Origin of the sequence: Paenibacillus sp. DMB20 (assembly GCF_000987955.1) — a bacterium.
Taxonomy (GTDB): domain Bacteria; phylum Bacillota; class Bacilli; order Paenibacillales; family Paenibacillaceae; genus Paenibacillus_AQ.
Genome location: NZ_LAZU01000044.1, coordinates 1 through 109502, shown reverse-complemented (window position 1 = coordinate 109502; position 109502 = coordinate 1). Strand labels below are relative to the sequence as shown.

The window sequence follows — 109502 nt, the reverse complement described above, 5'->3', positions numbered from 1 at the left end:
CGGCGGGCGATTTGTATATCGTCATCCGGGTCAAACCGCACGATTTCTTCGAGCGCGAGGGCGACGACATTTACTGTGAAATCCCGCTCACGTTTGCGCAAGCCGCACTCGGCGATGAGATTGAAATCCCGACGCTGACCGAAAAGGTGAAGCTCAAAATCCCGGCAGGAACCCAGACGGGAACCTTCTTCCGTTTGAAAGGGAAAGGCGTTCCGCGGCTGCGCGGATTGGGACAGGGCGATCAGCACGTGAAAGTGGTCGTCGTAACGCCAAGCAAACTGAGCGATGAGCAGAAAGAACTGCTGCGGCAGTTTGCTTCCCTGGACGGGGAGCAGACGCATGAGCATGAGCAATCCTTTTTTGACCGCGTAAAAAAAGCGTTTCGCGGCGACTGACCGATGGATAACATCTAAAAGCCCGGCCGATATGGCCGGGCTTTTTTTCGGCGTTGAGCACATGGTAATGGCGAAGGTCGCAGGGGAATAAAACGGCTTACCTAAACGCAACCTAGGAAGGGTACCGTGTTTTCGTCGCGATTTTTAACCATCCCATAGTAAAGTGCAGGTGAGAAGATTGGCCGAAAAAAAACATACTGGCTTATTTCAAGAGCCCGGAGGAGGCCGAAGGCGTAGCCAAGAAGCTGCAAGCGCTGCGGGTCGCCGACCTGTCGATCGACCGTTTCAGCGCATATCCCGGAGGGGAACTTAACGATACGATGCACCCGCTGACCGGGGATATCGTCAGCCTGACGTCCATGACGCAGAATGCATCCCTTACCAACCGCTCGGCAGGGATATTGGGAGCGGTCGATCCTTCCGCAAGCGGAATGAGCGACGGGAGACAGGACGGTCTTGAAGGCCGTGATATTCTGCTTACGGTCGTGCTCGATGAAAATATATTCGATCAGGCCATGAGTATTATCGAGGGTGCCGGAGGCTTCGTTTAAAATTAAGAAAGCCAACCGACGGAAAGCTGGCCAGAAGAGATCATTATAAAGGAGAATGCATCATGATGCGGCGTGTGAAAAAGGGCAGGATTGCCGACAAAACGGAAAAGATGATCGCTTTGCAATCCGCAAAAGCGGAAGACGTGGAATTTTCGGCTCTGGAAGCCGACGCGGATGACGTCGAAGCGCTGCGCCGCAGCGAAGCCGCCGACGAGCGGCAGCTGAAGGCCATGTTCGATAATCATGAAAAGTAATGAACGGCATGGGGCGCCAAGCCCAGATTTTACAACTTTAGATGGCGATAATGACCATCCAGAACATAGCAGGCCCTTTTCGCATGAACGCGGAAAGGGCCGATTCTGTAAAGGCAAACATGATTGTTTCTTAAATTTTGTAACAAGGGTCCTCGTATAGTACAATATTACGTATGTAAAAACGAGGAGGATCACCTGAATATGTTATGGCATGAATTTACGATACATACCACGGAGGAAGCCGTGGAAATGATTTCGAACTTTTTGCACGAGGCGGGAGCAGGCGGCGTATCCATCGAGGAATCGGGCTCACCGAACAAAAAGCGGGACACCTCCCTTGGACAATGGTACGACGAGGTGCCTTTTAACGATATTCCTGAAGGACAGGCGGTCATAAAAGGTTATTTTTCGGAGGAAGCCGACCTCGAACAGGTCCAAAGCGAAATAACGCCCCGCATCGAAGAGCTTGCAGACTTTGGCATTTGTGCAGGCGAGGTGCGTTACGAATTGAAAACGGTCAATGAGGACGAATGGGCAACGGCATGGAAGCAGTACTTCAAGCCGATCCGAGTCTCGGAACGCCTCACGATCAAGCCTACGTGGGAGGAGTATACGCCCGAATCGGAGGAAGAGCGCATCATCGAACTCGATCCGGGAATGGCTTTTGGGACGGGGACCCATCCCACCACCTCGCTGTGCCTGCGGACGCTGGAAAGCGTGATCCAAGGCGGGGAAGAAGTGATTGACGTCGGCACCGGTTCCGGCATCTTATCCATCGGCGCGGTTCATCTGGGAGCGTCCAGGGTGCTGGCGCTGGACCTGGATCCCGTGGCGGTATCAAGCGCCGTCGAAAACAGCCGTCTGAACGGCATGGAAGACCGGATTATGGTCAAAGAAAGCGATCTGCTATCCGTTTTGAAAGGCGGCGCCGAAAAGAATCTGGGCGTAAAACTGCCCGTGCAGGTCGTGGTGGCGAATATCCTGGCAGAGGTCATCCTTCTGTTCGTAGATGACGTGTATGCCGCTCTGAAGCCGGGAGGCGCGTATATCGCTTCGGGCATTTACAAAAATAAAATCGACATTGTTGAGCAAGCGCTGGTATCTTCCGGTTTTGAAATCGCGGACGTGTGCCGCGAGGATGACTGGGTTGCGTTTGTGGCAAGGAAGAGGTAGGAATGGAGTTTTTGGACCAATTATTATTCTATCCGATCGAACGCCTCCCTTTTTATCTAGCCACCCTTATTATAGCGTTTACGCTTCATGAATTTTCGCATGCGTATTTTGCGAACAAGTTCGGCGACCCGACGGCGAAACTGCTGGGCCGGGTTACGCTCAACCCTGCGGTTCACTTCGATCTGCTCGGCATTATCCTGCTGCTCATTGCAGGCTTCGGCTGGGCCAGGCCGGTTCCGGTCAACCGGGCCAACTTCAGCCATCCGCGTCGCATGGGGATCATTGTTTCCGCAGCCGGACCTTTAAGCAACATGCTGCTCGGGATCGTGGGGTGCCTGGCATATGCCGCCCTTTATCAATTCGGGGTAATTGAGGGGATTGATAACGAAAGAGCGGTTGATGCCATTCATATCTTTTTTGACACGTTTATCGTACTGAACTTTTTCCTGTTTTTGTTTAACCTGATCCCTCTTCCGCCTCTTGACGGTTACCGCATCGTGGAGGATGTCGCTCCAAGACGGATAAGCGCCAAGCTGCAGCGTTTCGAGCAGTGGTCGATACTGATCTTTTTGCTGATTATCATTATTCCGCCGTTTCAGGATTACACGATAAAACCGCTGTATCGAGGGGCGTATGGTTTATCCGTATTTTTCCTCGACATGTTTAACACTTTGTTCGGGGGGTAAAGCGTGGGTAATAGGCCGCGGATTTCCTCTGGTCAGGCGGGTTGAAAAGTTGTATGATGGGGTTTGGCGATTTTGACATAGGTGAGGGTACGTATGCAGCGATATTTTGTTTCGCCCGAACAGTTTCAGGGAGATCTTGTGAGCGTTACGGGGGAAGATGCCAGACATATTTCGAAAGTCCTGCGGGGCCGACCGGGCGATACGTTTATCGTCAGTGACGGCGCGTCCCGCGAGGCGCTCGTGAAGATCGAAAGCATAGAGCAAAGCGGCGTGACGGCGTCGGTCATTGAACCGCTTGACATGACGCAGGAGCCGAGGTTGAAAGTTACGATTGCCCAAAGCCTGCCGAAGGGCGACAAAATGGAACTTGTCATCCAGAAATGCACGGAAATCGGAGCCGTTTCGTTTGTTCCGTTTTTATCCGAGCGGACGATCGTTCAGTACGACGCCAAAAAGGAAAGCAAGCGGCTGGAACGCTGGCGCAAAATCGCCAAGGAAGCCGCCGAACAGTCTCACCGGAACATCATTCCGTCCGTTGAACAGCCGGTAGGGTGGAAAAAACTGCTGGAGACGTTCGAGGACTACGATACCGTTTGCTTTTGTTATGAAAAAGAGTCGGGTTCTCAGTTAAGGGACGTGCTTGGACCGTTTGCGACGCAGGCGCTTAAAGAGCCGGAATCAACCGCCAGCCTGCTGCTGCTTGTCGGGCCCGAAGGCGGGTTTACCGAGGAAGAATGCCGGGCCGCCGAAGCGGCCGGCGCGGTATCCGTCGGCCTGGGCCGCCGCATATTGCGGTGCGAGACGGCGGGCATGACCGCACTCGCTTGCGCGTTATATGAATCCGGAGAAATGGGGGGAGTTTGAATATGCCATCCGTAGCGTTTTATACGTTGGGTTGCAAAGTCAATTTTTACGATACCGAAGCCATCTGGCAGCTTTTCAAGAATGAAGGCTACGAACAGGTGGACTTCGAACAAACCGCCGATGTCTATTTGATCAATACATGCCACGTCACGAATACCGGGGATAAGAAGAGCCGGCAGATGATCCGCCGCGCCGTCCGCCGGAATCCTGACGCCATCGTGGCGGTTACGGGCTGTTATGCCCAAACCTCGCCGGCCGAAATTCTGGACATTCCCGGCGTGGATCTCGTGATCGGCAACCAGGACCGCGACAAAATCATGTCGTTTATCCATGACATCGAGAAGACGCGCCAGCCGATTAATGCCGTACGCAATATTATGAAGACCCGGGCGTCGAGGAAATGGACGTGCCGAATTTTGCGGAACGCACGCGCGCTTTTCTTAAAATCCAGGACGGCTGCAACAACTTCTGCACCTTCTGCATCATTCCCTGGTCGCGCGGTCTTTCGCGCAGCCGCGATCCGAAGAGCATCATCCAGCAGGCGAGACAGCTCGTTCAGGCGGGTTACAAGGAGATCGTGCTGACCGGCATTCACACCGGCGGGTACGGGGACGACCTCGAAAACTACGATCTGTCCGATCTTCTCTGGGATCTGGATAAAGTGGAAGGTCTCGAACGGATCCGCATCAGTTCCATCGAAGCGAGCCAAATTGACGACAAAATGCTCGACGTGCTGAAACGTTCTTCCAAAATGTGCCGCCATCTGCACATTCCGCTTCAAGCGGGAGATGACACGGTACTGAAACGGATGAGACGAAAGTACACGACAGAGGAATTTTTGACGAAAATGAAGCTGATCCGCGAAGCGATGCCGGATCTGGCCATCACGACGGACGTCATCGTCGGGTTCCCGGGCGAAACCGACGAGATGTTCCGGAACGGTTACGAGCTTATGAAGGAAATCGGCTTCTCCGAAATGCACGTGTTCCCTTACTCCAAACGTACCGGAACGCCTGCTGCCCGCATGGAGGATCAGGTCGACGAGGAAGTGAAGAACGCCCGCGTCCATGAGCTTATCGATCTGTCCGAGCAGCTGCAATTGGCCTATGCCGAGCAGTTCGTCGGACAGGTCGTTGAAGTGATCCCCGAGAGGGAATACAAGGGAGCGCCGAACGGCGGCAAAATGCAGGGCTACAGCGACAACTACCTGCAGCTTGTTTTCGACGGAGGCCCCGAGCTTGAGGGACAAGTGTGCCGCGTGAAGATCACGAAAGCCGGCGTAAACGAATGCGAAGGCGTACTCGTTGGCGTTTTGGAAAACGGATTGGCCGCTGCTCAGTAATCGGGCGGAAAAAGCCATGCCTGACAAGGATTTCATTTCCGTCTTAGGGAAGTGAAATCCTTGTTGCACATAAAGGAGGATGGGGATATGAATCGAAAAGAGATATCGGCCGGGGGCGTCGTATACCGGAAAAAGGATGGAGACCTTCAAATTCAGCTAATCCAGGACCGCTACGGCAAAACTTCGCTGGCCAAAGGCAAGATGGAGGCCGGCGAAACCGTTGAACAAACGGCGCTGCGCGAAATTCTTGAAGAAACGGGCATCATCGGAAAAATCATCGCTCCGGTTGATATTATCGCTTATAAATACAACCACCCGGAATTCGGGCTGGTGGATAAGGAAGTTCATTATTATCTGGTGGAAGCCCAGGACGGGACCCTCAAACCGCAGGTTGAGGAGATCAACGGGGTAGATTGGTTCGAACCGCAAGCCGCCTGGAAAAAACAACGTCATAGCGGGTATGGGAACAACGATGTCATTCTGCGCAAAGCTTTGGCCATTTTGAACATTCATGTGCAATAGGCGTCCGCGCACCGAGGCAGCCATTTTCATTCTTTGGTAACCTTTCGCCAGACAGGCAGATAGCAGAGCGGCAGGGCAAGCAGGGAGCATACAATGTTGAAGATCGTCTGGGCATGGGCAATTTGGCTGCCCGGGTCGGATGCAAGCCATCCGGAAACGGCGGCAAGCGAGCCGATAAAGGGAGCGAACAGAAGCGCGCCTCCGATATTGAGACCCAAATGCGACCAGGCCACAAAGCGTCCGGCCCGCGTGCTTCCGATGGCTGCGATGAGAGCCGTGGCGCATGTGCCGACATTGGAGCCGAGAACGATGGCCACGCCGAGGATGGGCGGCATCACGCCGCTTACCGCGAGGCTCATGGCCATGGCTATCACGGCGGCGCTGCTGTGCATGAGCGCGGTCAAGGCGGCTCCTGCCAGGATGCCCCACGTTATGCTTCGCGAGGCGTGGTCGAGAAACCACTGAAACACGCCGAAATGCTGCAAGGAAGGCCCGATGGACTGCATGACGCGGATGCCGAGAAGGACGAGGGAAAAGCCTGCCAAGGCAAGGCAAAGAAATTGAGTCTTTTTAAGCCGAACGTGCAAGGACGATAATCCGGAGGGGATCCGTTCGTCCAAAACTACAGCTCCTGTCCACAGCATCAGCGACAGAATTAGCAGAGGCAGCGCCGCCTGCCCGATCTGCAGGCTGATCAGCTCGGTTGTCAGGGTGGTGCCGATATTGGTTCCGAGTATAATGCCGAGCGTGCCTCCGTAACCGAGGAGACCCGCGTTGGCAAAGCCGATCGTCAGTACCGTGACAGCCGTACTGCTTTGCAGCAGGGCCGTGAGGCCCGTGCTCGCCAGCATCCCTTTCAATGGGGTGGAGGTCGCCTTGTTCAGCCACCCGTGAAGCATGGGCCCTGCCCACTTCTGAAGCGATACCTCCATCACCTTCATGCCCAGCAAAAACACGACAAGACCGTAAACGACCGGAAACCATAAGGATGAAAGCATGTGAATCTCCTTTGCGAATGTGGTTAAACTACCGCTAAATGCGGTCTGTCTTCTGAGAAAGTACGTCGATAGACTTATTAAATACATATATGCCCCTGGAAGGACATGCATGCAAAGGATTGTCCGGCCGGGACACGATAAATCAGGGAGTGAAGCCGCAATGCCATCGGTCATTCTGGATCGAAACCGTAAAAAAAGATTGGAAGAGAGCCACCCTTGGGTGTTTAAAAGCGAAATTGCAGCACTTGAGGGAAATCCGGTACCCGGAGAGATCGTTCAGGTGCTGAATCATCAAGGCCGTTTTTTGGCTTCGGGTTACTATAATCCGAATTCCCAGATCACGGTGAGGGTCGTTTCATATCAACCGCTGGAAAAAATGGACGCCGCATTTTTCGCAGCCAGATTCCGGGATTGCCTGAAGCACAGGGAACGGTTTATCGGGGATCAAAACGCATATCGGCTTGTGTACGGAGAAGCGGATTTTCTTCCGGGGCTGATTGTCGACCGGTTCGCCGGCGTGCTTGTGGTTCAGCTGCTGACGCTCGGGATGGACCGCTGCCGGGAGAGCATCGTGGAGGCGCTTGCGGAGGCGTTGAACCCGATCGGCATTTACGAACGGAGCGATGTGCCCGTCCGCGAGCTGGAAGGCCTGGAACAGCGCAAAGGGGTACTGTACGGGGATTGTCCGCGTCATGTTACCGTCATGGAAAACGGCCTGAAGATCAAGGTGGATATCGAAGAAGGGCAAAAGACGGGATACTTTTTTGACCAACGCGAAAACAGGGCATCCATCGAGCCGCTGATGACGGGATGGGGCGGACGAAGCGGCATTACGCTGCAGGAGCGCGAGACGGAAGGCCGGATGGAGCGCGTTCCCGTGAACAAGAGCGGCAAAGAGGTGACGTTTCCTTATTGGGACGGCGCAACGGTGCTGGAATGCTTCTCGCACACGGGAAGCTTTACGCTTCATGCTTGCAAATACGGCGCCAAGAAGGTGACCTGTCTCGATATTTCCGAGCATGCCATTGCGAGCGCGCGGGAAAACGTGGAGCTTAACGGTTTTCAGGATCGCGTGGAGTTTGTCGTGGACGATGCATTTCAATACCTCCGCAACCAGGTCAAAGGAGCCCAGGAGCGGGAGGAACGCGCCGCCGGGGACCGAAAAGTGGATACGTCCAAACCGTTGACGGCCGGAGGCGGGCGAACTTGGGACGTCGTCATTCTGGACCCGCCCGCTTTTGCCAAAACCAAGGGGGCGGTGAAGGGAGCTTGCAGGGGATATAAGGATATTAACCTTCACGGCATGAAACTTGTGAACGAGGGCGGATATCTTGTCACGGCCAGTTGCTCCTACCATATGCGGCCCGACTTGTTCCTGGAGACGATCCGCGAGGCGGCCCGGGATGCCGGCAAGATCCTCCGTCTCGTGGAATGGCGCGCGGCGGGTAAAGACCATCCGCAAATTCTCGGCGTCGACGAGGGCCACTATTTGAAGTTTGCCGTGTTTGAAGTCCGCAGCAAATCATCTCTGTAAGGCTGCCGACAGAAGAAGCTGCCACATTGATGTAAGCGGCGGGGTTCATCCGCGGGAAGGGCAGCCTGGTGCTAGTCAAAAAAATCAAGCTGGACGGGGAAGCTGCCGTTCAGCTTTTTTGCGCATATTTGGCAGTGTCATCCAAACGTATGTTCCATTGTTCCCCACTATGCTATACTAATAGACAACATCTTTTTGAAGTTATAGATTTTGAGAAGGAAAACCCGGTCGTGCCCATTCTGATTTTTCATTGAAAAACCAAACGAAAGAGGCCGGCTAATCGATAGATTTAGGTACAGGGATTGAGTACATAATCAGGATCCGCAAGAAGCGGTCTTGTGATTGAAGGAGGCAGCATATGTCTTTGCATTTTATCATCGGACGTTCGGGCAGCGGGAAAAGCACGGCGTTGCGTAAAGAGATGGCCGGACGTCTGGCGGAAAATCCCCAAGGGAATCCGATGATACTGATCGTTCCGGAGCAGGGCTCGTTCGAAGCGGAGCATGCGTTGGTGACCACGGGCCGGGTTAAGGGCAGCCTAAGGGCCCAAGTGCTCAGCTTCCGGCGCCTGGCTTACCGCGTGATGCAGGAAACCGGGGGAGCGGCCAAAGTGGCGATCCGCGAGGAAGGCAAACGAATGCTTCTGTACAAAATCATCCAGCGGCGGAAAGAAGAGCTGAAGCTGTTCGGAGCATCCGGGGAGCAGCTCGGTTTCGTCGGAAAGCTCAGCGAGCTTTACACCGAGATGAAACGCTACTGCGTGGATGCTTCCTGCGTGGAGGAGCAGCTGGAGCGTCTGGCTTCCGCAGCCGGAAGTCCGCCGCTGCTGCGCCGGAAGCTGGAAGATATTTTAACCGTATACAGGGACTTTGAACACGAGATGTCGCCGCTTTACATGGATGAGGAAGATACGCTGGTCAAGCTCGCTGAAGGAATTGCGGAATCCTCGTATATCCGGAATGCGGACATTTGGATCGACGGGTTCAACGGGTTCACTCCTCAGGAATACGTCGTTCTAAGGGAATTGATGTCGCATTCCGCATCGGTCACGGTGGCGTTGACGCTGGACAGGCCGTATACGGACGGCGCCCTTCCCCATGAACTCGACCTGTTTCATCCGACGGCCGTGACATACATGAAGCTTAAAGGCATTGCCGACGACCTGGGTCTGGACACGGCGGACACCGTTCTTCGCCCCGACGTGCCGCCCCGCTTTATGGACCGGCCGGCCCTCGCCCATTTGGAACGGGGATTCGACCGCAAAATCCGATGGCGAACACCGGGAACGGAGCCAGGGAAGCAGCCGGAAGGGATATGCCTGTATGCGGCGGCGGGCCGCCGTGCCGAAGTGGAGGGCGCCGCCCGCGAGATGCTGAGGCTGGCAAGGGAAGAAGGAGCGAGGTTCCGAGAGATGGCCGTCTTCTCCAGAAATCTGGCGGATTATCAGTTTCTGTTCGGACCGCTGTTCCGTGAATACGGCGTGCCTTACTTTCTGGACCAGAAGCGGAGCGAGCTGCACCATCCGCTGATCGAGTTTATCCGTTCCGCCATGGAAGTCGCGATTCGGCGATGGAGGTATGAGGATGTTTTCCGGTGCATCAAGACGGACTTCCTGCTGCCTCTCGACGGCTCGCTATCCCGGGAAGATATGGATCGGCTGGAGAACCACGTGCTCGCTTCCGGGATTCATGGCTCCCGCTGGACCGATGGACGGCACTGGAGGGGAATACCGAGCCTGTCCCTGGAAGAGGGAGACGGCGGCAGACGGCTGGCTGAGGGACTCGAGACGATTGAACGGTGCCGCGCGGCGGTGACGGGTCCGCTTCAAGCTTTTGAGAAGAGAATGAAAAAGGGATCGACGGCCCGCGACAAATGCGCGGCCGTTTACAGGCTGCTTGAGGAGGCGGATGTTCCAGAAAAGCTGGAGCTGATGAGCCGCTCCGCACTCGATGCCGGAATGCCGGAACAGGCCAGAGAGAACCGGCAGGTGTGGGGAGCGGTTCTCGATCTGCTGGACCAGATCGTGGAAATGATGGGGAATGAAAAGCTTGGCGCCGAAATGTTCGCGGGGATTCTGGACACCGGTTTATCCGAGCTGGAGATGGCCCTCGTTCCGCCTTCACTGGACCAGGTGCTTGTCGGAAGCATGGACCGTACGCGTACCGGGGACGTCAAATACGCTTTTCTGCTTGGAGTTAACGACGGCGTCATTCCGGCGCAGTTCCAGGATGACGGCATCCTGTCGGAGCAGGAGAGGGTATCCCTGGAGGCTTCCGGGATGGAGCTCTCTCCCAATATCTCCCGCCGCCTGCTGGATGAACGCTTTGTCATCTATTCGGCGCTGACGGCCGCCAGCCGGCAGCTGTGGGTCAGCTATCCGGCTGCGGACCAGGAAGGTAAAACGCTGCTGCCCTCCGAGGTGATCCGGCATTTGAAAGCCATGTTCCCGCTTAAAGAGCGAATCCTTACGGCACAGCCCCACGGCGAATTGTCTCCGGAGGAGCAGTACGGCTTTATTGCCGGCGGAACCAAATCGCTTTCCTTTCTTGTCGGCCGGCTCCGGGATTGGAAGAACGGAGGCAGCCTTCCGCCGGTATGGTGGGAGGCGTATAACTGGTTTGCGCGGAGCCCGGTCTGGAGAGACCAGCTGGGACTTATGCTGTCGTCGCTTTCTTACCGCAACGAAACGCGGAGCCTGAAGGTGGAAACCAGCCGGCGTCTATATGGAAGCAAGCTGAGAACCAGCGTGTCGAGGATGGAACGTTTCGTTGCCTGTCCTTTTTCCCATTTTGCGTCACATGGCCTCAAGCTGAAGGAACGTCAGCTATACCGGCTTCAAGCCCCGGATATCGGGCAGCTGTTCCATGCGGCGCTGAGCGACATGGCCGCGCGTTTCAAAGAACAGAAGCGCAGCTGGGGGGATTTGACCGCGGAGGAATGTCTCCGCGAAGCGGAGGCGACGGTGGACAGGCTGGCTCCGCTGCTGCAGGGGGAGATCCTGCTCAGCTCCAAGAGATACGGTTATATCTCCCGCAAGTTAAAAAGCATAGTCGGCCGCGCTTCCGTCATTTTAGGCGAGCAGTCAAGAAGAGGCAGCTTCGAGCCGGTCGGCTTGGAACTGGATTTCGGCCCGGGCAAACCCATTCCGCCCCTGGCCTTCCAGCTGCCGAACGGGGTGTCGATGGAAGTTGTCGGCCGAATTGACCGGGTGGATATGGCACGGGGCGAGAACGGCATACTGCTGCGGGTCATCGACTATAAATCGAGCCAGAAGGACCTGAAGCTGCACGAGGTTTATTACGGGCTTTCCCTTCAGATGCTGACGTACTTGGACGTGCTGCTTACGTTTGCGGAAGACTGGCTGGGCGAGGCTGCGCTCCCGGCAGGAACGCTTTATTTCCACGTGCACGATCCGGTGCTGCAGTCTCCGAACGGAATGTCGCCGGACCAGGCGGCGGAGGAACTGCTCAAGCGATTTAAAATGAAAGGCCTGCTCCTTGCCGACCGGGAAGCCGTAACCTTGATGGACTCCCTGCTTGATAAAGGACATTCCGCTATCCTGCCGGTCGCCGTGAAGGCGGACGGAAGCTTTTATAGCAGTGCCGCCGTCGCTACGCCCGATCAATGGGAAACGCTGCTTGCGGCGGTCAGGGAGAACATCGTGAGGATCGGCTCCCGCATTACGAACGGCGAAGTGTCCATCGAACCCTACCGGATTCAGCAGGAAACGGCATGCGCCCACTGCTCCTATCGTTCGGTATGCCAGTTTGACGAAAGCATGGAAGGCAGCCGGTATCAGCTGCTTGGGAAGCCGGGCAAGGATCAGGTATGGGATCTTATCGGCAGGCTGAAAGGAGGAGACGGAAGGTGAATCGAATGATGGAAAAACCGGAAGGCAGCATGTGGAGCGACGACCAGTGGAAGGCGATTGCGATGAGCGGCGACGATATCCTGGTTGCCGCTGCTGCCGGTTCCGGAAAAACCGCGGTCCTGGTCGAGCGGATCATCCGCAAGATTACGGATGGAAGCGCGGGCTTCAGCGTGGACCGTCTTCTGGTCGCCACATTTACCAAAGCGGCGGCGGCCGAAATGCGCGAGCGCATCCGGGAAGCGCTGGAGAGGGAACTGGAAAATGACCCCGACAGCGAGCATCTTCGCCGGCAGCTCGCGCTTCTCGGCCGGGCTTCGATTACGACCCTCCATTCCTTTTGCATGGATGTGATCCGGCGTTATTATCAACTGATTCCGCTGGATCCGGGCTTTCGGATCCTGAATGAGAACGAGGCGGACTTGCTGCGCCAGGACATTCTTGAAGAGCTTTTCGAGGAGAAATACGGGGATTCCGCCCAGGGCGGAACCTTTATGCGCCTGGCGGACTGGTTCAGCGGGGAGCGCAGTGACGATGCCTTATACCGCCTCGTGCAGCGCCTGTACGACTTCTCGCGAAGCCATCCCTGGCCCGACCGGTGGCTCCGGGAGACGGCGGCGGCATTTCGGGTGGCGGACACGGCGGCACTCGGGCAAACGGCCTGGGTCCGCAGCATACTGGCGGATGCCCGGCTTTCCTTGTCGGGCGCGGCCGGACTGATTGAACAGGCCCGTTCCCTGGCGCTGCAGCCGGGCGGGCCGGCCGCTTACGCGGCCAATCTGGACGAGGATGCGCTGCTTGTGAATTCGCTGCTTGAAGCCGTTCGGGAGCGGCCGTGGGAAGAATTATACGAGATCTTCCGCAACGTCACCTTCGGCAAGCTGAAATCCGTCCGCAAGGATGATATCGTGCCCGAGCTGCAGGAGCGGGTGAAAGAGTTGCGCGATAACGTGAAAAAGTCGGTCAATGACCTGAAAAACGCGCTGTTCGGACGCACCGCGAAACAGTTTCTGGATGAGCTGCATGCGGTGGCTCCGCTGATGAATGAGCTGGTGGAGACGGTTATAACATTTGCAGACCGCTACCGTTCGGCCAAAGCGGCCAAAAGCACCGTCGATTTCAACGATCTGGAGCATTACTGCCTTCAAATTCTGAGACACCCGGATTCCACGCCTGAAGAGGTGATGCCGTCCGATGCCGCGTTGGAATACCGTGATCAGTTCGACGAGGTGCTGCTGGACGAATATCAGGACACCAACAGCGTGCAGGAAGAAATCGTCCGCTTAATTTCGAGGAATTGCCCGGGCAACCGGTTTATGGTGGGGGACGTCAAGCAGAGCATTTACCGTTTCCGCCTGGCCGAGCCGGGACTGTTTCTGGACAAGTATAAAAAATACGGAACGGGCAGCGCCGAAATGGTCGGCTCCGGACGGGCAGATGCCCTGACCCTAAGCGTTGCGGGTGCTTTCGGCATCGACGGGGAGGCGGTGAGCCTTCAAGCGGGACCTGCCGGAGAAAAGGCAGGCATCCCGGAATCGAAAGACCGGCCGGGAGCCGGCATACGCATTGACTTGGCCCGGAATTTCAGGAGCCGGATGGAAGTGGTCGATGCGGTCAATATGCTGTTCCGCCAGATCATGAACGAAACGGTGGCTGAGATCGCTTATGATAGCCGGGCAGAGCTTGTATGCGGCGCTGCCTTTCCACAGTCGGGGGGCTCCGGGGATGGCGGTGAACGAGGGTATGCGCATGAAACGGATAAAGGTTTTGCCGGCCCGTTTACGCCCGAGCTTCTCCTGATTGACCGCGCCGGCGCGGATTCGGCGGCTTCTGAAGTTGAGGGAGAAGGCGGCGGGGAATCCCCGTCGCAGGAGAGCGAACGCATCGAAATCGAGACGGCGCAGCTGGAGGCGCGCGCGATCGCCCGGCGAATCCGCGAGATGACGGGGGAAAACGGCAAGCCGATGATGGTTTACGACAAATCCCAAAAAGCCATGAGGCCCGTGGTGTACGGCGATATGGTAATCCTGCTACGTTCTGCAAGCGTGTGGGCTCCATTGATCATGGAAGAACTCCGCCAAGAGGGAATTCCGTCCTTCGGCGAACAGAGCAAAGGTTATTTCCAAGCGATCGAGGTGGAGATCATGCTGTCTTTGCTCCATGTCATCGATAACCCGCGCCAGGACATCCCCCTTGCTTCGGTGTTACGCTCGCCTCTCGTCGGGTTAACGGAGGAGGAATTGGCGCAAATTCGCCTGTACGCGCCGGGGGCCTTTTATGATGCGCTGACGGAAGCCGTTCGCGGTTATGAGCCGCCGGCGGCGGTGCTTACGGGCATCGGCACGGGGCGTTGGCATGCCGGGTTGGAGCTTCTGCCGGGCATGGCCGAAGCCGCGGCAGGGGCGACGGGCTTGCAACCAAGCGGTGAGACAAACGCTCAGTCTAACGGGTCATCCGATTCCGCGGGCCGGATATCCGAAGCGCTCTTTTCCAAACTGACCCGATTTATCGACCGGCTGCAAAGCTGGCGCAAGGACGCGCGCCATGGAAGCCTGAGCGACCTGATTTGGCGGATTTATAGCGAAACGGGATATCCGGACTGGGTCGGAGGACTTCCGGGAGGAAGCCAGCGCCGGGGCAATTTGACCGCGCTTTATGACCGGGCCGTGAAGTATGAGCAGGATACCTCCTCAAGAGGGCTCTTCCGTTTTCTCACGTTCATCTCGCGGCTTCGGGATAACGGAGGAGACTTGGGAGCCGCAGGCGGGCTGGAAAGCCAGGGCAACGCCGTCCGGCTGATGACCATTCACAAAAGCAAAGGACTGGAGTTTCCGGTCGTCTTTATCGCCGGACTTTCCAAAAATTTTAACCAGCAGGATCTGAACGCTCCGTTTCTGATGCATAAGGAGCTTGGTTTTGGACCGCGATATGTCGACGAGCAGCTTCGCGTCGCGTATCCGACGCTGCCGAATCTGGCCATTCGGCGCAGATCGCAGATGGAGCTGCTGGCCGAGGAAATGCGGGTGCTGTATGTGGCGCTTACCAGGCCGAAGGAGAAAATGATCTTGGTCGGAACGGTAAAAAACCTGACCCAGAAGGTGAGCGACTGGATCCAGGCCGACGGTTCGCCGGAGCTGCTGCTGCCTGATTACATGCTGGCCCGCGGCCGCAGCTATCTGGACTGGATCGGTCCCGCCGTCATCCGCCATCCTTCTGCCGCCCTCCTTCGTGAAGCCGCCGGTGCGGCACAGGCGGAGCATGCGAATTTATTCCCGGACGGGACGGGGTGGCAGATCAGGCTGGAAACGGCCGAGTCGCTGGCCGGGAATTCGCCTTCACTGATGGAGGAGCAGGAAGCAGACCGTGATCACGGCCGCTCCGGCAAGGAGTCTGCGCTGCGGAAGCTGGAGCCGGTGCCTGACATCGGCTGGAGCGGAGAGGGCAGCGTCCAGGAGATGAGACAGGACCTGTACCGCCGGTTGAGTTGGACTTATCCATACCTCACCGTAAGCGGAATATCCGCCAAAACATCCGTTACGGAGATGAAAAAGCTGCTGGCCATGCAGGATAGCCCCTCACTCGATATGATGGAGGAAAATGCCCTTCGCCGCCGCGGTGATAAGGATGAGGGAGACGGCGGAGCGTTCACCCTGAACCTCCGCCGACCGAAATTCATGGAAGCGGCTCAGCTGACGCCGGCCGAACGGGGAACGGTATATCATACCATCATGCAGCATTTGCCGTTAGAACCCGGCGGTGATCTGGCGTCCATTGAACGGACGATTGCCTCACTGACGGAAAAAGAGATGATTACGGGCGAACAGGCTGCCGCTGTTGCACCCCGGGAGATTTTAGGCTTATTTCATAGCGAAGCCGGAAGAAGGCTGACGGAAGCGGAGCAGGTATGGCGGGAAATGCCGTTTTCCTACGCTCTGCCGGCCTCGGAAGCGTATCAGGGCTTGTCCTTCCTGGACCTCTCGGATGGCAGGCTGAAATCGCCCGAGGGCGGCGCCGCGATGCTTGATGGCGAATGCGTGTTAATCCAGGGGGTCGTGGACTGCCTGTTCCGGCAGAACGGACGGCTTGCGCTGCTGGATTATAAAACGGACCGCGTGCTGGAGCACCGCGGAGGGATAGAGGCGCTTAAGGAGCAGTACCGGTTTCAACTGGAGCTGTACGCCAGGGCGCTTGAGGATATTTTGGGAGAGCCGATCCATGAAAAATGGCTTTACTTTTTCGACGGGGGCCACTCGGTACTTTTGTGATCATTCATGTTTGAAATGCCGTTTTTCGTTCAAATCCGAAAAAGTTTTGGAACGAAAGGCGTGCAGGGGGAGAGGAGAACTGGGATTAATGCGGATTTTGCATACGGGAGACTGGCATCTTGGCCGGACGCTTGAAGGACGCAGCCGCCTTGCCGAGCAGGAAGCCTTTTTGGACGAGCTCGTGAAAATGGCGGACGATCAGCAGGCGGACTTGATTTTAATGGCGGGAGACGTCTACGATTCCGTCAACCCTCCGGCGGCTGCGGAGCAGCTGTTCTACGATGCGGCAGCCCGGCTGACGGAAGGGGGAAGGCCGCTGGTAGTCATCGCGGGAAATCACGACCAGCCGGAAAGGGTGGCCTCGGTGACGCCGCTCGTCACGAAACGCGGGATTACGCTGGTCGGGCTGCCAACGGCGGAATCGATCACCGTTACGGCTCCACGTACGGGCGAAACTGCCAAAATCGCCGCCCTGCCCTACCCTTCCGAGTCCAGGCTGAACGAGCTTCTCTCTGCGGATGGGGACGAGAACGAGCTTCGCCGGGCGTACAGTTCAAGAGTAGGAATGCTGATGAAAATGATGGCCCGGGGTTTTTCGCCGGAGACGGTGAATCTCGCCATGAGCCATATCTATGTCCTCGGCGGGGTGGAGAGCGAATCCGAACGTCCGATCCAGGTTGGGGGAGCTTATACGGTCGATCCCTCGGCGCTGGCGGTCGGAGCCTGCTATACGGCACTTGGTCATCTTCACCGGCCGCAGGCGGTTAAAGGAGACGGGATTGTCCGTTACAGCGGATCTCCGTTAGCATACAGCTTTTCGGAAGCGGGCCAGGCGAAATCGGTGACCTTGATCGATGTTTCCCCTGGCGGAACTCCGGTCATCGAGGAACTGTTCCTGACTTGCGGCCGTCCCCTCGTGCGATGGAAGGCGAAAGGCGGGCTGCAGGAGGTTTATCGCTGGCTGGAGGAAGGACGGGACGAACAGGCGTTTATTGACCTCGAGGTGTCCCTGACGGAAGCGATGGGCCTCTCGGATATCCAGCGGCTGCGCAAAAGCCGCGAAGGCATCGTACATATCCGGCCGATTTATCCTGAAATGGAGGCTCTGGAGCTTGAGGCGGAACGTTCCAGACTGCCCTTGCCGGAACTGTTCAAAAAATTCTATCAGCGGCAAACGGGAGGAGCCGAACCGGAGGAGAGTCTGGTGAACCTGTTTATGGAGCTGGTGGAACAGGAAGAAACCGAGCAGCCGGGGGTGGCGGAATGAAACCGATATTACTGAAAGTGGCCGGGCTTCAAAGCTACCGCGAGCCGCAAGAGATCGACTTTGAACAGCTGTGCGAGACGGGCCTGTTCGGGATATTCGGCCCGACGGGGAGCGGCAAATCCACCCTGCTGGACGCCATTACCCTGGCGATGTACGGCAAGGTGGAACGCGCGGTGAACGGGACGCAGGGCATCATGAATCACTCGGAGGACAGCCTCTCCGTTGCTTTTACCTTTGAACTTGCTTCTGCTGACGGGCCCGAGAGATACCGGGTCGAGCGCAGATTCAAGCGGTTGAATGAGCTGTCGGTAAGCAATACGATCAGCCGGTTCGTGAAAATCACGGGAACCGAAGAGGCTGTCGTCGCGGATAAGCTGGCGGATGTCACCCGCTGCGTGGAAGAGAAAATCGGGCTCAAAATGGATGACTTTACGCGGGCGGTAGTGCTCCCCCAAGGCAAGTTTGCCGAGTTTTTGTCGCTTAAGGGAAGCGAAAGGCGCCAGATGCTTCAGCGTCTCTTTCATCTGGAGCGCTATGGCGATCAGCTTGCCTTGAAGCTGAGCCGGAGAGTGAAGGACAATGATGCGGCGCTCAAGGCCGTGGAAGCCGAGCAGCAGGGCTTGGGCAGTGCAGGAAAAGAAGCGGTAGCCGAAGCGGAGAAGACTCTCAAGGAGGCCGCCGCGCAAGCGGAACATGCCAGACGAACTCTGCAGTCGGCCATGGAACGGAATGAGGCGTTAAGCAAAATCCGGGAGCTGGATTCGGAATATCGCCGCCTTAAAAGCAAGTTGGATGATTTATCCGCCCGCGATGAAGAGATCAAGGAATGCGAGCGACGCCTTGAGCTTGCCGCTGCTGCGAAAATTTTATTGCCCGTGCTGGAGTCCCGTAGGGAATCCGCGGCAAAATACAAATCGCTGCGGGAAAAGGCCGATATGATGCTCAAACAGGCGGAAGCCGCCGAACAAGAGGCGCTGCGGGCCGGCACCGCAGACGAAGCTTCGCAGGCAGCGCTGGTTGCGGAAGAGCCGAAGCTGCTGATGCGGTCCGAACAGCTGGAGCAGGCGGCGGTCCTGCAGCGGGAGCGGAACGTTTTGGCCGCGGAGCTTGCGTCGCTAACGACACATCGGGTTGAGGCCCGAAAATCGTTGGAGGAGATCCAGGAACAGCTGAATAAGGAGAAGGAGCTGCTGGAAAGAGGACAGAAGCGCAGGGAAGAGCTGCAGGAAAGCCTCAAGCAGCTCGAAACCCGGGCCCAGGATCGGCATCGTCTTCAGGAAGCGATGCAGAAGAAGCAGGCGATTCTCGCGGCCGAAGTCCTGCTGGCCAAAGCGGAGGCAGAGGCCAAGGCCCAGGCCGATAAGAACAGTCAAGCCGAAAAAGAGTTGAAGGAAGTCCGGCAGCGCGAATCCGAGATACTGAACGAGCTTCGCCAGCTCATGCAGGAAGGCGATCGGCTGAGAATTTCCGCCGCGGAAGCTGCCGGGCTTGCCGACCGCGGTTCCGCCTTGGCGGCTGCTGCGGTCAGGGCAATGGATGAAGCTGACCGCGAGCTGCAGCTTCATGCCCTGTCGCTGTCGCTGGCTGCCGAGCTTCGGGACGGCGAGGCTTGTCCGGTCTGCGGCAGCCTTCAACACCCGAATCCGGCAATCCCGGATTCGGGTAGGGGACAAGCCGGGGACAACCGCTTGGAGCGTGTCCGGATCCTTCAGGAGGAGCTGCAGGAGCTCCGCCTGGTACTGCGGCAGCAGCAGAACGAAGCGGAAGCGCTGCTCCAGGCGGATGAGGAGCGGAGTGATGAAGAAGCCGTTTCGGAGCCGCTCAAAGACAATCTTCCAGATATTTTCAAGGAGGCTCTCGAGGAGGCGGCTGCCGGATTGGAGACGGGGCCGTCGGCTTCCGTTCCTGAACCGGTGAAGCTGGAGAGTTTTGCCGCCGCGTTGAAAGCATTGTCATCCGGGCAGGCTTCGTCCTTGCGGCAAAGCCGCGAGAAATCGCAGATCACCCGGCAGAAGCTTACCGCCCTGCAACAGGAGACGACGCGGACAATAGCGACGGTCGAGAACGGTCTTGCCGTATTGGAGCAAATCACCGGCAGGTTGGCCGCCCTTCGGGAAGAGCTTACCGCCATGAAACGCTCCTGGGTGGAGTTTGCCGGCGCCCTTGATTTTGATTCCGTCGAGGCTCGATTCAAAGAAATGCAGGAACGGGATGCCAAAGCGGAGTCCGTCAAGGAGGGCCTGGAGCGCAGCGTGCCGTTTCTGGAAGAGAAGAAACAAAGCGTCCAGCGCCTTGAAGCCCGGCACCGTGATCTTGAGAAGCAGCTGATCCTGTGGGACTCGCAGCATCAAGGCAAACAGGAGCTACTGGAGGAGAAGGATGAACGCCTCCGGTCCTGGATCGGCGACAGCTCCGCGGAGGAACTGCTTCAGGAATGCCGACAGCGGCTGCAGAACTTGAAGGAGGCCGCAGAGCGAACCCGCGAACTGCGCAGGAAAGCGGAGGAGGCCAAGCAGCAGGCGGCCAGAGAGTCGGCCGTAGCGGGGCAGGCCGCCGAATCCGCCGCCGACCATGCCAAGGCAGCCGAGCAGCGCTGGATAACGGAGCTGAACGGCTCGCCGTTTGCCACGGAAGAAGGGGTCAGGGATGCGAGCATGTCCCCGGAGGAGGCTGAGCAAACGGCGGCGCTTGTTCAGCAGCATCGGGACGGGCAGCGCGAGTGGACCCTGAGGCTGAAAGATATTGAGCTGAAGCTCGGGGGAACGGTCTTCAGCGAAGACGAATGGCAAGAATCCTGCAGGATTCTTGCCGAGTGCCGCCAGGCCGACGAAAACGCCATCCAGCAGAAGGCTCGGGCCGAACGGGACCTTGAGGATCTGCGGAAACGCCATGCCCGCTTTATGGAGCTGGAGGACAGGCGCGCGTTGCTTGCCAAGGAAGGCGAGCGCCTGTCCAAGCTGCAATCTTGCCTCAGAGGAAACGCGTTCGTCGAATATGTGGCGGAGGAACAGCTGATGCAGGTCAGCCAATCGGCTTCGCAGCGGTTGAGGTTTCTCACGAAGCAGCGCTATTCCCTGGAGGTCGATTCCGGCGGCGGGTTTGTCATCCGGGACGATGCCAACGGCGGCGTCAAACGTCCCGTTTCTACCCTTTCCGGGGGAGAAACGTTCCTGACCTCCCTGTCGCTCGCGCTGGCGCTATCCGCCCAAATCCAGTTAAGAGGGCAGTATCCGCTGCAGTTTTTCTTTCTGGATGAAGGTTTCGGAACGCTGGATCCGGAGCTTCTCGATACCGTGATCACTTCGCTCGAACGACTGCACAGCGACAAACTGACGGTAGGCATCATCAGCCATGTGCCGGAGCTGAGGGCGCGTCTTCCCCGGAAGCTCGTCGTTCAGCCTGCGGGCCAAGCCGGCGGGGGATCCCGGATTGTTTTGGAGAAAATGTAACGTGTCAGGACGGCGTGATTTTTTTCACAGAGACAGCTGCAGGCGACTGTTATAATACAGCTAAGCCGACATTCTTATTGAAGAAGCACCCCGGCGGACGTATGGATGAGAGACGCGAACATCGCTCTTTTCATACGCCCGCTTGCTGGACAGCTGTGTTCCAGCTGACCGGGTGCTTCTCTTTTTTTACCCGGATTCCAGGTTGTATTACAGCCTGCCGTATTGGACGCGTCCTTCCGTTTCTTGTATGATGGGAGCAGGATAACCGATGAAGGAGGAGACGTAATGGACTGTTTGTTTTGTAAAATCGTAAATGGTGATATTCCTTCCAAGAAGGTGCTTGAAAATGACCGCGTGCTCGTATTCCATGACATTCAGCCGGCGGCGCCGGTTCATGTACTGATCATTCCGAAGAAGCATATGGCTTCGATGAACGACGTCATGCCTGAGGATCTGGGGCTGATCGCCGATATCCACCAGGCTGCCCAGGAAGCTGCAAAAGAACTCGGCATTGCCGATAGCGGCTACCGTTTAATCAACAACTGCGGCCGGGACGGAGAACAGACGGTACATCATCTGCACTATCATTTGCTGGGAGGCGCGCGGCTCGGAGCGCTTACGGGCATATCCTCGTCCCATGCGTAAACCTGACGAGGCTTTATTGCGGAACGATACATATTGACGATCTGCCCGGTGAACATCCGCTCAGGCAGTCCTTCTATTTGAGAAGACATCGATATGCGTTTTTCTTCTCTCCTTAAAAAAAGCCGTCAAGGTTGACACCTTATTTCCGTTTGCCCTATAATGAAGAATGATGAACCGTGTTATTGCTCTTGGACGGTCTGGTCGGAGGGAGGGAAAACTGGTGTCTGAAACGAAAGTTCGCAAAAACGAGACAATTGATGCTGCACTTCGTCGCTTCAAACGTTCCATTGCTAAAGATGGCGTCTTGGCTGAAGTGAAGAAACGCAAGCATTATGAAAAGCCAAGCGTAAAGCGCAAGAAAAAAGTCCGAGGCTGCTCGTAAGAGAAAGTTTTAGGAGGATATGAACTAGCATGAATCTTAGCGAACGATTGAACGAAGATATGAAGCAAGCGATGAAGAGTAAGGACAAGTTCAAACTCTCCACCATTCGAATGGTTCGTTCGACGATTAAAAATCTTGAAATAGATTTGAAAAGAAGTTTGGATGACAACGAAGTGCTTGATATTTTAAGTCGTGAAATCAAACAGCGCAAAGATGCCCTCCAAGAATTTGAAAAAGCGGGTCGTGACGATCTTGCCGCCGATGCGAAAGCAGAAATTGAACTTCTGACCGCCTACCTTCCGGAACAGCTTTCTGAAGAAGAAATTAAAGTCATTGTACAGCAGACCATCCAGGAAACCGGTGCTTCTTCAAAAGCCGAGATGGGGAAAGTTATGAGTGCTCTCATGCCCAAAGTCAAAGGGCGTGCGGACGGAAAACTTGTGAATCAAGTGGTTCAACAATTTCTGTAATAACATAAGCGAAACACTCCTTGAGTTGTCAAGGAGTGTTTTTTCTTGAGAAAAGGAAAAGAATTCCCTTGATCCCCGGTCTGCCGCATATTTTTTGAAACGAAACCCAAAGTTATTCGTAGTACTTACCATAACGCGGGAAGTTCGTACATAATTTATCCCGAGGCAGTTCTTTGCCGTTTACCCTTAGGTTGATGCGTTCTGCCTGCAAAATATGTCATAAAGGAGGGGATAAAGTGGAAAAAATACGATTCAAAGGCCGCCGATTTTGGCTGATGATGCTCGCTTTGACCTGGGCATTCCTATCCGTAGGCTTATTTATCATACCCGGCAAATCGGAGGCGGCTGCCAACAGCGGCTCGGTGTACGTGATTCCGGTGGAGCATCAAATTGAGCGGGGATTAACCAGCTTTATGGAACGCGGATTTAAGGAAGCCGAGGAGATGGGAGCCGGATTGATCGTGATGGAAATCAATACCCCGGGCGGGAGAGTGGATCAGGCCGAGGAAATCGGACAGCTGATCCGAAACAGCAAAATCCCTACGGTTGCCTACATCCGGGGAAACGCCGCTTCGGCCGGAAGCTACATCTCGCTGAATGCCGACAAGATCGCCATGGCGCAGGGAAGCATGATCGGTGCCGCCTCTATGGTGGACGGCTCGGGCAACCCCATTGAAGACGCCAAGCTCGTAGCCTGGTGGAAAAGCAAAATGAATAGTGCGGCCAAAGCGAACGGACGAGATCCCAAGATTGCCGAAGGCATGGCGGACATGAAAATCGAAGTGGAAATGCCCGAAATCGGCAAGACGAAGAGAGCCGGTGAAATAATCGCGCTGTCTCATGACGAAGCCCTGAAGGTGGGATACGCCGACAAGATTGCCGACAGCACGAATGAGGTTATCGAGTGGATGGGGTATTCCACGAACGATGTGTTTCATATGGAGCGCACCTTTACCGAAAAACTCGCGACTTTTCTCACGCACCCCGGGGTCATGACACTTCTTCTGTTCGTCGGAATTGCGGGCGTCGTCATTGAGCTGATCGTACCGGGCTTCGGCGTTCCGGGGATTCTCGGCATTATTGGGTTCGTTCTGTATTTCTTCGGCAATTACGTTGCCGGTTTCGCGGGAATGGAGACGTGGCTTTTGTTCATTATCGGGATCGCCCTGATGGCGATGGAGCTTTTTGTGCCGAGTTTCGGCATTCTGGGCATTCTGGGTTCCATCAGCCTGATCTTCGGGGTAGTGAGGGCAGCCTACAGCACGGCTCATGTGGCATGGTCGTTAGGCATTGCCTTTGTCTGCGCTGTGGTGGCCATCGTGGTTGTGGCTCTTATATTCAAAGAACGCGGAATATGGAACAAATTTATTTTGAGCGAAAGCCTCACCAAGGACAAAGGGTACATCCCCATAGAAGACCGCGATACGCTTGTCGGATTGACGGGCAGAAGCATTACGCCGCTTCGACCGTCCGGGACCGCTGAATTCGGAGGTCAACGCATGGACGTCGTTACGGTCGGGGGCTTTATTGATTCGGGCCGCTTCATACGAATCGTGAAAACCGACGGAACCCGGATCGTGGTTGAGGAAACGGAAGAGACTTAAGATCGGGGAATGAAGCGCCGTCGTCTTTTAGAATGACGGACTCGGAAATACTTAGTAATATGGACATAACAAATATATCGTATGGAGGATGATGTGTAAGATGGCTCTTGATGGTTCTTTAATTACTATTCTATTGATCGGGGTTGTGGCGATCATCCTGCTCAGCGTATTTTTCAGCTTTTTCCCGCTGATGCTTTGGATCTCCGCGCTCGCTTCCGGCGTGCGCATCGGGATCATTACGCTCGTGGCCATGCGGCTCCGGCGCGTTACCCCAAGCCGGATCGTAAACCCGCTCATCAAAGCGACAAAGGCGGGGCTTGGGCTTAACATTAACCAGCTGGAAAGCCACTACCTGGCCGGCGGTAACGTTGACCGCGTCGTCAATGCGCTGATTGCCGCTCAGCGTGCCAACATTCCGCTTGAGTTTGAACGTGCGGCAGCGATCGACCTGGCCGGACGGGATGTGCTTCAGGCGGTTCAGATGAGCGTTAACCCGCGCGTTATTGAAACGCCAATCGTCGCGGCTGTAGCCAAAGACGGCATCGAGGTTAAAGTTAAAGCGCGCGTAACGGTTCGCGCCAACATTGACCGCCTTGTCGGGGGTGCGGGTGAAGAGACGATCATTGCCCGCGTCGGCGAAGGCATCGTTACTACGGTAGGCTCTTCCGCATCGCATAAGGACGTGCTGGAAAATCCGGATCTCATTTCCAGAACCGTATTGTCCAAAGGTCTGGATGCCGGAACGGCCTTTGAAATTCTGTCCATCGACATCGCGGACGTAGACGTAGGCAAAAACATCGGCGCTTACCTGCAAACGGAACAAGCGGAAGCCGACAAACGGATTGCTCAGGCCAAGGCCGAGGAACGCCGAGCAATGGCCGTTGCCCAGGAGCAGGAAATGAAGGCGCGCGTCGTCGAGATGAGAGCGCGCGTGGTGGAATCCGAATCCGAGGTGCCTTTGGCTATGGCCGAAGCGCTTAGAAGCGGACAGCTGGGCGTCATGGATTACATGAACTTGAAAAACATTGAAGCGGATACCCAGATGAGAGGTTCCCTTGGCAAGATGGGCGAGAACACGGACGGTTCCGACAACTCCAAAAATAACAAATAGAGATGAGGTGCGCCCTTGATGGAATGGATCATGGACAACATTTACATCGTCGCGGGCATCCTTTTCTTTATCGTTTCTTCACTGGGCAGGCTGGGTAAAGGCGGCGAGGAGAAAAAGCCGGCCCGGATGCCAAGCTTTGGAGGCGGGGACGACCGTCCCGGTGAGCCCGATAGGCGAAATGAGCCGCCTACCGTCACGTCCGAACCGAGACGTTCCGCGTCGTCAAGCCGCTCGGAGGATTGGGCTGATGAGGACGAGACTGAATATGCCCACGAGCCCTCCTATACCGAATTGGACGAAGGCTATGGCAGAGCTCGGGAAGCCGAGTCGCGCCAGGAGTCACATTCCGAGAGGTTGGATCCCGAAGTGATCAGCGAGAGGATGGAAGCGAGAAAGCAGCAGATGCAGAAGGAACTCGAGGGGACATACGCCCATTTGGACCGGAATTCATCCACCCGCCAGACCCGAAGCAACGGGGAAACTTCCCCGGTCGGCGGCGGTTCGGGGTTAAGCCGATCCAAACTTGCTGAACAGGCTGTGCAAGGCGTGATCTGGTCCGAGATCCTGGGCCCTCCGCGCTCCAGAAGACCGATGGGACGCAAGCGTTAAATCATCGTGAATTGCAGTATAAGTTGTAATATGAAAAATATTCTGTAATGCGTGTATTGTAATATTATAGAAGACCGCTTTCTTCTTTTTGGGAGAAAGCGGTCTTTTTGTACATGCTTTTTTTCTTCAGGGAACCCTGGTGCCAAGCCGCAAAGCCTAGCATAAAAAGGGCTTTACGGGCATAAGGTGTACAGTACAGGAAGGGGGAAGGCCTTCATATGTCCCGCATCAGCCGCAAACTGCAGAAATTCACTCAAGAAATGCTTGATTTGCCGCAGGATCTGCTGTTTGACTTGCCGCGGTTGACCCTGATCGGAAATCAAGAACTCCATATCGAAAACCACCGTGGCGTGCTTCATTTTTCCGCGGAGAAGCTTGTCCTGTCCCTCGCCCAGGGAGCTCTGGAAATCACGGGAGCCGGTCTTTCCATTCGGGCGATTCAAAGCAGTGAAGTCACGATAGAAGGTAGAATCCATCACATTCAATATATAGAAACGGGGGAAAAACCGTGAATATTCCGACAATGATATTTATCAGAGGTTATCTTAAGCTGAAGGTGCGCGGAGAGCGCGTGGCCGCTTTCATCAACGCATTGTCGGAAGCGGGGACCCCGATATGGGAAGTGAAGCCCACAGACCCGTTTACCGCCGAATTTAAGCTTCTGCTGAGCGACTTTAAGAGTCTCCGCCCTTTGCTCAAGCGGACAGGCTGCCGGACGCGGATATTGGAGCGTCACGGCTTGCCGTTTCGGGCGATCCGTTTGTGGAGAAGGAAGGTGTTTGTCGCGGGGATCGCCGTCTTTTTTGCCATACTGATGATGCTGTCCTCCATGGTTTGGAAAATTGAAGTGGAAGGAAATAAGACCGTGGCCTCGGAGGATGTGCTGGATGCCGCCAAACAGGAAGGCTTATTTACATATCAGTGGATTTTCCGGCTTAAACCGCTGGACAGGCTTTCCTCCAACTTGACTACCCGTCTTCCGGGTACCTCATGGGTTGGCGTGGAACGAAACGGTACAAGCATCAAAATCCAGGTGGTCGAGGCAGAGGTGCCGAAAAAGCCGGTGCTTCAAAATCCCCGTCATCTGGTCAGTACAAGCGATGCCATTATCACTCATATATATGCCGAAAAGGGCGTGCCCAAAGTACAGGTCAACTCCCGTGTGAAAAAGGGCGACATTCTCATTTCCGGCGTTATCGGGGATGAAGAGAACAGCCAAACCGTCGTGGCCAAAGGAGAAGTCAGGGGATTGGTATGGCATGAATACCAGATCGAGGTTCCGCTCGAGAAAACGAGAAAAATCTATACCGGGGAGTACGCCCAAAAAACATACTTTGTTATCGGCAACCGCGCGGTACAGCTGTGGGGATATGGCGATATCCCTTACCAAAAGCACGAAACTTTGACGCTATACGACCCCTTGAAATGGCGTTCGAGGGAACTCCCGATCGGCTGGATGAAAGAGAAAGTAATGGAGGTATCCGAAACCAAAGAGAGGGTCACGGAGGAAGAGGCCAAGAAACAAGGATTGGACAGCGCTTTTCGCGATATTTTGTCCAAATACGGCTCCGATTCCCGCCTGATCAGCCAAAAAATTTTGCATGATAAGAAAGAGAATGGTAAAGTTTATATGAAAGTGCTTTTTGAGGTGGAAGAGACCATCGCGAAAGAACTTCCCATAGTATACAATCAAGGAGAATGAGGCTATTTGTCACAGCAAACGACCAGCAGTCAGATTTATTTGCAAAGCGCGTCTGAAGGGCTTTCCTTGTTCGGGCCGCAGGATACGTTTTTAAAAATCATCGAATCGGAGATTCCCGCCAGGATCGATTCTCGGGAGGCGATCATTAACATCTCCGGGGAACCGCGTCAGGTGGAAAGCCTTCAGCAGCTGTTTGAGGTACTTCTCCAACTGGTTCGCAACGGCTATATCCTGACCGAGAGGGACGTTCTTTACGCGGTTGATCTGGCCAAGGATTTGCGTGCTGACCAGCTGCTCGATCTTTATAAAGGTGAAATCACGACCACATTTCGGGGCAAACCGATTCGCGTCAAGACGATCGGCCAGAAGCATTACGTTACGACCATCAAAAAAAGAGACATCGTTTTCGGCATAGGCCCGGCAGGGACAGGCAAAACGTATCTTGCCGTCGTGCTGGCGGTCACCGCGCTGAAGGAGGGGACGGTTAAACGGATCATTTTGACCCGTCCTGCCGTGGAAGCGGGCGAAAGTTTGGGCTTTCTGCCCGGCGATCTCCAGGAAAAGGTGGATCCATACCTTCGTCCGTTGTATGATGCGCTGTATGATGTCATGGGACCGGATCAGGTGGCGAAAGCGCTTGAAAGAGGCTTGATTGAAATTGCGCCGCTCGCCTACATGAGGGGGCGTACCCTCGACGACTCATTTATTATCTTGGATGAAGCGCAGAACACGACGCCTGAGCAAATGAAAATGTTTTTGACGCGGCTCGGTTTCGGCTCGAAAATGGTCATTACCGGGGACGTTACCCAGATTGACCTGCCGCGCGGTAAAAAATCGGGTCTGGTGGAAGCCAGAACGATTCTCAGCGAAATTGAAGATATCGGATTCGTTTATTTTGCGGAGCAAGATGTTGTACGGCACTCTTTAGTCCAAAAAAATCATCGTCGCATATGACAAAGCTGCAGAAAACCAAGTTTAAAGGGGATTGTCGCTATGGCCTCCAAAGAACCATCGACGGACAAGTCCATATCAGTTAAAAACAACGGATGGAAATATAGCGTGGCGACACGCTATATTCTGTTTTTGTTGTTGGCGCTGTTTTTTTTATATCAGTCTCTCGGTAAAGCTGCTGCCCGAGAGGTATGATATAAAAGTAGGCACGCGCAGCGAGAAAAATATTCCGGCGCCCGTGCAAATCGAAGACAGCAAAGCGACGCTGAAGGCGCAGGAGGAAGCGGCCGAGCGGGTTCAACCGATCTATACGTACGTTCCGCTTCGCAACGACGTGCTTGTGCAGCAGCTTTTTGAACGGATTGACCGGCTGAATCAGGACGAGGTTTCGGAACAGGACAAGATAACCATCTACAAGGAAGAAATTCCGCAGCGCATTAACGATTTTGTGAACAATTTCATAACGAGCAATAAAAACTCGGAGGCTTATCCGCCGGAGCTGCTTGAAGAAATGAAGAAGGTGATCGAGCAGCAAACCTACCGGGTTCCGGAGGAAACGTTCATCAAAATTCCGCGGCTCGACACCGAGGAGATCAACAAGATGAAATCGGTAGCCAGGGATATCGTTTCCCGGCTGATGAATGAAATCGTCGATGCCCAGACCGCGCGGGCAAAGGTTGCCGAGCTTGTCAGCACGAGTTCGCTGAATAGCCGGACATCCCGTGAAGTTGTTCAGGAACTGGTCCGTTTGTCGATAACGGCGAACAAGTTTTATAACGAGGTGGCTACGAAGGAAGCCAAGGTCGAAGCCCGCGAGAATACGCAGCCTGTATTTATCAAGCAAGGCGACATCCTTGTCGAGAAAGGCCAATTGATCACGCCGGAGCTGTACGAGTTCCTGGGCAAAAACGGTCTGTTGAAGGACGAGATTACCTATTGGCCCGAGCTTGGCATTTTGTTGTTTTCGCTGCTTCTTTCGATTGGCATTCTGATGTTTATCCGCCAGTCGGATATGAATATTTTCAAGTACAACAACTCTCAAATCCTGATGCTCGTACTGATTTATGCGATTACGCTGATAACGATGCATGTTGCCGGGTACCTGCAGACGGAAGAGAGAATTTACGTCGGCTATTTGGCGCCGGTAGCGATCGGGGTTATTTTTGTAACCTTGCTGCTGGATATGCCGCTCGCTTTATTCAATACGATCATTTTCAGCATTCTGTCCAGCGTGATTTTGAATGTGGACAAAGGGGAAATGTTCGATTTCCGGTTCGGCTTTTTCGCGGCGGTGACATCCTGTGTGGCTATTTTTGCGATCCACCGGGCGAGTCAGCGTTCGACACTGCTGAAAGGCGGTATCATGGTTTCGCTGTTCGGGGCGCTGTCCGTTTTGATTATGCTGCTGGTGCACGACACCTCATGGACGAGAGCGGAGTCGTTATACGCGCTTGCTTTTGCGATTGCCGGCGGCCTACTAACCGCAGTGCTGGTCATTGGATTGATGCCGTTCTTCGAGGTTACCTTCGGCATTCTGTCGGCTTTGAAGCTGGTGGAGCTGTCCAATCCCAACCATCCGCTGCTGCGCAAGCTTTTAACGGAAACCCCGGGAACCTACCATCACAGCGTCATGGTGGGCAACCTGTCCGAGGCTGCGGCGGAAGCCATCGGCGCGGACGGCTTGCTGTGCCGGGTAGGCTCCTACTATCACGATATCGGCAAGACAAAGCGGCCCATCTATTTCATCGAGAATCAGAACAATATGGAAAACCCCCACGATTCCATCGAGCCCAAGCTCAGCAAATCGATTATCGTCGCCCATGCGCGCGACGGGGTGGAGATGCTGAAGGATTATAAGCTGCCTAAGCCGATCCGCGATATTGCCGAGCAGCACCACGGAACGACGTTTCTGCATTACTTCTACCATAAGGCATTGCGCCAGGCGGAAGAGCAGGGCATCCAGCCTGACTTTACCGAAGATGATTTCCGCTACCCTGGGCCGAAGGCGCAGTCCAAGGAGGCGGCGGTCGTCGGCATTGCGGACAGCGTCGAGGCGGCGGTGCGGTCACTGCGGAAACCGACGGTGGACCAGGTGGAATCGATGATCGAAAAAATCATCAAAAGCCGTCTGGACGACCACCAGTTTAACGAGTGCGACCTGACCATGAAAGAGCTGGACATCATTGCCAGGACGTTGAAAGAAACCGTGATGGGCATTTTCCATTCCCGGATCGAATATCCGGAGGAAATGAAAAAAGACAAACCGGAACATCCCGCGGGTTTTAAAAAAAACGGGCGAAGGCGGACAGCAGCCGGATTCCAATGAAGATCAGAGAAGGAGCGTTTAGAAAAATGAGCTTGCAGCTGGTATGGAACAACGAACAGGAAGAGTTCCCGATAACGGACGAACTGATCTCGCTGCTGGATCGAATTTTGCAGCAGGCGGGTATGGCGGAGGGCATTACGGAAGGCGAAGTGGACCTTACGTTTGTGAATGACGCCCAGATTCATGAGCTGAATAAAGAATACCGCGGAATCGACCGTCCAACGGATGTCCTGTCGTTTGCTTTGAACGAGGAAACCGATGAAGAACTCCAAATCATATATGAACTTGATGAGGCAGAGGATATGACGGATGTTCCCGACATGTTGGGAGATATTATCATTTCGGTACCGCGGGCCAAGCTGCAGAGCGAAGAATACGGGCACTCTCTCGAAAGGGAGCTCGGCTTCCTGTTCGTACATGGTTTTCTTCATTTGCTGGGATATGATCATCAGGACGAGGCGAGCGAGGCGGAAATGATGGGCAAGCAGGAAACCGTGCTTGAGAAAGTGGGTCTAACCCGGTAGTGAAACCGCTCAAACCCTCTTTTCGTGCGTCCTTCTCGTTCGCGATCCAAGGCATCGTCCACGCTTTAAAAAAAGAAAGAAACATGAAGATCCATGCCGCTGCCGCCGCCGCTGTTTTTATTGCGGCGGCTCTGCTCAATTTAGAGCCCGTCCGATGGCTGTTTTTGCTGCTTGCCGTTACCCTTGTTATTTCAGCCGAATTGATGAATACGGCGGTGGAAGCGGTGGTGGATCTGGTATCGCCGGAGTCGCATCCTTTGGCCCGCATAGCGAAGGACACGGCTGCCGGGGCTGTTCTGGTCTGTGCCGTCTTTGCTGCTATCGTCGGGATTATTATATTTTATGGACCGCTAATTTCCTGGATCCGTTCCTTATGATCCCGGGATAACAGACAGAGGTATTTGATATTATAATGGGCAAGAGCTTTTTTTTATGGACACGGGGGCATTTGATGCAGAAAGCGATTAAAGCCCGGACCCGGGATTACATTCCTTATTCCGATTTCGGCGTCGGTGCCGCGCTGCCGGATATGAAGTTGATTCTGGGAAACATGAAGGGCGATATCCGAGAAACTATCGTTGGTGGGCTCCTTCCGGGGGCTTTCGGCCCGTGGGATTTGAAATCCAAGTAAAATGCAGCAAGGCTGGAGGAACATATGGACAAAAAAAACGTTTAAATCGGGCTTTGTGGCGATTATTGGCCGTCCGAACGTCGGTAAATCCACATTGATGAATCAGGTGATCGGCCAAAAAATCGCCATCATGTCGGACAAGCCGCAAACCACCCGGAATAAAATACATGGCGTATATACAACCGATCATTCCCAGGTGGTTTTCCTGGACACGCCGGGGATTCACAAAAGGAAATCCAAGCTCGGCGATTACATGAACCAGACCGCTCTCGGGACATTGGGCGAGGTGGAGGCGGTGCTGTTTCTTGTGGATGCGTCCGAGGGTTTTGGCGGCGGCGACCGCTTTATAACGGAGCAGCTCAAGAATATCAAAACTCCGGTCATTCTCGTGATGAACAAAATCGACAAAATCGAGCCGGAAGCGCTGCTTCCGCTCATCGAAGAATACCGCAAACTTCACGACTTTGCGGAGATCGTTCCGATTTCGGCTAAACTCGGCAGCAATGTGAACACGCTGCTGGGCCAAATCCAGAAATACCTGCCGCCCGGTCCGCAGTATTATCCCGAGGATCAGGTGACCGACCATCCGGAGCAGTTTGTCTGCGCGGAATTGATCCGGGAGAAAATTCTGCACATGACGCGTGAAGAAGTGCCGCATTCGATCGCGGTTACGATTGAGGATATGCGGGTAGAAGACAATGGCACGGTTCATATATCAGCCGTTATTTTTGTGGAACGCGATTCCCAGAAGGGAATCATTATCGGCAAGCAGGGCTCTTTGCTGAAGGAAGTCGGACGGCAGGCCCGCCAGGACATCCAGAAGCTGCTTGGTTCCAAAATCTTTCTTGAGCTGTGGGTGAAAGTAAAAAAAAGACTGGCGCAACCAGGAACGCGTTCTCCGGGATCTCGGGTTTCACCGGGGACAGTAGCCGAAACCGCCGTTTTGGCTGTCGTCCCGTGCATAACGGCCGTCCGGGCATTTCCTGCCAACAATTGCAAATCATAAATCCCGCCGGTTGGCACATCCTATTTTCGTAGATGGGAGACGTCATTTCCGAAGAGAGGATGAATACGAATGCGAGATTTTTCGTGGAAGTATTTTGCAATGACTGGAGATGTCGATGCTTACTTGCTGTACAAGGAATCCGGCGGCATCACGGAGATTCCCGAGGCGGCAGCGGATGAAGAGGCGGTTCATTATGAAGAGAACGAATGATGTCTGGTTGTTCCAGGAATGGTTGGGGGACAGGACATGCTATACAGGGCGGAAGGGATCGTCATCCGCAGCATGGATTACGGCGAAGGGAACAAAATCATTACGCTTTGCACCGAAAAATCCGGGAAGGTAGGCGTTCTGGTCCGGGGGGCGAAGAAAGTAAAAAGCCGGCATGCTGCCTTGACGCAGCCTTTTACTTACGGTGAATATGTGTTTTTTCGCAACGGTACGGGACTCGGGACGTTAAACGCGGGAGAAATCATAGAGTCCCATCACCTTCTTCGGGAGGATTTGATGAAAGCCGCCTACTCCTCATATGCCTGCGAGCTGCTTGATCGGGTTCTGCAGGATGAGGAGACGGGCGCTTTTTGGTTTCATCAGCTGAAGGCTTGCCTCGGCGCGTTGGATGAAGGGAAAGACCCGCAAATCATCATCCACCTGTACGAGATGAAAATCCTGCAGGCTGCCGGTTACGGCCCCGAATTGGGAGTGTGCATCTCTTGCGGCCATGAACGAAGCGATGAGGACATGTCGGTCAGTCCAAGGCTTGGAGGTTTGCTGTGCAAGCACTGCAGGCATCTGGACCCGCCGGCTCTTCCGGTATCTCCCAAGACGCTTAAGCTGCTCCGTCTGTTCTCGCGATTGGATCTTCGCAGGCTCGGCGCCATAGACGTGAAGGACGCCACCAAGGCCGAATTGAAAAAGATCATGAGGGCATTGATGGATATGCAGCTTGGCCTGCAGCTGAAATCGCAATATTTTCTCGATCAGATGGACAAGTATGACATTTGACGCCAGGACGAAAATTAGGTATCATATGATAAGATTTCTAATTTTTGAATTGATCATGCGTTGAACGGGAAAGTAGTGGAACTTGGTCCTGATTTTAGCGAGCCGGAGATGGTGGGAGTCCGGCGGAGCAACTCCATGAAACGGCGACCCGGGAGCATGCCGTACGTGATAAAGTGGGTCTCCCTATAGGAGGCCAAGTAGGGTGGAACCGCGGGAAGCTGATGCTCTCGTCCCTATGTCTGTACAACAGGCGTAGGGCGAGAGCTTTTTGTTGTGCAGAGCGTGAAGGAAATGCGGAAAAAGCATGAAAATCGGTGTGAAGGAGCTAAAATCATGAATTTTCAACAGATGATTTTGACGCTGCAGCAGTTTTGGGCGGAACAGAATTGTATCATCGTACAGCCGTACGACACGGAAAAAGGAGCGGGTACGATGAACCCGATGACGTATCTGCGCTCCATCGGACCTGAGCCTTGGAACGTCGCTTATGTGGAGCCTTCCCGCCGTCCGGCTGACGGGCGTTACGGGGAGAACCCGAACCGGTTGTACCAGCATCACCAGTTTCAGGTTATCCTGAAGCCGTCGCCGGACAACATTCAGGAGCTGTATTTGGAAAGTTTGAAGCGTCTCGGCATCGATCCGCTTGACCATGACATCCGTTTTGTCGAAGACAACTGGGAAGCGCCTACGCTCGGCGCCTGGGGCCTTGGCTGGGAAGTATGGCTGGACGGGATGGAGATTACGCAGTTTACGTACTTCCAGCAGGTGGGAGGCATCGACGCCAACCCGGTGGCGGTTGAAATCACGTACGGCATGGAGCGGCTGGCTTCATACATCCAGGACAAGGAAAACGTGTTTGATCTGGAGTGGGTTGACGGCATAACTTACGGCGACGTCTTCCACCAGCCGGAATTCGAGCATTCCAAATATACGTTTGAAGTCTCGGACGTAAAAATGCTGTTCACTCTTTTTAACATGTATGAAGAGGAAGCCAACAAGGCCATGAGCCAGCATCTCGTTTTCCCGGCATACGATTATGTGCTGAAATGCTCCCATACGTTTAACCTGCTGGATGCCCGCGGGGCAATCAGCGTGACCGAGAGAACGGGTTATATTATGCGCGTCCGCAATTTGGCCCGCCAGGTTGCAGCTACGTATTTGGAGGAACGCGAGAAGCTTGGCTTCCCGTTGATCAAGAAAGGGGGCGCTGAACGTGGCTAAGGATCTGCTGTTTGAAATCGGATTGGAAGAAGTCCCTGCACGTTTCCTGCGTGCGGCTATGGAGCAGCTTGAAGATAAAACCGTGAAGTGGCTGGAAGCGTCGAGAGTTGCCTACGGAGAAGTACAATCCTATGCGACTCCGCGCCGCCTGGCCGTCATGGTTAAGGATGTTGCGGATAAACAAACCGACGTGAGCGAGGAAGTCAAGGGTCCTTCCCGAAAAATCGCGCAGGATGAAAACGGGAACTGGAGCAAAGCGGCACTGGGCTTTGCTCGCAGCCAAGGGGTAGATCCGGACAGCTTTACGTTTAAGGAACTTGGCGGCGTGGAATACATCTATGTCACGAAGAACAGTACGGGCGTCCAAACTTCGGAGATTCTGGCTGATGGACTGAACGGAATTTTGACGTCGATGACTTTCCCTAAAAACATGAGATGGGGCTCCCACGAGTTTAAATTCGTGCGCCCGATTAAATGGCTGGTGGCTTTGTTCGGTTCCGATGTGATTCCTATGGAAATAACAGGCGTCAAAACGGGCAATGTGACGAGAGGCCACCGGTTCCTTGGCGGCGAAGCCGTTATACCGGAAGCATCGGCTTACGCGGATGTTCTTAGAGGCCAGCACGTCATTGTGGACGTGAAAGAACGACAGGATATGATCGTATCCCAAATCCAAGCCTTAGCTGAGGAAAAAGGTTGGAACATTGCGGTGAAGGAGGATTTGCTGGAGGAAGTCCTGTTCCTGGTCGAAACGCCGACGGCACTTTACGGTTCCTTCGATCCGTCGTTCCTTAAAATCCCGCAAGATGTCCTTATTACGTCCATGCGCGAGCATCAGCGGTATTTCCCGGTCCTGGACAAACAGGGGCAGCTGCTTCCGTATTTCGTTACGGTTCGCAGCGGCGACAGCCGTTCGCTCGACGTCATTGCAAAAGGGAACGAAAAGGTGCTGCGCGCGCGTTTGTCCGACGCCAAATTTTTCTACGAAGAGGATCAGAAGCTTCAGATCAAGGAAGCTTTGTCGAAGCTTGAAAGCATCGTGTTCCACGAAGAGCTGGGAACGATCGGCGATAAAGTCCGCCGCATCCGCCGCATTGCCGACAGCTTGGCGGCGAAACTGGCCGTGCCTGCGGAAACGGCCGACTCGGTCAGCCGGGCGGCGGATATCTGCAAATTCGACCTGGTTACCCAGATGGTGTATGAATTCCCTGAGCTTCAGGGCGTGATGGGGGAAGACTACGCACGGAAGGCCGGAGAGAAAGAGAGCGTGGCCAAAGCGGTATTTGAGCATTACCAGCCCCGTTTTGCCGGGGATGCCGTTCCGGCAAGCCTTGAAGGCTCCATCGTAAGCATTGCGGATAAAATCGATACGATTGCGGGCTGCTTCTCCATCGGAATCATTCCGACGGGCTCCCAGGACCCTTATGCTCTCCGCCGTCAGGCTCAGGGGATCGTGCAGATCGTTCTGGAACATAAGTTTCCGGTTACCTTGTCCGACATCTTCGGAATCGCGCTTTCGATCCACGGGGAGATGCGTGCGCTGAAGCGTTCGGAAGACGAAATCCGAAAAGACCTTTTCGAGTTTTTCAGTCTCCGGGTGAAGAAACTTCTATCCGAGGAGCAGCGGTATGACGTGGTTGACGCTGTGATCTCGGCCGGATTTGATCATGTCGTCTCGGTTGTGTCCCGCGGTCATGCGCTGATGGGTGCCGTGAATGGCGATTTCGACTTTAAGGCGACGGTGGAATCGTTCAACCGGGTCAGCAACCTGGCTGCCAAAGCCGGTAAAGTTGCCGTTAATCCGGGATTATTTGCCGAAAGCCAGGAGAACAAGCTTCATGAAGCGTGGCTCGCCGTGCGCGAACCGTATCAAGAGGCCATGAAGGCCTCGAATGGGGAACGTGCCCTTGAGCTGCTAAGCAGCCTGAAGGAGCCGATTACCGGATTCTTTGATTCGGTTATGGTCATGGCCGAAGATGAAGCGGTTAAAGCCAACCGACTGGCCCTGCTGTCCGGCATTGACAGTGATCTTAAACGGTTTGCCGATTTTTCCAAGCTGGTGTGGTAGCGTTGATTCGGAAGCGTAAAGCACAACCGGTCTGCGGCCGGTTCAGATAAGCCTGATTCCCCAAGTGACGAAAGCGGGGCCCTGTGGTTTAGGGCGGCCGCTTTCGTTATTCCATGCCCTGTTGGTAAAAAGAGGGTTGATTAATCTTTAGGCAAATAAGAAGGATTTTAATCTGGTCAAGACGTATATAATAGATGTAGCCATACTATGAAAAAGAAAACCGGTGGTGCCTATGACGTTATCGCGCATGGTTCACATTGTGGTTGACGGGGACGCTTGTCCCGTCAAGAAAGAAATCGCCGAAACGGCCAGGGCATTCAAGGTTCCGGTCCTGCTGGTCTCCTCCTTTGACCACCTCCTTCGGGAAGAGCAGGGAGTTCGCACGATTCAGGTGGACCGCAGCGACCAGAGTGCCGACTTGTATATTGCCAATCACATCGTGCGCGGGGATGTTGTCGTTACCCAGGATTACGGATTAGCGGCATTGGCGCTTTCGAAAGCGTGCCATGTTATTTCTTTTCGCGGACGTTTTTTCAATGACCAGGATATCGATTTTTTGCTGGATACGAGACACAGGAAGGCCAAAGCCAGAAAAGCCGGCCACTATGGCAAAGGCCCACGCAAGATGACGGATGAGGACAGAAGAATTTTTCAACATAAACTGACAAAACTTTTGCGGCAATTGCAGGAGAATGTTTCTTTGTAGCGAATACTATTTACGTGTTAAAGAGATGAAGGTGGTTTGGATGAGTACCGGACAAGGCAGTATACCGGATGATGTCATCGAAGCTGTGCTGGCTAAGAGCGATATTGTCGATACCGTCAGCAAGTACGTGCATCTTACGAAACAGGGGAAGTACATGAAGGGCTTGTGCCCGTTTCACTCGGAGAAGACCCCTTCCTTTACGGTTACACCGGAGCGCCAAATCTTTTACTGCTATGGCTGCGGCAAGGGCGGTAATGCCATTAAATTCAGAATGGAAATCGAGGGGTTTTCCTTTCCCGAAGCCGTCAAGGTTATGGCAGAAGAGAATGACATCGCATTGCCGGAAGGTCAGGGCGTTTCCGTTATTCCCCGAAATCCGGAGAAAGAAATTTTATACGAAGCCTATGAGCTTAGCGCCAAGCTGTATCATTTCCTGCTGAAAAATACGGAGCATGGACGGGAAGCCATGACCTATCTGCGTTCACGCGGATTCACCGACAAGATCATTGATCAGTTTCAGATCGGCTACGCCCCGGACCGGTGGGATACGTTGGTTCAATTTTTGGGGAAACGCTCGTTTGATCTGAAGGAAATGGAGAAAGGCGGACTTTTGTCCGCGAGAAACGACGGAGAAGGCTACCTGGATAAATTCAGGGCAAGGGTGATGTTCCCGATCCATGACAGGAACGGCAGGGTCATTGCTTTTGCAGGCCGGATACTCGGAGAAGGTCAGCCCAAATACCTGAATTCTCCCGAAAGTTTACTGTTTAACAAGAGCCGCACCTTGTATAACCTGCACCAGGCCAAGACGTCCATACGCAAATTGCGTAAAATCGTATTATGCGAAGGCTACGGCGACGTTATCTCTTCCTGGGAAGCAGGTTTTCATAATGTTGTGGCCACGATGGGCACTTCGCTCACCGAAAACCAGACCTCTCTCATGAAATCCATGGCCGAGGAAGTCATCGTCACGTATGACAGCGACAAAGCCGGATTGGCCGCTGCCATGAAAGTCATTCCGCTGCTTGAAGGCGCCGGTCTTCGGGTACGGATAGCGATCATGGGGGACGGCATGGACCCCGACGATTATTACCGGAAATACGGGGCAGAGCGCTACCGGCATGTGGTGGAATCCGCCGTTTCAACCACGAAATTTAAGCTTATATATCTGAAAAAAAAACCATATACTGCTAGAAGAACAGGGCAAGATTGCTTATATGAAGGAAGCACTTCCGATCATTGCCGCCCTGAATTCCTCGACGGAACGCGAAGTTTACTTGAGGGACTTATCTTCGGAACTGAACCTTTCTTATGAAAGCCTGAAGCAGGATTGCAACCTGCTGCGGCAGTCGATGCAAAAAAAGGGCAACGGCGGGGATAATAAGGGAAAAAGGTGGAATAATGGTAGGCATAAAAAAGGGCAGGTTTCCGCTCCGGCCTTGCTCCCTGCTTATCATGCCGCAGAGCGGAGGCTGCTGTCTCTGATGCTGCAGGACGCGGAGGCTGCCAGGTATGTCGGCGACAATCTTGGAGAAGCGTTTAATATCGAAGATCATGCGGCAATAGCCGCTTATCTATATGCTTATTACGCACAGGGCAAGCCGGCGGATATCAGCCGTTTTATGTCGTCGCTTCACGACGACCGGCTTGAGAAAACGGTGGGTTCCATATCCATGATGGATAATCCAACGGACTGGAATGTTCAGGTACTTGATGATTGCATACGTGAAGTGCTGAAATATCCGCAGCAAAAGAGAATCGAACAAAAAAAAAGAAGAAATGATGAAGGCGGAGCGCTCCGGTGATTTTTTGCGAGCCGCGCAAATAGCAAGTGAGATTATTGCCCTAGAGAGACAGTGACGGCCATGCTTGAATGTTTCTAGGGAGGAGGGAGTCGAAAGATGGCGAATGATCAGCATACTGAACTAGAAACGGAGTTTACACTGGATCAAGTCAAAGACCAATTGATTGAACAGGGTAAAAAAAGATCCGTATTGAGCTACAAGGATATTATGGAGAAATTGTCTCCTTTCGATCAGGATCCCGAGCAGATGGAGGAGTTTTACGAGCAGCTTGGCGATTTGGGAATCGAGGTCGTGAACGAAAACGACGAGGATAACAGCCTCCGGCAAACCGATGACCACGATGACAATCATAACGATGACTTCGGATTTGACGACGATCTTTCCCTTCCTCCGGGTATCAAGATCAATGACCCGGTGCGTATGTACCTCAAAGAGATCGGGCGGGTGCCGCTGCTGTCCGCGGATGACGAAGTGGAACTGGCGAAGCGGATCGGTCAAGGGGATGAAGAAGCCAAGCGGCGTCTGGCCGAAGCGAACCTGCGACTGGTGGTAAGTATCGCCAAGCGTTATGTCGGACGGGGAATGCTGTTCCTGGACTTGATTCAAGAAGGCAACATGGGGCTGATCAAAGCGGTTGAGAAGTTCGACCATGAAAAAGGCTTCAAGTTTAGCACATACGCCACATGGTGGATTCGGCAGGCCATCACGCGTGCCATAGCGGACCAGGCACGTACCATCCGGATACCGGTTCATATGGTGGAGACGATCAACAAGCTGATCCGGGTATCCAGACAGCTGCTTCAAGAGCTTGGTCGCGAGCCTTCTCCCGAAGAAATTGCGGCTGAAATGGAATTGAGCGTGGAGAAGGTCCGGGAGATCATGAAAATTGCACAGGAACCCGTTTCTCTCGAAACGCCGATCGGTGAAGAAGATGACTCCCACCTTGGAGACTTTATTGAAGACCAGGAAGCACTGGCCCCTGCCGACGCTGCAGCTTACGAGCTGCTGAAAGAGCAGCTTGAAGATGTCCTGGATACCCTTACCGAACGCGAAGAGAATGTGCTGCGCCTTCGATTCGGTCTGGATGATGGGCGGACGAGAACGCTGGAGGAAGTCGGCAAGGTATTTGGCGTTACACGGGAACGGATTCGCCAAATCGAAGCCAAGGCGCTCCGCAAGCTCCGCCATCCGAGCCGCAGCAAGCGGCTGAAGGATTTTCTCGAATAGAGCTTGTCATGGGACCTTCTGCAGTGTACCGCAGCAAGGTTCCTTTTTTTTAATATAGAAAAGCATAATTTTTCAGAACGTAAACGTCTTTTATAGGGAAGACGGAGTCGTTCGATTTGCTGGGCATCAGATGGGTGATCTTTGGTATGACGGTACAGGAATGCCCTCCCAAATTTGAAAAGAAGGTGCAGACCGTTGGAACAGGCAAAGAAAGAAATCATATTGGACGAGATTGAGCATTGGCGTCGGGGTCGGCTGCTTCCGGAACAATACTGTGATTTTTTGGAAAACCTGTATAATGATCAGCATGATTCCCGGGCGAAAAACCGGTCTTTGCTTACGAAAATCCACCAGGGAAGCTTAAAAACTTGGTTTCTTGGTTTTGGATTTATTTCCTTCATTTGTTTTATTGGTCTTTATTTTAGCTCTTTTCACGGGTCATTGCAAATCACTTCCGTCCTTGCAGGGACGGCGTTATGTTACATGCTTGCGCGGCATTTCCGGAAGAGGGGTTATGCCGCGTGGGGGCATTTGTGCGCAGCAGCCGGCAGTCTGCTTATGCTGGCGATGGGGGCTTTAATCATCAAGCTTCAGGGGGCCGATGAACAGCAGTGGGTGCCCGTGCTTATCGCCATTTGCAGTTTGACCTGGTGTCTGGTAGGGTATGGGTTGAGCATGAACCTGCTTCATTACTGCGGCTTGCTTGGATGGGCCGTGCTCTATGGAAAGGTATCTGTTTTTTATAGGCCGGATGTATCCTGGATATGGATTGAGCTGCTGTGGGTTCCGCTCAGCGTCATTTTGATCTGGTTATGCTGGCTGCTGCATTACCGAATGAAGCGGCTTGCGCAAGTTTATTTTGCGGCAGGCCTGACCTTATGGTTTATGCCTCAGGTTGATCGGATCTTTCTTCGGGGAGAACCGCCGCGGGAGCTGCTGGTGTGGATTTTTGGTCAAGCTGGCGGTCGCGGCCGTATTCCTGTTTTTGTTACGAAAAAAAATGGATAACGTGGGTGTCATCATGAAACTATCGAATCGTTTGCAACTGTTGTTAACTCAAATACCAGCCGGCAGCCGGCTTGCCGATATCGGTTCCGATCACGCTCTTCTCCCTACCGCGGCCATCGAAAGCGGGAAATGCGTTTTTGCCGTGGCGGGTGAAGTGAACCCGGGACCGTATCAGGCGGCGGAGAAGCAGGTTCGCGAAGCCGGATTGACAGACCGGATTTCGGTCCGCCGCGGGGACGGTTTGGAAGTGATCGGTCCTGGCGAGGCGGATGTGATTACGATTGCGGGTATGGGCGGAGGTTTGATCGCTTCCATCCTGGATCGGGGAAAGGATAAACTCCATGGCGTAAGTCGGCTGGTGCTTCAGCCCAACGTAGGGGAGGATACGCTCCGGCAGTGGCTGCTTCGTCACGACTGGGTGCTGATCGACGAGCACATTCTGGAGGAAGACGGCAAAATCTATGAAGTTCTGATCGCCGTACCGGAAGGACAAACAGAGGCCCCGGCAACCAATGAGATATTATACCAGGATTACATGCTAGACGGGGGCATTGTCCTGTCCGCCAAGTGGCTGCTTCGGTTCGGCCCATGTTTGATCAAGCGGCCGACATCCGTGTTCCATGATAAATGGAGATCCGAGTTGGACAAGATGGGGACGATTCTCCGTTCCTTGGCCAAGTCGGAGCTTGCGTCCTCGGAAGAGAAGGCGGAAGAAATCAAAAACGAAATGAAGTTTATCGAGGAGGTGCTTGCATGTTTGCCAAAGGTCAAACCGTAATTCAATACATGGAGCAATTGGCGCCGAAATATGTCGCTTATCCCGATGACCGGATCGGCTTACAGCTGGGAACGCTGCAGAAGGAAATCCGCAAGGTGCTGGTTGCCCTCGACGTCAACGAAGAAGTCGTGGATGAGGCGATTGAGCTGGGTGCCGACTTAATCATCGCTCACCATGCCATCATATTCCGGCCGTTGAAACAGCTGCAGACCGACAGTCCTATGGGCAAGCTGTATGAGAAGCTGATCAAAAACGATATCGCCGTATACATCAGTCATACCAATCTGGACGTGACCGAGGGCGGGATGAACGACTGGATGGCTGAAGCGCTCGGAATGGAGAATACCCTTCCGATAGATGACGTTCACACCGAGCAGCTGTCCAAGCTGGTTGTTTTTGTTCCCAAGAGCCATCACCAGGAGGTACTCGATGCCGTCCTGAATGCCGGGGCAGGCTGGATCGGGAATTACAGCCACTGCAGTTTTAATATCGAAGGTTTCGGCACCTTCGTGCCAAGGGAAGGCACCGATCCGTACATCGGCAAGCAAGGTATGATGGAACGGGTGAACGAAGTGCGGATTGAAACCATCGTGCCCCAGGGGATCCGGAACAAGGTCATTCAGGCCATGCTGAAGGCCCACCCGTACGAGGAGGTGGCCTACGACCTTTATTCCATGGATCTGAAAGGCCGGTCGTTTGGCCTGGGCCGCGTCGGCAAGCTCAAGGAGCCGGTTACGCTCGCCGAACTGGTTGATATCGTTAAAGAGAAATTTGAGGTGCCGCATGTAAGGGTCGTAGGCGATCCCGACCGGATCATCAAAAAGGCTGCCGTTATTGGCGGCTCTGGCGGAAAATTTATGAATGGCGCCATCTTTAAGGGGGCGGATGTACTCGTCACCGGAGACGTGGACTATCATACCGCCCAGGATGCGCTCGCCGCGGGTCTGGCCATGATCGATCCCGGCCACAATGCCGAAAAGATCATGAAAACCAAGGTAGCCGAATGGATGGAGAAGAAGCTGCAGGAAAACAAGTACGACACCGAGGTCATTTCATCGGCCGTTAATACGGAACCGTTCCGTTTTATGTAAGCCTGTTTCCGGTCCTGGAACTTTTCTCTTGGTCTGCTAACGATTGAGGGTTGTGCCGAGACCCAATACCTTGTATACTATCAAGTGTTGTCCGGAAAGTTCGACAGACAATCGCTGGCGGTGAGAACCGCGAGAGGAAAGTCCGGGCTCCATAGGGCAGGGTGCTGGATAACGTCCAGTCAGCGCGAGCTGAAGGATAGTGCCACAGAAATGGACCGCCGATGGCTGCGAACGTGGCACAGGCAAGGATGGAACCGAGGTGTAAGAGACCCCGAGGAACGCTGGTGACTTCGTTCCTGGTAAACCCCACCTGGAGCAAGACCTAATGGAACGCAGCTTCCTTCGAGGAGGCAGCCTTTGCCCGAGGCGCGTTCGGGTTGGTCGCTGGAGCCGTTCAGTAATGGACGGCCTAGATAGATGATTGTCGCTTATGGTGGCAGGGTAGTTCCCGCTATGACCACGAAGAGCACAGAACCCGGCTTATGGTGAACTTTCCAAACTGCAACGGCTAATGATTCAAGAATAATTAAATGAACGCATCATAAAACGTGTATCATCCTTGATCCTGTTCTTCGGGAAGCAAGGATGATACACGTTTTTTTGCTTTTTTTTCGGAGTAGGCGGACATGGTGGAGCGACAGCCGTCTTAAAACGAGTTTTGACTCGGGCAAGGGTTCAATTTGGGTAATGTATTCGCCTGTAACAGACAAACGTCCATACCATTTTGCCGTCGATATAATAAGCTGTTATCATCAACGGAAAGGAGTGGCTTGCAATGTCTTGCGATAAAAGTTCCCCAAGTGTTTGTCCGCCGGTTTCACCGATCGTATGCGAACCCATTGTTATTGTCAGAGATCATTACGTTCCGCAAATTGTCCCTGTCATCCATCCGATTCAAGTTGTAGACAAGGTGCACTGCGTACCGGTCGAGCAGCATATTTATACCTATTCCGGACGTGAAGAAGCGGGCAATGCAACGGTTTCAGCCAAATCGCAGAAAAAACGTTCCGCGCATGTTTCCCGTGCCCGGCATAAAAAGTAATACTTTTGGAGTGAAAGACAAAAGGCAGCTTTCGTCCTGACGGACCGTAAGCTGCCTGCTCTTATGTCATTCGGATTGGTTATCCCCATCGTTTAATCGTTTGAGCTCCTCCTGCATGCGCTGAAGCACATGCTGGGGCCACATTTGAAGAGGCACCTCCTCGTTTCCCGCAGCCTTAAGCGAACGAAAAAACGTCGATGCGGCCATTCCCGTAATACTTGTCCTTTCCCTTCTCGCCAAGATCCACAGCCTGGGAAATCATTAAGTCCATCACTTCGCGGTTGGTTAAATCCGGGTTCAGCGAGCGGATCAAACCTGCCATGGCCGCGACATGAGGGCTAGCCATGGAGGTGCCGGAAAGGGCTGCGTACTGGTTTCCCGGAAACGTACTGGCAATGTTCGTTCCGGGGGCGGTAACATCGATGTAATCTCCGTAATTGGAGTATTCAGCCCGGCTCATGTCCTGATTGGTGGCTCCGACGGCCAATACTTCGGGATAAGCGGCAGGATACCCCGGACGCTCCGTATTATCGTTTCCGGACGCTGCAACGAGCAGAACGTCACGGTCATAAGCATACTTGACGGCATCGTGAAGAAACTGGGAATCGGCATAATTCCCAAGGCTCATATTAATTACTTTGGCTCCTCGATCCGTGGCCCAGATAATCCCTTCAGCTACGGCGTAGGTTGTCCCGGAGCCGCTTGCGTCCAGCGCCTTGACCGGCATGATTTTGTTGTACCAGCTCATTCCCGCCACACCTTCGCCGTTGTTCACAAGGGCTCCGATAATGCCGGCGACATGCGTCCCGTGGCCAACATCGTCCGAAGGATCGCTATCGGGATTGACGACATTGTAACCGGGTACTAGCTGTCCTTCCAAATCGGTATGTCTCAGGTCAACGCCGGTGTCAACCACGGCAATAACGACTTCCTCGCTGCCTTTGGATAAATTCCAGCCGCGGTTCGTTTCAATGGCCGGCAAATTCCATTGGTATCGCGAGAAGAGGAGATCATTGGGAATATTGGCTTTCTCCGCAACGGATTCATCGTTTCCTCCATCATTTTCAAGGGTTCCCAAACCAAATCCGTTGGTCAAGTACATATAATGCGGCTCGGCGTATACCGGGCTCCATTTTTGGGTGAAGTAAGCATGAAGCCGTTTGAAATCCATTTGGTCCGAGCGGAAAATATAAGCATATCCGAGCTTGCGGGGAGCCTGGGCAGAAATTTCCCTTGATATTTGAACCAATTCCTGCCGCGTCGGCTGCCGTTGAAACCGGATTACAATTTCGTTTTCGTAAAAATGGCTTGCCTTTTCGTTGTCATGGCCGGTTCTTACCGTTAAATCCCGAAGCGTGTCGCTGTGCACGGATTCAACTTTAAACTTTCCTTCTTTCGGATACGGTATCAGCCGCAGATTCTTTTTCTGGTGATTTTTCACCTGCGCCAGCACTTTTTGGTTAACCAGGGCGGCTGCGCCATACTTTCCGTCAGGGGAGAGCTCGGCGATGATAAAGCAAGGATTTCCGTCAGCCGAAAATTGGGGAGAGGCATAGGATTTTCCCCGTTTCAGCTCAAACTCGGCCCTCCGCACATATTGGGCAATGAGCTGTTTATCTTTTTTTATGCCATTCCTGGGGGCTGGCGTTCAGTTCCGTTTTTCGCTTTGAGGCCAGATCAAACCAGATGATCTTCTCGAAGTGGTTATGGGAACGCTGATGTCTTCGAACATATTCCTTTACGCGCTGCGGCGTTCGCAGCTTGTCGTCATTCAGCATGGCTTGAAGATGCTGTTTGGCATCCATCCGGCTCAGGTTGTCGGTGGCGTTCAGGTCGCCGTCCAGAGCCGCAAGCTTAACGGTTTTCTCTTGTCTAGGGGGGAGGGGATTGGGGCTGGTTCTTGCAGCCTGCTTCTGACGGTTGGGGTCGGGAATCATCAGTAAAAACGACGACCAAACCAAGAATGAAGGCCGTGCCCAGGATCGTCCACAAACGGCGTGAGTTCATTATTCATTCTCCTTACAAATGGTCTTTAAACGAAAGCCGGAACCGATGTCGAATTACCTTTAGCGGGTCTTCTCGGCGCTGAAAACCCGACTTTTTTGGAAACGCGTACTCATAGCGTTGGGAGAGCCGCAGTTTTTTATGCGTCGTTTTGGCAAGGAGGGATTATAAAACTTTTGAGTAGGGCAAACAGCCCTTTCACAGCCCTTTCAAGCAGGGCAAGTCTTCTTCCGGAACAGGGAAACGCCGCCTTCCATTGTCTCTCTCCGGACTCTAAAAAAATCCTTGTAAGTGCATTCATAAGGGATTTCGAAAAGAGGTCATTTGTGATAGGATAGTACATAATATTGGCCGAGGAATTACTCTTGGAAGGCCAGTAACGTTTAAGGGGGAGCAACCGTAATGCCAGCTGACAATCTTCAGAATCTGTGTGCGGAGACAAGGGATAAACTGAAATCCGCGATCGCCATCCTGGAAACTTTTCTTAACGAACATGCCCTGCCTCAACTTACCGCAGAACAGGATGAAGAGACCGTTCATTTTTACAAAGGATTCCTTTCGGATCTCCGGCACCTGCTTGCTTTTTCCGAGGTTTCCTACGAGAAGCTGGGCATCGTCCAGCGGCGTCCCAATTTCGATGCCGATTTTGCGGAAAAAGCATTGTACAATGTGTATCACCGCTGCGTAAACAGTTTCTTTTACCCTAAGAATGAAAGCTATTCCGAGGACGGACGCTACGCCTACACGGGGCAGGATGCTATCCGCTTCCGCAAAAAGCCGGTACGCCCGGCAAGAGACGTCATTCTGAACATTACAAAAATTTACGAAGAGCTTCGTGACGACCTTGCTTACTATGAAAGTGATTATTTAACGGAACGCCGCATGCAGGCGGAAAGAAAACACGCATAAAGCCGATAAACTGAATATCGTTACGATACGAAGAGATGCCGGCGGCATCTCTTTTTTTTTCAGCGTTTAACACCAAATGACAGCAAGAAACGTGAATACACCCGCTCGGGTAAGGAGAAAATGTGTACGAGGTGATTCCAAATGGCCAACGAAGCCAAACCATACGTTAAATGCAGCGTAAGCAACTGTCACTACTGGGGAGAACAAAATGTATGCCGCGCCGATATGATTATGATTGAAATCGACCGTCACTCGAACATTCACCTTGGCGATGAATTTGCCGACGAAGGTTTTGTCAAGAACCATCGCGATTCCGCAAAGACATCCTCTGCAACTTGTTGTCTAACATTCAAGCCGAAAGAAGCGTAATACTTTCGTATCTGTTTTCATCACAGAGGAGGTGGCAGCATGAATAAGGACAAACACCGCAGCAAGAACAAGTTCAAAGTGGTGGATACGAAACGCAGCCGCGTGGACTACCCAAGAAAAGATCAGCAGGAGGAGTTCGCTGCGGAGATTACTCCCTCCGTTCCGGTTACGGCGCCAGTCCGGGATAAAGGAAACGATAGGAAGCGGGATGAAAGCGCCGAAGGCTCAACCGGACGCGTGGCAGGATATGTGGGACTGATACTGGGTATTGCGGCATTATTCATGTGGTCCGTAATCTTGGGACCCATAGCAGCCGTGACGGGCTATTATGCTTATACCCAAGGCAGCCGTACTCTGGGCGCCTGGTCAATCGGCTTGGGGATTCTGGCCACAATCAGTTATTTTGTGCTGATTCCTTTTGCCAGATAGAGGGTTTAAAGAATATGCAGTTCAACAGGCGATTCACCGCATGGGTGGGTCGCCTGTTTTTTTTGTCGAAAGGGTATAGCCGATTGTCCGGAAAGGATGTAAAATGGAAATTGAAACCTTAAAGGAAGATGTGATGAATGACATGCAAATCGATCCGGCAGCGGCGAGAAGTACGGTGGAACCGCAGCGCCCGATTACCGGCAGTCCGGCGGGTCTGAGGGATAGTTCGGAAGCGCAGGGAAGTGGCAGCGACTTCGGCAGCGTTTTAAGCAACTTCATGAACGGCGGAGCTCCCGTGTCAGAAGGAACCACGGTGAGGCTTGCACCGGGCGTGACCTGGGAAGACGGCTTGCTATGGCAGCAGCTTGGGGCAGTCGATGACAGCGAAGGCGGCTCCGCCGTAACTTTTCGGACGGAATCGTTGGCTCCAGGGGAGCCGGCTCAAACCGCTCGCCAAACGACTGATTCGATAAATACATCATTTGAGGATTTAATTGCGTCAGCCGGGGAAAAATACGGAGTACCGGCAGCTTTGATTAAAGCGGTCATCGACACGGAGTCATCCTTTAATCCTTATGCCGTTTCTTCGGCCGGAGCCAAGGGACTGATGCAGCTGATGGACGGAACGGCCCGGGGGCTCGGCGTTGCCGATTCATTTGATCCCGTGCAAAATATAGAGGGCGGAACGAAGTACTTATCGTATCAGCTTAAGAAATTCGGCGGAGAGGTCGCTATGGCCCTTGCCGCCTATAATGCCGGCCCATCCCGCGTTTTACGGCTGGGCGTAACCAGCGATGCCGAACTGCTTGCCAAGGCGGACATGCTTCCGGCCGAGACGCAGTCCTATATACGCAAAGTCTTGACTGCACGTTCTAAATATGAAGTTTAACCTTTAAAAAAATAAACGCCATGAAAGGTCAAACGGGGAGTTTGCGGCAGGCTGAGGCCTCTGGACAAAAGATCCGTTTGATCTTTTTGCGTTGAACGAGAGGAGACGTGTTAGAAATGCTGTATTTCGATCATGCAGCTACAACCCCGCCTTACAGGGAAGTCGTGGAAACCATGGCTGAAATCATGAACAAGCATTACGGAAATCCCTCGGCCCTTCACCGGGCAGGGGAGGATGCCGCCAAACTGCTGAAAAAGGCTAGGGAAGTGTGTGCCGAGGCCCTGTCCGTATCACCGTCGGAAATTGTGTTTACCTCAGGGGCAACGGAAGGAAACAACATGGCCATCAAGGGAGCGGCACTGCAGTACAGATCACGCGGACGGCATCTTATTACGACCGGGACGGAGCATCCGTCCGTGTATGAAAACTTCAAACAGCTGGAAGGCTTCGGGTGGGAGGTAACCTATGTCCCTGTTGACGGCAATGGCGTCGTCGATCCGGCCGTTCTGGCCCGGGAGGTCAGAAAGGATACGGTTCTGGTCAGCGTCATGCACGTGAACAATGAAACCGGAGCCGTTCAGCCGGTTCGGGAAATTGGTCGATACATCAAAGAGAAAAACGTCAGAACATTATTTCATATTGACGGCGTCCAGGGTTTCGGAAAACTGCCGGTTGACTTGAAATCCTGGAAGGCTGATTTATATACGCTGTCGGCGCATAAATTCAAAGGACCCAAGGGCGCCGGGATTATGTATGTCAAACAAGGCGTTGACCTGTTCCCGCTGTTGGCCGGGGGGACCCAGGAAAGCGGCCATCGGGCCGGTACGGAGAATGTGGCCGCCGCAGCGGCTGTGGCAAAAGCGATGAGACTCGCGAGCGAGCGGCAGAAGGCCTTTTATGATAAAATAAGCAAGCTGCGCGCCATGCTCCTGGAGCAGATTCGCAGAATGCCGGAGTTTCTGCTGAACAGCAGCGAGTCGGGAGCTCCTCATATCATTCATTTTTCGTATCCGGGATTGAAGCCTGAGGTGCTTGTCCATGCTTTGGAAGAACTTGGTTTTTTGGTATCGACCAAGTCAGCCTGTTCTTCAAAGACAAGCGAGCCAAGCCGCGTGCTGACCTTTATGGGCAAGGAGAAGGGGATTTCCTCGAGCGGAATCCGCATCAGCTTGGGCTGGGAGCATACCGAAGAGGATGTTGCCCGACTTTGCGACGCGCTTCAACAGGCAGCCCTCAGTCTTCGTCCCTTAACTGCCAAGAGGGGGGAGACCACTTGAAGATAACCTACGATATGCTTCTTCTCCGCTTTGGAGAATTTACGCTGAAAGGCAAAAACCGCAGCCGTTTTGAGAAAAGCGTGCTTATGCACGTCAGGGCTTTGCTGAAAGCTTTTCCTAAGGCCAAAATATTGAAAGAGTATGGAAGGATTTATATTGATCTCAACGGGGAACCGGCCGAAGCCTTGACCGAAGTTCTAAAAAAAGGTGTTTGGCATCGTATCCATCAGCCCGGTTCGCGTGTGCGCATCGGATTTGGAGCCGATTGTTAACACAGCGCTTGAATTTTTAGGCCAGTCCGAGCTCCCGGGAGAAACGACGTTCAAGGTAAATGCGAGGAGGGTATGGAAGGAATTCCCGCACTCTTCCCAGGAAATGAACCATCTGATCGGATCTCCGCTGCTTAGGGCATATCCGAAGCTCAAAGTTCAAGTCAAACATCCCGACATCGAGCTTCGCGTGGAAATCCGCGAAAACCGGACCTATCTTTTTTATGATGTCATCGAAGCGGCAGGAGGGTTTCCGCTGGGGACCAACGGTAAGGCGATGCTTCTGCTATCCGGGGGAATCGACAGCCCGGTTGCCGCTTTTTTGGCGATGCGCAGAGGGCTCGAAATCGAATGCGTTCACTTTTACAGTTATCCGTACACCAGCCAGCTGGCAAAGGAAAAGGTCATTGAACTTACGAAGATTTTGTCGGGCTATGCAGGAAAGATCAAGCTTCATCTGGTACCGTTTACCGAGATTCAAACGTCTTTTGCCGGGATAGGACAGGATAACCTGATGATTACGTTCATGCGCCGGGCCATGCTCCGCATCACCACGATGCTGGCCGAAAGGGAGGGAGCGCTCGCCATCGTGACCGGTGACAGTCTGGGCCAGGTAGCCAGCCAAACGCTCCCGAGCATGAACGTTATCGGCAAGGCAACGGATCTTCCGATCTTGCGCCCGCTTATTACGACGGATAAAAATGATATCATTGATCTGGCAAAAACGATCGGTACCTACGAAACGTCCATCCTTCCTTACGAGGATTGCTGTACGTTGTTTGTGCCGAAATCGCCGACGACGAATCCAAACCTCCGGATTGTCGATAAAGTGGAAAAAACGCTTCCGGGTCTGGCCGACTTGATCCTTTCGGCAGTGGAGCGGACGGAAACCTTAATCGCCACGCCGGAGATGACAATGGATCTCGATTCCCGGTCGATTTCGGACGACGTTGTTAAAGAAGAATGGTTTTAACCGTCTTTTGCGATATAAACTCCGGATTAACCAAAGTCCGGATAATTGAAAAGGGGTATCCCCCAAGGTCAACGGACCTTGGGGGATACCCCTTTAATGCACGGCATGCTCAGGAGGCGTCATGTCGTTTCTGATGGTTCGCGGCGACGGCGCAATGCCTTTTTCCTAAGATGTCCTGCCGCCAGGACGCCGACAATGACTGCGGCAATAAACAGGGACCTCACGATGGGATGGGTTTCAAAGAATACTTTGAAGTGCTTCTCGTCCGTGATCATGGAGGAAGCGGTATAAGCAAGCACGGCGGCCCCGGCATAAATGATCCACGGGAACCGGGCGATCAATTTGATAAACAAGGTGCTGCCCCATACGACGATCGGCACGCTGATCAATAATCCGATAATGACGAGCAGATTGTTATGCTTCGCCGCGCCGGCCACGGCAATGACATTATCAAGTCCCATAGCCGCATCCGCGACGATAATGGTGCGAATGGCAGACCAGAGATTACTCCCGGCCTTGATATCCGTATGGTCGTTGTCGTCCGTCAGCAGCTTGTATGCAATGCCAACCAGCAGTATTCCCCCGATCAGCAGCAGCCATGGGACCTTAAGCAGCCAGACGACAAGGATGGTGGCGATAATCCGGAGCACTACGGCCCCGCCCGTTCCGAAAATGATGGCTTTTTTTCTGGGTAGCCGGCTGCAAATTGCGTGCCGCCAGACCGATCACGATTGCATTGTCGCCGGCCAGTACAAGGTCCAGAAATACAATGTTGATTAGCGCAAAGAAAAACTCTCCGCTCAAGATGTCCACAATAGGTCACTCCTCTAAGACATGCGGTCAAATAAAAACAAAGTGGATTAATTATAGGCCTATTTTTTCCCGGATGCAAGCATAGCTTGGACATACCGCTCATATGTGTAAAGTGGGAGGTTGACAGGATGGATACGATTTTGCTGTTGGGACAAATACTGATGATTAATCTGGTTTTAAGCGGCGATAATGCTCTGGTTATCGCGATGGCTAGCAAGAATCTTCCCGAAACCAATAAAAAGCGCGCGGTATGGATCGGAACAGCCGGCGCGGTGCTCCTTCGGTGCATTTTAACGTTTGCCGCGGTTCTGCTGCTCAAGGTGCCCTATCTGCAAGCCGGAGGAGCCTTGCTGCTGTTGTGGATATCCTTTAAGCTCATAGGGGACCAGCACGGGAATGACATTACCCTGAAGGAATCCCCGTCAATGTGGGGAGCGGTGTACACCATATTGGTTGCCGATTTTGTGATGAGCCTGGATAACGTCTTGGCTATAGCAGGTTTGGCGGACGGGGATTTGGCGCTTATCGCGATCGGCATTCTTCTTAGCATCCCCATCGTTGTATGGGGCAGCGGGATTATAGGGCTATGGTTAAAAAAAGTATCCGTTTCTGCTGTACGTCGGTGCCGGAATACTGGCCTATACCGCAGGGGAAATGCTGCTGCAGGACGTAAAAACCGGACTGCTGCTGGCAGCCTCCATGCCCGAATACCATTCATGGCTGCCCGCCGTTCTCGCGGTGATTGTCGTTGCCTTCGGTGGACTAAAAGCATTTAAACACCGGTAAAGCCTGCAGAGGATAGGCGAAAACCCCGGAGATAAGAACCCCGGGGTTTTCGTATTTAATTTTATGGGACCAATGACCGGGGGACGGGCTCGGGATATGGTTTTTTTTTGTCGTTTTCGGCTAATATTAATGTAACTGATATTTCAATGGTTGCCATTAGCTTTACATAAAATGATAAGAGGGTGAAAAAATGTCCTCCAAAAAAAGACTTGACACTCGGATTGTTTATCGTTGCTGCAGGCGTGTTCATCTTGCTTGGAAAGCTTGGGGTATTCGGATTTTTGGGACGCACCTTGTGGCCTCTCCTCCTGTTGCTCCCGGGGCTGCTGCTTCACGTTTTGTACTTTGGCCGGCGCTTTTCTGCAACCATCCTGATTCCGGCGGGGATCCTGACGGTCTACGGGCTTCTGTTCCTGATCTGCAGCTTCTGGGGCTGGGACTTGATGCGTTCGCTATGGCCGCTGCTTATTCTTGGGATCGGCGTTGGGCTGTATGAGTATTATGCATTTGAAACTCCCCGTCCTGGAGCCGCGCTGCCGATGGCGGTCGGTTTGATTCTTCTCTCGGCGGTCATATTCATTTTCACTTGGCTTGAGGCAGGGGCTTTTTATGTGATCGCGCTGGTTCTGATTGCCGCGGGAATTTGGCTGATTTACGGGCGAAACCGGAGACGGGGCAGCAAGTGGAGCCGAGGGTGGTAATTTTACTGGAAGTTTTCTGAAAAGGCTTGATTTTTGCATCGAAAAACCTTTAAAATAGTGGATATGTTGAAGCGTCGGTCGGCATTAACGTCCGGCGCTTCTTTTGTGGCTCATTCGAATTAGAAGGGATATGAGATAAATTTATGCAATCGAGAGAACAAATTCGCAACATTGCTATCATTGCCCACGTTGACCATGGCAAAACGACGCTTGTCGACCAGCTGCTGCAGCAGTCCGGTATTTTCCGGGAACATGAAACGCTGCAGGAACGGGCGATGGACTCGAATGACCTGGAACGCGAACGCGGCATTACCATTTTGGCCAAGAATACGGCCATTACGTATAAAGACTTTCTGATCAACATCGTGGATACTCCCGGACACGCCGACTTCGGCGGCGAAGTGGAGCGGATCATGAAAATGGTCGACGGCGTGCTGCTCGTCGTCGACGCTTATGAAGGCTGCATGCCTCAAACCAAGTTCGTGCTGGGCAAAGCGCTGGCACACAATCTGACGCCAATCGTCGTCGTCAACAAAATCGACCGTCCGGCGGCCCGTCCGGCCGAGGTCATCGACGAAGTGCTGGACCTGTTCATCGAGCTCGGCGCAAACGACGACCAGCTGGAATTCCCGGTCGTGTACGCATCCGCTCTGAACGGTACCTCCAGCCTGGATCCCGAGAAGCAGGATGACAACATGCTGGCTCTTTACGAGACCATCATTGATCATATCCCGTCTCCAACCGAGAAAGTGGACGAGCCGCTTCAATTCCTGGTTACATTGATGGATTATAACGAATATCTCGGCCGTATCGCCGTCGGTCGCGTGAACCGTGGCGTGATCAAGCAGGGACAACCCGTAACGGTCATCATGCGCGACGGCTCCAGCAAGTCGGCACGGATCGAGAAGCTGTTCGGCTTCCAAGGGCTCAAGCGCGTGGAAATCGCCGAAGCGGGCGGCGGCGACATCGTTGCCATCGCAGGCATCAAAGATATCAACATCGGAGAAACGATCGCCGATCCTCAGAATCCTGAAGCCCTCCCGGTTCTGAAAATCGACGAGCCGACCCTTCAAATGACCTTCCTTGTCAACAACAGTCCTTTTGCCGGACGGGAAGGCAAGTGGGTAACATCCCGCAAGCTGCGCGAGCGGCTCTACAAAGAGCTGGAAACCGACGTGAGCCTTCGGGTGGACGAAACCGACAGCCCGGATGCCTTTATCGTATCGGGCCGCGGCGAGCTTCACCTTGGCATTCTGATCGAAAACATGCGCCGTGAAGGCTATGAGCTTCAGGTCTCCAAGCCTGAGGTTATCGTGAAGGAGATCGACGGCGCCAAGATGGAACCGATCGAACGCCTGATCATCGACGTTCCTGAAGACAGCATGGGCTCGGTCATGGAAAGTCTCGGAACCCGTAAAGCCGAGATGGTGAACATGGTGAACAACGGAAGCGGCCAGGTTCGCCTGGAATTCCTGATTCCGGCCCGCGGATTGATTGGGTACCGCACTCACTTCCTGACGCTCACTCGCGGCTACGGCGTGATGAACCATGCATTTGACAGCTACGGCCCGCTGCACGGCGGACAGGTCGGCGGACGCCATCAGGGCGTGCTCGTTTCCACCGAAAACGGAACGACAACCTTCTACGGCATCATGTCCGTCGAAGACCGCGGAACCTTGTTCCTTGAACCGGGCACCGAAGTGTACGAAGGCATGATCGTCGGGGAGCATACCCGCGATAACGACATCGTGGTTAACATCTGCAAGGAAAAGCAGTTGACCAACGTGCGGTCCGCGACCAAGGATGACACGGTGAAGATGAAAACTCCGCGTTTGTTCTCGCTGGAGCAGGCGCTTGAATACTTGAACGACGATGAATATTGCGAGATCACGCCGAAGTCCGTTCGTCTCCGCAAGAAGATTTTGAACAAGAGCGAACGCGAACGCGCAGAAAAACATCGTAAAATGGCCGAGGCGAATCTATAATAGAGAGAGCAGCTCTCTATTATAGATCCTGCTGCATGATTTTCATAAAGGAGTGAACCTATCGTGCAGGTCTGGTTTGCCGAGCATCCTCTAATTTCCTATATCGTTATTTTCGTGCTGATCGCCTACGTCTACAACAAGGTGTTCAGGGCAAGACAGAAGATGCCGCTTTTGAAAGAAATCCTGCTCTACATCCTGATGGCTTTGGGCTCGGGCATGCTGCTTATTTTCCAGATTGACAAGCTGCCTATCATCCAATGCCTGCTCGTGGCCGTAGCGTTAATGCTGATGGTGCGGATCCGTTACTTTGTGGAGGAACGTCAAAAGAAGAAGGCGAAGGCGGAACCGAAAACGCATTGATGCGTAAATTGTCCGGATTTGCCGAAAACTTTTTTTTCGGTTCCTCGCGTTATAAAAAGAGAGATGAAGTACCTGAGAGTCCGGTTAATGCTCAGCTGCCTGAGCGCTAACCGGACATTCATCTAAATTGAATGAAAAAGGTGTTACGCTATGAGTACGAGTCCTACGAATCTCCCTCCGAGAGGAAAAAGCGGAGGACAACGCAGTAAAAAGAAGCAGACAAAGAAGAAAAGCGGAGTGAAATTATTCTTAAAATCCATTCTGATCCTTGTTTTGCTAGCTGTGCTGGGCGCTGCCGTATACGCTGGAATGCTTTACTTCAAAGCCGAGAACAGCATTTTGGACACCGGCAACAACAAGAAGGTTCCGCCGGAGAAATCCGCAAAGGTCAAGCCGCTTACCATCCTGCTGCTGGGAACGGATCACAGGCCTGAAACCGGTACGCATCTTACGGACGTCGTCATGGTGGTGTCCATGCATCCGGAGACCAACTCGGCGACCCTGGTGTCTCTTCCGCGGGATGCCTCGCTTCAGCTGGAGGGCTACAAATCCAACCAGAAGCTTAACGCTTTTTACCCTGCGTTTAAAGGCCAGGAAAAGAAGAGCGGCATTCTGGCGGAAGAGCAGATGAAAAAAATGATCGGCAAGTATTTGGATGTCGATATCGACTACGTGACCGTTCTGGATTTCCAAGGCTTCCGGGACGTGGTGGATGCGCTGGGCGGCGTGAGCGTAAACGTCCAATATAATATGTGCCACCGCGATTCGGTAGACGGCACGAACATCAACCTGAAGGCCGGTCCGCAGGAGCTAGACGGCAAGCAGGCGTTGGATTATGTTCGTTACCGGAAGTCCATGAATTGCAAGCCTAAGACCAAGGAGTCTAATGATTTCGACCGTAATGCGCGCCAGAGCGAGGTGCTTCACTCTTTGATCGACCGGATGAAATCTTTCGGAGGTGCGGCCAAGGCGTTCGACGTGTTGGATGCGGTGGACGAGAACATGAAGACCGACCTGGAAAGCGATCAACTGAAAAATCTGATCAAGGCGTATTACGACATTAAGAAAGATGATGTCAAATTCATGCCTGTAACCGGCGAATGGCGGAGTCCTTACGTGTATATTAACGATAGCGAGCTGCAAAAGGCGAAACAGGCCCTGAAAGACGAGCTCGCCGGAAGGCATACCGCGGAATCGGCAGGGACGAAAGCCGATTCTTCGTCAAAGCCGTGACATTTGAAGGCAAGTTTTATCCTGTGATATAATACAATAAATATAACAAACGAAGTTCATTGTACAGGAGGTCGGATTTATGTCCCAACCCGATATGCAATTGACGGAATCGATGATGGAGCAGTCCGAAACCTTCGTTTGCCCGAACTGGGCGGATGCCGGCCCCGGCAATCCCGCTCACGTTCCCGGTTTCGTCCCGGAACATTGTTCATCCTATGAAATGCTCTTTTTCGATATGAACGCCGATACGGTGCCAACTGCACCGTTTGCGGGCGTTTCTACGGCCATGTTGCCGGAATATGTTGAATTTTGCGGCGAACGTAAGGCTGAAAAGCTTGACGTGCGAATGATTGCTGCCATGATAAAAGCCTGGTGATTCTATCACTGGGCTTTTTGTTTGTTTTCATGAAATTTCTCGGTTAGGCAGGACCTATATTGTCGGAATCCGGCAAAATATGCCTGAAAGGAGGTGATGATCTTTTAGGTGCGAATGGTTCATAATCCAAAGCGGGGAATGTGTACATGAAGGAGCTGTGGAGGGGATACGATGAAGAAAATTTTTGTGCTGGACACAAACGTACTGCTGCACGATCCCAAAGCGATCTTTGCCTTTGAGGAGCATGAGGTTGTCATTCCGGCGGTTGTATTGGAAGAGATCGATTCCAAAAAACGGAATGCCGATGAGCTCGGACGAAACGCCCGTTCGGTGTCGCGCCTGCTTGACGGACTGAGGGAGCAAGGACAGCTGCATGATGGCGTTCCGCTCAGGCATGGCGGAAGTCTCAAAGTGGAGCTGAACCACCGCAGCTTTGTAAAGGTGCAGGAGATGTTTTGCGAGGCTTCCAACGATAACAGGATATTGGCCGTCGCATTGAATTATAAATTGGAGGAAGAAGAGAAGGAAGAGCCGCGCCCGGTCGTCCTGGTCAGCAAGGATGTACTGGTGAGAATCAAGGCGGATGTGCTGGGGTTAACGGCGGAGGATTATTTGTCGGATAGAACAGCCGACCCGAGCGAGTTGTATTCCGGTCATACCACGGTGAAAGTGCATCCATCCGTCATCGACGAGTTTTATAGTTACCGCTTTTTGCCGATCGCTCCGTTACAGCTGAATTTTGCATTGTATCCCCATGAATTCGTCATCCTCAAAGATGAAATGGGAAGCGGCAAATCGGCATTGCTGCGGGTTAATGCGGAAGCTACCCGGCTTGAACCGCTCTACCTCAGCAATGATCCGGTATGGGGAATATCGGCGCGCAACGCGCAGCAGCGCATGGCTTTGGAACTGCTGCTCAATGACGATATTCCGCTTGTAACGATCACAGGCAAGGCAGGCACGGGGAAAACGCTTCTGGCTTTGGCTGCAGGCTTATGCAAGGTAGAGGACGATCATAAATACAAAAAGCTGCTGATCGCGCGGCCTGTCGTTCCAATGGGAAAGGACATCGGTTATCTGCCGGGAGAGAAAGAGGAGAAGCTGAGACCATGGATGCAGCCGATCTACGATAATCTTGAGTTTCTGTTTGATACCAAAAAAGCGGGGGACATCGACAAGATATTGATGGGGCTCGGAAGCATACAGGTGGAAGCCCTGACCTATATACGCGGCCGCTCTATTCCGGGGCAGTTCATTATCGTGGATGAGGCGCAAAATTTAACCAAACACGAAGTGAAGACGATCGTCTCGCGCGCGGGAGAGGGCAGCAAGGTCATCCTGATGGGAGATCCGGAGCAGATCGATCATCCGTACCTTGATGCGGTAAGCAATGGTTTGACGTATGTGGTAGAGCGTTTTAAACAGGAGGGGCTGAGCGGACATATTACCCTGACCAAAGGGGAACGGTCAAAGCTGGCACAGCTGGCGGCGGATCTTCTGTAGCCGGAAAATGTATTTTCCGGGAAATGATACGACGTTTTTTGATGAGCTGCATGAGCTGAACAAGCTTATGCTTTTTTTTGTAGTAAGGGAAGGAGGATCCTTGCGGATGAAATGAATGGTATTTCTTGTCTATAAAAAAAAGGTAGGACAAGAGTACTAGGAGTCTGGTAAAATAAGGGCAGAGCTCACAAAAGGATTGGAGAAGGATATGAAGCGGAAAAATTATTGGTTTATGTTTGCCATACTGCTGCTGTCATTAACCAGCTTATCTCCGAGCTTTGACTTATCCAATAACATCGGGAGCGATCCGCCGGGAAACGACCCGCTTCCCCCGTCTCAAACGCCAGACCAGCCTGAAAGCGACCTTGGACCGATCCAGGTCGGTGTACAGCTTGATGATGCCGAATTTCAGCAGCTGCTTGAGATGAATGAAGAAATCGTTCAGGAAACCGGAGCGAAGGTGGACATTGTACAGTTAAGCGCAGCCGCATCGGATATGGAATCATTAATTCAAAAAATGAGCCTTGGGGACGGACCGGACGTGCTGCTCGTCGACAGCCATTGGATCAAACCTCTCGCCTTAAAAGGACATCTGCTGCCGATCGAGGCCTCGCAAGCCGTCATCCCGGACTCACAGCTGCCGGGAGGGCTGCTTGAACCGGTGCAGTGGAACGGTTATCAATGGGGAATTCCCTTCGATATAGATCCTTATGTGTTGGCTTGGAAGCCGGAGGATATGGAAGGGGACCTGCCTGCCAGCCGCAAGGGCTGGCAGGCTTTCAAGAAAAAGCGGGACCCCAAGGCTGTCTTTACGTTGGATCCGGAGGATCCTTACGCATTTGCGGCAGCCGTTTATGCATTGGGCGGAGACCCGGAAAAGCCTGACCGACAGGTGCTTAACCTCCTGGCACGGCATCAGTCATCATCTTGGCTTCAGTTTCGGGCGTCTCCAATGAAGCAGGCCGATGAAGCAGACAATACTTCCCCGGTCATTATTGCGCCCTTCTCGTCGGCCTACGGAGGCCTTCCGGACGGATTCCGGATCAAGATCCTTGCCGACAATGTTTCGGCATATAAGCCGGTCGTTCGGTCGAGGAGTTATGCCGTAACCGCTCAGAGCTCTCAGAGCGGATCGTCAGCACTTGCGATGAACTGGATTACGGAAATCACCGCCTTATCGCGGGAGAGGTTATGGGCTGAGAAAACGGGAAGGTTGGCAGCGCTGCCCGTAACCTACAACATTTCTGACAGCGCTGTCAGAAATAGCGGCGGGATGGAGGCGGTTGAACGTCTTCGTGCCTTGCTGGGTAAGCATGCCGCCGCAGGACTTCACTTCGGGCAGGAAGATGGATTTCTTCAATACATGCAATCCGCAAGCGGGCTTCTTCGCGGCGTAATCACGGCAGAAGAGTTCAGGAAATCTTACGCCGGAACGGGGAAATGATGCCGCCTTGGAAAGCCGGTTAATCCAAACAGACCGCGCCCTGGTAATAATTTTTCGTGCACTCAAGGTTACGGATGTTTTTTTGAGGCTATACTGTTTTTGATTTTTTTATAATAAAAAGGTGTCCCGCGGGACACCTTTTTTGTTTTACATATCAAGCTGAAGCTTAACCGTGAGATTTTTGTTCTCGCTGGTCACTTCCGTGGCTTTCAGGAAGGAGACAAGCTGCTTGGGATAAAAGTTCATATCAAATTCCTCCTGCAAAGCTTTACGGGTCGTATCAGGGAGTTCCAGCCTATTGAACACCAGCTTGTCGACCTGAAACATAATCGCGTTTTCCGGCTCATGAATGATCGTATACTCCCCTTCGATCAGCAGGGACAGATTGCCGCTTTCGCCCTCGGCGGATACTTTGCCGTCGTTGAAGTGAAAGGCAAAGCTATTGAACAGCTCATCTTCTGAACGAAGAAACTCGTTTAAATCATCCTCATGTATGTTGATGGTATATTCCCTGCCGTTCGTCTTGAGCATGTTTTTGCTGCTCTGAATGAAGTCGGGGAGATGATTCATGGCATTCGCCAGTGCCTGAAAATGCCGTTTGACTTCATAAAGCCCTACGTTTTCCCAGTATAGGGTAAACTCCTCTATGAGCCGTGCCATAGCCTCCGGCTTGCCGCTTGCGGCAAGCGCGCCATTGACTTGCTTCTCCAGTGCCACCACCCGTGCCCGCTGATTGACAAGGTTGCCTTTGACTTCTGCGAGCTGGGCCGCATTACGGGAAGCATTGGCTTGGGCCGACACCAATTCTTTATACTGCTGATCGTAGGCGCTTAGAACCTCTCTGTCATTTTGGATGATCAGATCGTAAAATTCCATGATTCTGAAAAAACCGGACAGACTGCTGGCTGATAATAACAGGGTGAATAGATTTTCACGCTCCCCCATGTAATAGGATCTCAAAACGGCACCCGCTTGCAGGCGGCGGTATTCGATTTCGGTTTCAAGTCCGGAAATTTTTGGCTGTCAGTTTTCTTTGGGTGTTTTCGAGTTCGGCTTGCCTTAATTCGATCCGCTCGATTTCATGGTCGATTTCAACGATCGAAAGGCTGTCTTGAAGCAGCTGGCGGGCTTCTTCGGAATCGATAGGAGCCGGTTCCGGAGCGGCGAATGCCGGCTGATGTCCTGCGGTGATAACGGTGAGCAGAACCAGACAAAGCAGGAGCGATAGATACGGACGTAGTTTGAACGCTATCAAAACGGGTATCCCCCTTGAAAAGGTATGTTCGTCAGGAATCCGAGGACCCTTTCATTTTAACCAATATATGATGGTTAGGGCGCAAATATCAACCCTTGTCTCTCTAAAGAGGCGTAATATCCAAAACGGACCCGAATGTAAACGCATTAAAAAAAGCGACCGGCAGCAATGCCTGATCGCTTTTTTGGTGATTTTTCATAAGCCGGGATGTTAAAGTGGCAAGCCCATTTCGAAGATCGTCCAATAGCTGAAACCTGTAAAGGTCACGATCATATAAGCCCAGAAGAGAATAATATAGGTTCTCTCCGTGAATTTCAAATATCCCAGAATCACGAAAAAACGCTGTCTGCAGGAAGAAGAGCAGAGCCATTTCAACCAAGTCTCCGGCAAACGCCATCAGACCGATGGTTAACGTGAAAAAGCCGAGCACTCGGAACATGCGTGCCACGATCATATCCTCCTCTCATATGTACGGACAATGCTTATTGCTATGTACATTATAACGTCATGGCAAAATCGTGTAAACGCCTAACTGAAGAAACCGCCCGATTTTTTGCGGAAATGTGATTTAAGTACTTGAAATCGGTTTGGAAAAGGCAAAATTGTTATAAATCCGGGTTCCGCGTATGATCTGTAATTAAATTGGAAATACATTTTAGTATCAAATAGATTCTATGAACTCTATGAGAGGCATAGGAATGAATTAAGCAGCTTTTATACCCTATTCAGCAGCCGGTTTAACGGTATTGAAGACGGTTATTTTAGGATGTCGTTAGGAGGGTTTTATGGTATGTCAGCAGTGAGACAGGATGCATGGAGTGCAGAGGACGACCTTATTTTAGCCGAGGTGACTCTGCGGCATATTCGGGAAGGCAGCACGCAGTTGGCAGCGTTTGAAGAAGTCGGTGAACGGATCGGCCGGACATCGGCTGCGTGCGGGTTCCGTTGGAACAGCTGTGTGCGCAAGAAATACGAGGAGGCGATCAGCCTAGCGAAATCCCAGCGCCAAAAACGGAGCTATTACAAAAAGCAGCCGTCCTTAAGCGTTCCCAAGGTAGCGGGACTGGCAGAGGCGGAAATGGAGCAGGACGGCTACAAGGGAGAGACGGCAAGCGAAGAGACGTTATCCATCGATGCGGTCATCCGTTTTCTCCGCCAATGGAAGGGCGGCCTTCAGGAGAGCGGACGCCAGTATAAAATGCTGGAAAGAACGCTCCGGGAAAAGGAAGAGGAGCTTGAAAGGCTGCGCAGCGAAAATGCCCGTCTACTGAAAGAGGTTAGCGAAGTAAAGACAGACTACCATGTGGTGAATGACGATTATAAGGCGCTCATTCAGATCATGGATCGGGCGAGACGGCTGGCTTTCTTAAATGAAGAAGACGAAGAGCTTAAAACGCGCTTTAAAATGGACGCCAACGGAAATTTGGAACGAATCGAATAGCCGATTTGCAGTTTAGCCTATAACCCGCTCTTTGCGTATACCTGTATGCAAAGAGCGGGTTATTTGTATTACGCTTCTTCTTTCTGATATATACTAGAAAACAAGATGATTCAGATGGGCGGGAGTATGTGATGAAGATACATATTATAGGAGCGGGTTCGCTTGGATTGTTGTACGGCGGGCGGCTCGCCGCAAGCGGAGCCGACATTTCCTTCTGGTGCCGCAGCAAGGAACAGGCGAATCTGCTCCAGGAACGGGGAATTTCCATTGAGGAGCCGGAGGGAAGCCTTTATATTCCGCCGGACGCTTTTCGTGCGGAATGCGTTCGGGATTATCATCAGGCGGGCGGTCCGCATGGCGGAGATTATACATTTCTAATGGTAAAGCAAAGCGCGGTTGCATCCATTGCCACAGAACTGCTGTCTCCTTATGCCGATGATTCCCATAAACTGCTGTGCTTTCAGAACGGGACAGGCCATATGGAGCTGCTGCGGCAGCACCTGCCGGGATGGGCTCTTTATGCCGCGGTAACGACGGAAGGGGCAAAGCGCAGCGGGGCTGCCGGGGTAGTGCATGCCGGAAGGGGGACAACATGGATCGGACAAGCTGCCGATGTTACAAAGGACGGCACAGGGGCTGAGGGACAGGGTTCCGAAAATGCGTTGATCGAACAATTGAACAGAGCAGGATTTGACTCTTTTTTGTCGAAAGAATTGGATGTCATGATTTTTCGGAAATTGCTTATGAATGCCGTGATTAATCCTTTGACGGCTTTATGGCGCATCCCCAACGGCGAGCTTTTGGCCGCGGAGAACCGCGTCGCTCTGATGAGAGAGCTTTATGAGGAGGGAGCGGCGGTGTACGATGCCTGCGGCATTAAGCGGGAAGACGATTTGTGGGAACAGATTGTGCGGGTTTGCCAGGCTACTTCGGCTAACACGTCCTCCATGCTGAAGGATGTGCTGGAGGGAAGGCCGACGGAAGCCGCATCCATAAACGGCAGCATTGTCCGAATGGGCGAGAACGCCGGTATCGACGCACCGCTGCATCGTCTGGTTTGGAAGCTGATCGAGGGAATACGAAGTTAAAGGAGGCGTGCAAAATTGAGTGTTCTCATCATGATGAGTGTAGTGCCGGTGATCCCGTTTATTCTCGTTTACGTGACCGTCACTCTCCGGAAGAAAGACAGAAAGCAGGCATTCAGGCTGGCCATGGATGTCACCACTCTGTTTCTTATAATTTCCGTGTCCGCGCTTTTTAATAATTTTTTCCAGAATAAGTTCGGACTTTATCTTATACTTCTTCTGCTATTAATTACGGCAGGTTTGATCGGCGGGGCCCAAAACCGGTGGAAGGGCCAGGTTGACGGGAAGAGACTGGTGCGGGCCGTCTGGCGGCTGGCGTTCGTCACGATGAGTATCAGTTATATTTTATTTACATTTATTGGATTAATTCAATACATATTTAAAGTGATGTAAAGGAAGCGCATACATAAAAAAACCTTTTACAATCATGTGTCTAAATCCCCGCAGAGATGTTTTTTTTGCGGGGCTTTTTTATGGCTTTTTTTTGACCACTGGTTGTATAATCGGTAAGCATATACCTAAAATCTATGAGGGGGAAAATTGCAAGATGAAGAAACATAAAAGTTTTCTGCTGCTTCTGACGCTGATTCTTGCCGTCGGTACCGTGTTGGCCGGATGCGGATCCAACAACAAAAAACGACGACCAGAGCGCCACTGGGAACGGAAATAAGCCTAAAGAGCAAATTTTCCGGATGAACCTTGCTTCCGAGCCTCCTACATTGGATCCGGGACAATCGAAGGACAACAACTCGAACACGATCATCAACGCCGTTTTCGAGGGCTTGACGCGCAAAGGCGCGAACGGCGAAGAGCAACCCGGGGTAGCCGAGAAATGGGAGATTTCCAAAGACGGCTTGAAGTATGTGTTCACGCTTCGCAAGGACGCGAAGTGGAGCAACGGAGATCCGGTTACGGCCAAAGATTTCGAATTTGCCTGGAAACGCGTACTGGATCCTAAAACTACGCCGGCTCCGCCTTATGCATACCAGCTTTACTACATCAAAAACGCTGAGGCTTATAACATGGGCGAGATTAAAGACGCCAATGAAGTGGGCGTGAAAGCGAAGGATGACCATACGCTTGAAGTAACGCTTGAAAATCCTACTCCGTATTTCCTTAGCCTGATGTCTTTCCAGTCTTTCTATCCTATCCACCAATCGGCGAAGGATAACGATAAATGGGCGACAAAAGCGGAAACCCTCATCGGAAACGGCCCGTTCAAGATTGCTTCCATGACGAAAGGGCAGAAGATCGAGCTGGCGAAGAACGACCAATATTGGGACAACCAATCCATCAAGCTTCAAAAAAGTCGTGATGAGCATCGTAAACAGCTCGGCTACGGAGCTTTCCAGTTACCGCAACAGCGAGCTCGACTATGCCGGCCATCCGGTGGGCAACATTCCGACAGACCAATTGACCGCAGTGAAAAAGGAAATGCCGGACGAGCTGAAAATTAAAGGCATCTCGTCTACGTATTTCTACATTTTCAACACGACGCAGGAGCCGTTTGACAATGTAAACATCCGTAAGGCCTTTGCCATGGCGATTGACCGTCAAGCGATCGTGGACAAGATTACGCAGGGCGGACAGACGCCGGCATTCGGCTTTGTGCCTCCCGGCATTAAGGGTCAAAAGGACGAATACCGTAAAGAGGTTGCGGACAACTACTTCCAAGAGAACCTGGACGAAGCGAAGAAACTTCTGGAGCAGGGCATGAAGGAAAAAGGCTATACCACCCTGCCTGAGGTTACGCTGATCCACAATTCGGATGACAACCACAAGAAAATCGCATTGGCGATTGCGGACATGTGGAAAAACAATCTGGGCGTAAGCGTAAAAGTGCAAAACCAGGAATGGGGCGTGTTCCTGAAAAACCGCAGCAACCTGGATTACCAAGTGGCTCGTTCCGGCTGGGGCGCGGACTATAACGACCCGATGACTTACATCGATATGTGGACGTCGAACAGCGGCAACAATGACACCGGGTTCAAGAACGAAGAGTACGACAAGCTTGTAGAAGAAGCTTACGCTACGGACGACAACGCTAAGCGCATGGAACTGATGTCAAAGGCGGAGAAAATTCTGGTTCAGGACAATCAAATCGTCATGCCGATTTACTACTACTCCAGCGTTTCTCTGGTTAAACCTTGGATGAAGAACATCAACATCGATTTCAAAGGGGATCTTGACTTCACGCGTGCATATGTTGAGTAATCTTTAAAAAGCGGTTTTTTTGAAGATTACGACTCGGGGTATATATGTGGGGGCCTTCCCTCATGTATATCCCGATTTTTTGTATTGGGACGTCATTTCCAAATCTTGTTTTCTATGGTGGGACTTTATAAAATGGAATATTCGTTTTAGTTTTCGTTACCTTGAAACTAGACTTGGCATAGAACATCGATCAGGAGGTTAGCGGGATGCTGAGGTATGTAGCGAATAAGTTTTTTTTACATGCTTGTATCGTTGTTCATACTGATTTCAGCCACTTTTTTTTCTCATGAAAGCCATACCGGGCGATCCGTTTATGGGAGAAAAAAAAGCCTTCGCCGGAAATATTGGCCAGGCTGATGGAGCAGTATGATTTGGATAAACCGGTTTTTCAGCAGTATACGAAATACTTGGGGAATATTTTGCAGGGGGATCTCGGCCTGTCCATGAAACAGCAGGGTCAAAGCGTTACGGGCATTATTACGGATACGTTTGCACCGTCCTTGAAGCTGGGGCTGATTGCGATCGTCGTCTCCGTCATTGTCGGCGTGCTGCTCGGCATGCTGGCCGCTTTGTACCACCGGAAACTAATCGACAACGTGGCGATGATCATTTCCGTTTTGGGCATCGCTGTACCGAGCTTTGTGCTCGCATCTTTGCTGCAGTACGTTTTGGCTGAAAAGGCAGGCATTTTCAATGTCATGGGTTTTAACGGCCCGTTGGACTATGTGCTTCCGGTGATGGCTTTGTCCGCCCAGCCGATTGCCTTTATCGCCCGGCTGACCCGCTCCAGCATGCTGGAAGTGCTTCATTCGGATTATATCAAAACGGCCAAGGCCAAAGGTTTGAGCTGGATCGCCATCATGTTCCGTCACGTCATCCGCAACGGCATTCTGCCGGTGGTTACGTATGTCGGACCGATGACGGCCAATATTATTACCGGCTCTGTCGTCATCGAGCAGATTTTCGGCATCGGCGGCATCGGCAAACAGTTTGTAGACAGCATTACGAACCGGGATTACACCGTAATCATGGGGATTACGATTTTTTACGGGATCCTGCTGATGACGGCCCGTTTTATAACGGATATCGCCTATGTGCTGGTGGATCCGCGCATTAAGCTTACCGGCGGGAAGGAGGGTTAACCATGGCGACAGAACATACATTGATGCAAGCTTCCGCTGAAGACCTGAGACCAGAGGATTTCCAGAAAATAGGCGTAGACGAGAAGCAGTCGGAAGTAATACAGCGTGAAAGCCTGTCGGCTTGGCGAGACTCCTGGGAACGATTGCGCAAAAACAAACTCGCCATGACCGGCCTGATCGTCATGATCCTGATCGTCATAATGGCCATTATCGGGCCTATGATCTCTAAATACGACTATGAAACGAACGATTTGATGAATACGAATATGGCTCCTTCCTCGGAGCATTGGTTCGGCACCGACGACCTTGGACGGGACGTGTTCGTCCGCACATGGATGGGCGCCCGGATTTCCTTGACCGTCGGCCTTGCGGCGGCGGCAATCGACCTGATGATCGGTGTCATTTACGGCGGCGTGATGGGCTTTTTCGGCGGCCGCCTCGATGAATTCATGAACAAATTCGCGGAGATTCTTTACTCCATCCCATATCTTTTGGTCACGATCCTTCTGCTGGTCGTCTTTGAACCGAGCCTTGGCACGATCATTCTGGCGCTTACCATTACCGGATGGATCAACATGTCTTGGATCGTCCGGGGCGAGATCATGCAGCTGAAGAACAGGGAATACGTGCTGGCTTCCCGCTCGATGGGCGCGGGCGCGTCCCGGCTGCTGTTCCGCCATCTGATCCCGAACGCGCTGGGTCCGATTATCGTTACGCTGACCCTGTCCGTGCCGAACGCGATTTTCGCGGAAGCGTTCCTCAGCTTCCTCGGTCTCGGCGTACAAGCTCCGGTCGCATCCTGGGGCTCGATGATCAACGATGCTTTGCAAGGATGGATGTACTATCCTTGGCGGATGCTGTTCCCGGCTCTGTTCCTCAGCTTGACGATGCTGGCGTTCAATATTTTCGGCGACGGGCTTCGGGACGCGCTTGATCCGAAATTGAAAAAATAGGAGGTGGGAAATATGGAACCGATTTTGCAGGTGAAGGACCTTAACGTTTCATTTAACGTGCGCGGCGGAGAAGTGAAGGCTGTGCGCGGCGTTAATTTTGAAGTCGGCAAAGGAGAGACGGTTGCCATCGTAGGCGAATCCGGAAGCGGGAAAAGCGTTACCGCCCAGACGATCATGCGCCTGATCCCGTCCCCCCCTTCCATCATTAAAAAGGGCGAGGTCATCTTTCAGGGACAAGACCTTCTCAAGAAGACGAACAAACAGATGGAAAGCATCCGCGGAAAGGATATCGGGATGATTTTTCAGGATCCGATGACTTCCTTGAATCCGACGATTAAAATAGGCAAACAGATCACGGAGGTGCTCGTGAAGCACCAAAGCATGTCCAAAGCGGAAGCGAAAAAGCAAGCCATCGAAATGCTTAAGCTGGTCGGCATCAAAAATGCCGAGGAGCGCTTCGATCAATATCCGCACGAATTTTCCGGCGGCATGCGCCAGCGGGCGATGATTGCCATCGCCCTTGCCTGCAGTCCCGCCCTGCTTATTGCGGACGAGCCTACGACTGCGCTCGACGTGACGATCCAGGCGCAAATCATGGACGTCATGAAAGACATGCAGGAGCGCCTGGGCACATCCATTATCCTGATTACGCATGACCTGGGCGTCGTGGCCGGCATGTGCGACCGGGTGATCGTCATGTATGCGGGCGAGGTGGTGGAGACCGGCACCAAATGGGAGATCTTTAAAAACCCGCAGCATCCCTACACGAAAGGCCTTCTCCGTTCCATGCCGCGTCTGGACCAGAAGAAGGATGAGCCGCTGATCCCGATTATCGGCACGCCTCCCGACCTGATCAAGCCGCCGGCGGGTTGCCCGTTCTGCGCGCGCTGCGACGAGGCCATGAGGATCTGCGAGCGAATCGATCCGGGTGCGACCGAATTCAGCGACACGCATACGGCGCGCTGCTGGAATCTCCATCCGATGGCACGGGAGGGTCAGTCATCATGAAGAGCAATAACCTCATTGAAGTTCAAGGATTGAAAAAGTATTTTAACGTCGGCGGCGGCAAAATTTTGAAAGCCGTCGACAATCTCAATTTCAATATCCGCGAAGGCGAGACGCTTGGAATGGTTGGAGAATCCGGCTGCGGCAAATCGACTGCGGGGCGCACGATTCTCCGCCTGTATGAGCCTACCGCCGGCAGCGTCCATTTTAACGGTACCGACATTTACAAGCTGTCGCCGAAAAAAAATGAAGGCGATGCGCCGGGACATGCAGATGATCTTCCAGGATCCATACGCGTCGCTGAACCCCCGTTTTACCGTAACGGACATTATCGGCGAAGCGCTCGACATTCACGGCTTGGCCGGCAGCCGTGCCGAACGGAAAAAAACGCGTGGAGGAGCTGCTCGACATGGTCGGCCTGAACAGCGACCATGCGACGCGCTATCCTCACGAATTCTCCGGAGGCCAGCGCCAGCGGATCGGCATCGCACGCGCTTTGGCCGTGAATCCGAAATTCATCATCTGCGACGAGCCGATTTCTGCGCTCGACGTGTCGATTCAAGCGCAGGTGGTCAATCTGCTGAAAGACCTGCAGAACCGCCTCGGTCTGACTTACCTGTTCATCGCGCACGATTTGTCCATGGTCAAGCATATCAGCGACCGCGTTGCGGTCATGTACCTTGGCAAGATGGTGGAGCTGGCGGACAGCGAGGAGCTTTATGCCAACCCGATCCATCCATATACCAAAACCCTGCTGTCCGCCATTCCGATTCCCGATCCGGAAATCGAAGCGAACAAGAAACGCCTGACTATGGAAAACGATATGCAGGGTCCGATTTCCGCCGCCAAGGGGGAAGACGGCACCGTGGTTCTCAACGAGCAGGACACCGAATTGGTGGAGGTTTCAAAAGGCCACTGGGTCAGCAAAGCTTACGCCTAATCCGGCCTGAAGATAAAAGTGTCGGGCAGTTTCCAAGAAACCGTCAGCATCGTGCTGGCGGTTTTTCTTTCCCTTTGACGGAGAACATGATCATTCGGTACAATCAAAGAAGGCTTTACTAAAGTAAGTTCATAGGTTAGGTTGTAGCAGAATAGGAGGCATCCCTCATGAATATAGTTCCGGAGCCGTTATCAGGCGGCTCGCGGCTTTCGCATGATTATTTACACCGGCACGGCCAAGTAAGCGGCTTTTACGGCGGCAGCCACAAGGATCCGAAAAGCTGGGAAGAGCGGGCGCATTGGCTGGACCAGAGCGAAGACAAAAGAATCGGCCGTAAAGCGCTGGCTGACTGCCTGCGTTCATACAACGACATCCATAACCGTCATGAGGCCGTGCATAAGTCGATTGACCTGCTGGAACGCGAGGGCACGCTTGTCATTGCGGGAGGGCAGCAGAGCGGTCTGTTTACGGGCCCGATGCTCGTGATCTACAAAGCCGTCACCATCATTCAGGCGGCCCGCGAAGCGCAAGCAAGGCTGGACAGACCGGTTATTCCGGTATTCTGGATCGCCGGAGAGGACCACGACTGGGATGAAGTGAATCATACATATGTTCCGTCTTCCGATCTGCAGGTGACCAAGATCAAGATGGATGCCGCAGACGCCTCGCGCACTTCCGTCAGCTTTACGCCGGTGAATGGCCGGCAATGGGAGGCGGTTTTGAATGAAATGCAGGAGCTTCTCGCAGACAGCGAATACAAACAGGAGATCCTGACATCGCTCCGCGAGGCTGCTGAGCATTCCCGGGGCTTGACCGATGCCTTTGCCAAACTGATGGGCAAACTGTTCGGCAAGTACGGCCTTGTACTGCTGGACTCGGCGAACCCTATGCTGAGAAAGTTGGAAAAGCCGATTTTCGAGGGGATCATCAGGCAGGGCGGCGCTTTGGCCCAAGCTTACAGTCAAGCGGCCCGCGATTTGACGGGACTTGGATATGAACTTCAGGCCGAGGCGCATGAAAACGGGGCGAATCTTTTCTATCTCCACGATAACCAAAGGCTGCTTCTTTATAAAGAAGAAGGCAGGTTTACGGACCGCAAAGGCTTGATCTCCATGTCGGAAGGAGAGCTGTTGGCCGAGCTTGAAAAGCATCCCGAAAGGTTCAGCAACAACGTGCTGACACGGCCGTTGATGCAGGACTCCGTTTTGCCGGTGCTTGGGACGGTGCTGGGACAGGGAGAGATTGCTTATTGGGCGATTACGCGGTATGCTTTCGGTAAGTTCGGTCTTCAGATGCCGCTGATTTTGCCGCGGATGTCCTTCAGCCTGGTGGAGGATTCCTCGCTGAAGCCGATGGAAAAATTCGGCCTGACTTTTCAGGATGTGATGAACGACCTGCAGAGGAAACGCGAAGAGTGGCTGGCGGGGCAGGATCGCCTGGGTCTCGATGACCGCTTCCGGGAAACGAAAGACTCTTTTGAGAAACTGTATGAACCTCTCCTCCGGGACCTTGGCAGTTTGCAGCCGGGACTGTTAAAATTGGGAGAAAGCAATAAACAGAAAATTTTGGATCAGATGGATTTTCTGCTGAATAAATCCAAAGCTGCCCTGGAGCAGCAGCACGGTGCTTCGCTGCTCCAATGGGAGCGGATCGAAGCCGCTCTGGCTCCGCTTGGCAGACCGCAGGAGCGGGTTTATAACGCGTTTTATTATCTAAACCGCTTCGGATGGTCATTGGTGGATCGGCTCATGGAACTTCCTTATGACGATTCGGGGATTCACCGGGCCGTATATCTGTAATTCTTCGTTCATTGCCCAGGCTCTAAGCCCGCGGCTTGGATATGTTTTTTAAGGTCGGCAAAAAATGAAGGGGAGGCTGTGTTATGAGTTCCATGTCCATTCAGAATAGCGTGATTAAGGATTTGAAGTTGGCACCGGAAGGTCACTTAAAGATCGACTGGGTAGAAGCGCATATGCCTGTGCTCAACCGGGTTCGCAAACAGTTCGAGGAGGAGCTGCCGTTCAAAGGCCTCAAGGTTGCCATTTCCCTGCACCTGGAAGCCAAAACCGCTTACCTGGCCAAGGTCATTCAAGCCGGAGGGGCTGAAGTAACGATTACGGGAAGCAACCCGCTTTCCACGCAGGACGATGTTTGCGCGGCGTTGGTGGAGGACGGCGTAACCGTGTTCGCCAAATATAATCCCGAGCCGGAGGAATACAAGGAACTGCTGATCCGCGCGCTGGAGACCGCTCCCGATCTCCTTATCGACGACGGCGGCGACCTGGTCACCATTCTTCATGCCGAACGTCCGGATCTGTTAAAGAACATCCGCGGCGGCGCGGAGGAGACGACAACCGGTATCCTGAGACTGAAGTCTTTGGAAAAAGAGGGTGCTCTCAAGTTTCCTATGGTCGCGGTTAACGACGCTTTCTGCAAATACTTATTCGATAACCGTTACGGTACAGGCCAATCGGTATGGGACGGCATCAACCGGACGACCAACCTGGTCGTCGCCGGCAAAACCGTCGTCGTGGTCGGTTACGGGTGGTGCGGAAAAGGCGTAGCGATGCGGGCAAAAGGATTGGGAGCCAACGTGATCGTCACGGAAGTGGATGCCATCAAAGCCGTTGAAGCATACATGGACGGCTTCCGCGTCATGCCGATGCTCGAAGCCGCCAAGCACGGCGACTTCTTCGTAACCGTTACCGGCAACCGCGACGTGATCAGCGGCGAGCACTACGACGTGATGAAGGACGGAGCGATTCTCTCCAATGCCGGGCACTTTGACGTGGAGGTCAACAAACCGGATCTCGCGTCCCGTTCGCAGTCGGTCCGCACCGTCCGCCGCAACATCGAGGAGTACCAACTGAAGGACGGACGCAAAATTTATCTTCTGGCTGAAGGGCGTCTCGTAAACCTGGCGGCCGGCGACGGCCATCCCGCGGAAATCATGGATATGACGTTTGCCCTTCAAGCCTTGTCGCTGAAATATGTAAACGATCAGTATCAAAGCATCGGCAGCCGTGTCGTTAATGTTCCGTATGAGCTGGATGAACAGGTGGCACGTTACAAGCTGGAAAGTCTTGGGCTTGGCATCGATCAGCTGAGCGAGGAACAAAAATCATACCTGGACAGCTGGGCGCAGCACTAAAGAGCGGCTTTAAAAAATCGCGTTTATTTCCTCCGGAAGCATTTGAGTTGTGAATTTAGGTATGCAGTGGCCGTTTCCACTTCTTGTATTCGCTTCTTAAACCAAAGTTGGCGGTGAACTAACCCGAATCAGTGCTTTTACGGAGTTATGCGACGTGTCAGGAGCCTCATCCGATTCGAAAGAATCGGGCGGGGCTTTTTTTTTGCTGCTTGAAACTTCCAAAAAAACAATTTATCCATTGAAGGAATTTGATTCTTTGCGACGAATCTATTATCCTAAAGTGGTGGAAAGTGGTGCAAAGTGGGGAATCGGGGTTAAGGGGTGAGCGTGCCTGATGTTTATGGGGGAGTTTCAGCATAGCATCGATGATAAAGGGAGAATCACGATCCCGGCAAAATTTAGGGAACTCCTGGGTAGCTCTTTTGTCGTAACCCGCGGTTTGGACCAATGTCTCTTTGTATATCCCAGGGAAGAATGGGCCATCATGGAGCAAAAACTCAAATCCCTTCCGCTCATGAAGTCGGACGCCCGGGCATTTACCCGCTTTTTTTTTCTCCGGTGCGACGGAATGCGAATGGGATAAACAGGGAAGGGTAAATTTGCCGGGCAATTTGCGCGAATTTGCGAAGCTCGACAAGGAGTGCGTCGTGATCGGCGTATCCAGCCGGGTGGAAATTTGGAGCAAAGAGCAGTGGCAACAATACTATCAGCAGTCGGAGGAAGCGTTTAACGACATCGCTGAGAAGCTGGTCGATTTCGATTTCGACCTGTAACAACCCACGCTACATAGGCATGTTAGGTTGATTAGAAGATTATGGAGGGCTGCAGCTTGTTTCATCACATCACGGTGCTTAAGGAAGAAGCGACAGAAGGGCTGCGCATCAAACCGGACGGTATATATGTTGACTGTACTCTGGGCGGGGCGGGTCACAGCTCGCTGATCGCTTCCAGACTGGGCTCTCGGGGCCGGCTTATCGCGTTGGATCAGGACGATTGGGCGCTGGACAACGCGAAAGAGGTTCTGAAGCCTTATGGAGACAGGGTCACCTTGGTCAAAACGAACTTTCGCGATCTGGAGGAGGTGCTCCGAAGCGAAGTCCATCCTGACGGGGACGGGATTTCCCGTGTCGACGGCATTCTGTTTGATTTGGGCGTATCTTCTCCGCAATTCGACGAAGGGGAGAGAGGTTTCAGTTACAACCACGATGCACCGCTCGACATGAGGATGGACCAGTCGGCGGAGCTAACGGCCGCCGAGATCGTTAATGTTTGGCCGGAGCAGGAGATTGCGAGAATTTTGTACGAATATGGGGAAGAGAAGTTCTCAAGACGGATCGCCAAAGTGATTTGCGAAAGGCGGGTCAACGATCCCATTCAAACAACAGGTCAATTGGTCGATATGATTAAAGAAGGAATACCGGCTGCGGCGCGCCGCACGGGAGGCCATCCGGCCAAACGGAGTTTTCAGGCGCTGCGGATCGCGGTCAATGACGAGCTTGGCGCCTTTGAGGATGCCTTGCACCAGGCCGTGAAATGCCTTGCGCCCGGAGGACGCGTATCCGTCATTACCTTCCATTCCCTGGAAGACCGAATCTGCAAACAAATCTTTAACGGCTATATCCCGAAATGCACTTGTCCGCCCGATTTTCCGATGTGTGTTTGCGGCGGCGGAAAAGGCCTGCTGAAGCTGGTGAACCGCAAGCCTATCGCTCCAAGCGAGTCCGAAGTTGCATCTAACCCCCGCGCCCGTTCGGCCAAGCTGCGCATCGCGGAAAAATTATAACTAATTGTGAAAGTTCATTGTAACCAGAAAATCTAGAATAAGGAGAATGCAGCCATGGCCTACACACGCGGCAATTTGGCCGTACAAGAGCGGCAGACGGAACGCCCGTCCAGTTATGTCGAAAAGACGACGGTCATTAAACGCCGTTCGCAACTGCCCAAAAAAGAAAAGCTGTTATATCTGCTGTCCGTCATGTTTGTGGTGGGGATGATGGGATGGATCGGAATGAGCCACGTCAAGATTTACGAGCTCAACCGCCAAATCCAAAATTCGGATGCCGCGATCCGGGAAGCCAATAAAAACATTAACATTCTTCAGGTGAAAAAAACAGACGCTTGAGATGGGGATCGTGCAGAAAGCAAAGGAACTCGGCTATGTCCAAGCGGAGCAAGACGATGCCATCCACGTACATGACAATACCGGCAAATCAGTGACATCCAGTAGTACGTCGGGAAACTAGAACAGGTAGTGAGGTTGAACCGATGATAAAAAAAAATCAAACTGCGAACATTGCTGATAGGGGGATTTATTACCCTCTTTTTTGCTTTATTGATCGGACGTATTTTTTTGGCTGCAGGTCGTCGATAACGATTTCTGGCAGAAGGAGGCAATGAAGAAATGGAATCGTGAGCAGCCGCTTCCTGCTTCACGGGGCACGATCATGGACCGGGACGGCGATATTCTCGCGATGGACGCCCCTGCCTATACGGTCGTGGTCAATCCTAAGGTAATCCAGGCGAACAAAATGGAGGACGAGGTGGTGGAAGGCCTCCACGGTGTGCTCGGAAAGAAAGAGGACGAATTAAGGGAACTTGTCACCGCCAAGGATAAGGACGGGGCTTACCTTATCAACCGCGAGGTCCGCAATGAGGGCTTGAAGATCAATGAGGACAAGAAAAAGCAGGTGGAGGATCTCAAGAAAAAGCTTGAGGACAAGCTGCGGGCGGAAGGGAAGGTGCCGGATTCCGGAGTCAGCCTGATCGCGCAGAAAAAAACGCTTTTATCCAAGAAACAACCTGGCTGCCCATATTCTTGGATATACGGACCGTCAGGGCGTTGCCCAGGACGGGTTCGAATTAATGTTTGACGATGAACTGAAGGGCGTGGACGGCTTCGCCAAATACAAGAGCGACAAAAAGGGAGTCAAGATTCCTTCGGCCGACGAAGTGTACCAGCCTGCCAAAAATGGGAAAAATTTTATGCTGACGATCGATGATACAATCCAGTATTATATCCAGGATGCCATGCAGGAAGCCTACGACCAATTTCAACCGGTCAGTATGACGGTGATCGCGGCGGATCCGAATACCATGGAAATTCTAGGCATGGCGAATATGCCGACATTTGATCCGAATATTTATTGGGAGACAGAGGATTACGGGAATTTTTATAATCATGCCATCAGATCAACCTACGAACCCGGTTCGACATTCAAAATCGTGACCCTTGCAAGCGCCATTCAGGAAAACCTGTTTGATCCCGGCGCTTGGTACGTTTCCGGTTCCATTCGGGCGGGGGGCAGAACCCACTGGGACATCAAACGGGACGGATGGGGAACCATCACCTATCTGGAAGGGGTAAAAAGATCAAGTAACGTGGCGTTCGTTAAGCTGGGTTACGAGATGCTCGGCAAAGAGCGTTTGAAAAATTACATCAACCTGTTTGGATTCAGCGAGAAGACGGGAATCGACTTGCCGGGTGAGGTACTCGGACGGATGAACATGGAGCGCGATATCGATATATCCACCGTGCCTTACGGCTACGCGGTTTCGGTTACGCCGATCCAGCAGCTCGCGGCGATTTCCGCCGTGGCGAACGGGGGTAAGTTGATGAAGCCCCAAATCATCAAGGAAAAACAGGATCCGAACACCGGCAAGGTGGAAAAGGTTCAGCCGAAAGTGATAAGGCAGGTCATCTCTCCCGAAACGGCGAAAGAAACCGGCAAATACCTGGAACAGGTCGTAGCGGACCAGGATAAGGGAACAGGGAAATATGCATATATCGACGGTTACCGGGTAGCTGGAAAAACCGGTACCGCGGTGAAGGGGGATTACAGCGACCGCTCCAAACGGATCGTATCATTTATCGGATACGCCCCGGTCGACGATCCGAAAATCGCCGTGCTTGTCATCATTGACGAGCCGAACGAAAGAGATATCGGCGGAGGCAGAGCTGCTGCCCCCGTGTTCAAAAAAATCGTATCCCAAACGCTGAAATATTGGGGCGTGCCCAAAACGGATGCTGCGAAAAAAAAATGAAAAGAAGAACAAAGCCGCAGCTGCCGTCGTTCCGGATATGCGCGAAGCTCCCGATTTATCCGGGATGAAAGCGAACGACATCAAAACAAAGCTTTTGGAGGAAGGATTCGCTTTTGAAGTATTGGGCAAAGGCAGTACATTGAAGAAGCAGTACCCGCCCCCGGGAACTCCGATCGCTGCGGGTCAGCGGATATATCTTCTGACCGAGGATGAAAAGAAGATGAAAATTCCGGATCTTCGGGGGGGATCCCTCAGGGATGCCATAGACGTTCTGAACTTGATGAAGGTCAAGGCCGTTGTTCAGGGCGAAGGCTATGTCTCCGAACAGAAGGAGACGACCGAAAAAGGCTCCCGTGTCGTATATCTTACCCTCCGGCCGGCTGAGGAGACGGTAAAGGGCACGGCTTCATCTGCAGACGGCAAAGAGGAAGAGGCCACTGCAGGGAGCGAGGCTCAGGGAAACAAGGAATAGCTTGTTCTAACCCCTGGTTGTCCCGAATACTCATGAGATAAACACGGTTCATGACGATTAGGGTTCAATTGGGGGAGGGAAGCAAGTTGAAAGTATCTACGGTATCCCGGCGCCGCAGACTGCTCTGGAGCCTGCTGCTGCTGATCTTGATGTTCACTGCCCTTGTGGTCCGGCTTGCTTACGTGCAAATCGGCAAAGGGGCCGAATTGTCCGCGAAAGCGGAGGAATCCTGGCGACGGAATATTCCTTTTGCCGCCAAACGCGGAAATATCCTGGACCGCAATGGAGAGGCGTTAGTCACGAATATCAGCACACCGACCATTATGGCCATTCCGGTTCAAATCAAAGAGCCGGATAAAACGGCCAAATTGTTATCTTCCAAGCTGGGCATGAACGAGGCCGACGTGAAGAAGATCATTACGAAGCGGGGTTCCATGGTGGAACGAATCAAACCCGGCGGACGAAAAATTACGATGGAGCTGGCTCAGGAAATTCGTGATTTGAAGCTGCCGGGTATCGTTGTTGCTGAGGACAATAAACGATATTATCCTTACGGCGGCCTGGCGGCGCACATTCTAGGATTTACCGGCATCGACAACCAGGGCCTGACGGGAACCGAGAAGAAATACGACGATAAGCTCAGCGGCTTAAACGGGAGCATTTCCTACTTGTCGGATGCCGGAGGGCGGCTCATGCCCGGGTCTTCGGAAAAATACATGCAGCCGCGGGACGGGCTTCATCTGAAGCTTACCACCGACAAGTCCATTCAAGCCATCATGGAACGCGAGCTGGATCAGGCCATGGTCAAATACCAGGCCAATGCCAGTTGGGCCATTGCGATGAATCCGAAAAATGGCGAGATCCTGGCTATGGCGAGCCGTCCCGGCTATTCCCCGGGAAAGTATAAGGAATATGACGCGGAGGTCTACAACCGCAATCTTCCGATCTGGATGACCTACGAGCCCGGATCGACCTTTAAGATCATCACGCTTGCCGCTGCGCTTGAAGAAGGCAAAGTGGATTTGAAAAACGACCATTTTTTTTGATTCCGGCGCCGTCGAGGTAGGAGGAGCCAGGCTCCGCTGCTGGAAGAGAGGGGGACACGGAAGCCAAACATTCATGGAAGTCGTGCAGAACTCCTGCAACCCGGGGTTTGTCGCGCTCGGTCAAAAGCTGGGCAAAGAGACCCTTTTTCAATATATCCGTGATTTCGGCTTTGGAACGAAGACGGGCGTGGATCTGATCGGAGAAGAAAACGGGATCCTGTTCAAACTGTCGAGAGTAGGGCCGGTTGAGCTGGCTACCACCGCTTTCGGACAGGGCGTATCGGTGACGCCGATCCAGCAGGTGGCCGCGGTATCCGCCGCGATCAACGGCGGGAAGCTGTATACCCCGCATGTGGCGAAAGCCTGGGTTCACCCGGAAACCGGCGAGGTGGTGGACGAGGTGAAACCCGAGCCGGTCAGACAGGTGATTTCGGAAGAAACGTCCAAAAAGGTGAGGGAGGCGCTGGAGAGCGTCGTTGCCAAAGGGACGGGCCGTCCCGCATTCATCGACGGGTACCGGGTCGGCGGAAAGACCGGGACGGCCCAAAAGGTCATTAACGGCCGTTATTCCTCGACCGAACACATCGTATCCTTCATCGGCTTTGCTCCGGCGGACGACCCGCAGATCGTCGTGTACGCTGCCGTCGATAATCCGAAGGGAATCCAATTCGGCGGCGTCGTTGCCGCCCCGATCGTCCAGAACATCCTGGAGGACTCGCTGCACTACATGCAGGTTCCGCAGCGTAAAGACCAGCTGGCACGGGAATACAGATACGGGGAGACCCCGATTGTCACCGTGCCTGACCTAGTCGGCGCCACCGTTCAGGAATTATACGAAGAACTGAACATGAACTTCATGCTGGCGAAGTCGGGTACCGGCAATACGGTGATCAGCCAGGCTCCCAAGCCGGGAAGCCGGGTGGAGCGCGGTTCCACGATCCGGATATATATGGGGAATGCTTCTCCGGAAGAGGAGCATACGCATTAGTATCGCGTCGTAATGGATGCCGATACGAAGCGCGCACATATGGGGGGATGACGATGAAACTGAATGATTTGACATCCGTTTTGGCTGTCGCCGTTATCGTTGGTGAGGGGGAAACGCCCGTCTCCGGTCTTCAAACGGATTCCAGGCAAGTAAAGCCGGGGGACCTTTTTATTTGCCTCCAGGGTCACACCGTGGACGGCCATGATTTTGCGGAGGAAGCGAAGGAAAAGGGGGCGGCCGCCCTGGTCGTCGACCGGAAACTGGAAACGCCTCTTCCTCAGGTTCTTGTGAAGGACACCCGGTTTGCGCTGGCCGCCCTGGCGGACGTTTTTTACGGCCATCCCAGCCAAAAAATGACGATCATCGGCGTGACGGGGACAAACGGCAAAACCACCACAACCTATCTTATTGATAAAATCATAAGCGATTACGGACATAAAACCGGTCTGATCGGCACCATTCAAATGAAATACGGCGGCAGATCGTTCCGGATGTCGGGAACGACGCCGGAAGCGCTGGACCTGCAGAGGAGCTTGGACCGGATGGCACGGGCCGGGACCGAGTTTTGCGTGATGGAGGTGTCTTCCCACGCATTGGAGCAGGGGCGGGTCAAAGGAACGGATTTCCGGACCGCGGTATTTACGAACCTGACGCAGGACCATCTTGATTACCACCACTCGGTCGAAGAGTATCGTTCCGCCAAAGGATTGTTTTTTTCACGGCTTGGCAATGCTTTTGCCAAGGACCCCAAACAGCGGAAGTACGCCGTTCTCAACGCGGATGACCAAGCATCGGCACAATTTGCCAAGCTTACTGCGGCTGAAGTGATTACATACGGAATACGGCAGGAGGCCGACATACGGGCCTCGGAGATTTCGGTAACGGCTGGCGGAACTTCTTTTCATGTGCAGACGTTTCGCGGCAGCGCGGATATTTCCCTGAAAATGATCGGCAAATTCAATGTATACAATACGATGGCCGCGATAGCGGCGTCTCTCCTTGAAGGGGTCCCGATCGCGGACATCAAAAAAAGCCTGGAGGCGGTCCCAGGCGTGGAAGGACGGGTGGAGGCGGTGGATGAGGGCCAGCCGTTTGCGGTAATCGTGGATTACGCCCATACGCCGGACGGCCTTGAGAACGTGCTGCGGACGGTGCAGGATATCGCCGACGGCCGGATTATTACCGTATTCGGATGCGGAGGCGACAGGGACAAAGGCAAGCGTCCCATGATGGGAAAGATTGCCGCGCAGTTGAGCGATATCGTCCTTGTCACCTCCGACAATCCAAGAACGGAAGATCCGGAGCTCATCCTGAAAGACATTGAAGCCGGGTTGCTGGAGGCGGGGAAGGAGCCATCGCGTTACCAGCTTATCGTCGACCGCAGGGAGGCGATCAAAAAGGCTATTGAAATGGCAAGCCCGGGAGATGTAGTATTGATTGCGGGGAAAGGTCATGAGACCTATCAACTGATTGCGGGGGCCGTACTCGATTTCGACGACCGCATCGTTGCAAAAGAAGCGATAAGGGGCAGACAATTGTGATCCATACTAATTTGAGAAGCACTGCAGAGATGTGCGGCGGTGCGCTTATGCGAAACCATGATGAAGAAACGATGATCCAAGGAGTCTGCACGGACTCCCGAAAAATACAAAAAGGGTGCCTGTATGTCCCGCTCGCGGGCGAGCGGTTTGACGGCCATGATTTTGCGGCCCAGGCCTTGGCGGACGGCGCGGGTGCCGTTTTGTGGCAGCGCGATCGCGGCACGCCTCCGGACGGATCCGTAATCATGGTGGACGATACGCTGGCGGCTCTCCAGTCGCTGGCTTCGTCTTATCTTGGGCAAAGCGGCGTCAAGGTTGTGGGAATAACGGGGAGCAACGGAAAAACCACGGTCAAGGATATGGTCACGTCGCTGCTGGAAACCCGGTACAGGGTTCATAAGACGCAGGGCAATTTCAACAATCAGATCGGCCTGCCGTTAACGGTTCTGGCCATGCCGGAGGATACAGAAATCGTGGTGCTCGAAATGGGAATGAGCGGACGGCACGAGATCGAGCTGCTTTCATCCATCGCCCGGCCGGATGTTGCCGTCATTACCAATGTGGGCGAGGCCCATCTGCTGCAGCTCGGCTCAAGGGAAGAAATTGCCAGGGCCAAGATGGAGATTATCAGCGGCCTGAAGCCGGGAGGCCTCCTCGTATATCATGGGGATGAGCCGCTGCTGCATCAGGTGCTCGGCGAGCCTGCGACTCTAAAACCGGAAGATCTAAATATCTTCACCTTTGGAACGGGCGACCGCAACGATGATTATCCGACCGGCATGATGTTCCATGCCAGAGGGATGATCTTCACTTCCAGCCGTCATGCCGGAGAAGGCATCAGCCTCCCCCTGCTGGGGCGCCACAATGTGGTTAATGCGCTGGCGGCCCTTGCCGTAGCCCGTCATTTCGGGATAAATGACGATCAAATCCGCCAAGGACTGACCGGCTTGAAGCTGACAAGCATGCGCATCGAATGCATCGAGACGGTGCACGGCGTTACGGTGCTGAACGATGCATACAACGCCAGCCCGATGTCCGTCAAGGCGGCACTGGATGTCCTCGCGGACATGAAAGGGTACCGCCGCCGGATTGCCGTGCTTGGGGACATGCTTGAGCTTGGAAGCGGCGAACGGGATTTCCACGCCGAAATCGGGAATTACTTGTCGCCGGAGCGCATTGACCTGGTGTATACTTACGGCCCGTTATCCCTTCATGTGGCGGAGGCAGCCAAATCCCGCCTTCCGGAAGGCCGGGTACAGGCATTTACGGATAAAGAAAGATTGATCGACGCGGTATGCGGCGAAGTATCCGAAAAGGATGTCGTTCTCGTTAAAGCTTCGCGCGGCATGAAACTGGAAGACGTCGTTGAGGCATTAAAAAGCCTGACCGGCGGGAAGAACGACGTTAGGGGGTGATTTCATGGACTTTCAACTGTTATTGCTGACGATCGGCGTATCGTTCATACTTGCTGTCATTTCCGCACCGTTGCTGATTCCGTTGCTTCGCCGGATGAAATTCGGTCAGCAGGTTCGGGACGACGGTCCGCAGAGTCACCTGAAAAAAGCCGGCACGCCGACGATGGGCGGCGTCATTATTCTATTGGCCTTTACACTGACTTTTATTAAATTTTCGCCCGTCGATACGAATTTCTATGTCCTCCTTGTGGGCGCGCTCGGTTTCGGGTTGGTAGGCTTTCTTGATGATTACGTCAAAATCGTATTCCGCCGCTCCTTGGGATTGACGGCCCTTCAGAAGCTGTTCGGACAGCTTCTGTTTGCAGGGATAATGTGCTGGCTGCTTATTTCAAACGGGCACAGCACCGCGATCGGCGTACCCGGTACGGAGTGGTCTTTTGACTGGGGACCGTGGTTCTACTATCCGTTTATCGTGATCATGATGCAGGCGGTAAGCAACGCGGTCAACTTTACCGATGGCGTGGACGGCCTGCTCTCGGGCGTCAGCGCGATTGCGCTGGGTGCTTATGCGTTGGTGGCCATACAGTCCACATCGTTTTCGGCGGGGTTTGGCGCGGCGGCGATGATCGGGGCGGTATTGGGATTTTTGGTATTCAACGCTCATCCGGCCAAAGTATTCATGGGCGACATCGGTTCCCTGGGGATCGGCGGCGCGATCGGGGCTATCGCCATCGTCACCAAAAGCGAACTGCTCTTTCTTGTTATCGGCGGCGTATTTGTCATCGAAATGCTGTCGGTTGTGCTTCAGGTGGCTTCTTTCAAATTGAGAGGCAAGCGTATTTTCAAAATGAGTCCGATTCACCACCATTTTGAATTGTCCGGCTGGTCGGAATGGCGGGTAGTCATTACGTTTTGGGCTGTGAGCCTTCTTTTGGCGGGTCTTGGACTCTATATTAACAAGGGGTTGTAGAAATGAAGCATCCAGAATTTTACCGGGGAAAAGAAGTTGTCGTCCTGGGACTCGCCAAAAGCGGAGTGCAGGTGGCCAAGGTGCTGCACCGGGCGGGAGCGGTAGTTACGGTCAATGACCGGAAAGAAAGGGAGGAGTGTCCCGAAGCTTCGGAGCTTGAGGCTTTGGGCATTTCCGTTATTAACGGCGGCCATCCGGAGGGGCTGGTCCATCCGGGCGTTTCCCTGCTCGTTAAAAATCCGGGCATTCCATACCATGTGGCGCCTGTCGTTAAGGCACAGGAACTAGGCATTCCCGTCGTAACGGAGGTCGAGGTGGCCTATCACATCTGCCGTGCACCGATGATCGGCATTACCGGCTCCAACGGCAAGACAACGACGACGACATGGGTCGGCAAGCTGCTCGAGGCTGCGGGCAAATCGCCGATTGTCGCCGGCAATATCGGAACCCCATTGTGCCAAGCCGCTGAAGAAGCGGAGCAAGACAACTGGATGGTTGTAGAACTCAGCAGCTTCCAGCTCAAGGGAACGGAAGATTACCGCCCGCGTATAGCCTGCCTGCTGAACGTAGCGGAGACGCATTTGGATTATCACGGGGGGGATGGATGATTATGTATCCTCCAAGGCTAAGCTGTTCAGCAATCAGACGGCGGAAGATACCGCCGTGCTGAACTGGGATGATCCGGTATGCCGGAGCCTCGTGCCTTACATCAAAGCGCATATTTTGCCTTTCTCGACGAGCGAGGCTCTTCGCGAGGGCGTGCATGTGGTTCCGCCATACTTGCCCGGGGTGGAAGACGGGATCGGACGTACCGTGGTATATACGGACGATCAAGGCTTTACCCATGAGATCATTTCGGTCGAAAACATCGGATTGCCGGGCCGCTTCAATGTGGAAAACGCTCTTGCCGCCTGTGCCGTAGCGATTGCGGCCGGTGCGGACGTATCTTCCCTGGCAGGTCCGCTTGCCGATTTCCGGGGGGTGGAGCACCGTCTGGAATTCGTGAAGAACATCGGAGGCGTAGATTATTACAACAATTCCAAAGCGACCAACTCGAAAGCAACGAACATGGCGCTCACCTCGCTCAACCGTCCGATCGTGCTGATTGCGGGTGGTTTGGACAGAGGCTCGGATTACGAGGAGCTGGTACCGTCGCTGAAAGGCCGCGTCAAAGCCGCCGTGCTTCTTGGCGAAACGAGGGAGAAAATCGCGAGAGCTGCGGAACAAGCGGGATTAAAGGAAATCGTCCTCGTCGATAATGAGAAGGACGCCGCCGCTGTGCTGACCGCCGCCGTGAGAAAAGCCGCGACATTGGCGGAGGAGGGGGATATCGTCCTTCTGTCTCCCGCCTGCGCAAGCTGGGACATGTTTCCTTCTTATGAGGTGCGTGGACGCATTTTTAAAGAGGCGGTGCATAATCTGTAAGTAGGGGGGTGGAAAAGCCCCTACTTCGTATGCTAAAGGTGGCCTCTTCATGAACAAGAACCGTCCGGCGCCGGATTTGTGGCTCCTGATTAGTATTTTGGCCCTGCTAACCATCGGAATCGTCATGGTTTACAGCGCGGGGTCCGTACTTGCTTTTCATGACTATGGAGATCGGTTTTATTTTGTCAAGAGGCAGCTTCTGTTCGCCGGTTTAGGACTGGCTGCCATGTATTTTACGGCCAATACGGACTTTCGCGTATGGAAAAAGTATGCGAAGCTCGGCCTTCTGGTCTGCTTTTTCATGCTGGTCATCGTTCTGATTCCGGGGATCGGCGTCGTGCGCGGAGGTGCCCGAAGCTGGCTCGGCATCAGTTCATTCGGTATCCAGCCGTCGGAATTCATGAAACTCGGCATGATCTTATTTCTTTCCAAGTGGCTCAGCAGGGAGGGTTACGATATTACCTCCTTCACGAAAGGGCTGATGCCGCCGCTCGGTCTGATCGGACTGGCCTTCGGCCTGATCATGCTGCAGCCGGATCTGGGAACCGGGGCCGTCATGTTGGGGGCCGCGCTCATGATCGTGTTCGCGGCAGGCGTCCGGATGAAGCACCTCGGCTTTCTTGCTTTAGGCGGTGCCGCCGGCTTCGTGGGCCTCATTCTGACGGCGCCGTACCGGTTGAAACGGATTACGGGCTTTCTGGATCCGTGGTCGGATCCGCTGGGAACGGGATACCAGATTATTCAATCCCTGTATGCCATCGGGCCCGGCGGCCTTGGGGGACTTGGCCTCGGCATGAGCCGCCAGAAATACAGCTATGTGCCGGAGCCGCAGACCGACTTTATCTTTGCCATTTTGGCGGAGGAGCTTGGCTTTATCGGCGGGCTGATCGTCCTGCTCTTGTTCCTCATCCTGGTATGGCGGGGGATGCGGGTGGCGATGACCGTCAGCGACGGCTTCGGAAGCTTTCTGGCTGTCGGCATTATCGGCATGGTCGCCATTCAAGTCGTCATCAATATCGGAGTCGTTATAGGCCTCATGCCTGTAACGGGAATCACGCTTCCGCTGATCAGCTATGGAGGCAGCTCCCTGACGCTGATGCTGACCGCGCTCGGCATTTTACTAAATATATCCCGTTATGCGAGGTGAACGGCATGCGTGTCGTATTAACTGGCGGCGGAACGGGGGGGCATATATACCCCGCCGTCGCCATTGCGAGGCAATGTGAAGCGGAGGAACCCAATGCCGCTTTTTTATATATCGGCAGCAAACAGGGCTTGGAAAGCAAGCTTGTTCCACAGGAAAATCTACCGTTTGAGAGTATCGACATCACGGGATTCCGCCGAAAGCTGTCGTTTGATAACGTTAAGACCGTCATGCGGTTTCTGAAGGGAGTATCCGCAAGCAAGAAGCTGCTTTCCGACTTTAAACCGGATATTGTCATCGGTACCGGAGGCTATGTATGCGGCCCGGTCGTTTACGCCGCGTCAAAACTGGGCATTCCGACGATTATCCATGAGCAGAATGCCATTCCGGGACTCACTAACCAGTTTTTGAGCCGGTATGCTTCAACGGTTGCCGTCAGCTTTGAAGGTTCGGAAAGCTCTTTTCCCAAAGCCAAGCGCGTCGTTTATACCGGGAATCCTCGGGCGACGACCGTACAGTCGGCCAACCGCGAGCGGGGCTTCGCTTCGCTCGGCATTCCGATGAACAGCCGGATCGTGCTTATCGTCGGCGGAAGCCGTGGAGCAAAAGCGATCAATGCCGCGATGATCGGCATGGCTCCGAAGCTGAAGCTGTTGCCGGACGTCCACTTTGTGTATGTTACCGGCGAGCTTTATTTCGAAGGAACCCGCGAGGCGGTCCGCAGCGAGCTTGGTACGATGCCGAACCATCTCCATGTCGTGCCTTACGTGCACAACATGCCGGAGGTTTTGGCCGCCACCTCGCTTATTGTCAACCGGGCAGGGGCCTCCTTCCTTGCGGAAATCACCTCGCTCGGCATCCCGTCCGTGCTGATTCCGTCGCCGAACGTGACGAACAACCATCAGGAGGCGAATGCGCGGCGGCTCGAAGATGCAGGGGCATCCTCGATGATCCTGGAGAAAGATTTGACGGCGGATCATCTCTTTGCCCGGATTGAAGAAATCATGAGCAGTCCCGGGATGCGCGAGTCCATGTCAAATGCCTCCCGCTTGCTGGGAAAACCGGACTCGGCCGCCGTTATCATCCAGGAAATCCGCCGGTTGATCCGCAGCCGCTAAAACGGTTGGGCGATTGTCACACACCTATGGAGCCCTACATAAGATACTCTATAATCGTGACAATCTCACCCGAGCGGGCCGGTTTCATCCAAAAAGCGGCCATCTCTTCGCTAGCCGAGGAATGGCCTTTTCGGTTTTGAAGTCAAGGAGGTATCTGCAAGATGCAGCAGTTGAAATCACTATTATCGCAATCTAACGTCGGAGCACAATTTTGGAACGAACCGCTGGCGAAATATACAACGTGGAAAATCGGGGGGCCTGCCGATTGTTTGTTTGTCCCGGAAACGAAGGAACAGCTGGCGAAGCTGATCTCCATCCTCCACGCCCACGATGTTCCATGGACCCAGCTGGGACGGGGATCCAACATGCTTATATCCGATAAGGGTATTCGCGGAGCCGTCATTAAGCTGGGACAGGGATTCGATGAGGCAGCCTTCAACGGTGACATGGCGGAAGCCGGAGGAAGCATGTCATTCGTAAAGTTAAGTGTTCTGGCCGGAAAAGAAGGATTAACCGGTCTGGAGTTCGCGGGAGGCATACCGGGATCGGTCGGAGGGGCAGTTTACATGAACGCCGGCGCCCACGGGTCTGATGTGTCACGCATATTTAAGTCCGCTGACATTGTACTGGAGACAGGGGAATTGGTTCATCATGCTGCGGAGGACATGGAGTTCGATTACCGCCATTCCGTCCTGCACGGGAAAAAGGGGATCGTGGTCCGGGCGGTGTTTCAGCTCCGGCATGGCGACCGCAGGGAAATTTCGGCGACCATGGCGTCCTATAAGGACCGCCGGAGGCGTACGCAGCCGCTTCAATCCGCTACGGCCGGCAGCGTGTTCCGGAATCCGCCCGGCGATCATGCCGCACGGTTAATCGAAGCGGCGGGCCTTAAGGGGCATCGGATCGGAGGCGCCGAAATTTCCAAACAGCATGCCAATTTCATTGAGAATACCGGTCAAGCGACAGCAGAGGACGTGCTCGCCCTGATGAAGAAGGTTCAGGAGACCATTGCCGAGAGAAACGGAATCACGTTGGTTCCCGAAGTCTATGTCATGGGAGAGCGGTAAACTCGGAGGTGATACATTGGACAAATTGGTGATTGAGGGCGGAAGCCCCCTATCAGGAACCATACGTATCCATGGAGCAAAAAATGCCGCTTTACCGATTCTTGCGGCAAGCCTTCTTGCCGAAGGAAGTGTCCGGCTGAGCAATGTTCCGCACCTGCTGGACATTGAGGTGATGCTGAACATACTCGACCGTCTCGGATCGAAATGCAAGCATGAGCATGAGACGGTCACTGTGGATACATCATCCGCCAATTCGTTTCATGTGCCGGAAGATTTAATGAAGCAGATGAGATCCTCCATCTTTCTGATGGGTCCTCTGCTGGCCCGATTCGGTGAAGTGACGATTTACCAGCCCGGGGGCTGCGCGATCGGCGAACGGAAGATCGATCTGCATCTTCAAGGTCTTAAAGCGCTTGGTGCCGAAATCGAGGAAAGCGAACAAAAAATTCACTGTAAAGCCAGCAGGCTCGTCGGGGCGGACATCCATCTGGATTTCGCCAGCGTCGGCGCTACCGAAAATATCATGATGGCCGCCGCAACGGCCAAAGGCACCACGGTTCTGACAAATGCGGCCAGAGAACCGGAAATACAAGATCTTCAGCATTTTTTGAATAAAATGGGCGCGAATATTATCGGTGCGGGCACGGATACGATAACCATTCACGGGGTGGACCGGCTTGAACCGTGCGATTACGAGATCATCCCGGACAGGATTGTGGCCGGTACCGTCATGATTGCCGCTGCAGCCACACGGGGCAGCGTTACGCTCACCAAATGCAATCCCACCCACCTGACGTCCCTGATTCATGTGCTGAAGCGCGCCGGTGTTCAAACCAGTGTCTGCAATGATATAATGAACATAAGCTGCATGGGCCGTCCCAAAGCCGTCGAGCGCATCGTGACTTCGCCCTACCCGTCTTTTCCGACGGATCTGCAGTCACAGATCATGGTTCTTTTATCCCTTGCCGACGGGTTCAGCGTGATGAAAGAGACGGTCTTCGAAGGACGCTTCAAGCACGTGGAGGAACTGTCAAGAATGGGAGCGGACATATCAACCGATATGAACTGTGCTTTTATCCGCGGTGTCCAGCGCATTTATGGCGCAACCGTGGAGGCTACGGACCTTCGTGCAGGCGCAGCGCTCGTCATTGCGGGGCTTGCTGCCCACGGCACGACGGTGGTGGAGCAGATTCACCACATCGACCGGGGGTATGACCGGATTGAGCATATGTTCCAGGGCTTGGGAGCCAAAATTTATAGACAGTCACCCGTCCCAAAGCCGCTTGATTTAGCTAATTGACGATCCTGTACATCCCCTCCGCGACGAGGGGGTGTCAGGTCTTTTACGGAGAGAGAGGATATGCCAAAAATCCAGATTCCTGCGCTGAAAGCGGAAAAACCAAAACCGAGGACGGGCAGAAAAATCATTGCCGTGCTCTTGCTGTTGTTCATTGCCCTTCTGGCCGTACTCTTTTTCCGTTCGCCCGTCAGCCGGGTGTCGGAGATTCATTTTACGGGAAATACGTTTAATACGGAAAAGCAGCTCATGCAAAAAAGCGGGCTTGAAATCGGCGCCCAGTTTTTCGGCGTGGACACGGAAGAGACGGAGAAACGCCTGACCGCAATCGGCACGATCAAGAGCGCAAAAGTGGACAAGCAGTTTCCGGGCGTGGTCATCGTTAATATTGTCGAGCACCCTACGGTAGCGTACGAGTTAGGAAAGGACGGAAGCCTCCAGGCCCTTCTGGCAAGCGGCAAATCCGTTCCTGTTTCCGCCAGCGGAATCGCCGTGGAAAAGCCGATATTAACGCAATGGGATCCGAAAGATCCGAATAAGGTCAAATTGAGCGAGGTTTTAGCCGATATTCCTAATAGTATGACATCCGATATTTCCGAAATCATACCTTCGCCTACGCCTTCCTTTCCGGATCGGATCAAATTGTATACGCGCTCGAAGTTTGAAGTGATCACGGCCGTCTCCCTGCTGCGGGATAAGGTCGGGTATTTGAGCCAGGTGACCGAAACGCAGCAGCCGGGCATCATCACGATGCTGGAGGCCGATTCCTACGAACCTTTCAAACCGGAAATCTCTGCAGAAGAGGGCGAGGAGCCCCCTACTCAGAAGTAGGAAAAAATGGTACAATCATTCGTATTGGCACCTTGCCTTTCGTCCCTTTTTTTTCTTTGACTTTTTTTGGGCATCAATTAGCAGATGTTGGCACTAAAAAAAATTGTAGAAAAAAGAGGGAAAGCCTAGCGCGTGTTGAATAAGTTAGAGTAGTGTTTTTGGATTAGTAGATTACAATGTGAAAAACAGGAGGTGCCAGGGCTTGAGCAACAATGACATCATTGTTAGTTTGGACATCGGTACATCCAAAGTTCGTGCTATTATTGGGGAAATTAATAATGGAACCTTTAATATTATTGGAGTTGGATCTGCCGACTCGGAGGGAATTCGAAAAGGCGCAATTGTAGATATCGATCAGACTGTACAATCCATTCGCAGTGCCGTTGATCACGCGGAGCGTATGGTCGGTATTCAAATATCCGAAGTGTACGTCGGCATTACAGGAAATCATATCGGACTTCAAACGAGCCACGGCGTCGTGGCGGTATCGAACGAGGATCGTGAAATCGGCGAGGAGGATATCGACCGCGTGCTGAAAGCGGCAGAGGTCGTTGCACTGCCTCCCGACCGCGAGATTATCGATGTGGTAGCGAAACAGTTTGTGGTAGACGGATTGGAAGGGATTTCGGATCCCCGCGGCATGATCGGCGTCCGTTTGGAAGTGGAAGCGACGATTATAACCGGTGCCAAAACGGCTATACATAATCTTTTGCGCTGCGTGGAAAAGTCAGGCTTGAAGGTGAAGGATCTTGTATTGATTCCGCTGGGTTCGGGACAGCTTGCCCTTTCCAAGGACGAAAAGACCATGGGATCCGTGCTGGTGGATATCGGCGCAGGCTCGACTACGCTTGCCGTATTTGAGAGCGGCAGCATATCCGCGACGTCCACGCTTCCGATTGGCGGCGACTTCGTAACGAACGATATCGCCTACGGACTTCGGACGTTGACGGATCAAGCCGAAAAGGTGAAGCTCAAGTACGGATGTGCGTTTATGGACAATGCCGCTCCGGAGGTGACTTTCAAAGTAACCCGTATCGGCAGCAATGTGGACAAGGAGTTTACGCAGGAAGACCTTGCCGCCATTATCGAACCCCGTGTTCAGGAAATCTTCCAATTGGTGCGCCAAGAAATCAAGCGCTTGGGTTACAGCGAGCTTCCAGGCGGTTATATACTTACGGGTGGTACAATGTCCATGCCTGGTGTGCTCCAGGTGGCACAAAACGAGCTGGCGACTTCGGTCCGGATCGCGGTTCCCGATTTTATCGGCGTACGCGATCCTGGCTACTGCAGCGGAGTCGGAATTCTCCATAATGCGATCCGGAACATCCGGGTGCGCGCAACCGGAGGAAATGCCAGCACCAGCGGCAACAGCAAGAAACCGGTGAACCGCTCGAAGCAAAATCCTGCCGCAGCAACTCAGGAAACCAGCAGCCAGAAGCCGGGATTTATCGAACGCTTGAAAAACATGTTCAGCGAATTTATATAGCGGGTTCATTTGACAGTGGACGTGCCATCCACGCACATTGAGGGGGAGATGGAATAGATGTTGGAATTTGATTTTGAAATGGAGAGCTTGGCCCAGATTAAAGTAATCGGGGTGGGCGGCGGCGGCAGCAATGCAGTAAACCGCATGATTGAAAACGGCGTTCAAGGCGTCGAATTTATAACGGTAAACACGGACGCGCAAGCGCTCCACCTCGCAAAATCAGAACATAAATTGCAGATTGGCGATAAACTGACCCGCGGACTCGGCGCCGGCGCAAACCCGGAGGTAGGCAAGAAAGCTGCGGAAGAATCCCGCGATCTGATCATGAATACGCTCAAGGGTGCAGACATGGTGTTCGTCACGGCTGGGATGGGCGGCGGTACCGGTACAGGTGCCGCACCAGTCATTGCGGAAATCGCGAAAGAGTGCGGCGCGTTGACCGTAGGCGTTGTAACGAGGCCTTTCACTTTTGAAGGTCGCAAGCGGTTTTCCCATGCAGAACTCGGGATTGAAGCTTTGAAAGAAAAAGTGGATACGCTGATTGTTATTCCTAACGATCGCCTGCTCGAAATCGTAGACAAAAAGACGCCGATGCTGGAAGCTTTCCGCGAAGCGGATAACGTTCTTCGCCAAGCCGTTCAGGGCATCTCCGACCTGATCAAGGTACCGGGCCTGATCAACCTTGACTTTGCCGACGTGAAGACCATTATGACCGAGCGCGGTTCGGCCCTGATGGGCATTGGTGAGGCGTCAGGCGAGAATCGTGCGGCAGAAGCGGCACGCAAAGCGATCATGAGCCCGCTGCTGGAGACCTCCATCGAGGGAGCGCGCGGCGTCATTATGAACATTACCGGCGGGGCGAATCTTTCCTTGTACGAGGTAAATGAAGCTGCGGAGATTGTAATATCCGCATCCGATCCGGAAGTAAACATGATCTTCGGTGCCATCATTGATGAGAGCAAGAAGGAAGAGATTAAAGTTACGGTCATTGCTACCGGATTCGAGGGCAAGCCGGCTCCTCAGCCGCAAGGACGCCGTCCTGTGCCTCAGAGTGAGCAGCAGCCTCAACCGTCCGACAAGAGTAATGTAAACCTGAAGCCGTTTGGCAATCAAGTGAGCAGCGACCAATTGGATATCCCGACCTTCCTCCGCAACCGTTCGCGCAACAACGATTAAGACATGAAACCCGTTTTCTTTTGAGGAAACGGGTTTTTCTTTTTTTCGGGCGTTTTTATTCCTTGAAAAACATGAAAGTCGCTGATGTTCGCGTGCCCCAATATTAACCTCGAAAACTTCTGAATGGGGATAGGAGTCCTTTCCATCCAACATTCTTTATTGTTACAGCCGTCCTCTATAACTGCCCTGCATCGACAAAATTAGTCGGTGGACAACCCTCAGGTTTAGACAGACTTTGATTTCTATTCTTCTTATACTAAAAACATCTCCCACAGCCCAAACAAGAAATAATAACCCGGGAAAGATTCCGGCTAGGCGGGTGAAGACCCTGGTTGTTTATATTGATTTAATCTTTTTGGCAAACCTGTTGATCGACGGTGCGCTGCTAGCTTTAACGGCTTGGATGCGAAGATTGAAGCCGAGCTGGTGGAGGCTTGCCTTATCCGCCGTAACGGGTGCGATGTACGTCGTGATGATGTTTGTGCCCGGGCTGAGCTTTTTGTTCACGTTTTTGATCAAGTTCGGGCTATCGCTGATCATGCTGTGGATCGCCTTCGGCTTTGTCAGTCTGCAAAGTTACATACGAAACTTGGGTGCATTTTACATGGTGAACTTTGCGGCGGCGGGAGGCATTATCGGGTTTCATTACTTGCTGCAAAATTCGGGAGAGATATTCAGCGGGATCTGGTTTTCGGCCTCGGGCGGCCTTTCGTTTGAATTGAAAGTGGGCTTTTGGTTTATGTGCATTGCTTTTTTTTGCGGTCATTATGATTTTTAAGGCCGTTCAGACGAACCGGCGGCAGGTAGAGAACCGGGAAACTTTGCTCGGGGAGGTTACCGTAAACCTGGGTGAGGCGACGATACGGTGTACGGGTCTGCTTGATACGGGAAACCAGCTAAGCGATCCGCTCACACGTACTCCGGTTATGGTCATGGAGGCTTCGCTATGGGAAGCTTACCTGCCACCGTCCTGGAGCAAAAAACTGGCCGAAGGCGAGCCGGACAAACTCGTCATGGAGCTGGGAGAGACGGAGTTTCCGTGGAAGGACCGTTTGCGCCTGGTGCCTTACCGCGGCGTGAACAGAGGAGCGGCGTTTATGCTGGCCCTGAAACCGGATTCCGTCGTGATCGTGCTGGGTGGCAGGAACTATGCGGCCGGAAAGGTTCTGGTCGGATTTGACGGCGGGACTCTCTCAGGCGAGGGTGCCTACAGGGCGATCATACATCCGGATTTGGTGGACGGAGAGGGGCAGCCGGAGGCTCGGGCAGATGCTGACGCGAGTTCGGGCAATAGCGCGGCGGTATGATCATGGCTGACCATGGAAGAAGCCGGTATTCAGCCGCTATCCTAGTGAATCAGCCCTCTTTATAGCCATGTACAGCTGAGAGATATGCCGGTAAGTACTTCTTTTTGCATCCGATTCTCGAAATCTAACGGACATGGATTCCGTTCGTTGCGTTATTTAAACGTATGAAAGAGTGTAACGGACTCAGGTTCCGTTATTTACGGTTTTGCCTGCCGCTTCACGCTGTAAATGCCATCTTAACGGATTCTATGTCCGTCAGCCTCCAATTATGGGGCCAAAACCATGTTTAAGCGTCAGCTATGTCCGTTAGAGGCTGGAAGGCAGGTATCCCTTCGGAAAAAAAGATATCGTTTACGAAGTCTGTTCCCCTTGGAGGAACCTGGGTCAAATACTTACGAAGTAGTTTCCCTCCAGGAAACTAAGTTGATGCTTACGAAGTAAGTTTTCCTTCGGAAAACTAGGTTTACGCTTACGAAGTAGTTTCCCTCCGGGAAACTAAGTTGATGCTTACGAAGTAGTTTCCCCCCGGGAAACTAAGTTGATGCTTACGAAGTAAGTTTTCCTTCGGAAAACTTTTAGGAGGACAAAAGATGCCGGTTAAATGGAGATTAGCGCTGCAGCTGCAGTATTATCGAGTTTTGTTTTTGCTGGGGCTCAAAAGCCAGGAAGTCTATTATATCGGAGGAAGCGAAGCGCTGCCTCCGCCCCTGACGCGGGAAGAAGAAGAATATTTGCTGCAAAAGCTTCCTTCCGGGGACGCTGCCATTCGGGCCATGCTGATCGAGCGGAATTTGCGGCTTGTGGTATACATCGCCCGAAAGTTCGAGAACACGGGGATCAACATCGAAGATCTCGTCTCCATCGGAGCCATCGGATTGATTAAGGCGGTCAATACCTTTGATCCCGAGAAAAAAATCAAGCTGGCCACTTATGCCTCCCGCTGCATCGAGAACGAAATTCTGATGTATTTGCGGCGCAACAGCAAAACTAGGAGCGAGGTGTCTTTCGATGAGCCTTTAAACATCGATTGGGACGGCAACGAGCTGCTGCTTTCGGACGTGTTGGGCACGGAAAACGACACCATCTACCGCAACATCGAGGAGCAGGTGGACCGCAAGCTTCTGCAAAAGGCGCTCGACAAGTTGAGCGACCGGGAGCGGCTCATTATGGAGCTCCGATTCGGCTTGCAGGACGGGGAAGAAAAGACGCAAAAGGACGTCGCCGACCTGCTCGGCATCTCCCAATCCTACATTTCCCGATTGGAAAAAAGAATCATAAAGCGGCTCCGGAAGGAATTCAACAAGATGGTTTAAATGGAAAAGGCAAGGAATAAAATAAGCCCCCTCGGAGATAATGTACAGTAATGTTTCTCCTTGGGAGGTTAGTCATCATGACCCGAAACAAAGTTGAGATTTGCGGTGTGGATACGGCGAAACTGCCGGTTCTGACGAATGCGGAAATGAGGGAACTTTTTCATGATCTGCAGCAGAACCACGTAAGGGCAGCCAGAGAGAAATTGGTGAATGGCAATCTGAGGCTGGTGCTCAGCGTCATTCAGCGTTTTAACAACCGGGGCGAATTTGTGGATGACCTGTTTCAGGTCGGCTGCATCGGCCTCATGAAAGCGATCGACAACTTCGATCTTTCCCAGAACGTAAAATTTTCCACCTATGCCGTACCGATGATTATCGGAGAAATCAGGCGCTATCTAAGGGATAACAACCCGATCCGGGTGTCCAGGTCGCTGCGCGACATTGCGTACAAAGCGTTGCAGGTCCGGGACCAGCTCACGAATTTAAATTCCCGGGAACCGACGATTTTTGAAATATCCGAAGCGCTGAACGTGCCCAAGGAAGACGTTGTTTTTGCACTCGATGCCATACAGGATCCCGTCTCGCTGTTTGAACCGATTTATCATGACGGCGGCGATCCGATCTATGTGATGGATCAAATCAGCGACGATAAAAACAAGGATGTATCCTGGATCGAGGAAATTGCACTGCGGGAAGCGATGCACAAGCTGGGCCAGCGTGAAAAAATGATCTTGTCCATGCGTTTTTACGAAGGTAAAACCCAAATGGAGGTCGCCGATGAAATCGGCATTTCCCAGGCACAGGTGTCCCGGCTCGAAAAGTCGGCCATCAAGCAGATGCAGAAGCATGTCAAAACTTAATATCGATGCTGGAACCGGTAACGATCCCCTTGCGGGATCGTTTTTTGCTTTTGTCTCCAAAATGAAGCTATTTTGCCGGTCTGGGGCATATATTGAAATATACTAAGCTTCTAAGGTGTGATGACCGTGATACCAGATAATCAGATGGTGGGGAATATAATGAAAATATCCGACTTTCAAACCAAGGATGTCATTAATATTATCGACGGCAAAAGGCTTGGTCAGGTTAGCGATCTGGAGCTGGATTTGAGACAAGGGCGCATCGAGGCCATCGTTGTCCCGAGCTACGGTAAATTCATGGGTCTTTTCGGCGGCGGCAGCGACTTGGTTATTCCTTGGCGGAATATCGTTAAAATCGGTTCGGACGTGGTGCTCGTCAAAATGGAGGAAGTCCGAAGAATGCCGGAGGAACAAGAGCCTGCAGGTTATCTTGAGCGGCCGGACCGCGTGGACCGGAGGACTTATTAGACCCGCATGCTTTATGCCAAAAGCTGCTTCTTCACGGGGAAAATGTTTCAACCGCCGGATTTCTGTTACACTGGTGTAGAGGTGAGTGAATAATGGAACCGTTTGTGAAGCAGGACCGGCAGGGACCGGGTCTGTTTAAACTTAAAGCATGGGAAGAGCTGGAGGACGGCCTTACAGCGGGCTTCAGCGGCCGGGACGGGGGCGAGGGCGAGGCTCCTTATGATTGTTTGAATCTGGCGTTCCATGTAGGAGACCGTCCGGCAGACGTTATGGCGAACCGGAAGCTGGTGGCTGAGGCTCTCGGCTTCACGCTTGAGGACTGGACCTGCGGAGAACAGGTGCACGACAGCAGGATTGCCGTCATCGGGGAAGGGGATCGCGGCAAAGGGAGCTTGGACCGCCTATCGGCCGTTCAGGACACCGACGGTCTGCTGACGAACGTGCCGGGAGTGCTGCTGACGTCTTTTTACGCGGACTGCGTGCCCCTGTACTTCTGGGATCCCGTTCAAAAAGCGGCAGGTTTGGCCCATGCAGGCTGGAAAGGGACCGTGGCCGAAATCGGCCGAAAAATGATTCAGCGCATGATTTCGGAATACGGCAGCCGCCCGGAGAATATCAGAACGGCCATCGGACCGTCGATCGGTCCTTGCTGTTATGAGGTCGATGACAGAGTCATGGCCCGCGTGCGCGATTTGGGGCTGTCCGCTCCGGGCAATGATCATGGCCCTGACGCTTTATATACCGACAAAGGAAACGGGAAATATATGCTGAACTTGAAAGAAATAAACAGACACATTATGATAAAAGCAGGAATATTGACGGATCATATCGAATGTACATCATGGTGTACAAGCTGTCGCAACGATTTGTTCTTCTCTTACCGGAAGGACGGGGGCACGACGGGGCGTATGGCAAGCTGGATCGGAATGAGAAAGAGGTGAGTCTTCCCTTGAGTTTGATAGAGCGCATCAGTCAAGTGGAACAGCAGGTATCGGAGGCCTGCCGCAGGAGCGGAAGAAACCGCGATGAAGTCAATGTGGTTGCCGTGACGAAATACGTCTCTGCCGCCAAGGCGGCTGCCGTTTTGGATCAAGGCATTCAGCATATCGGGGAGAACCGCTGGCAGACAGCCGAGGAGAAATGGCGTGCTCTTGGAGAACGCGGAGTCTGGCATTTTATCGGCCACCTCCAAACGAACAAGGTGAAAGACGTGATCGGTAAATTTCAATATATCCATTCGCTGGACAGGCTTTCCCTGGCGAATGAGCTGGAGAAAAAAGCGGCTGCGTTGAATATTCGGGTATCCGCATTTATGCAGGTGAACATTTCCGGGGAAGCTACGAAACACGGCCTTCAGCCTGAGCAGGCAGCCGATTTTCTCCGGGAGATTGAGCGATTTAAGCATCTGAATGTAATCGGGTTAATGACGATGGCTCCATTTGAATCATCTCCGGAAGATACACGTCCTGTATTTCGCGGATTGAGACAGCTAAGAGACGAACTGAACGCACGGGCGTTTACGCCGGAGCCAATGACCGAATTGTCCATGGGGATGTCCAATGATTTTGAGGTGGCGATTGAGGAAGGTGCGACTTGGGTGCGTCTGGGCTCAATTTTAGTGGGAAAAGAGGAGGATTGACGATGGGAGTCATGAACCGGTTTATGAACTTTATAGGTTTGCAGGACGAAGAAGAGGTCGTGGAGCGGGAAGTGCTGGACGAGCCGGTGGAATCTCCGCCGCTTGATCACCGCAAAAACATTAAAGGGAACAACGTGGTGAGTATCCACTCGCAGAAAAACGTGAAGGTTGTACTGGTTGAGCCGAGGTCTTATGACGAGGCTCAGGAGATCGCGGACCATCTAAGATCCTTCCGTTCGGTTGTCGTTAATTTGCAGCGCGTCCGTAATGATCAGGCGCTGCGCATAATAGACTTTCTTAGCGGGACCGTTTATGCTTTGAGCGGCGGCATTTCGAAGGTGGGCGGAAATATTTTCCTGTGCACTCCGGATACCGTGGAAATTCAGGGCTCCATTTCGGAGATCCTGCTCGACGAGCAAGACTATAACAGAATGAGGTGATTAAAGCTTGACCAGTAATATTTATGACATCGTGTATTATTTGTTTGAAATCTATTTTTACATGATCCTCGTGTACGTCCTGATGTCCTGGCTCCCGAATGTAAGGGAGAGCTTTATCGGGGAGCTGCTCGGCAAGCTGGTTGAGCCATACCTCGCGCCGTTCCGTCGGTTTATTCCACCCATTGGCGGAATGCTTGACATTTCCCCTATTATCGCGCTGTTCGTTCTGCAGCTTGCAAGGAACGGCGTCTTCGCAATCATCGGCTATCTGGCGTAGCCGGGGAGGACAGGGTTGATGAGACCGGATATATACGAGCATTTTCACCGGGACGAGCGGGAGTTTGTGGACAGGGCATGGGAATGGGTGGAGAATGCCGGACAGTATCATGAGACCAAGCTGACGGATTTTCTGGATCCGCGGCAGCGTTTCATTCTCGAGAGCCTGGTCAACCGTCATCCGGATGTCCATGCCGTCTTTGACGGAGGCCACCCGGAAGCGGAGCGCGTTCGTGCATTGATCGCTCCGGATTACCGTGATCTTGAGGACGAGAATATGGGGTTGGTGGTTCTCGCCATTACCTCGGGAGACCAGAAGTTTCTTTCGCTGGAGCACGGGGATTATATGGGATCGATCCTGGGACTCGGAATCAAGCGATCGAAGATCGGCGACATTCATGTGCTGGAGAACGGATGCCATGCCCTCGTAAGCGAAGACATCGCCCCTTTCCTGCATATGAATTTAAGCCAGGTGCACCGGGTACATGTAATGACCGAGCTTTTGTCCCCGGACAAGCTCAGGGTAAAAGAAACGAAGCTCGAAACCATGGAACTGACCGTGGCTTCGCTTCGTCTGGACGGGATCAGCAGCGATGTTTACCGGATCAGCAGAACCAAAATCGTCATTCCGATCAAGGCGGGCAGATGCCGGGTGAATTGGAAAGTCGAGGAGGACCCGTCGGCACCCCTGAAGGACGGGGATGTGGTGTCCATTCAAGGCTTCGGCCGTTTCAAGATTCTTGAAACGGGAGGATTGACGAAGAAAGGGCGATACCGCGTCAAGGTGGGTAAATTTACTTGAAACCGTTTGAAGGATTTGCCGTTTTTTCGTCGAAAATCTTTTAAAATAAATGCATCACGGTTTTCTATATTATGGCAGTAAAATATCAGGTCGATTATGCCGATACAACAGATGACCGCTTGTATTCATGGAGTGGTGGTTTCGGCTTCGGACAGCGGATGAACCCGTCATGCGAAGCCCATATTCTTAGGAGGTGCGCATCATGTCATTATCACCGCTGGATATACATAACAAGGAATTTTCCCGCCGAATCCGTGGTTACGACGAGGATGAGGTTAACGATTTTCTGGATGAGATCATAAAAGACTATGACAGCATGCTTCGCGAAAACAAAGAACTTCGAAACCAGTTAGTGACCCTGCAGGAGAGACTGGATCATTTTATGAACATTGAGGAAACCTTGTCTAAGACGATCATCGTGGCGCAGGAAGCGGCTGACGAATTAAAGATTAACGCGAAAAAGGAAGCCGAACTGATCGTGAAGGAAGCGGAGAAAAACGCCGATCGCATCATTAACGAATCGCTTGGCAAATCGCGCAAAGTCGCTCTTGAGGTTGAAGAGTTGAAAAAGCAGGCTTCCATTTACCGGACGCGTTTCCGTTCCCTTGTCGAAGCCCAGCTGGAGCTGCTGAAGCAGGACGGATGGGAGTCCTTGGAGAGCCGTGAACCAAGCTTGGAGGCAAGAGAGATTTATTGATATTAGAATTGACATTTTTCTTGAAAAAGTCTATAACTAATAACATACATGATTGGATAGCATTCGTTGATGGGATAAGTACGACGGGATTCTGTTCCCCAGAGAGTTGGCACCCCGCTGAAAGCCAATGTTCAGGCCCCAAGGAAGATCCTCCCGGAGAAGTGAAGCCGAAGCGCTAAGCGGCGTGCGTAAGCGGAACCGTCAGCCGAACGTTACATCGGCCCCTTGCCCGAAAGACCGGGCATGGACTTGAGGTGCCGTTTTAAGCACTGTTTTTATGCATGAAAAGCAGATGTTTTAAACGGAATTAGGGTGGTCACGCGAGCATGGTTCTCGTCCCTTTGGGGATGGGGACCTTTTTTTATTTTCTCAGGAAACCGCGAAACGAAAGGAAGTAGATCATATCATGAACAGAGTGGATGTCAAAGAAAAAAGCGAGGGCAAGAGAGCTCCGCATTCTGAAAAAATGGAACGACGGCGATATCTTCAAAAAAAACAATCGCAAACCGTGAAGGCAAGCCTCATTACGTTTTCTATGAGGGTCCTCCTACGGCGAACGGAGCCCCGCATATCGGGCACGTGCTGGGCCGGGTGATCAAGGACTTTGTCGGCCGCTATCAAACGATGAAAGGTTATAAGGTCATCCGTAAAGCGGGCTGGGATACCCACGGCCTACCGGTTGAGCTCGGCGTGGAAAAGAAACTCGGCATTTCCGGAAAACAGGAGATCGAGAATTACGGCGTTGAAGCGTTTATCAAGCAGTGCAAAGCCAGTGTGTTCGAATACGAGCATAAATGGCGCGAACTGACCGAAGCCATCGCCTATTGGACCGATCTGGACGATCCGTATATTACGCTTCAAAATGACTATATCGAGAGCGTCTGGAACATTCTGGCGACGATCCACGACAAAGGGCTGCTGTACCGCGGACACCGGGTAAGCCCGTACTGTCCGGACTGCCAGACGACGCTGAGTTCCCATGAAGTAGCCCAAGGCTACGAGGATGTCAAAGATTTGAGCGCAACGGCCAAATTCAAGCTGGACGACAGCGGCGAATATGTGCTGGCTTGGACGACGACCCCATGGACGCTTCCGTCGCACGTGGCTTTGGCCGTGAATCCGGATATGGAGTATGCCCGGGTACAACAGGAAGACGGCGTATACATCGTTGCCAAAAACCTGGTGGAGAACGTGATGAAGGGCGAGCATACGGTACTGTCCACACTTAAAGGCTCCGAGCTGGTTGGAAAAACCTATGCGCCACCGTTTACCTTCGCCAAGCCTGCAAAAGGAAACATCATCGTCGGCGCTTCCTTCGTTACGGACGCAAGCGGAACGGGGATCGTGCATATGGCTCCCGCTCACGGCGAGGACGACTACCGTGCCTGCCGTGAGAACGGCATCAGCTTTATCAGCGTCGTCAACGCGCAAGGACGTTACACCGATGAAGTGACGGACTTTGCGGGACGCTTCGTTAAGGATTGCGACCTGGACATCGTCAAGAGCCTGTCCGAGAAAGGGCTGCTGTACAGCAAGGAGAAATACGAGCATAGCTATCCGTTCTGCTGGCGCTGCAAATCGCCGCTTCTTTATTACGCCATGGAGAGCTGGTTCATTGAAACGACGGCGGTGAAGGATCAACTGATCGAGAACAACAACTCCGTAACCTGGTATCCTGGCCACGTTCGTGAAGGACGCTTCGGCAAGTTCCTCGAGGATCTCGTCGACTGGAACATCAGCCGGAACCGTTACTGGGGTACGCCGCTGAACGTTTGGGTATGCGAATCCGGTCATCAGTTTGCGCCTCACAGCCTGGCCGAGCTCCGGGAGCACGCCATCGGCGAGGTGCCGGAGGATTTGGAGCTGCACAAGCCGTACGTGGACGAGGTAAAAGTGAAATGTCCGCACTGTGAAGGCGTGATGCAACGCACTTCCGAAGTGATTGACGTATGGTTTGATTCCGGCTCCATGCCGTTTGCGCAGTACCATTATCCGTTTAACGAGGATAACAAATTCGAGCAGCAGTTCCCCGCGGACATGATCTGCGAAGGGATCGACCAGACCCGCGGCTGGTTCTACAGCCTCCTGGCGGTATCCACGCTGTTTACGGGAAAAGCCCCTTATAAAGCGGTGATGGCGACGGGCCATATTCTGGATGAAAACGGACAGAAGATGTCCAAATCCAAAGGCAACGTGATCGACCCGTGGGATATCATCAATGAATACGGAACGGATGCCTTCCGTTGGGCGCTTCTGGCCGACAGCGCGCCTTGGAACAGCAAACGCTTTTCCAAAGGCATTGTAGGCGAAGCAAAATCCAAAGTGATCGATACGCTGGTAAACACGCATGCATTCTTGACGCTGTATGCGGGCATTGACGGATATGATCCGGAAGTGCATGGATTCAAGGGTTCGGACAACAAGCTGGATCGCTGGATCGTGTCCCGTTTGAACAGCCTCATCCAAGTCGTCGATAAGGGGCTTGGCGTCAATGATTTCCTGAACTCCGCCAAAGCCATCGAAACTTACGTCGATGAACTGAGCAACTGGTATATCCGCCGTTCGCGCGACCGGTTCTGGGGCAGCGGTCTTGGGGAAGATAAGCTGGCGGCTTACGGCACCCTGACTCATGTGCTGCTGACTTTGTCGAAGCTGATGGCGCCGTTTACGCCGATGCTGGCCGAGGATATTTTCGTAAATCTAGGCGGAGGCGAAAGCGTCCATCTCGCGGATTTCCCGCAAGCGGATGAGTCCCTGATCGACAAAACGCTGGAGCAGGACATGGAAACCGCGCGCCAGATCGTGGAACTGGCGCGTAATGTCCGCAACGAAACGGCCATCAAGACCCGTCAGCCGCTGTCCGAGCTGATCGTTTCCATGGACCGCGACTTCAATCTGGCGGATTATGAGGACATCATCAAAGACGAAATCAACGTGAAGCGCATTGAGGTTGAAACGAGCGACAGCGGTTTTGTCGACTTCAACCTGAAGCTAAACCTGAAGGTGGCCGGCAAAAAATACGGCAAAAAACGTCGGTTTCCTGCAAGGCTTCCTGAGAGGGATGTCCAGCGATGAGACGCGCACGGTGGTACAAAACGGCGGCGTGAACGTCACTTCTCCGGAAGGGGAGGAACTGCAAATTACGGCTGAAGAGCTCTTGATCGAGAAGCAGGCCAAAGAGGGCTTTGCGTCAGCTTCCGGTTACGGCCTTACCATTGCGCTTAATACCGATCTCACGCCTGAGCTGGAGCAGGAAGGCTGGGTGCGCGAGGTGGTCCGGGCGGTCCAGGATACGCGCAAAAAGCTTGATCTGCCGATCGAGAAACGCATCGTCCTGACATTGGATACGGATGATGAGCTGAAAGCGGCGATTGCGGCGTTTGATTCGGTTCTCCGGGACAATGTGCTCGTAACGGATGTTCGGTTCGGAGAGGAAGCCGGAATGGAGCGTGTGGAGCTCGGCGGCAAATCGGTCGGCATTCACATCGGATAAATCTGGAACAGAATAGATGAAAGCCGCCGGATTGGGAACAGCGCCCATCCGGCGGCTTTTTGCCGTTGGTAAAAGTCCGTACCGCCGTATGCGGCTCCGGGGAATGAAGCATAATACGTTTGATGTCCAAACAAAACCTGCAAAATGCCTACGGGCTGCAGGTATGCCCTAGAGAACATAACAACAGGGGTGTTTTCGGGTGAAAAGGAGCTGAGGCGTAGTGGGGGAGACTACAGACGGTAACATGTTGAACGATAAGGAAAATAAGCAGAGCGGGACAGTGGATGAACAAGAACAGCTCAGCCGCGTTTATAATCTTACGCAAAACATTGCGCTCCAGCTGGAACAATCGCGGATCAGCGAATATACCCAGTTGCTGAACCGTCCCTGGAAGCTGATCGGACTGAACCTGCTGGCAGGGACGGCAAGAGGCGTAGGCATTGCGATCGGTTTTACCTTTTTTGCGGCAACGATCATTTATGCCCTTCAGGCCCTCGGGGCTTTAAACCTTCCGATCATTGGGGACTATATCGCAGATATCGTGCGGATCGTACAGCGCCAGTTGGAGCTGAGCTGACATAGACTCCTCCGAATGAAGGACATCCGTACGGAAAAACCGCGTTTTACGGTTTTGAGAACCGAAATCGCGGTTTATTTCCCGGAGCACGGATATGAATGTGTTAGGGACTAAGACAAATCCTCATCGGAATCGGCATGGGGATCCAACAGGAAGCTTCCTTCACCCTCCTGAAGGTAATTGTAATATTGAGGGCCGCGGACGATAAACACTTCTGTGTTATCGATATTGGTAGCGACAAAATTTTCGTATGCCTCCACGAAGCCTCCGAGGTCATCGGCTTCCTCGTAATCCATCTCGTTGTAGCTGCCCACTTCAGGATTTTCCGCCATGGCCGGGGAGTTGGAGCTGCCCATGTTCTCCAGGATTTGAAGCGCATCCTCGCCGTCGAAGCCGGAGTACTCATGCTCATCGAGGCTGGATCGTCCGAAGGGAGGGTGAAGAAATTCCTCCTCGACGGGACGGTCGTAAGAAGGAATGACGCGCGGCGTATCCTCCACGCAGTACATGGTGTCGGGAACGGCTTCCAGCCGCTCAAAAGGAATGGGTTGTCCGCATACGACGCATACGCCGTAGGTCCCTTGCTCGATTTTTTCCAATGACGCAAGAACGCGCTCCAGTTCAAGTTCCGCCCTGTCCTGAAGGCCGATGTCTTTTTCGCGCTCGTAAACCTCGGTGGCCAGATCCCCGGGGTGGTTGTCGATATGGGACAGCTCGCCGGTATTGTCCCGTTCGGATATGCTCAGGCCATGCTGATCGTTCTCGTTCAGGCGCTGCAGTTCGGCTTTTCTGTCGAGCAGCTGCCGGTGGAGCTGCCGCAGCTCTGCTTCCGTTAAATGTGACATAATATGAGAGCTCCCTTCCGGTCTTTTTCGGACCGCTTGATTCTTAACTATAGATTGCTCCTCCCGGTGCCCTTTTACAGACGGAAAATGTTCACGGCATTGGTCAGGAATGGACGTTATCCGAGGCGCTGTGCTACAATAAGACGAGCTTCACCGGGGTTAGGTGAGCAGCACTACGCGGATAAGACAAGATCGGAGTGACATGTTATTGTGGTCTATTATTTAATCGCGCTATTCGTATTCCTCGTCGATCAGGGAATCAAATATGTGATCGCCACACGGCTTGAGCTGTATGAACAGATACCGGTGATCGGTGATTTTTTTCTGATTACGTCAAGCCGGAACAAAGGAGCGGCATTCGGCATTTTGCAAAATCAGCTTTGGTTTTTCATCGTTGTGACGGTATTCGTGGTCGTCGGCATTGTTTGGTATATGCAAAAAGTGAGATCGGAAGGCCGTAAATTGCTGCCCACAGCGCTGGCGCTTGTTTTGGGCGGTGCGCTTGGTAATTTTATCGATCGCCTGATCATGGGCGAAGTGGTGGATTTCCTTCAGTTCAACTTTGGATCATATACCTTCCCGATTTTCAATCTCGCGGATTCTTGCATTGTCATTGGCGTGGCTTTGATTATTTTGGACACCCTACTGGAAGGAAAGCGTGAAAAGACGGCAGGGGCGGTTCAAGAAAGCTCCGGTAAGGAAGGGATGGAGTAATCGTGCAGGACGGTACAAGACGGGAACCTTTACATGAACGTAATGCCGAACTAGACGGCGCCGCCGAAGAATCGAATGTGCATGAATGGATCGCGGAAAACCATGAAGCCAAAACAAGAATCGATAAATACATAGCGGAGGGACTCGGTGAAGAAGCCTCGCGTTCCCAAGTTCAGCTATGGATTGCGGAAGGCCATGTGCAGGTTAACGGCAGTCCGGTGAAACCCAATTATAAATTATCGGTCGGAGACCGGATCTCTCTCGTTATTCCCGAACCGGAAGCCGTAGAAATCGTTCCGGAGGATATTCCGCTTGAAATTGCCCATGAAGACCGGGATGTCATCGTGGTCAACAAACCGCGCGGCATGGTCGTTCATCCGGCGCCGGGGCATTCTTCCGGCACGCTGGTTAATGCGCTGATGTTCCACTGCAAGGATTTGTCCGGCATTAACGGCGAGCTCCGTCCGGGGATCGTGCATCGTATTGACAAGGATACATCCGGCCTGATCATGGCCGCGAAGAACGATAAGGCGCATGCTTCGCTTGCGGCCCAGCTAAAGGACCACAGCGTGACCCGGCGTTACTATGCCATTGTCCACGGCAATATCAGCCACGACCAGGGAACGATTGATGCGCCTATCGGCAGAGATCCCCATGATCGGAAGCTGTATACCGTAACCGACCGGAACAGCAAGCATGCTGTGACGCATTTTTCGGTACTGGAGCGGTTCGGGGATTACAATCTGCTGGAGCTGAAGCTGGAGACGGGAAGAACGCACCAGATTCGCGTGCATATGAAATACATCGGACATCCCTTGGTGGGCGATCCGGTGTATGGCAGAAGCAAGGGGCTCAAAATGGACGGACAGGCTCTTCACGCCGCCGTTCTCGGGTTCATTCACCCGTCAACGGGCGAATATATCGAGTTTTCGGCGCCTTTGCCTGAGGATATGGAGGAGCTTCTGGCGGTGCTACGGAGCCGCTAGGGCTTTATTTCAGGAACGATGGCTTTCGTTTAAAAGAACAAACCGTCGTTTACCGCTTGTTCTTCTCTCTAAATTAAAGAAGGGGCTGTCCCTGGTCAATGGACCTTTTGGGATAGCCCCTTTCGTATTATTAGGTCAACCAGAGTTTACTGGTTGGTCTTTTTTATTGGTTGTTTTACGATGGTGGTAGCCGGGAGAACGTGACAGCCCCTGGGGGGAACCCCGTGAAAAAAAACAGTTCTCTCACTATCGCCTTCTACCATGTTTGAGCTGGTTGAGGCAAATGACCTCGTATAACAAGCATTTTTAAAGCGAAATGTTCCCTATGGCCGAGATCAATTGATTTTGCATTCACCAAAAGGATTTGAACGATTGTTTCAAACTTTAATGGAATTAGAAGTTAAGACAAATCGGAAGCCCGTTGTTATCTTGGAACCAACAGGGCACTACCATCGTGTCCTTGTTAACTATTTACAAAGCGTAGG

Annotated in this window: 84 protein-coding genes, 1 other RNA gene and 18 pseudogenes; 95 read left to right on the top strand and 8 right to left on the bottom strand. The window is 53.1% G+C overall.

Annotated features, from left to right (window positions below; genetic code table 11):
• The 8 genes and pseudogenes from XI25_RS25975 to XI25_RS25940 all read left to right on the top strand — a co-directional run.
• A partial coding sequence (locus tag XI25_RS25975; RefSeq protein WP_046680891.1) for a DnaJ C-terminal domain-containing protein occupies window positions 1–395 on the top strand: 395 nt, incomplete at its 5' end.
• Between the two features lie 194 nt (window positions 396–589).
• A complete protein-coding gene (locus XI25_RS25970; RefSeq protein ID WP_046680890.1) occupies window positions 590–946 on the top strand; it encodes a hypothetical protein in 357 nt (118 codons plus the stop codon).
• Between the two features lie 62 nt (window positions 947–1008).
• The gene (locus XI25_RS25965) at window positions 1009–1200 is read left to right on the top strand and encodes a YfhD family protein (RefSeq protein WP_046680889.1); all 192 of its coding nucleotides are present in this window, start codon (window positions 1009–1011) and stop codon (window positions 1198–1200) included.
• 201 nt (window positions 1201–1401) lie between these two features.
• Complete coding sequence (prmA, locus tag XI25_RS25960; protein ID WP_046680888.1) at window positions 1402–2373, top strand: 50S ribosomal protein L11 methyltransferase; 972 nt, start codon at window positions 1402–1404, stop codon at window positions 2371–2373.
• A 2-nt stretch (window positions 2374–2375) separates the two neighbouring features.
• Complete coding sequence (locus XI25_RS25955; protein WP_046680887.1) at window positions 2376–3059, top strand: site-2 protease family protein; 684 nt, start codon at window positions 2376–2378, stop codon at window positions 3057–3059.
• 93 nt (window positions 3060–3152) lie between these two features.
• Window positions 3153–3923, top strand: coding sequence for a 16S rRNA (uracil(1498)-N(3))-methyltransferase (locus XI25_RS25950; RefSeq protein ID WP_046680886.1), 771 nt, complete (start codon window positions 3153–3155; stop codon window positions 3921–3923).
• A gap of 2 nt (window positions 3924–3925) precedes the next feature.
• Window positions 3926–5265: pseudogene (gene mtaB / locus XI25_RS25945) on the top strand (tRNA (N(6)-L-threonylcarbamoyladenosine(37)-C(2))-methylthiotransferase MtaB).
• Window positions 5266–5352: 87 nt separating this feature from the next.
• Window positions 5353–5787, top strand: a complete 435-nt coding sequence (locus XI25_RS25940; RefSeq protein WP_046680885.1) for an NUDIX hydrolase — start codon at window positions 5353–5355, stop codon at window positions 5785–5787.
• 26 nt (window positions 5788–5813) lie between these two features.
• Here the strand turns inward: XI25_RS25940 and XI25_RS25935 are convergent, their stop codons facing one another.
• Window positions 5814–6785, bottom strand: coding sequence for a Na/Pi cotransporter family protein (locus XI25_RS25935; RefSeq protein ID WP_046680884.1), 972 nt, complete (start codon window positions 6783–6785; stop codon window positions 5814–5816).
• A gap of 160 nt (window positions 6786–6945) precedes the next feature.
• On the opposite strand from XI25_RS25935, the gene XI25_RS25930 reads away from it, so the two are divergent.
• The 31 genes and pseudogenes from XI25_RS25930 (at window position 6946) to XI25_RS25790 (ending at window position 45077) form a co-directional block, all read left to right on the top strand.
• Window positions 6946–8319 carry a class I SAM-dependent rRNA methyltransferase gene (locus tag XI25_RS25930; protein ID WP_046680897.1) on the top strand — a complete coding sequence of 458 codons (1374 nt, stop codon included), beginning with the start codon at window positions 6946–6948 and terminating at the stop codon, window positions 8317–8319.
• Window positions 8320–8677: 358 nt separating this feature from the next.
• Complete coding sequence (gene addB, locus XI25_RS25925; RefSeq protein WP_046680883.1) at window positions 8678–12190, top strand: helicase-exonuclease AddAB subunit AddB; 3513 nt, start codon at window positions 8678–8680, stop codon at window positions 12188–12190.
• A gap of 5 nt (window positions 12191–12195) precedes the next feature.
• Complete coding sequence (locus tag XI25_RS25920; RefSeq protein WP_152669226.1) at window positions 12196–16452, top strand: UvrD-helicase domain-containing protein; 4257 nt, start codon at window positions 12196–12198, stop codon at window positions 16450–16452.
• 88 nt (window positions 16453–16540) lie between these two features.
• Window positions 16541–17719, top strand: coding sequence for an exonuclease SbcCD subunit D (locus XI25_RS25915; protein WP_046680881.1), 1179 nt, complete (start codon window positions 16541–16543; stop codon window positions 17717–17719).
• Complete coding sequence (locus XI25_RS25910) at window positions 17716–21168, top strand: AAA family ATPase (protein ID WP_046680880.1); 3453 nt, start codon at window positions 17716–17718, stop codon at window positions 21166–21168. Before XI25_RS25915 ends, XI25_RS25910 begins: the two co-directional genes overlap by 4 nt.
• A gap of 285 nt (window positions 21169–21453) precedes the next feature.
• Window positions 21454–21813 carry a histidine triad nucleotide-binding protein gene (locus tag XI25_RS25905; RefSeq protein ID WP_046680879.1) on the top strand — a complete coding sequence of 120 codons (360 nt, stop codon included), beginning with the start codon at window positions 21454–21456 and terminating at the stop codon, window positions 21811–21813.
• A gap of 220 nt (window positions 21814–22033) precedes the next feature.
• Window positions 22034–22208, top strand: a pseudogene (gene rpsU / locus XI25_RS25900) (30S ribosomal protein S21).
• A 16-nt stretch (window positions 22209–22224) separates the two neighbouring features.
• The gene (locus XI25_RS25895; RefSeq protein ID WP_046680878.1) at window positions 22225–22665 is read left to right on the top strand and encodes a GatB/YqeY domain-containing protein; all 441 of its coding nucleotides are present in this window, start codon (window positions 22225–22227) and stop codon (window positions 22663–22665) included.
• Between the two features lie 275 nt (window positions 22666–22940).
• On the top strand, window positions 22941–24269 hold the full coding sequence (locus XI25_RS25890; RefSeq protein WP_046680896.1) for an NfeD family protein: 1329 nt from the start codon (window positions 22941–22943) through the stop codon (window positions 24267–24269).
• 100 nt (window positions 24270–24369) lie between these two features.
• Window positions 24370–25380 (top strand): flotillin-like protein FloA, encoded by a 1011-nt coding sequence (floA, locus tag XI25_RS25885; RefSeq protein ID WP_046680877.1) that lies wholly within the window; start codon window positions 24370–24372, stop codon window positions 25378–25380.
• A gap of 15 nt (window positions 25381–25395) precedes the next feature.
• Complete coding sequence (locus XI25_RS25880) at window positions 25396–25989, top strand: hypothetical protein (protein WP_152669224.1); 594 nt, start codon at window positions 25396–25398, stop codon at window positions 25987–25989.
• A gap of 218 nt (window positions 25990–26207) precedes the next feature.
• Entirely contained in the window at window positions 26208–26501 is a 294-nt protein-coding gene (gene yqfC, locus XI25_RS25875) for a sporulation protein YqfC (RefSeq protein WP_046680875.1), read from the top strand.
• Window positions 26498–27691, top strand: coding sequence for a sporulation protein YqfD (gene yqfD / locus XI25_RS25870; protein WP_046680874.1), 1194 nt, complete (start codon window positions 26498–26500; stop codon window positions 27689–27691). The genes yqfC and yqfD overlap by 4 nt, the downstream gene beginning before the upstream one ends.
• Before the next feature lie 6 nt (window positions 27692–27697).
• A pseudogene (locus XI25_RS25865) lies at window positions 27698–28670 on the top strand (PhoH family protein).
• Window positions 28671–28684: 14 nt separating this feature from the next.
• Window positions 28685–30968 (top strand): annotated as a pseudogene (locus XI25_RS25860) (HD family phosphohydrolase).
• Between the two features lie 26 nt (window positions 30969–30994).
• The gene (gene ybeY, locus XI25_RS25855) at window positions 30995–31492 is read left to right on the top strand and encodes an rRNA maturation RNase YbeY (protein ID WP_046680895.1); all 498 of its coding nucleotides are present in this window, start codon (window positions 30995–30997) and stop codon (window positions 31490–31492) included.
• Complete coding sequence (locus XI25_RS25850) at window positions 31492–31869, top strand: diacylglycerol kinase family protein (RefSeq protein ID WP_046680873.1); 378 nt, start codon at window positions 31492–31494, stop codon at window positions 31867–31869. The genes ybeY and XI25_RS25850 overlap by 1 nt, the downstream gene beginning before the upstream one ends.
• A 74-nt stretch (window positions 31870–31943) precedes the next feature.
• Window positions 31944–32123 carry a hypothetical protein gene (locus tag XI25_RS25845; RefSeq protein WP_046680872.1) on the top strand — a complete coding sequence of 60 codons (180 nt, stop codon included), beginning with the start codon at window positions 31944–31946 and terminating at the stop codon, window positions 32121–32123.
• Window position 32124: 1 nt separating this feature from the next.
• Window positions 32125–33052 (top strand): annotated as a pseudogene (era, locus tag XI25_RS25840) (GTPase Era).
• 146 nt (window positions 33053–33198) lie between these two features.
• A complete protein-coding gene (locus XI25_RS32555) occupies window positions 33199–33339 on the top strand; it encodes a YqzL family protein (RefSeq protein WP_082112510.1) in 141 nt (46 codons plus the stop codon).
• Window positions 33340–33375: 36 nt separating this feature from the next.
• On the top strand, window positions 33376–34131 hold the full coding sequence (recO, locus tag XI25_RS25835) for a DNA repair protein RecO (RefSeq protein ID WP_046680871.1): 756 nt from the start codon (window positions 33376–33378) through the stop codon (window positions 34129–34131).
• Window positions 34132–34464: 333 nt separating this feature from the next.
• Complete coding sequence (glyQ, locus tag XI25_RS25830; RefSeq protein WP_046680870.1) at window positions 34465–35352, top strand: glycine--tRNA ligase subunit alpha; 888 nt, start codon at window positions 34465–34467, stop codon at window positions 35350–35352.
• Window positions 35345–37420: a glycine--tRNA ligase subunit beta gene (gene glyS, locus XI25_RS25825; protein ID WP_046680869.1), complete on the top strand. Its 2076-nt coding sequence runs from the start codon at window positions 35345–35347 to the stop codon at window positions 37418–37420. The genes glyQ and glyS overlap by 8 nt, the downstream gene beginning before the upstream one ends.
• A gap of 232 nt (window positions 37421–37652) precedes the next feature.
• A complete protein-coding gene (locus XI25_RS25820; RefSeq protein WP_046680868.1) occupies window positions 37653–38126 on the top strand; it encodes a YaiI/YqxD family protein in 474 nt (157 codons plus the stop codon).
• 40 nt (window positions 38127–38166) lie between these two features.
• Window positions 38167–39986: pseudogene (gene dnaG, locus XI25_RS25815) on the top strand (DNA primase).
• Window positions 39987–40027: 41 nt separating this feature from the next.
• Complete coding sequence (gene rpoD, locus XI25_RS25810) at window positions 40028–41158, top strand: RNA polymerase sigma factor RpoD (RefSeq protein ID WP_046680867.1); 1131 nt, start codon at window positions 40028–40030, stop codon at window positions 41156–41158.
• Between the two features lie 195 nt (window positions 41159–41353).
• Window positions 41354–42166 (top strand): hypothetical protein, encoded by an 813-nt coding sequence (locus XI25_RS25805; RefSeq protein WP_052759772.1) that lies wholly within the window; start codon window positions 41354–41356, stop codon window positions 42164–42166.
• Between the two features lie 13 nt (window positions 42167–42179).
• On the top strand, window positions 42180–42944 hold the full coding sequence (locus tag XI25_RS25800; RefSeq protein ID WP_046680866.1) for a tRNA (adenine(22)-N(1))-methyltransferase: 765 nt from the start codon (window positions 42180–42182) through the stop codon (window positions 42942–42944).
• Complete coding sequence (locus tag XI25_RS25795; protein WP_046680865.1) at window positions 42920–44035, top strand: Nif3-like dinuclear metal center hexameric protein; 1116 nt, start codon at window positions 42920–42922, stop codon at window positions 44033–44035. Before XI25_RS25800 ends, XI25_RS25795 begins: the two co-directional genes overlap by 25 nt.
• A 95-nt stretch (window positions 44036–44130) precedes the next feature.
• Window positions 44131–44533, top strand: an RNA gene (gene rnpB / locus XI25_RS31675) — RNase P RNA component class A.
• Window positions 44534–44810: 277 nt separating this feature from the next.
• Complete coding sequence (locus tag XI25_RS25790; RefSeq protein WP_046680864.1) at window positions 44811–45077, top strand: hypothetical protein; 267 nt, start codon at window positions 44811–44813, stop codon at window positions 45075–45077.
• A gap of 175 nt (window positions 45078–45252) precedes the next feature.
• Here XI25_RS25790 and XI25_RS25785 read toward each other — a convergent pair whose 3' ends face one another.
• Both XI25_RS25785 and XI25_RS37070 read right to left on the bottom strand, forming a co-directional pair.
• Entirely contained in the window at window positions 45253–46671 is a 1419-nt protein-coding gene (locus tag XI25_RS25785) for a S8 family peptidase (RefSeq protein WP_442950439.1), read from the bottom strand.
• Window positions 46672–46690: 19 nt separating this feature from the next.
• Window positions 46691–47038 (bottom strand): hypothetical protein, encoded by a 348-nt coding sequence (locus XI25_RS37070; RefSeq protein WP_442950438.1) that lies wholly within the window; start codon window positions 47036–47038, stop codon window positions 46691–46693.
• 445 nt (window positions 47039–47483) lie between these two features.
• Here XI25_RS37070 and XI25_RS25780 point away from each other — a divergent pair, with 445 nt between their 5' ends.
• The 6 genes and pseudogenes from XI25_RS25780 (at window position 47484) to thiI (ending at window position 52196) form a co-directional block, all read left to right on the top strand.
• Window positions 47484–47990 carry a YpuI family protein gene (locus XI25_RS25780; RefSeq protein ID WP_046680863.1) on the top strand — a complete coding sequence of 169 codons (507 nt, stop codon included), beginning with the start codon at window positions 47484–47486 and terminating at the stop codon, window positions 47988–47990.
• A 141-nt stretch (window positions 47991–48131) separates the two neighbouring features.
• Window positions 48132–48359, top strand: a complete 228-nt coding sequence (locus XI25_RS25775; protein ID WP_046680862.1) for a DUF1540 domain-containing protein — start codon at window positions 48132–48134, stop codon at window positions 48357–48359.
• A gap of 39 nt (window positions 48360–48398) precedes the next feature.
• Window positions 48399–48788: a hypothetical protein gene (locus XI25_RS25770; RefSeq protein WP_046680861.1), complete on the top strand. Its 390-nt coding sequence runs from the start codon at window positions 48399–48401 to the stop codon at window positions 48786–48788.
• A gap of 103 nt (window positions 48789–48891) precedes the next feature.
• Window positions 48892–49677, top strand: coding sequence for a lytic transglycosylase domain-containing protein (locus tag XI25_RS25765; protein WP_235440422.1), 786 nt, complete (start codon window positions 48892–48894; stop codon window positions 49675–49677).
• A gap of 116 nt (window positions 49678–49793) precedes the next feature.
• Window positions 49794–50954, top strand: a complete 1161-nt coding sequence (locus XI25_RS25760; protein ID WP_046680860.1) for a cysteine desulfurase family protein — start codon at window positions 49794–49796, stop codon at window positions 50952–50954.
• 2 nt (window positions 50955–50956) lie between these two features.
• Window positions 50957–52196: pseudogene (thiI, locus tag XI25_RS25755) on the top strand (tRNA uracil 4-sulfurtransferase ThiI).
• Window positions 52197–52315: 119 nt separating this feature from the next.
• Here the strand turns inward: thiI and XI25_RS25750 are convergent.
• Window positions 52316–53009 (bottom strand): annotated as a pseudogene (locus tag XI25_RS25750) (TerC family protein).
• Between the two features lie 128 nt (window positions 53010–53137).
• Here XI25_RS25750 and XI25_RS25745 point away from each other — a divergent pair.
• The 8 genes and pseudogenes from XI25_RS25745 (at window position 53138) to XI25_RS25710 (ending at window position 61397) form a co-directional block, all read left to right on the top strand.
• Window positions 53138–53795: pseudogene (locus tag XI25_RS25745) on the top strand (TerC family protein).
• A 182-nt stretch (window positions 53796–53977) separates the two neighbouring features.
• Window positions 53978–54496 carry a LiaF transmembrane domain-containing protein gene (locus XI25_RS25740; RefSeq protein ID WP_046680859.1) on the top strand — a complete coding sequence of 173 codons (519 nt, stop codon included), beginning with the start codon at window positions 53978–53980 and terminating at the stop codon, window positions 54494–54496.
• Window positions 54497–54639: 143 nt separating this feature from the next.
• Entirely contained in the window at window positions 54640–56481 is a 1842-nt protein-coding gene (gene typA / locus XI25_RS25735) for a translational GTPase TypA (RefSeq protein WP_046680858.1), read from the top strand.
• Between the two features lie 63 nt (window positions 56482–56544).
• Window positions 56545–56841 (top strand): YlaH-like family protein, encoded by a 297-nt coding sequence (locus XI25_RS25730; RefSeq protein WP_046680857.1) that lies wholly within the window; start codon window positions 56545–56547, stop codon window positions 56839–56841.
• A gap of 150 nt (window positions 56842–56991) precedes the next feature.
• Complete coding sequence (locus XI25_RS25725) at window positions 56992–58074, top strand: LCP family protein (protein ID WP_046680856.1); 1083 nt, start codon at window positions 56992–56994, stop codon at window positions 58072–58074.
• A 79-nt stretch (window positions 58075–58153) separates the two neighbouring features.
• A complete protein-coding gene (locus XI25_RS25720) occupies window positions 58154–58450 on the top strand; it encodes a hypothetical protein (protein ID WP_046680855.1) in 297 nt (98 codons plus the stop codon).
• A 171-nt stretch (window positions 58451–58621) separates the two neighbouring features.
• Window positions 58622–59953, top strand: a complete 1332-nt coding sequence (locus XI25_RS25715) for a PhoH family protein (protein WP_046680854.1) — start codon at window positions 58622–58624, stop codon at window positions 59951–59953.
• Between the two features lie 208 nt (window positions 59954–60161).
• Window positions 60162–61397 (top strand): extracellular solute-binding protein, encoded by a 1236-nt coding sequence (locus XI25_RS25710; protein WP_046680893.1) that lies wholly within the window; start codon window positions 60162–60164, stop codon window positions 61395–61397.
• Window positions 61398–61544: 147 nt separating this feature from the next.
• On the opposite strand, the gene XI25_RS25705 is transcribed toward XI25_RS25710, so the two are convergent.
• The 3 genes and pseudogenes from XI25_RS25705 to XI25_RS25700 all read right to left on the bottom strand — a co-directional run bounded on the left by XI25_RS25705 (window position 61545) and on the right by XI25_RS25700 (window position 63100).
• Window positions 61545–62357: a hypothetical protein gene (locus XI25_RS25705; RefSeq protein WP_235440420.1), complete on the bottom strand. Its 813-nt coding sequence runs from the start codon at window positions 62355–62357 to the stop codon at window positions 61545–61547.
• Between the two features lie 40 nt (window positions 62358–62397).
• Complete coding sequence (locus tag XI25_RS35410; protein ID WP_235440413.1) at window positions 62398–62652, bottom strand: hypothetical protein; 255 nt, start codon at window positions 62650–62652, stop codon at window positions 62398–62400.
• A 210-nt stretch (window positions 62653–62862) separates the two neighbouring features.
• Window positions 62863–63100, bottom strand: a pseudogene (locus XI25_RS25700) (DUF2626 family protein).
• 342 nt (window positions 63101–63442) lie between these two features.
• On the opposite strand from XI25_RS25700, the gene XI25_RS25695 reads away from it, so the two are divergent.
• The 40 genes and pseudogenes from XI25_RS25695 to XI25_RS25510 all read left to right on the top strand — a co-directional run bounded on the left by XI25_RS25695 (window position 63443) and on the right by XI25_RS25510 (window position 106472).
• On the top strand, window positions 63443–64093 hold the full coding sequence (locus tag XI25_RS25695) for an RsfA family transcriptional regulator (RefSeq protein ID WP_046680853.1): 651 nt from the start codon (window positions 63443–63445) through the stop codon (window positions 64091–64093).
• Between the two features lie 131 nt (window positions 64094–64224).
• Window positions 64225–65181, top strand: coding sequence for a ketopantoate reductase family protein (locus XI25_RS25690; protein ID WP_046680852.1), 957 nt, complete (start codon window positions 64225–64227; stop codon window positions 65179–65181).
• A gap of 30 nt (window positions 65182–65211) precedes the next feature.
• A complete protein-coding gene (locus XI25_RS25685) occupies window positions 65212–65571 on the top strand; it encodes a DUF3397 domain-containing protein (protein WP_046680892.1) in 360 nt (119 codons plus the stop codon).
• Between the two features lie 154 nt (window positions 65572–65725).
• A pseudogene (locus tag XI25_RS25680) lies at window positions 65726–67392 on the top strand (peptide ABC transporter substrate-binding protein).
• A gap of 206 nt (window positions 67393–67598) precedes the next feature.
• Window positions 67599–68534: pseudogene (locus XI25_RS25675) on the top strand (ABC transporter permease).
• 2 nt (window positions 68535–68536) lie between these two features.
• Complete coding sequence (locus XI25_RS25670; protein WP_046680851.1) at window positions 68537–69487, top strand: ABC transporter permease; 951 nt, start codon at window positions 68537–68539, stop codon at window positions 69485–69487.
• A gap of 12 nt (window positions 69488–69499) precedes the next feature.
• The gene (locus XI25_RS25665) at window positions 69500–70495 is read left to right on the top strand and encodes an ABC transporter ATP-binding protein (protein ID WP_046680850.1); all 996 of its coding nucleotides are present in this window, start codon (window positions 69500–69502) and stop codon (window positions 70493–70495) included.
• A pseudogene (locus XI25_RS25660) lies at window positions 70492–71432 on the top strand (ABC transporter ATP-binding protein). Before XI25_RS25665 ends, XI25_RS25660 begins: the two are co-directional and overlap by 4 nt.
• A 167-nt stretch (window positions 71433–71599) precedes the next feature.
• On the top strand, window positions 71600–73231 hold the full coding sequence (gene bshC / locus XI25_RS25655; protein WP_046680849.1) for a bacillithiol biosynthesis cysteine-adding enzyme BshC: 1632 nt from the start codon (window positions 71600–71602) through the stop codon (window positions 73229–73231).
• An 83-nt stretch (window positions 73232–73314) separates the two neighbouring features.
• Window positions 73315–74583: an adenosylhomocysteinase gene (locus tag XI25_RS25650; protein ID WP_046680848.1), complete on the top strand. Its 1269-nt coding sequence runs from the start codon at window positions 73315–73317 to the stop codon at window positions 74581–74583.
• A 334-nt stretch (window positions 74584–74917) separates the two neighbouring features.
• Window positions 74918–75356 (top strand): annotated as a pseudogene (mraZ, locus tag XI25_RS25645) (division/cell wall cluster transcriptional repressor MraZ).
• Between the two features lie 56 nt (window positions 75357–75412).
• The gene (gene rsmH / locus XI25_RS25640) at window positions 75413–76366 is read left to right on the top strand and encodes a 16S rRNA (cytosine(1402)-N(4))-methyltransferase RsmH (RefSeq protein ID WP_046680847.1); all 954 of its coding nucleotides are present in this window, start codon (window positions 75413–75415) and stop codon (window positions 76364–76366) included.
• A gap of 54 nt (window positions 76367–76420) precedes the next feature.
• Window positions 76421–76705, top strand: coding sequence for a hypothetical protein (locus XI25_RS25635; RefSeq protein ID WP_235440411.1), 285 nt, complete (start codon window positions 76421–76423; stop codon window positions 76703–76705).
• Between the two features lie 271 nt (window positions 76706–76976).
• Complete coding sequence (locus tag XI25_RS35405) at window positions 76977–77453, top strand: hypothetical protein (protein WP_235440409.1); 477 nt, start codon at window positions 76977–76979, stop codon at window positions 77451–77453.
• Window positions 77446–78624, top strand: a complete 1179-nt coding sequence (locus tag XI25_RS35400) for a peptidoglycan D,D-transpeptidase FtsI family protein (RefSeq protein ID WP_235440407.1) — start codon at window positions 77446–77448, stop codon at window positions 78622–78624. Before XI25_RS35405 ends, XI25_RS35400 begins: the two co-directional genes overlap by 8 nt.
• Window positions 78605–79096, top strand: coding sequence for a PASTA domain-containing protein (locus XI25_RS35395; protein WP_235440405.1), 492 nt, complete (start codon window positions 78605–78607; stop codon window positions 79094–79096). Before XI25_RS35400 ends, XI25_RS35395 begins: the two co-directional genes overlap by 20 nt.
• A gap of 86 nt (window positions 79097–79182) precedes the next feature.
• Window positions 79183–81130, top strand: a pseudogene (locus tag XI25_RS25625) (stage V sporulation protein D).
• A gap of 53 nt (window positions 81131–81183) precedes the next feature.
• Window positions 81184–82671 (top strand): UDP-N-acetylmuramoyl-L-alanyl-D-glutamate--2,6-diaminopimelate ligase, encoded by a 1488-nt coding sequence (locus XI25_RS25620; RefSeq protein WP_046680846.1) that lies wholly within the window; start codon window positions 81184–81186, stop codon window positions 82669–82671.
• A complete protein-coding gene (locus tag XI25_RS25615) occupies window positions 82668–84086 on the top strand; it encodes a UDP-N-acetylmuramoyl-tripeptide--D-alanyl-D-alanine ligase (RefSeq protein WP_082112509.1) in 1419 nt (472 codons plus the stop codon). The genes XI25_RS25620 and XI25_RS25615 overlap by 4 nt, the downstream gene beginning before the upstream one ends.
• A gap of 4 nt (window positions 84087–84090) precedes the next feature.
• Window positions 84091–85056, top strand: a complete 966-nt coding sequence (gene mraY, locus XI25_RS25610; protein ID WP_046680844.1) for a phospho-N-acetylmuramoyl-pentapeptide-transferase — start codon at window positions 84091–84093, stop codon at window positions 85054–85056.
• A gap of 2 nt (window positions 85057–85058) precedes the next feature.
• A pseudogene (murD, locus tag XI25_RS25605) lies at window positions 85059–86481 on the top strand (UDP-N-acetylmuramoyl-L-alanine--D-glutamate ligase).
• A 49-nt stretch (window positions 86482–86530) separates the two neighbouring features.
• Window positions 86531–87628, top strand: coding sequence for a stage V sporulation protein E (gene spoVE / locus XI25_RS25600; RefSeq protein ID WP_046680843.1), 1098 nt, complete (start codon window positions 86531–86533; stop codon window positions 87626–87628).
• 5 nt (window positions 87629–87633) lie between these two features.
• Window positions 87634–88743, top strand: coding sequence for an undecaprenyldiphospho-muramoylpentapeptide beta-N-acetylglucosaminyltransferase (gene murG, locus XI25_RS25595; protein ID WP_046680842.1), 1110 nt, complete (start codon window positions 87634–87636; stop codon window positions 88741–88743).
• 161 nt (window positions 88744–88904) lie between these two features.
• A complete protein-coding gene (murB, locus tag XI25_RS25590) occupies window positions 88905–89810 on the top strand; it encodes a UDP-N-acetylmuramate dehydrogenase (RefSeq protein WP_046680841.1) in 906 nt (301 codons plus the stop codon).
• Between the two features lie 16 nt (window positions 89811–89826).
• The gene (gene murA / locus XI25_RS25585; protein WP_046680840.1) at window positions 89827–91110 is read left to right on the top strand and encodes a UDP-N-acetylglucosamine 1-carboxyvinyltransferase; all 1284 of its coding nucleotides are present in this window, start codon (window positions 89827–89829) and stop codon (window positions 91108–91110) included.
• A 60-nt stretch (window positions 91111–91170) separates the two neighbouring features.
• The gene (locus XI25_RS25580; RefSeq protein ID WP_046680839.1) at window positions 91171–91938 is read left to right on the top strand and encodes a cell division protein FtsQ/DivIB; all 768 of its coding nucleotides are present in this window, start codon (window positions 91171–91173) and stop codon (window positions 91936–91938) included.
• 202 nt (window positions 91939–92140) lie between these two features.
• Window positions 92141–93424 carry a cell division protein FtsA gene (gene ftsA, locus XI25_RS25575; RefSeq protein ID WP_046680838.1) on the top strand — a complete coding sequence of 428 codons (1284 nt, stop codon included), beginning with the start codon at window positions 92141–92143 and terminating at the stop codon, window positions 93422–93424.
• Window positions 93425–93481: 57 nt separating this feature from the next.
• Window positions 93482–94600 carry a cell division protein FtsZ gene (gene ftsZ, locus XI25_RS25570; protein ID WP_046680837.1) on the top strand — a complete coding sequence of 373 codons (1119 nt, stop codon included), beginning with the start codon at window positions 93482–93484 and terminating at the stop codon, window positions 94598–94600.
• Window positions 94601–94928: 328 nt separating this feature from the next.
• Window positions 94929–95907, top strand: a pseudogene (gene spoIIGA / locus XI25_RS25565) (sigma-E processing peptidase SpoIIGA).
• A 590-nt stretch (window positions 95908–96497) separates the two neighbouring features.
• Complete coding sequence (gene sigE / locus XI25_RS25560; protein WP_046680836.1) at window positions 96498–97220, top strand: RNA polymerase sporulation sigma factor SigE; 723 nt, start codon at window positions 96498–96500, stop codon at window positions 97218–97220.
• 77 nt (window positions 97221–97297) lie between these two features.
• Window positions 97298–98080, top strand: a complete 783-nt coding sequence (gene sigG / locus XI25_RS25555) for an RNA polymerase sporulation sigma factor SigG (protein WP_046680835.1) — start codon at window positions 97298–97300, stop codon at window positions 98078–98080.
• Between the two features lie 159 nt (window positions 98081–98239).
• Window positions 98240–98548: a YlmC/YmxH family sporulation protein gene (locus tag XI25_RS25550; protein ID WP_046680834.1), complete on the top strand. Its 309-nt coding sequence runs from the start codon at window positions 98240–98242 to the stop codon at window positions 98546–98548.
• A 92-nt stretch (window positions 98549–98640) separates the two neighbouring features.
• Window positions 98641–99489, top strand: a complete 849-nt coding sequence (pgeF, locus tag XI25_RS25545) for a peptidoglycan editing factor PgeF (protein ID WP_046680833.1) — start codon at window positions 98641–98643, stop codon at window positions 99487–99489.
• 8 nt (window positions 99490–99497) lie between these two features.
• The gene (locus XI25_RS25540) at window positions 99498–100187 is read left to right on the top strand and encodes a YggS family pyridoxal phosphate-dependent enzyme (RefSeq protein ID WP_046680832.1); all 690 of its coding nucleotides are present in this window, start codon (window positions 99498–99500) and stop codon (window positions 100185–100187) included.
• A 2-nt stretch (window positions 100188–100189) separates the two neighbouring features.
• Entirely contained in the window at window positions 100190–100627 is a 438-nt protein-coding gene (locus XI25_RS25535) for a cell division protein SepF (RefSeq protein WP_046680831.1), read from the top strand.
• A 7-nt stretch (window positions 100628–100634) separates the two neighbouring features.
• The gene (locus XI25_RS25530) at window positions 100635–100904 is read left to right on the top strand and encodes a YggT family protein (RefSeq protein ID WP_046680830.1); all 270 of its coding nucleotides are present in this window, start codon (window positions 100635–100637) and stop codon (window positions 100902–100904) included.
• Window positions 100905–100922: 18 nt separating this feature from the next.
• A complete protein-coding gene (locus XI25_RS25525; protein WP_200901485.1) occupies window positions 100923–101705 on the top strand; it encodes a YlmH family RNA-binding protein in 783 nt (260 codons plus the stop codon).
• 202 nt (window positions 101706–101907) lie between these two features.
• Window positions 101908–102402 (top strand): DivIVA domain-containing protein, encoded by a 495-nt coding sequence (locus tag XI25_RS25520; RefSeq protein WP_046680828.1) that lies wholly within the window; start codon window positions 101908–101910, stop codon window positions 102400–102402.
• Between the two features lie 406 nt (window positions 102403–102808).
• Window positions 102809–105895: pseudogene (ileS, locus tag XI25_RS25515) on the top strand (isoleucine--tRNA ligase).
• Window positions 105896–106139: 244 nt separating this feature from the next.
• On the top strand, window positions 106140–106472 hold the full coding sequence (locus XI25_RS25510) for a DUF5665 domain-containing protein (protein WP_046680827.1): 333 nt from the start codon (window positions 106140–106142) through the stop codon (window positions 106470–106472).
• Window positions 106473–106582: 110 nt separating this feature from the next.
• Here the strand turns inward: XI25_RS25510 and XI25_RS25505 are convergent, their stop codons facing one another.
• Window positions 106583–107317, bottom strand: coding sequence for a TraR/DksA C4-type zinc finger protein (locus XI25_RS25505; protein WP_046680826.1), 735 nt, complete (start codon window positions 107315–107317; stop codon window positions 106583–106585).
• 210 nt (window positions 107318–107527) lie between these two features.
• Here XI25_RS25505 and lspA point away from each other — a divergent pair, with 210 nt between their 5' ends.
• Window positions 107528–108031 (top strand): signal peptidase II, encoded by a 504-nt coding sequence (gene lspA, locus XI25_RS25500; RefSeq protein WP_046680825.1) that lies wholly within the window; start codon window positions 107528–107530, stop codon window positions 108029–108031.
• Window positions 108032–108108: 77 nt separating this feature from the next.
• Complete coding sequence (locus XI25_RS25495; RefSeq protein ID WP_152669225.1) at window positions 108109–109017, top strand: RluA family pseudouridine synthase; 909 nt, start codon at window positions 108109–108111, stop codon at window positions 109015–109017.
• Window positions 109018–109502: the final 485 nt, after the last annotated feature.

Bases quoted from the DNA above. Each gene is read 5' to 3' on its own strand.
- XI25_RS25965 (WP_046680889.1), top strand. From the start codon at position 1,009: ATGATGCGGCGTGTGAAAAAGGGCAGGATTGCCGACAAAACGGAAAAG.
- prmA (WP_046680888.1), top strand. From the start codon at position 1,402: ATGTTATGGCATGAATTTACGATACATACCACGGAGGAAGCCGTGGAA.
- XI25_RS25955 (WP_046680887.1), top strand. From the start codon at position 2,376: ATGGAGTTTTTGGACCAATTATTATTCTATCCGATCGAACGCCTCCCT.
- XI25_RS25950 (WP_046680886.1), top strand. From the start codon at position 3,153: ATGCAGCGATATTTTGTTTCGCCCGAACAGTTTCAGGGAGATCTTGTG.
- XI25_RS25940 (WP_046680885.1), top strand. From the start codon at position 5,353: ATGAATCGAAAAGAGATATCGGCCGGGGGCGTCGTATACCGGAAAAAG.
- XI25_RS25935 (WP_046680884.1), bottom strand. From the start codon at position 6,785: ATGCTTTCATCCTTATGGTTTCCGGTCGTTTACGGTCTTGTCGTGTTT.
- XI25_RS25930 (WP_046680897.1), top strand. From the start codon at position 6,946: ATGCCATCGGTCATTCTGGATCGAAACCGTAAAAAAAGATTGGAAGAG.
- addB (WP_046680883.1), top strand. From the start codon at position 8,678: ATGTCTTTGCATTTTATCATCGGACGTTCGGGCAGCGGGAAAAGCACG.
- XI25_RS25920 (WP_152669226.1), top strand. From the start codon at position 12,196: ATGATGGAAAAACCGGAAGGCAGCATGTGGAGCGACGACCAGTGGAAG.
- XI25_RS25915 (WP_046680881.1), top strand. From the start codon at position 16,541: ATGCGGATTTTGCATACGGGAGACTGGCATCTTGGCCGGACGCTTGAA.
- XI25_RS25910 (WP_046680880.1), top strand. From the start codon at position 17,716: ATGAAACCGATATTACTGAAAGTGGCCGGGCTTCAAAGCTACCGCGAG.
- XI25_RS25905 (WP_046680879.1), top strand. From the start codon at position 21,454: ATGGACTGTTTGTTTTGTAAAATCGTAAATGGTGATATTCCTTCCAAG.
- XI25_RS25895 (WP_046680878.1), top strand. From the start codon at position 22,225: ATGAATCTTAGCGAACGATTGAACGAAGATATGAAGCAAGCGATGAAG.
- XI25_RS25890 (WP_046680896.1), top strand. From the start codon at position 22,941: ATGATGCTCGCTTTGACCTGGGCATTCCTATCCGTAGGCTTATTTATC.
- floA (WP_046680877.1), top strand. From the start codon at position 24,370: ATGGCTCTTGATGGTTCTTTAATTACTATTCTATTGATCGGGGTTGTG.
- yqfC (WP_046680875.1), top strand. From the start codon at position 26,208: ATGTCCCGCATCAGCCGCAAACTGCAGAAATTCACTCAAGAAATGCTT.
- ybeY (WP_046680895.1), top strand. From the start codon at position 30,995: ATGAGCTTGCAGCTGGTATGGAACAACGAACAGGAAGAGTTCCCGATA.
- XI25_RS25845 (WP_046680872.1), top strand. From the start codon at position 31,944: ATGCAGAAAGCGATTAAAGCCCGGACCCGGGATTACATTCCTTATTCC.
- XI25_RS32555 (WP_082112510.1), top strand. From the start codon at position 33,199: ATGCGAGATTTTTCGTGGAAGTATTTTGCAATGACTGGAGATGTCGAT.
- recO (WP_046680871.1), top strand. From the start codon at position 33,376: ATGCTATACAGGGCGGAAGGGATCGTCATCCGCAGCATGGATTACGGC.
- glyQ (WP_046680870.1), top strand. From the start codon at position 34,465: ATGAATTTTCAACAGATGATTTTGACGCTGCAGCAGTTTTGGGCGGAA.
- XI25_RS25820 (WP_046680868.1), top strand. From the start codon at position 37,653: ATGACGTTATCGCGCATGGTTCACATTGTGGTTGACGGGGACGCTTGT.
- rpoD (WP_046680867.1), top strand. From the start codon at position 40,028: ATGGCGAATGATCAGCATACTGAACTAGAAACGGAGTTTACACTGGAT.
- XI25_RS25800 (WP_046680866.1), top strand. From the start codon at position 42,180: ATGAAACTATCGAATCGTTTGCAACTGTTGTTAACTCAAATACCAGCC.
- XI25_RS25795 (WP_046680865.1), top strand. From the start codon at position 42,920: ATGTTTGCCAAAGGTCAAACCGTAATTCAATACATGGAGCAATTGGCG.
- XI25_RS25790 (WP_046680864.1), top strand. From the start codon at position 44,811: ATGTCTTGCGATAAAAGTTCCCCAAGTGTTTGTCCGCCGGTTTCACCG.
- XI25_RS25780 (WP_046680863.1), top strand. From the start codon at position 47,484: ATGCCAGCTGACAATCTTCAGAATCTGTGTGCGGAGACAAGGGATAAA.
- XI25_RS25775 (WP_046680862.1), top strand. From the start codon at position 48,132: ATGGCCAACGAAGCCAAACCATACGTTAAATGCAGCGTAAGCAACTGT.
- XI25_RS25770 (WP_046680861.1), top strand. From the start codon at position 48,399: ATGAATAAGGACAAACACCGCAGCAAGAACAAGTTCAAAGTGGTGGAT.
- XI25_RS25765 (WP_235440422.1), top strand. From the start codon at position 48,892: ATGGAAATTGAAACCTTAAAGGAAGATGTGATGAATGACATGCAAATC.
- XI25_RS25760 (WP_046680860.1), top strand. From the start codon at position 49,794: ATGCTGTATTTCGATCATGCAGCTACAACCCCGCCTTACAGGGAAGTC.
- typA (WP_046680858.1), top strand. From the start codon at position 54,640: ATGCAATCGAGAGAACAAATTCGCAACATTGCTATCATTGCCCACGTT.
- XI25_RS25725 (WP_046680856.1), top strand. From the start codon at position 56,992: ATGAGTACGAGTCCTACGAATCTCCCTCCGAGAGGAAAAAGCGGAGGA.
- XI25_RS25720 (WP_046680855.1), top strand. From the start codon at position 58,154: ATGTCCCAACCCGATATGCAATTGACGGAATCGATGATGGAGCAGTCC.
- XI25_RS25715 (WP_046680854.1), top strand. From the start codon at position 58,622: ATGAAGAAAATTTTTGTGCTGGACACAAACGTACTGCTGCACGATCCC.
- XI25_RS25710 (WP_046680893.1), top strand. From the start codon at position 60,162: ATGAAGCGGAAAAATTATTGGTTTATGTTTGCCATACTGCTGCTGTCA.
- XI25_RS25695 (WP_046680853.1), top strand. From the start codon at position 63,443: ATGTCAGCAGTGAGACAGGATGCATGGAGTGCAGAGGACGACCTTATT.
- XI25_RS25690 (WP_046680852.1), top strand. From the start codon at position 64,225: ATGAAGATACATATTATAGGAGCGGGTTCGCTTGGATTGTTGTACGGC.
- XI25_RS25685 (WP_046680892.1), top strand. From the start codon at position 65,212: ATGATGAGTGTAGTGCCGGTGATCCCGTTTATTCTCGTTTACGTGACC.
- XI25_RS25670 (WP_046680851.1), top strand. From the start codon at position 68,537: ATGGCGACAGAACATACATTGATGCAAGCTTCCGCTGAAGACCTGAGA.
- XI25_RS25665 (WP_046680850.1), top strand. From the start codon at position 69,500: ATGGAACCGATTTTGCAGGTGAAGGACCTTAACGTTTCATTTAACGTG.
- bshC (WP_046680849.1), top strand. From the start codon at position 71,600: ATGAATATAGTTCCGGAGCCGTTATCAGGCGGCTCGCGGCTTTCGCAT.
- XI25_RS25650 (WP_046680848.1), top strand. From the start codon at position 73,315: ATGAGTTCCATGTCCATTCAGAATAGCGTGATTAAGGATTTGAAGTTG.
- XI25_RS25635 (WP_235440411.1), top strand. From the start codon at position 76,421: ATGGCCTACACACGCGGCAATTTGGCCGTACAAGAGCGGCAGACGGAA.
- XI25_RS35405 (WP_235440409.1), top strand. From the start codon at position 76,977: ATGAAGAAATGGAATCGTGAGCAGCCGCTTCCTGCTTCACGGGGCACG.
- XI25_RS35400 (WP_235440407.1), top strand. From the start codon at position 77,446: ATGTTTGACGATGAACTGAAGGGCGTGGACGGCTTCGCCAAATACAAG.
- XI25_RS35395 (WP_235440405.1), top strand. From the start codon at position 78,605: ATGCTGCGAAAAAAAAATGAAAAGAAGAACAAAGCCGCAGCTGCCGTC.
- XI25_RS25620 (WP_046680846.1), top strand. From the start codon at position 81,184: ATGAAACTGAATGATTTGACATCCGTTTTGGCTGTCGCCGTTATCGTT.
- mraY (WP_046680844.1), top strand. From the start codon at position 84,091: ATGGACTTTCAACTGTTATTGCTGACGATCGGCGTATCGTTCATACTT.
- spoVE (WP_046680843.1), top strand. From the start codon at position 86,531: ATGAACAAGAACCGTCCGGCGCCGGATTTGTGGCTCCTGATTAGTATT.
- murG (WP_046680842.1), top strand. From the start codon at position 87,634: ATGCGTGTCGTATTAACTGGCGGCGGAACGGGGGGGCATATATACCCC.
- murB (WP_046680841.1), top strand. From the start codon at position 88,905: ATGCAGCAGTTGAAATCACTATTATCGCAATCTAACGTCGGAGCACAA.
- XI25_RS25580 (WP_046680839.1), top strand. From the start codon at position 91,171: ATGCCAAAAATCCAGATTCCTGCGCTGAAAGCGGAAAAACCAAAACCG.
- ftsZ (WP_046680837.1), top strand. From the start codon at position 93,482: ATGTTGGAATTTGATTTTGAAATGGAGAGCTTGGCCCAGATTAAAGTA.
- sigE (WP_046680836.1), top strand. From the start codon at position 96,498: ATGCCGGTTAAATGGAGATTAGCGCTGCAGCTGCAGTATTATCGAGTT.
- sigG (WP_046680835.1), top strand. From the start codon at position 97,298: ATGACCCGAAACAAAGTTGAGATTTGCGGTGTGGATACGGCGAAACTG.
- XI25_RS25550 (WP_046680834.1), top strand. From the start codon at position 98,240: ATGAAAATATCCGACTTTCAAACCAAGGATGTCATTAATATTATCGAC.
- pgeF (WP_046680833.1), top strand. From the start codon at position 98,641: ATGGAACCGTTTGTGAAGCAGGACCGGCAGGGACCGGGTCTGTTTAAA.
- XI25_RS25535 (WP_046680831.1), top strand. From the start codon at position 100,190: ATGGGAGTCATGAACCGGTTTATGAACTTTATAGGTTTGCAGGACGAA.
- XI25_RS25525 (WP_200901485.1), top strand. From the start codon at position 100,923: ATGAGACCGGATATATACGAGCATTTTCACCGGGACGAGCGGGAGTTT.
- XI25_RS25520 (WP_046680828.1), top strand. From the start codon at position 101,908: ATGTCATTATCACCGCTGGATATACATAACAAGGAATTTTCCCGCCGA.
- XI25_RS25510 (WP_046680827.1), top strand. From the start codon at position 106,140: ATGTTGAACGATAAGGAAAATAAGCAGAGCGGGACAGTGGATGAACAA.
- XI25_RS25505 (WP_046680826.1), bottom strand. From the start codon at position 107,317: ATGTCACATTTAACGGAAGCAGAGCTGCGGCAGCTCCACCGGCAGCTG.